104 protein-coding genes, 3 tRNA genes and 1 pseudogene (1 of these 108 cut by a window edge) are annotated in these 115343 nt (G+C 39.3%); 49 read left to right on the top strand and 59 right to left on the bottom strand.

The window, feature by feature from the left end; translation table 11 throughout:
* The 3 genes from ATE92_RS11930 to ATE92_RS11925 form a co-directional block, all read right to left on the bottom strand.
* Window positions 1-245: the start of a tail fiber domain-containing protein gene (locus tag ATE92_RS11930; protein ID WP_157809629.1), read on the bottom strand. Its footprint begins 3256 nt before the window's first position; the window shows 245 of its 3501 coding nt (coding positions 1-245); its start codon is at window positions 243-245; its stop codon lies off the left edge, out of view.
* 4 nt (window positions 246-249) lie between these two features.
* Window positions 250-402 carry a hypothetical protein gene (locus ATE92_RS14175; protein WP_232729154.1) on the bottom strand — a complete coding sequence of 51 codons (153 nt, stop codon included), beginning with the start codon at window positions 400-402 and terminating at the stop codon, window positions 250-252.
* Window positions 403-514: 112 nt separating this feature from the next.
* On the bottom strand, window positions 515-4405 hold the full coding sequence (locus ATE92_RS11925) for a hybrid sensor histidine kinase/response regulator transcription factor (protein ID WP_100803932.1): 3891 nt from the start codon (window positions 4403-4405) through the stop codon (window positions 515-517).
* A gap of 236 nt (window positions 4406-4641) precedes the next feature.
* Here ATE92_RS11925 and ATE92_RS11920 point away from each other — a divergent pair.
* From ATE92_RS11920 to ATE92_RS11885, 8 genes are all read left to right on the top strand, one after another.
* Window positions 4642-4725 (top strand) — tRNA-Ser (locus tag ATE92_RS11920).
* Window positions 4726-4763: 38 nt separating this feature from the next.
* Window positions 4764-4838 (top strand) — tRNA-Pro (locus ATE92_RS11915).
* Between the two features lie 49 nt (window positions 4839-4887).
* Window positions 4888-4961: transfer RNA gene (locus ATE92_RS11910), tRNA-Arg, on the top strand.
* A gap of 39 nt (window positions 4962-5000) precedes the next feature.
* The gene (locus tag ATE92_RS11905) at window positions 5001-5264 is read left to right on the top strand and encodes a GIY-YIG nuclease family protein (protein ID WP_255396950.1); all 264 of its coding nucleotides are present in this window, start codon (window positions 5001-5003) and stop codon (window positions 5262-5264) included.
* 91 nt (window positions 5265-5355) lie between these two features.
* Entirely contained in the window at window positions 5356-5619 is a 264-nt protein-coding gene (locus ATE92_RS11900) for a GIY-YIG nuclease family protein (protein WP_255396950.1), read from the top strand.
* A 91-nt stretch (window positions 5620-5710) separates the two neighbouring features.
* Entirely contained in the window at window positions 5711-5974 is a 264-nt protein-coding gene (locus ATE92_RS11895; RefSeq protein WP_232729153.1) for a GIY-YIG nuclease family protein, read from the top strand.
* A 91-nt stretch (window positions 5975-6065) separates the two neighbouring features.
* The gene (locus tag ATE92_RS11890) at window positions 6066-6329 is read left to right on the top strand and encodes a GIY-YIG nuclease family protein (RefSeq protein WP_232729152.1); all 264 of its coding nucleotides are present in this window, start codon (window positions 6066-6068) and stop codon (window positions 6327-6329) included.
* Window positions 6330-6420: 91 nt separating this feature from the next.
* On the top strand, window positions 6421-6684 hold the full coding sequence (locus ATE92_RS11885) for a GIY-YIG nuclease family protein (RefSeq protein ID WP_232729151.1): 264 nt from the start codon (window positions 6421-6423) through the stop codon (window positions 6682-6684).
* Between the two features lie 469 nt (window positions 6685-7153).
* On the opposite strand, the gene ATE92_RS11880 is transcribed toward ATE92_RS11885, so the two are convergent.
* The 6 genes from ATE92_RS11880 to ATE92_RS11855 all read right to left on the bottom strand — a co-directional run bounded on the left by ATE92_RS11880 (window position 7154) and on the right by ATE92_RS11855 (window position 12343).
* A complete protein-coding gene (locus ATE92_RS11880; RefSeq protein ID WP_100803931.1) occupies window positions 7154-8527 on the bottom strand; it encodes an FG-GAP-like repeat-containing protein in 1374 nt (457 codons plus the stop codon).
* A gap of 110 nt (window positions 8528-8637) precedes the next feature.
* Complete coding sequence (locus ATE92_RS11875; protein WP_100803930.1) at window positions 8638-9810, bottom strand: class I SAM-dependent methyltransferase; 1173 nt, start codon at window positions 9808-9810, stop codon at window positions 8638-8640.
* A gap of 7 nt (window positions 9811-9817) precedes the next feature.
* Window positions 9818-10906 (bottom strand): AI-2E family transporter, encoded by a 1089-nt coding sequence (locus ATE92_RS11870; RefSeq protein WP_100803929.1) that lies wholly within the window; start codon window positions 10904-10906, stop codon window positions 9818-9820.
* Between the two features lie 34 nt (window positions 10907-10940).
* Window positions 10941-11438 carry a TrmH family RNA methyltransferase gene (locus ATE92_RS11865; protein ID WP_100803928.1) on the bottom strand — a complete coding sequence of 166 codons (498 nt, stop codon included), beginning with the start codon at window positions 11436-11438 and terminating at the stop codon, window positions 10941-10943.
* Window positions 11439-11440: 2 nt separating this feature from the next.
* The gene (locus ATE92_RS11860) at window positions 11441-12088 is read right to left on the bottom strand and encodes a DUF4159 domain-containing protein (protein WP_100803927.1); all 648 of its coding nucleotides are present in this window, start codon (window positions 12086-12088) and stop codon (window positions 11441-11443) included.
* Window positions 12089-12130: 42 nt separating this feature from the next.
* Window positions 12131-12343 (bottom strand): hypothetical protein, encoded by a 213-nt coding sequence (locus ATE92_RS11855; protein ID WP_100803926.1) that lies wholly within the window; start codon window positions 12341-12343, stop codon window positions 12131-12133.
* 242 nt (window positions 12344-12585) lie between these two features.
* On the opposite strand from ATE92_RS11855, the gene ATE92_RS11850 reads away from it, so the two are divergent.
* Window positions 12586-13056 carry a DUF1223 domain-containing protein gene (locus ATE92_RS11850; RefSeq protein WP_100803925.1) on the top strand — a complete coding sequence of 157 codons (471 nt, stop codon included), beginning with the start codon at window positions 12586-12588 and terminating at the stop codon, window positions 13054-13056.
* A 55-nt stretch (window positions 13057-13111) separates the two neighbouring features.
* Entirely contained in the window at window positions 13112-13348 is a 237-nt protein-coding gene (locus ATE92_RS11845) for a hypothetical protein (RefSeq protein WP_100803924.1), read from the top strand.
* Here the strand turns inward: ATE92_RS11845 and ATE92_RS11840 are convergent.
* The 3 genes from ATE92_RS11840 to tsaD are packed head-to-tail and all read right to left on the bottom strand — an operon-like array spanning window position 13345 to window position 15416.
* The gene (locus ATE92_RS11840; protein WP_100803923.1) at window positions 13345-14058 is read right to left on the bottom strand and encodes a 16S rRNA (uracil(1498)-N(3))-methyltransferase; all 714 of its coding nucleotides are present in this window, start codon (window positions 14056-14058) and stop codon (window positions 13345-13347) included. The two genes, ATE92_RS11845 and ATE92_RS11840, sit on opposite strands and share 4 nt — an antisense overlap.
* A gap of 3 nt (window positions 14059-14061) precedes the next feature.
* Window positions 14062-14394, bottom strand: a complete 333-nt coding sequence (locus ATE92_RS11835; protein ID WP_100803922.1) for a TfoX/Sxy family protein — start codon at window positions 14392-14394, stop codon at window positions 14062-14064.
* The gene (gene tsaD / locus ATE92_RS11830; protein ID WP_100803921.1) at window positions 14394-15416 is read right to left on the bottom strand and encodes a tRNA (adenosine(37)-N6)-threonylcarbamoyltransferase complex transferase subunit TsaD; all 1023 of its coding nucleotides are present in this window, start codon (window positions 15414-15416) and stop codon (window positions 14394-14396) included. Before tsaD ends, ATE92_RS11835 begins: the two co-directional genes overlap by 1 nt.
* Window positions 15417-15521: 105 nt before the next feature.
* Here tsaD and ATE92_RS11825 point away from each other — a divergent pair, with 105 nt between their 5' ends.
* Window positions 15522-19904: a translocation/assembly module TamB domain-containing protein gene (locus ATE92_RS11825; protein ID WP_232729150.1), complete on the top strand. Its 4383-nt coding sequence runs from the start codon at window positions 15522-15524 to the stop codon at window positions 19902-19904.
* 4 nt (window positions 19905-19908) lie between these two features.
* On the opposite strand, the gene ATE92_RS11820 is transcribed toward ATE92_RS11825, so the two are convergent.
* Together ATE92_RS11820 and ATE92_RS11815 are read right to left on the bottom strand one after the other, a co-directional pair.
* Entirely contained in the window at window positions 19909-20289 is a 381-nt protein-coding gene (locus tag ATE92_RS11820) for a RidA family protein (protein ID WP_100803919.1), read from the bottom strand.
* A gap of 17 nt (window positions 20290-20306) precedes the next feature.
* On the bottom strand, window positions 20307-22958 hold the full coding sequence (locus ATE92_RS11815) for a putative LPS assembly protein LptD (protein WP_100803918.1): 2652 nt from the start codon (window positions 22956-22958) through the stop codon (window positions 20307-20309).
* A 215-nt stretch (window positions 22959-23173) separates the two neighbouring features.
* Between ATE92_RS11815 and ATE92_RS11810 the strand changes: the two genes are divergently transcribed.
* From ATE92_RS11810 to bshA, 9 genes are all read left to right on the top strand, one after another.
* Window positions 23174-24295 carry an N-acetylmuramoyl-L-alanine amidase gene (locus tag ATE92_RS11810; protein ID WP_100803917.1) on the top strand — a complete coding sequence of 374 codons (1122 nt, stop codon included), beginning with the start codon at window positions 23174-23176 and terminating at the stop codon, window positions 24293-24295.
* Window positions 24296-24350: 55 nt separating this feature from the next.
* A complete protein-coding gene (locus ATE92_RS11805; protein ID WP_100803916.1) occupies window positions 24351-25301 on the top strand; it encodes an MlaD family protein in 951 nt (316 codons plus the stop codon).
* 3 nt (window positions 25302-25304) lie between these two features.
* Window positions 25305-26627: a (Fe-S)-binding protein gene (locus ATE92_RS11800; RefSeq protein ID WP_100803915.1), complete on the top strand. Its 1323-nt coding sequence runs from the start codon at window positions 25305-25307 to the stop codon at window positions 26625-26627.
* A 16-nt stretch (window positions 26628-26643) separates the two neighbouring features.
* Window positions 26644-27549: an alpha/beta fold hydrolase gene (locus tag ATE92_RS11795; protein WP_100803914.1), complete on the top strand. Its 906-nt coding sequence runs from the start codon at window positions 26644-26646 to the stop codon at window positions 27547-27549.
* 52 nt (window positions 27550-27601) lie between these two features.
* Window positions 27602-28036: a phosphoheptose isomerase gene (locus ATE92_RS11790; protein ID WP_100803913.1), complete on the top strand. Its 435-nt coding sequence runs from the start codon at window positions 27602-27604 to the stop codon at window positions 28034-28036.
* A 9-nt stretch (window positions 28037-28045) separates the two neighbouring features.
* Window positions 28046-28837, top strand: a complete 792-nt coding sequence (locus tag ATE92_RS11785; protein ID WP_100803912.1) for a (Fe-S)-binding protein — start codon at window positions 28046-28048, stop codon at window positions 28835-28837.
* 2 nt (window positions 28838-28839) lie between these two features.
* Complete coding sequence (locus ATE92_RS11780) at window positions 28840-29325, top strand: ABC transporter ATPase (protein ID WP_100803911.1); 486 nt, start codon at window positions 28840-28842, stop codon at window positions 29323-29325.
* 19 nt (window positions 29326-29344) lie between these two features.
* Window positions 29345-32275: a glycoside hydrolase family 3 N-terminal domain-containing protein gene (locus ATE92_RS11775; RefSeq protein ID WP_100803910.1), complete on the top strand. Its 2931-nt coding sequence runs from the start codon at window positions 29345-29347 to the stop codon at window positions 32273-32275.
* A gap of 104 nt (window positions 32276-32379) precedes the next feature.
* Window positions 32380-33510, top strand: a complete 1131-nt coding sequence (gene bshA, locus ATE92_RS11770) for an N-acetyl-alpha-D-glucosaminyl L-malate synthase BshA (RefSeq protein ID WP_100803909.1) — start codon at window positions 32380-32382, stop codon at window positions 33508-33510.
* Window positions 33511-33617: 107 nt separating this feature from the next.
* Here the strand turns inward: bshA and ATE92_RS11765 are convergent, their stop codons facing one another.
* Complete coding sequence (locus ATE92_RS11765; RefSeq protein ID WP_100803908.1) at window positions 33618-34109, bottom strand: hypothetical protein; 492 nt, start codon at window positions 34107-34109, stop codon at window positions 33618-33620.
* Between the two features lie 142 nt (window positions 34110-34251).
* Between ATE92_RS11765 and ATE92_RS11760 the strand changes: the two genes are divergently transcribed.
* The 7 genes from ATE92_RS11760 to ATE92_RS11730 all read left to right on the top strand — a co-directional run bounded on the left by ATE92_RS11760 (window position 34252) and on the right by ATE92_RS11730 (window position 43700).
* A complete protein-coding gene (locus ATE92_RS11760; RefSeq protein ID WP_100803907.1) occupies window positions 34252-37161 on the top strand; it encodes an FAD-binding and (Fe-S)-binding domain-containing protein in 2910 nt (969 codons plus the stop codon).
* A gap of 108 nt (window positions 37162-37269) precedes the next feature.
* Window positions 37270-38334, top strand: coding sequence for a chorismate synthase (aroC, locus tag ATE92_RS11755; RefSeq protein ID WP_100803906.1), 1065 nt, complete (start codon window positions 37270-37272; stop codon window positions 38332-38334).
* A gap of 15 nt (window positions 38335-38349) precedes the next feature.
* Window positions 38350-39657 (top strand): dicarboxylate/amino acid:cation symporter, encoded by a 1308-nt coding sequence (locus tag ATE92_RS11750; RefSeq protein ID WP_100803905.1) that lies wholly within the window; start codon window positions 38350-38352, stop codon window positions 39655-39657.
* Between the two features lie 127 nt (window positions 39658-39784).
* On the top strand, window positions 39785-40576 hold the full coding sequence (locus ATE92_RS11745) for a hypothetical protein (RefSeq protein WP_100803904.1): 792 nt from the start codon (window positions 39785-39787) through the stop codon (window positions 40574-40576).
* Window positions 40577-40654: 78 nt separating this feature from the next.
* On the top strand, window positions 40655-41683 hold the full coding sequence (gene gshB, locus ATE92_RS11740; RefSeq protein ID WP_100803903.1) for a glutathione synthase: 1029 nt from the start codon (window positions 40655-40657) through the stop codon (window positions 41681-41683).
* A 20-nt stretch (window positions 41684-41703) separates the two neighbouring features.
* The gene (locus ATE92_RS11735; RefSeq protein WP_100803902.1) at window positions 41704-42540 is read left to right on the top strand and encodes an N-formylglutamate amidohydrolase; all 837 of its coding nucleotides are present in this window, start codon (window positions 41704-41706) and stop codon (window positions 42538-42540) included.
* On the top strand, window positions 42537-43700 hold the full coding sequence (locus ATE92_RS11730; RefSeq protein ID WP_100803901.1) for a flavohemoglobin expression-modulating QEGLA motif protein: 1164 nt from the start codon (window positions 42537-42539) through the stop codon (window positions 43698-43700). The genes ATE92_RS11735 and ATE92_RS11730 overlap by 4 nt, the downstream gene beginning before the upstream one ends.
* A 1-nt stretch (window position 43701) precedes the next feature.
* Here the strand turns inward: ATE92_RS11730 and ATE92_RS11725 are convergent, their stop codons facing one another.
* Complete coding sequence (locus tag ATE92_RS11725) at window positions 43702-44109, bottom strand: thiol-disulfide oxidoreductase DCC family protein (protein WP_100803900.1); 408 nt, start codon at window positions 44107-44109, stop codon at window positions 43702-43704.
* Complete coding sequence (locus tag ATE92_RS11720) at window positions 44106-46265, bottom strand: DNA mismatch repair protein MutS (protein ID WP_100803899.1); 2160 nt, start codon at window positions 46263-46265, stop codon at window positions 44106-44108. Before ATE92_RS11720 ends, ATE92_RS11725 begins: the two co-directional genes overlap by 4 nt.
* 50 nt (window positions 46266-46315) lie before the next feature.
* Between ATE92_RS11720 and ung the strand changes: the two genes are divergently transcribed.
* Window positions 46316-46981, top strand: a complete 666-nt coding sequence (gene ung / locus ATE92_RS11715) for a uracil-DNA glycosylase (protein ID WP_100803898.1) — start codon at window positions 46316-46318, stop codon at window positions 46979-46981.
* A gap of 346 nt (window positions 46982-47327) precedes the next feature.
* Here the strand turns inward: ung and ATE92_RS11710 are convergent, their stop codons facing one another.
* The 4 genes from ATE92_RS11710 to ATE92_RS11695 are packed head-to-tail and all read right to left on the bottom strand — an operon-like array spanning window position 47328 to window position 50338.
* Window positions 47328-48188: a substrate-binding domain-containing protein gene (locus tag ATE92_RS11710; protein WP_100803897.1), complete on the bottom strand. Its 861-nt coding sequence runs from the start codon at window positions 48186-48188 to the stop codon at window positions 47328-47330.
* Complete coding sequence (locus ATE92_RS11705; protein ID WP_100803896.1) at window positions 48185-49054, bottom strand: nucleoside phosphorylase; 870 nt, start codon at window positions 49052-49054, stop codon at window positions 48185-48187. The genes ATE92_RS11710 and ATE92_RS11705 overlap by 4 nt, the downstream gene beginning before the upstream one ends.
* A 7-nt stretch (window positions 49055-49061) precedes the next feature.
* A complete protein-coding gene (locus tag ATE92_RS11700; RefSeq protein ID WP_100803895.1) occupies window positions 49062-49388 on the bottom strand; it encodes a translation initiation factor in 327 nt (108 codons plus the stop codon).
* Complete coding sequence (locus ATE92_RS11695; RefSeq protein ID WP_100804423.1) at window positions 49388-50338, bottom strand: isopenicillin N synthase family oxygenase; 951 nt, start codon at window positions 50336-50338, stop codon at window positions 49388-49390. Before ATE92_RS11695 ends, ATE92_RS11700 begins: the two co-directional genes overlap by 1 nt.
* Window positions 50339-50462: 124 nt before the next feature.
* Here ATE92_RS11695 and ATE92_RS11690 point away from each other — a divergent pair, with 124 nt between their 5' ends.
* The 12 genes from ATE92_RS11690 to ATE92_RS11635 all read left to right on the top strand — a co-directional run bounded on the left by ATE92_RS11690 (window position 50463) and on the right by ATE92_RS11635 (window position 61103).
* Entirely contained in the window at window positions 50463-52469 is a 2007-nt protein-coding gene (locus ATE92_RS11690) for a thiamine pyrophosphate-dependent enzyme (protein WP_100803894.1), read from the top strand.
* A gap of 98 nt (window positions 52470-52567) precedes the next feature.
* Entirely contained in the window at window positions 52568-52729 is a 162-nt protein-coding gene (locus ATE92_RS11685) for a DUF1328 domain-containing protein (protein ID WP_100803893.1), read from the top strand.
* A gap of 44 nt (window positions 52730-52773) precedes the next feature.
* Window positions 52774-53253, top strand: a complete 480-nt coding sequence (locus tag ATE92_RS11680) for a lipocalin family protein (RefSeq protein WP_100803892.1) — start codon at window positions 52774-52776, stop codon at window positions 53251-53253.
* Window positions 53253-53963: an OmpA family protein gene (locus tag ATE92_RS11675; RefSeq protein ID WP_100803891.1), complete on the top strand. Its 711-nt coding sequence runs from the start codon at window positions 53253-53255 to the stop codon at window positions 53961-53963. The genes ATE92_RS11680 and ATE92_RS11675 overlap by 1 nt, the downstream gene beginning before the upstream one ends.
* An 87-nt stretch (window positions 53964-54050) precedes the next feature.
* A complete protein-coding gene (locus ATE92_RS11670; RefSeq protein ID WP_100803890.1) occupies window positions 54051-55175 on the top strand; it encodes an NAD(P)/FAD-dependent oxidoreductase in 1125 nt (374 codons plus the stop codon).
* Window positions 55176-55895 carry a methyltransferase domain-containing protein gene (locus ATE92_RS11665; RefSeq protein ID WP_100803889.1) on the top strand — a complete coding sequence of 240 codons (720 nt, stop codon included), beginning with the start codon at window positions 55176-55178 and terminating at the stop codon, window positions 55893-55895.
* Window positions 55892-56944: a type III polyketide synthase gene (locus ATE92_RS11660; protein WP_100803888.1), complete on the top strand. Its 1053-nt coding sequence runs from the start codon at window positions 55892-55894 to the stop codon at window positions 56942-56944. The genes ATE92_RS11665 and ATE92_RS11660 overlap by 4 nt, the downstream gene beginning before the upstream one ends.
* A gap of 1 nt (window position 56945) precedes the next feature.
* On the top strand, window positions 56946-57722 hold the full coding sequence (locus ATE92_RS11655) for an SDR family oxidoreductase (RefSeq protein WP_100803887.1): 777 nt from the start codon (window positions 56946-56948) through the stop codon (window positions 57720-57722).
* Window positions 57722-58165, top strand: coding sequence for a 3-hydroxyacyl-ACP dehydratase FabZ family protein (locus tag ATE92_RS11650; protein ID WP_100803886.1), 444 nt, complete (start codon window positions 57722-57724; stop codon window positions 58163-58165). Before ATE92_RS11655 ends, ATE92_RS11650 begins: the two co-directional genes overlap by 1 nt.
* Before the next feature lie 31 nt (window positions 58166-58196).
* A complete protein-coding gene (locus ATE92_RS11645; protein WP_100803885.1) occupies window positions 58197-59468 on the top strand; it encodes a beta-ketoacyl synthase in 1272 nt (423 codons plus the stop codon).
* A 7-nt stretch (window positions 59469-59475) separates the two neighbouring features.
* Window positions 59476-59736, top strand: coding sequence for an acyl carrier protein (locus tag ATE92_RS11640; protein WP_100804422.1), 261 nt, complete (start codon window positions 59476-59478; stop codon window positions 59734-59736).
* 149 nt (window positions 59737-59885) lie between these two features.
* The gene (locus ATE92_RS11635; RefSeq protein ID WP_100803884.1) at window positions 59886-61103 is read left to right on the top strand and encodes a class I SAM-dependent rRNA methyltransferase; all 1218 of its coding nucleotides are present in this window, start codon (window positions 59886-59888) and stop codon (window positions 61101-61103) included.
* A 5-nt stretch (window positions 61104-61108) separates the two neighbouring features.
* Here ATE92_RS11635 and ATE92_RS11630 read toward each other — a convergent pair whose 3' ends face one another.
* The 3 genes from ATE92_RS11630 to ATE92_RS11620 form a co-directional block, all read right to left on the bottom strand.
* Window positions 61109-61555, bottom strand: a complete 447-nt coding sequence (locus ATE92_RS11630; RefSeq protein WP_157809628.1) for an arsenate reductase family protein — start codon at window positions 61553-61555, stop codon at window positions 61109-61111.
* 11 nt (window positions 61556-61566) lie between these two features.
* Window positions 61567-61869 (bottom strand): ribosome hibernation-promoting factor, HPF/YfiA family, encoded by a 303-nt coding sequence (gene hpf, locus ATE92_RS11625; RefSeq protein ID WP_100803882.1) that lies wholly within the window; start codon window positions 61867-61869, stop codon window positions 61567-61569.
* Window positions 61870-61948: 79 nt separating this feature from the next.
* On the bottom strand, window positions 61949-62905 hold the full coding sequence (locus tag ATE92_RS11620; RefSeq protein ID WP_100803881.1) for a TerC family protein: 957 nt from the start codon (window positions 62903-62905) through the stop codon (window positions 61949-61951).
* 199 nt (window positions 62906-63104) lie between these two features.
* Between ATE92_RS11620 and ATE92_RS11615 the strand changes: the two genes are divergently transcribed.
* Window positions 63105-63491, top strand: a complete 387-nt coding sequence (locus ATE92_RS11615; RefSeq protein ID WP_100803880.1) for a hypothetical protein — start codon at window positions 63105-63107, stop codon at window positions 63489-63491.
* 1045 nt (window positions 63492-64536) lie between these two features.
* Here ATE92_RS11615 and ATE92_RS11610 read toward each other — a convergent pair.
* From ATE92_RS11610 to ATE92_RS11530, 16 genes are all read right to left on the bottom strand, one after another.
* Complete coding sequence (locus ATE92_RS11610) at window positions 64537-65310, bottom strand: LytTR family DNA-binding domain-containing protein (protein WP_100803879.1); 774 nt, start codon at window positions 65308-65310, stop codon at window positions 64537-64539.
* Window position 65311: 1 nt separating this feature from the next.
* Window positions 65312-66343 (bottom strand): sensor histidine kinase, encoded by a 1032-nt coding sequence (locus ATE92_RS11605; protein WP_100803878.1) that lies wholly within the window; start codon window positions 66341-66343, stop codon window positions 65312-65314.
* A 61-nt stretch (window positions 66344-66404) separates the two neighbouring features.
* The gene (locus tag ATE92_RS11600; protein WP_100803877.1) at window positions 66405-67334 is read right to left on the bottom strand and encodes a DUF6268 family outer membrane beta-barrel protein; all 930 of its coding nucleotides are present in this window, start codon (window positions 67332-67334) and stop codon (window positions 66405-66407) included.
* Complete coding sequence (locus ATE92_RS11595; RefSeq protein ID WP_100803876.1) at window positions 67319-67684, bottom strand: DUF2147 domain-containing protein; 366 nt, start codon at window positions 67682-67684, stop codon at window positions 67319-67321. Before ATE92_RS11595 ends, ATE92_RS11600 begins: the two co-directional genes overlap by 16 nt.
* 185 nt (window positions 67685-67869) lie before the next feature.
* Window positions 67870-68400 (bottom strand): DUF6515 family protein, encoded by a 531-nt coding sequence (locus ATE92_RS11590; protein WP_157809627.1) that lies wholly within the window; start codon window positions 68398-68400, stop codon window positions 67870-67872.
* A gap of 155 nt (window positions 68401-68555) precedes the next feature.
* Window positions 68556-71672, bottom strand: a complete 3117-nt coding sequence (locus ATE92_RS11585; protein WP_100803874.1) for an efflux RND transporter permease subunit — start codon at window positions 71670-71672, stop codon at window positions 68556-68558.
* A gap of 32 nt (window positions 71673-71704) precedes the next feature.
* Window positions 71705-72781 (bottom strand): efflux RND transporter periplasmic adaptor subunit, encoded by a 1077-nt coding sequence (locus ATE92_RS11580; RefSeq protein ID WP_100803873.1) that lies wholly within the window; start codon window positions 72779-72781, stop codon window positions 71705-71707.
* Between the two features lie 25 nt (window positions 72782-72806).
* Entirely contained in the window at window positions 72807-75167 is a 2361-nt protein-coding gene (locus ATE92_RS11575; protein ID WP_100803872.1) for a TolC family protein, read from the bottom strand.
* Between the two features lie 517 nt (window positions 75168-75684).
* The gene (locus ATE92_RS11565) at window positions 75685-76227 is read right to left on the bottom strand and encodes a sigma-70 family RNA polymerase sigma factor (protein WP_100803870.1); all 543 of its coding nucleotides are present in this window, start codon (window positions 76225-76227) and stop codon (window positions 75685-75687) included.
* The gene (locus ATE92_RS11560) at window positions 76199-77467 is read right to left on the bottom strand and encodes an MFS transporter (protein ID WP_100803869.1); all 1269 of its coding nucleotides are present in this window, start codon (window positions 77465-77467) and stop codon (window positions 76199-76201) included. Before ATE92_RS11560 ends, ATE92_RS11565 begins: the two co-directional genes overlap by 29 nt.
* A 90-nt stretch (window positions 77468-77557) precedes the next feature.
* On the bottom strand, window positions 77558-78874 hold the full coding sequence (locus tag ATE92_RS11555) for an NAD(P)-binding domain-containing protein (RefSeq protein WP_100803868.1): 1317 nt from the start codon (window positions 78872-78874) through the stop codon (window positions 77558-77560).
* Window positions 78875-79612: 738 nt separating this feature from the next.
* A complete protein-coding gene (locus tag ATE92_RS11550) occupies window positions 79613-80026 on the bottom strand; it encodes a DUF6691 family protein (protein WP_100803867.1) in 414 nt (137 codons plus the stop codon).
* A gap of 3 nt (window positions 80027-80029) precedes the next feature.
* Window positions 80030-80587 carry a YeeE/YedE family protein gene (locus tag ATE92_RS11545; protein WP_100803866.1) on the bottom strand — a complete coding sequence of 186 codons (558 nt, stop codon included), beginning with the start codon at window positions 80585-80587 and terminating at the stop codon, window positions 80030-80032.
* A 10-nt stretch (window positions 80588-80597) separates the two neighbouring features.
* Window positions 80598-82007, bottom strand: coding sequence for a rhodanese-like domain-containing protein (locus tag ATE92_RS11540; RefSeq protein WP_100803865.1), 1410 nt, complete (start codon window positions 82005-82007; stop codon window positions 80598-80600).
* Window positions 82008-82074: 67 nt separating this feature from the next.
* Window positions 82075-82881: a sulfite exporter TauE/SafE family protein gene (locus ATE92_RS11535; RefSeq protein ID WP_100803864.1), complete on the bottom strand. Its 807-nt coding sequence runs from the start codon at window positions 82879-82881 to the stop codon at window positions 82075-82077.
* Between the two features lie 75 nt (window positions 82882-82956).
* On the bottom strand, window positions 82957-83589 hold the full coding sequence (locus ATE92_RS11530; RefSeq protein ID WP_100803863.1) for a Crp/Fnr family transcriptional regulator: 633 nt from the start codon (window positions 83587-83589) through the stop codon (window positions 82957-82959).
* 338 nt (window positions 83590-83927) lie between these two features.
* Between ATE92_RS11530 and ATE92_RS11525 the strand changes: the two genes are divergently transcribed.
* Together ATE92_RS11525 and ATE92_RS11520 are read left to right on the top strand one after the other, a co-directional pair.
* Entirely contained in the window at window positions 83928-84689 is a 762-nt protein-coding gene (locus ATE92_RS11525) for an isocitrate lyase/phosphoenolpyruvate mutase family protein (RefSeq protein ID WP_100803862.1), read from the top strand.
* 308 nt (window positions 84690-84997) lie between these two features.
* Window positions 84998-85795 (top strand): DUF6503 family protein, encoded by a 798-nt coding sequence (locus tag ATE92_RS11520; protein WP_100803861.1) that lies wholly within the window; start codon window positions 84998-85000, stop codon window positions 85793-85795.
* 54 nt (window positions 85796-85849) lie between these two features.
* Here ATE92_RS11520 and ATE92_RS11515 read toward each other — a convergent pair whose 3' ends face one another.
* From ATE92_RS11515 to ATE92_RS11500, 4 genes and pseudogenes are all read right to left on the bottom strand, one after another.
* Window positions 85850-87253: an FAD-binding oxidoreductase gene (locus ATE92_RS11515; protein WP_100803860.1), complete on the bottom strand. Its 1404-nt coding sequence runs from the start codon at window positions 87251-87253 to the stop codon at window positions 85850-85852.
* Between the two features lie 30 nt (window positions 87254-87283).
* Window positions 87284-87658 carry a group 1 truncated hemoglobin gene (locus ATE92_RS11510; protein ID WP_100803859.1) on the bottom strand — a complete coding sequence of 125 codons (375 nt, stop codon included), beginning with the start codon at window positions 87656-87658 and terminating at the stop codon, window positions 87284-87286.
* A 119-nt stretch (window positions 87659-87777) separates the two neighbouring features.
* Window positions 87778-88866, bottom strand: coding sequence for a nickel-binding protein (locus ATE92_RS11505; RefSeq protein ID WP_100803858.1), 1089 nt, complete (start codon window positions 88864-88866; stop codon window positions 87778-87780).
* 138 nt (window positions 88867-89004) lie between these two features.
* Window positions 89005-90059: pseudogene (locus ATE92_RS11500) on the bottom strand (NAD(P)-dependent alcohol dehydrogenase).
* A 153-nt stretch (window positions 90060-90212) separates the two neighbouring features.
* Between ATE92_RS11500 and ATE92_RS11495 the strand changes: the two are divergent.
* Window positions 90213-91292: an endonuclease/exonuclease/phosphatase family protein gene (locus tag ATE92_RS11495; RefSeq protein WP_100803857.1), complete on the top strand. Its 1080-nt coding sequence runs from the start codon at window positions 90213-90215 to the stop codon at window positions 91290-91292.
* Between the two features lie 58 nt (window positions 91293-91350).
* Here the strand turns inward: ATE92_RS11495 and ATE92_RS11490 are convergent, their stop codons facing one another.
* A complete protein-coding gene (locus ATE92_RS11490) occupies window positions 91351-92364 on the bottom strand; it encodes a zinc-binding alcohol dehydrogenase family protein (protein WP_100803856.1) in 1014 nt (337 codons plus the stop codon).
* Between the two features lie 246 nt (window positions 92365-92610).
* Between ATE92_RS11490 and ATE92_RS11485 the strand changes: the two genes are divergently transcribed.
* Both ATE92_RS11485 and rlmF read left to right on the top strand, forming a co-directional pair.
* The gene (locus ATE92_RS11485) at window positions 92611-92988 is read left to right on the top strand and encodes a helix-turn-helix domain-containing protein (RefSeq protein ID WP_100803855.1); all 378 of its coding nucleotides are present in this window, start codon (window positions 92611-92613) and stop codon (window positions 92986-92988) included.
* Window positions 92989-93122: 134 nt separating this feature from the next.
* A complete protein-coding gene (gene rlmF, locus ATE92_RS11480; RefSeq protein WP_100803854.1) occupies window positions 93123-93995 on the top strand; it encodes a 23S rRNA (adenine(1618)-N(6))-methyltransferase RlmF in 873 nt (290 codons plus the stop codon).
* A 66-nt stretch (window positions 93996-94061) separates the two neighbouring features.
* Here rlmF and ATE92_RS11475 read toward each other — a convergent pair whose 3' ends face one another.
* Window positions 94062-94796 (bottom strand): flavodoxin family protein, encoded by a 735-nt coding sequence (locus ATE92_RS11475; protein WP_100803853.1) that lies wholly within the window; start codon window positions 94794-94796, stop codon window positions 94062-94064.
* Between the two features lie 299 nt (window positions 94797-95095).
* Entirely contained in the window at window positions 95096-95974 is an 879-nt protein-coding gene (locus ATE92_RS11470) for a winged helix-turn-helix domain-containing protein (RefSeq protein WP_232729149.1), read from the bottom strand.
* 127 nt (window positions 95975-96101) lie between these two features.
* Between ATE92_RS11470 and ATE92_RS11465 the strand changes: the two genes are divergently transcribed.
* Together ATE92_RS11465 and ATE92_RS11460 are read left to right on the top strand one after the other, a co-directional pair.
* Window positions 96102-96680: a YceI family protein gene (locus ATE92_RS11465; RefSeq protein ID WP_100803851.1), complete on the top strand. Its 579-nt coding sequence runs from the start codon at window positions 96102-96104 to the stop codon at window positions 96678-96680.
* Between the two features lie 31 nt (window positions 96681-96711).
* On the top strand, window positions 96712-97305 hold the full coding sequence (locus tag ATE92_RS11460; protein WP_100803850.1) for a hypothetical protein: 594 nt from the start codon (window positions 96712-96714) through the stop codon (window positions 97303-97305).
* Between the two features lie 90 nt (window positions 97306-97395).
* On the opposite strand, the gene ATE92_RS11455 is transcribed toward ATE92_RS11460, so the two are convergent.
* From ATE92_RS11455 to ATE92_RS11415, 9 genes are all read right to left on the bottom strand, one after another.
* On the bottom strand, window positions 97396-97587 hold the full coding sequence (locus ATE92_RS11455; RefSeq protein ID WP_100804421.1) for a cold-shock protein: 192 nt from the start codon (window positions 97585-97587) through the stop codon (window positions 97396-97398).
* 360 nt (window positions 97588-97947) lie between these two features.
* Window positions 97948-98847: a mechanosensitive ion channel family protein gene (locus tag ATE92_RS11450; RefSeq protein WP_198515620.1), complete on the bottom strand. Its 900-nt coding sequence runs from the start codon at window positions 98845-98847 to the stop codon at window positions 97948-97950.
* Window positions 98848-98935: 88 nt separating this feature from the next.
* Complete coding sequence (locus ATE92_RS11445) at window positions 98936-100813, bottom strand: CocE/NonD family hydrolase (protein WP_100803848.1); 1878 nt, start codon at window positions 100811-100813, stop codon at window positions 98936-98938.
* A 340-nt stretch (window positions 100814-101153) separates the two neighbouring features.
* A complete protein-coding gene (locus ATE92_RS11440; RefSeq protein WP_100803847.1) occupies window positions 101154-103028 on the bottom strand; it encodes a peptidase M61 in 1875 nt (624 codons plus the stop codon).
* A gap of 56 nt (window positions 103029-103084) precedes the next feature.
* Window positions 103085-104053: an EamA family transporter gene (locus ATE92_RS11435; protein WP_100803846.1), complete on the bottom strand. Its 969-nt coding sequence runs from the start codon at window positions 104051-104053 to the stop codon at window positions 103085-103087.
* Window positions 104054-104167: 114 nt separating this feature from the next.
* A complete protein-coding gene (locus tag ATE92_RS11430) occupies window positions 104168-105721 on the bottom strand; it encodes a DEAD/DEAH box helicase (RefSeq protein ID WP_100803845.1) in 1554 nt (517 codons plus the stop codon).
* A 129-nt stretch (window positions 105722-105850) separates the two neighbouring features.
* The gene (locus ATE92_RS11425; protein ID WP_100803844.1) at window positions 105851-107407 is read right to left on the bottom strand and encodes an SDR family NAD(P)-dependent oxidoreductase; all 1557 of its coding nucleotides are present in this window, start codon (window positions 107405-107407) and stop codon (window positions 105851-105853) included.
* 69 nt (window positions 107408-107476) lie between these two features.
* A complete protein-coding gene (locus ATE92_RS11420) occupies window positions 107477-108829 on the bottom strand; it encodes a DEAD/DEAH box helicase (RefSeq protein ID WP_100803843.1) in 1353 nt (450 codons plus the stop codon).
* Between the two features lie 18 nt (window positions 108830-108847).
* Window positions 108848-109303, bottom strand: a complete 456-nt coding sequence (locus ATE92_RS11415) for a cold-shock protein (protein WP_100803842.1) — start codon at window positions 109301-109303, stop codon at window positions 108848-108850.
* Window positions 109304-109644: 341 nt separating this feature from the next.
* Here ATE92_RS11415 and ATE92_RS11410 point away from each other — a divergent pair, with 341 nt between their 5' ends.
* A complete protein-coding gene (locus tag ATE92_RS11410) occupies window positions 109645-110523 on the top strand; it encodes a pirin family protein (RefSeq protein WP_100803841.1) in 879 nt (292 codons plus the stop codon).
* An 89-nt stretch (window positions 110524-110612) separates the two neighbouring features.
* Here the strand turns inward: ATE92_RS11410 and ATE92_RS11405 are convergent, their stop codons facing one another.
* The 3 genes from ATE92_RS11405 to ATE92_RS11395 form a co-directional block, all read right to left on the bottom strand.
* Window positions 110613-111224, bottom strand: coding sequence for a Crp/Fnr family transcriptional regulator (locus ATE92_RS11405; protein ID WP_100803840.1), 612 nt, complete (start codon window positions 111222-111224; stop codon window positions 110613-110615).
* A gap of 10 nt (window positions 111225-111234) precedes the next feature.
* Window positions 111235-113334, bottom strand: a complete 2100-nt coding sequence (locus tag ATE92_RS11400; protein WP_100803839.1) for a translation factor GTPase family protein — start codon at window positions 113332-113334, stop codon at window positions 111235-111237.
* A 119-nt stretch (window positions 113335-113453) separates the two neighbouring features.
* A complete protein-coding gene (locus tag ATE92_RS11395; protein WP_100803838.1) occupies window positions 113454-115169 on the bottom strand; it encodes a T9SS type A sorting domain-containing protein in 1716 nt (571 codons plus the stop codon).
* Window positions 115170-115343 lie beyond the last annotated feature (174 nt).

Raw genomic sequence — 115343 nt, 5'->3', positions numbered from 1 at the left:
TAAAATCCCTTGGAAGGTGTACCATTGCCTGTACAAAAAAGCATCATTCCGTCCTGGGCAACACCGGGGCTCGTTAATGGAAAGTCGTCTACTCTCGGAATTAATATTCCGTCTGTTTCTGTAGGAGTTGCCACATTACTGGATGAAATATCCAATGAGGCATTCGGATTTATATTTCCGATCCCAACCTGTGAAAGGCACACTGCACCGTTGAGCAGTAATCCTAATAGTAGTAAATGTTTCATGAGGTTACTTTTTTTTAACACTAATTGTTTTTATCACCTTCTGTCGTTCGACAATGTGGAATTTGTAGTCGCCGGATTTTAAATGATCAATGGTCAAATAAATTTCAGGTATACTATTTTCAATATCGCCCACAAAGGCAGATTTCACTTTTTTCATCTGTAACAATGAAAGGATTAATTAATTGGGATATTACAAACCTAGACAGAAGTGAAGAAAGGATATGCTACTATTGTAACAATTCATGGAAGATATGTAACGCGGCACTTTATTACTTAGCTAAAAACTCGCTAGGCGTAGTATTATAGGCTACTTTAAAGCATTTAATAAAATAGGAAGGAGTGTTGAATCCAACCGAGTAGGCAATTTCGGAAACAGTAAGATCTGATGTTTTTAACAAATTTACCGCTGCTTTTAATCGCTGTGAGCGTAAAAATTCGGTGGTTGTTAGACCGGTTAGTGCTTTTAACTTTCTGTGTAATTGCATTCGGCTAAGATTCAGTTCCTTAGCAAAGTCTTCCGCTTTAAAATCGGGATTCGTAATTTTTGTATCAATAATGGTTTGAACGCTCTCAAAAAAACTTTCATCCAAAGGAGTAATGGCAATATCTTTGGGGCGTAGATAGATACTCTGACTGTATCTTTTTTGCAACTCTTTTCTGGTCTCGATAAAATTGACCACTTTTTGAATTAAAATATCTGCATTAAAGGGCTTGGTTATATAATCGTCTGCCTTGTTTTGTAATCCTTCTAATTCATTTCTGTCACCAACCTTTGCCGTCAATAAGATGATTGGGATATGACTCGTTCTAAAATCGTCTTTTAGCGTATTACAAAGTGCAATTCCGTCCTTTATTGGCATCATAATGTCACTAATTATAAGATCGGGAATTTCTTTGATAGCTTTTTTTATTCCAATAAGTCCGTTTTCAGCTTCAAGAATTTTAAAATTTTCAGAAAATAATGAAATAATATAGTTACGCACCTCAAGATTATCCTCTACCACGAGTAAAAGCGGTTGCTCTGCATTTTCCGGTTTAAAAATTTCCAATGGTTTAGGGACAATAAGCTCCGTTCTGTGATCGGAGATAATGAAGTTTGCATTGTATTTCGATTTTTCGATGGGAATTTTTATAATAAAGGAAATTATTGAAGGAGTTTTTCTCATCACTTTTGCTGAACCTCCGGATAAAGTAGCCAGTTCTTTGATAAGGGCAAGACCTATACCAACACCTTCGGCATCTTTGTTATGCTGATAGAATCGCCCGAAAAGTTTTTGCAAGTCCAGAGGCGTTAGCGATTCATTTTTATTTGCTACTTCAATTTCAGCAAAACCTGACACTTCAGAAACCTTTACCAAAATTTCAGAAGTATCGGGAGCATATTTTACAGCGTTTGAGAGAAGGTTAGAGACAATTTTTTCCATGACATCTTTATCATACCATGTTTCATTAAATTCAATGATATTAGTTTTTAAATGAATTCCTTTTTCATGCGCCGGCATCTTAAAGGCTTCAATTATTTGAAATATTTGCGGATACAATTCCTGTCGTCCTACTTTTAAATGAACACTTCCGGCTTCCAGTTGTGAGAGTTCCAGCAATTGATTTACCAAACGAAGCATCCGTTTAGAACTATTATCAATAATATGTAGTGCTTTTTTGTCTTTTTCAGAAATTACTGAGTTCGAGATTAATTGATTTACCGGTCCGGATATAAGGGTCAATGGAGTTCTGAACTCATGCGAAATATTGGTGTATAATTTCGTTTTTAGTTCATCCAGTTTTTTTAAGCGTTCTGTTTCTTGGTGTTCAAGTTGCAGTTGCACCTGCATACTCCACCTTGATTTTAAATAAGTATACACAACATACAGGATAAAAAGGAAGAGAAAAATATAACCAAGTTTTGCCCACAGCGTTAAGTACCATGGGGAGTTTATGGTAAAAGAATAGGTAGCCGGAATAGTGCCCCAAACACCGTCGTAGTTACTGGAAAGCACTTTAAACGTATAATCCCCCGATGGTAAATTGGTGTAATGTGCATAATTGGAATTTGAGGGTTTAGACCAATTCACATCGTGATTTTCCAAGAAATACGTATACATATTTCTTTCAGGTTGTGAAAAATGCAAACCCGCAAAGGTGAAAGATAACGTATTCTCTTTATAGTTAAACGACTTATTCACATCAAGAGGAACTTCTTCAGTAAACACTTCTAAACGGTAAATTGTTGTTTTTGGCGCTATGGGATTACTTGTGAGACGAGAAGGGTCAAACCAGTTAATTCCGCTGAGACCGCCAAAATAAAGTGTCCCCTTAGTATCTTTAAAATAGGCTCCGGTATTAAACTCCAGGGATTGTAAGCCGTCGTAAGTACCGTAATTCACAATTCTAGCTTTATCCCCAGGATTTTCTACAGCAAATTTAAACAGGCCTCTGTTAGAGCTTAGCCAAAGATTATTCTCTTCGTCGGGGAGAATGGCATAAATAACATTATTTGGAAGTCCGTCTTTTAAATTATAACTATACAGCTTTTCACTGGTGTTATTAAAGGCGTGTAAGCCATTTCCATTGGTGCCAATCCATAGGTATTCCGGCGTATAGTACAATGACTTTATATTTTGAATTTCGGGATGGGGGTAATGAACAAAAGCCTGATCCTTGATTATAAATTTGTCGATTCCTCTACTTTCCGTACCAATAAACAGCTCCCCGGGAGCACCTTCAATAATAACGCGCACATTATTGCTGGAAATAGTTGTGCCGGAATTCGACAGGGTGGTATGATGTTGAATGACTCCCTGTTCCGGATTAAATTGAATAAGCCCATTGTCACGTGTTCCCAACCAATAGCGACCTTGAGAATCCTTAAAAATACACCAGATGGTTAATCCGGTAGGAAGCCCCATTGTATTAGTATCGTAACCGGTGAATCCTTTTCCCTTTTCCAGAATGGCAAGCCCTTTCTCTTGAAATCCGATGAATATCCGATTTTCCTCTGCTAGAATACTCATGACTCTATTGGAAGGAATTCCAGTAGGTTTGGTTTCATCGTATTTGAAAGAAGTAAACTTATTGACTGAAGGATCGTAAAGGGTCAATCCCTTTCCTGAAGTTCCAATCCAAAAATTGCCTTTCGGATCAATTGCAATGGCACGCGTTACATCTACATTCGCAAAATAAGGGATTTCGTAGTTCGTAAGCACATTGAATTTGGTTAGATTTTCGTCGTAATAACTTAGGCCTGTACCATCGGTTCCAAACCAAATATTACCTGTATAATCTTCATATATACATAGAATATCGTTGTAATGAATTGCCTTCGGATTGGATTGCTGTGGAACAAATTGTGTGATTTTTCGAGTATTAAATTCGATAAGATATGCTCCATTTCCGTAGGTTCCCAACCACATCCTGTCTTTAGAGTCTATTAATATTGATTCGATATTGAGATTGTCGGGCAAGGTATTTTTAGCATCGAATCCTCTAAATTTTGTTAATACACTCTCTGAAGCCTTTCTGAGAAAAAGTCCGTTCCCATAAGTACCTATCCATAGTTCGTTGTCTCGTGTTGTAATGCTACTGTAGTTAATGGCCGTATTATTTCCTTCCGAAGGAATTTCTTCATATTGAAGCGTTTGTGGGTGAATAGAAAAAACTCCGGTTGATGTAGCTGCTATGACTCGATTTTCAAAATGAGAAATTGCATAGGTATGCGCAATAACATCCTTTCCTTTAAAAATTTGAAGCGTATCTTTTAGTTTTTCAGAAATTGCGTACAAACCATTTCCATAGGTGCCTATCCATAGATTATGATGCGTATCCATAAATAGGGAACTCGGATTTAGAAAGCGCTTAATTTGTATGAAGGAATCGGTTGCCCTATGATGTTTCTCAAGAATCCCGTTTTTGGTAATTATGTAAAGGTCATTTTTTTGGTCTACATATACCTTACCCAATTTACTGAAATTCTCCCGGGTTACATCCTCAAATAGTTTTTCGTAATAGGTGAACTCTTTTCCGTTGTATTTGTTTAAGCCATCCTGAGTAGCAAACCATAGATAGCCCGTGCTGTCCTGTGCAATGCTAACTACACTATTTTGCGACAAGCCTTCATTCACAGACAACTGACTAAAACTCACTTGTTTTTGAGTTTGAGCCATCCCGAAAAAGGAGCATGCTAAAAAAAGAATAAAGTAGCTATGTTTCAAAAATATACTGAATTAGGTTTATCTAAATTTACTAAATAAAATGAGAAAGTAATTTGAGATTCAGGGTATTGTGCCTAAAACTTGCAAGGATGCAAATTGTCATCTAAAAAACAGCCTATTTTTTTGCGTTATAAGAATTGATAAGTTACATTTGCATCCGCATAAAAATTGAACGTTCTTAACAAATTGGAGAGGTGCCAGAGTGGTAATGGAGCAGATTGCTAATCTGTCAACGGGTAACCGTTGCCAGGGTTCGAATCCCTGTCTCTCCGCAAAGTTAACTTTGCTATAGTATATTGGCAAAAGTGAACGGGGTGTAGCGTAGCCCGGTTATCGCGCCTGCTTTGGGAGCAGGAGGTCGCAGGTTCGAATCCTGCCACCCCGACAAAAAACCGGACCTGTGGGTTCGGTTTTTTTTATAATTTTGACAAAATGGTCGCATAGCTCAGTTGGATAGAGCACCTGCCTTCTAAGCAGGCGGTCGCAGGTTCGAATCCTGCTGCGATCACTTTTAATCCCCTTGAATAGGGGATTTTTTGTTTTTGATATGATTTACTTTGTCTACATTTTATATTCAAAAAGCTTAGATCGTTTCTATGTTGGTCATACTATGGATAACCCAACAGAAAGATTACGAAGACATTTATCAAATCACAAGGGTTTTACTGCCCGGGTTAAGGACTGGGAAATAGTTTATACCGAAAATTGCAAAAACAAAGGTGAAGCCTATTTGAGGGAAAGAACAATTAAAGCTTGGAAGAGCAAACGAATGATTCTTCAGCTTATTAAAAATAATAGTTCAATTGGGTAGAGCATCCCGATTTTAATCGGGACGGTCGCAGGTTCGAATCCTGCTGCGATCACTTTTAATCCCCTTGAATAGGGGATTTTTTGTTTTTGATATGATTTACTTTGTCTACATTTTATATTCAAAAAGCTTAGATCGTTTCTATGTTGGTCATACTATGGATAACCCAACAGAAAGATTACGAAGACATTTATCAAATCACAAGGGTTTTACTGCCCGGGTTAAGGACTGGGAAATAGTTTATACCGAAAATTGCAAAAACAAAGGTGAAGCCTATTTGAGGGAAAGAACAATTAAAGCTTGGAAGAGCAAACGAATGATTCTTCAGCTTATTAAAAATAATAGTTCAATTGGGTAGAGCATCCCGATTTTAATCGGGACGGTCGCAGGTTCGAATCCTGCTGCGATCACTTTTAATCCCCTTGAATAGGGGATTTTTTGTTTTTGATATGATTTACTTTGTCTACATTTTATATTCAAAAAGCTTAGATCGTTTCTATGTTGGTCATACTAAGGATAACCCAACAGAAAGATTACGAAGACATTTATCAAATCACAAGGGTTTTACTACCCGGGTTAAGGACTGGGAAATAGTTTATACCGAAAATTGCAAAAACAAAGGTGAAGCCTATTTGAGGGAAAGAACAATTAAAGCTTGGAAGAGCAAACGAATGATTCTTCAGCTTATTAAAAATAATAGTTCAATTGGGTAGAGCATCCCGATTTTAATCGGGACAGTCGCAGGTTCGAATCCTGCTGCGATCACTTTTAATCCCCTTGAATAGGGGATTTTTTGTTTTTGATATGATTTACTTTGTCTACATTTTATATTCAAAAAGCTTAGATCGTTTCTATGTTGGTCATAATAAGGATAACCCAACAGAAAGATTACGAAGACATTTATCAAATCACAAGGGTTTTACTACCCGGGTTAAGGACTGGGAAATAGTTTATACCGAAAATTGCAAAAACAAAGGTGAAGCCTATTTGAGGGAAAGAACAATTAAAGCTTGGAAGAGCAAACGAATGATTCTTCAGCTTATTAAAAATAATAGTTCAATTGGGTAGAGCATCCCGATTTTAATCGGGACAGTCGCAGGTTCGAATCCTGCTGCGATCACTTTTAATCCCCTTGAATAGGGGATTTTTTGTTTTTGATATGATTTACTTTGTCTACATTTTATATTCAAAAAGCTTAGATCGTTTCTATGTTGGTCATAATAAGGATAACCCAACAGAAAGATTACGAAGACATTTATCAAATCACAAGGGTTTTACTGCCCGGATTAAGGACTGGGAAATAGTTTATACCGAAAATTGCAAAAACAAAGGTGAAGCCTATTTGAGGGAAAGAACAATTAAAGCTTGGAAGAGCAAACGAATGATTCTTCAGCTTATTAAAAATAATAGTTCAATTGGGTAGAGCATCCCGATTTTAATCGGGACGGTCGCAGGTTCGAATCCTGCTGCGATCACTTAAGGATGAAAGGCACTCATATCTATGAGTGCTTTTTTGTTTGAATGAGGTTTGAACTTGTTCAAACACCTAAGTGAAAACAAAAAAGCAGACAAACGTTTACGTTTGTGCTTTTCATTTAGACTACGGAGCGCATTCAGGATCAACGCAGTTAATCCTCATCTTTCACTATCAGTTTGAAAACAAAAAAGCAGACAAACGTTTACGTTTGTGCTTTTCATGTAGACTACGGAGCGCATTCAGGATCAACGCAGTTAATCCTCATCTTTCACTATCAGTTTGAAAACAAAAAAGCAAACACACGTTTACATTTGTGCTTTTCATGTAGACTACGGATTGCCTTCAGGATCAACTCAGATAATCCTGACAAGATTTTATCGAATCTTTTATAACACCGGATATTTTAGAGAGTAAATTAATCTTTAATTATCTTTTTTATTGTCTTTCCATTATTTGTCTGCACCTCAACTAAATAAATCCCTTTGGGTAAGAAAGAAACATCAATCTTGTCAAAGTTCTGTTTAGTTACTAAAATAGATTGCCCAATAACTTGATAAAATATTGCATTTTGAAGGTCATCTTTACTTGTAATGCTTAAAATTTCGTCCACAGGATTTGGACTAAGAATTAGGTCATTTATTTCTATATCTGTTATGCTTAGAATGGTTAGATTCTCATACCAATAAATATCATTTCTATTATTCATTTCAAAAAATAAGCTTGTGTTAATTAAATCCATATCCCCATCTCCATCAATATCAACAGGTAAATTATTCCCGGAAGTACCTCCATCCGGTGAAGTTAGGATGTTAGCAGGCCCGAAATTACCTTGCCCATCAGTATTTAGATGAAATACTTTGCCGAAATCATAACCAGAATCATAAGTTACATCAAGGTCGCCATCATTATCCAGGTCAACTGCATAAACACTTGCTAAGTCCGGAGTGGGGTCTGTATAACTGAAAATAATTTGTGCAGGGCCGAAATTACCCCCTCCCAAATTTTCTCTCCATAAAATTTCATTAACTTTATTAGATAGAATATCTAAATCGGAATCACCATCCAAGTCACTCATGTGGAAATAATTTTCGTATAATCCACCTACAGCAACAATATGTTGTATGGAAAAATCCCCTTGGCCATCAGTGTTTTCAAACCAAGACATGATGGAAGATCCTGCTGAATTTGATAACACATCTAAATCATTATCCCCGTCGATGTCTGCAACAACTTGCCTACGTGCTTGTGACAAAGTATTACTTATTGGGATAAGGGGGCCAAAACTACCGTTGCCATCTAGGTGCTCTATCCAGTATAGTCCGGAGTTATTAGAGACTCCGAGAACCAAATCTAAATCATTATCACCATCTAAATCACCAGCAGCAATACCACTAGCCTGACTAAGGCCGGATGCCAATACCACAAAAGGAGCAAAAGTGCCACCTCCCAAATTTTGATACCAGACTATTAAATCTTGGTCAAAATAACTAATTAATATATCCTCTTTTCCATCTTTATCAAGGTCAACAACCAATTGATTAAAAGACTGGCCCATATCAATATCAATAGTAATTGGATCTCCATAATTACCTAAACCATCCAGGTTTTCGTACCAAGCTACAAGTGTTGCAGAAACAGAAAGCAAGTCTTGGTCATCATCATTATCAAAATCTCCTGATTGTTGTATTCTAACAAAACCAACATCAGTATCCACAATGTGATCTTTATTAAATGATTGTGAAAACGTAGAATTTCCTAAAACTAGAACAAATAGAAATAAAATTTTCATATCAAAGGATATCGGTTTACATATAAGATAAGCCTTATTTGTATATTAAAATTGGTGAAAATATGTAAAAAGAAAAAATATGTGAAAGAAAATGGTTTTATAATAGTGTTTTATTTTGTTTGCTTCCTACAAACTATCATCGCCTTTTCATCACCCATCAGGGTGGTAAAAAATAGGTAGACATCACCACCTTCCTTGATTTTCCATTTTTTTCGCAATGTGGCAACCGTTTCAGGAAAGTTACGTACCGTTATATTGGCCTTTGTAAAAGTAAGAGCCTTCTTCATGCTTTTTTTAGAATAGGGGACAACCTGTTTAATTGTAAATGCACGTCCGGGAAATTCAATATTTGTATCACCGGTGTACAAATGTGAGCTGGTGTGCAGCTTTGAAAGTTTAAATGCTTCAGAAATTGCATTAAAACCCCCGCTCTTCATAATAGCAGCGTTGGGTTCGTATAAAAACTGTTTCGGCATGTCGTAGGTCGCAGCAGATGTTTTATTCCAATTAAATTGAAATGTTTCAATGCTTTTTCCCGAAAAATTGATTGCTTTTAAAATGGGTTGACCTTCAAAGGATTTTCTAAGCAACCATAATAACTCCTTCACTTCATTTTCAACAGCCACGATATGAATATCTGCAACATGCGCCAGTTCGTTCAATCCCACAGTGATATCCAGCATGGGGGATGTTTTGAGCAATAGGGTGTTGCAACGTTCTAAAAGCAATGAAAGATTTTTAGGAATATTGGGTTCACAATCGGCAAGAAAAAAAACCTTTCCCTTGGTATCGTGACGTCGGGAAGGATCTGCGTAGATAGTGTCGAACCTTTTTCCTTCAATTAAATCGATTCCGTTTCCGGAAATACATTCAATATTTTTTTTATCCTGCATTCCAAAATTATGCCGGGCTATGGCTGAGAGCTCCGCATTGATCTCATAATGAGTTACCGTTTCATGTGTCTTAGCAAAGAAATAACTATCTACTCCAAATCCGCCGGTGAGATCGGCCAGCGATGTCCCCGAAACTAATTCGGATTTATACTTTGCGGTGACTTCGGAAGAAGTTTGTTCAATATTGAGTTTTGGCGGATAATAAATTCCTGAAGCTTTGTACCATGTTGGTAGTTTTTTTTCGGCCTTCTGCCTGCTTTCAATTTGTTGAATAAGTTCTTGTGTAGTTATATTGGTAAAAGGACTGCCTGTAAAGGCCAGAGTCGTAATGTCATCCTTGTAATTCTTTATAAAATCCTGAACGTCTTTGTGTAAAATATGCTTATTCAAAGTACAGCTAGAGGTTTTTTGTAAGGCGTTTTACAATTTTGTATTCTGAAAGAAATTCCTTTGCAATTACCTTTAATGCGGTATAGGAAGGTACCGCCAAAATCATTCCGGCAATCCCGAAAAGATAGCCTCCAATTAGAATTACGATAAATATCTCCAAAGGGTGTGATTTTACACTTTTTCCGAAAATAACGGGTTGTGTAATTAAATTGTCGAAAATTTGAGCCACGGCATAGCCAATGAATACGTAAATTAATAGGGGTAACAATTCAGAAGAGAAGTCGGCCCCTAAATTATTCGATACAACCACGAGCAACATTACAGCACCACCTATCAATGGACCAATGTAAGGCACGATGTTTAAGAAGGCACAAATAAGTGCAATTGCAATTGCGTTGTTAACATTGAAAAACAGCAACAGGACAGCATAAAACAATGTTAATATCATAATCTGAAACAGCAATCCAACAAAATAGCGTGATAACAACTCCTTTATCTTAGTAAGAACTCTCACAAAACGCTCTTCTTTCCCCGGGTTTGCGAAAACTGTAACAGCTCTCACAATTAAATTTTCATCTTTCAGCAAAAAGAAAGCAATAAACAATACCGAAAAAAGACCGACAAAGAAGCTGGCTACATTTCGGAAGAAAATATCTATAAAACTGGGAATGATCTCAAGATTGAAATTTTGTACGTATTCGGTTCGTTTTATGGCTTCAATTAAATTTATTTTTTCAACACCCAGATATTCACTGGCCTGAACATTTAAATCGTTCAAGTCGCTTTTCACCAGATCGAAATCGATATCTGAAATGTTCTTGCTTTGTTCAATAATTATAGGAACAAAGATTCTAAGCACTAGCGCAAAGGTAGCAATGACCAGGATTAAGGTGACAAAGGCAGCCAGTGTATTTCCAAATCTAAATCGGCGTTTTAAAAACAGCATTACCGGTCGTCCAATCAAAGATATGACGGCAGCAATGCCTACATAAAGCAGTAAGGCTTGTATTTTGAAAATAAACCAAAGTAACAAACAGATACCGGCAAGTATTGCAATTACTTTTAAAACTCCAAAACTTATTTCCTTAGCCTTCATTGTGTAAAGATACCATAATTGGAATACCGAAATATCAAAGTTTTGTTAACTGATGCAGGGCAATTGAGGTTGCCTGAATAACATTCATACTGCTATTTTCCCCGTACATGGTGATGTGGGTACTTTGTGAGACGATCCCAAGCGCTTTTTCTGAAATCCCGTCTTGTTCGCTGCCAATTACTAGGGCTATATTTCTATTTGAAAGAATCAACTTTTCAATGGGAATACTCGTCTCGGTAATTTCTAAAGCAACACATTGGTAATCCCTATTCTTTAAGGAATTAATTTCAGCAAGTATGTCGTCGGATAATTTATAGGAAATCTTTTCCTGTGCACCTCTCGCTGTTTTTTTTATTCTAGGAGAGGACATTTCTATTTCGGCATTGCAAAAGATAATCTCAGAAACGCCAAACGCTTCACATGTACGAAACAAAGCTCCAATATTTGCCGGACCATTTAACCCATCACAAATAACAACAATTGGAAATTTCTTAGAAATAAAAGGAGTAGTGGTATGGGAAAGTTGAGACATAATTAGTTCTCAAAGGCATACTTTACGATGTTGGCTCCCATTCGCAACGCTTTTAAGCGTACTTCTTCAGGGTCGTTGTGAACCTCGGGATTCTCCCAGCCATCGCCCAAATCACTCTCGAATGTGTACAACAGGACCAATCGTCCTTCGTACACAATCCCAAAAGCCTGCGGACGCCCACGATCGTGCTCATGAATTTTTGGAAGTCCTTGCGGAAACGAAAACTGATAATTAAATATAGGATGGGTGCCGGGTAGCTCTTTTAATTCTTTGTCCGGAAATAGTTTCACCAATTCTTTCCGAAGGTATTCATCCATACCATAATTATCGTCAATATGCAGGAAGCCCCCGCTAATGAGATAGTTTCTTAGGTTCTCGGCTTCTTCCGAAGAAAAAAATACGTTCCCATGACCCGTCATATGTACAAAGGGATAATCGAACAAATCGACACTTCCGGGCTGAACTGTTTCCGGTTTACTGCGTATGGTTGTATTAATTTGCTCGTTACAGAAGGATATTAGATTTGGAAGGGCAGTGGGGTTGCTGTACCAATCACCGCCACCACCGTACTGTAATACAGCAATCTCCTGAGCCGATGTAGCTCCAACAATGGTAAATAGAAATAAATAAAGAAAGGCCTTCAATCGCATAGCAATCAAAAGTACAAAACTGGACTGTAGAAAGTCAAATTGTTATCGGGAAATTTTATTGAGTATTCCCGCACCTAATACCTGAGTAAATTCCATCCAATCTTGTAAGAGGTGTACAGACATTTTTGCGCTGTGCACAATTGTCATGTTTTCATTTACCGCAAGCAAACTCACCGGATTCATTTTTGTTAAAATTCCTGAGTTGATAATTGGTAGGTTAAGTGAATGTTCAAATTTTCGTGCTGCTGGGGACATTTTGAAAATTATTTTGATTTGAGACTGGAAAGCTAAGTATTAATTCTGATTTAAAATGTTAAAAAGTGCATTTTTTTACGTTTATCGGTATAATAACATCGATAAACGGTAATTTTTTACATCTTGTTAATTAGTACAACATTGTCATAGGGCTTGTTAAGAAGGTGTTTTGAAATAAGAAATTGAAACTCCCTAATTAGTAAGGACGGCTATTAATTCCGACTATTTCTTAAATTTCCGGCATGAAAACCCATATATTTTGTAGTACTTTTCCTGTTTTTTTGATTTTGATGATTGGATTTTCAACTATAAATTCTGAAAAATCTACTGTTTTTGATGAAAAGGAGCCCTTTGTATTTATACAACTTTTCACTTCCCAGGGATGCAGTAGTTGTCCTCCGGCTGATGTATTATTGGAGGAAGTAAAAAATAACTTTGCTAAAAAAAATGTTTTAGTGGCGTCCTACCATGTGGATTATTGGGATAGATTGGGCTGGAAAGATCCTTTTAGCAAGAGTGATTACACAACATTGCAGCATGCTTATGGTTTTAAATTTAACAGCAGGTCTGTGTATACACCGCAAGCCGTAGTAAATGGTAGCATTCATTTTGTGGGATCCAACAAAGATTCCATGAACAAGTATGTTTCAAAATTCTTGAAAACGGCTTCAGAAAACGCAATAACACTGTCTGAAATAACCAAAAAAAAATAAAGCCGTCAACTTTAAATATGATATTAAAGGTCCTCTTGAATCGAAAAAATTAAAAGTGGCCTTGGTTATCAACAAAAGGGAGACCATTGTTAAACATGGTGAAAATGGCGGACGTACCTTGGTAAATAGCAATATTGTGATAGAGGAAATTCAAATGTCTTTAAATAAAAAAACGGGGGAGGCACTATTACTTATTCCCGATATTGTTTCCAATGAAGATTCCTTGAGCTTGATTGCTTATATACAATCAAAAAACTTAACTATTACGGGTGCCGGAAGCGCCAAACTCTAAACTTCATTGATAAATGCCACACTGTGGCAGGCTACAATAGCTGCCGTTTCGGTTCTTAGTCGGCTGTTCCCCAAACTCACCGGAATATATCCTGCCCTAAGAGCAAACTCAATTTCTGTACTCGAGAAATCACCTTCCGGGCCAATAAGCACCAATACTGAAGCTTTTGGAATTACTACATTTTTAAGCAGCTTACGCGAAGTTTCTTCACAATGAGCAATACATTGTACGACTTCGGAAGCGGATTCCTGTTCTATAAAATTCTGAAAAGAAATAGCGGCATTTAGCTTTGGCATATACGTTTTTAACGACTGCTTCATCGCACTCTGAAGGATTTTCTCATAGCGTTCGCGCTTAATTACTTTTCGTTCGCTGTGATCGCAGATTATTGGGGTAATTTCCGAAACACCAATCTCAGTCGCCTTCTCTAAAAACCATTCAAATCTATCGTTTAACTTGGTAGGGGCCACAGCCAGGTGCAACGAATAGGGAAGAGGAGCTTGTTTTTCAAAATGAGTTACTGAGGCGAGACACTGTTTCGGGTTGGTACTTACAAGAATAGCTTCAAAAAAATAACCTTCACCATTGGTTAGGTTTAGAATGTCACCATCTTGTTTTCGCAATACCTTGGCAATATGCCTGCTTTCTTCTTTATTGAACGCTATATCTTTAGATGCTTCGGTAAGTAGCGGATGGTAGAAAAGCTGCATAATTTAAGTGCTTTTTAAGTGAGCGTGCTCAATCCCCAATTCGACCCATTGTTGTAGTTTTTCTTCGGTGTCGAAGCCTTCTTTGGTCACAAAAATAAATTCCTTCATGGGTTTCCCGGTAAAATCCATGGGCTGTACATAAGGATTCTTTAGCATCTCAGGCATTTTTTCAGAAACAACCCTCACCATAAGGCGCTCTTTGGTTTCACCAACACACATTTTTCCTTTAAATAAAAAACAAGCACTCCCAAACATGCGTTTTTCGGTTATATGTGATGTCCAGGGCAGGACTGCTACCCGTATACGTCGTACTAATTCTTCCGAATTGTTTTCCATTATATTTTCATTCTGGCATTTGCAACCACATTGTTACTCGCAAAAAGTCCGTTTTTGTATTTTAATTCCCCAACTATGGCAATCATTGCGGCGTTATCGGTACAGAATTCGAATTTAGGGATATGTGTTTTCCATCCGTATTTTGCTTCGGCATTTACAAGGGCATTTCTAATTCCGCTATTGGCAGAAACGCCACCGCCTATAGCTATTTCTTTAATTCCGGTTTGTTTTACGGCATTTTTCAGCTTGTCCATTAAATAATCGACAATGGTATACTGTATACTTGCACAAATATCTTCTAAATTTTCAGCAATAAAATTAGGGTTGTTATTAACTTCACGTTCAATAAAATAAAGCACTGCAGTCTTTAGACCGCTAAAACTAAAGTCCAACGGACTCACCTTCGGCTTGGTAAATTTAAAACGTTTCGGATTTCCCGATTGGGCGTATTTATCCACCAATGGGCCTCCGGGATAGGGAAGTCCTAAAATCTTTCCGGCCTTATCGAAAGCCTCGCCAACCGCGTCGTCTATCGTCTCGCCAATCACTTCCATTTCAAAATAATCTTTAACCAGAACTATCTGTGTATGCCCGCCACTAATGGTCATCGCTAAAAATGGAAAGTTGGGGGCTGTTTGCCCATCGGCCTTAATGAAATGTGCGAGAATATGCGCCTGCATATGGTTTACATCCAGCAATGGAATGTTTAATCCCAACGCCAAAGACTTTGAAAATGAGGTCCCTACCAACAAAGAACCCATTAATCCCGGACCACTTGTAAAAGCTATGGCGCTTAACTCTTTTTTGTCGATATTTGCTTTGCGAAGAGCTTGGTAAACCACAGGAACAATGTTTTGTTGATGCGCTCTTGAAGCGAGTTCGGGGACAACACCTCCGTACTCCTCGTGAATTTTTTGTGTAGCAACAACATTGGACAAGATTACACCGTTGTTTATCACAGCAGCAGCAGTGTCATCACAAGAAGACTCAATACCAAGAATATAACAATTTTTTTGACTCAAAATAAAAGGGCATATTTATTGGTATCAAAATTATAACATTAAAAGCGTATCAAAAAATTAAGGAAAATAATACTTCGCACCTTCGCAATCATTGTATTGCTTATCGTGCTTTTAATCATTATTTTTTCCATTCCTTCGGTACAGACCTACGTTGCCAAAAAGGTAACTGCAAATTTAAATGAAACCTACGGCACCAATATTCAAATAAAACGCTTAGGACTTAACTGGAAAGGTCAGGTAGACATTCGGGAAGTTTTTATTACCGATCATCACGATGACACGCTTATTTTTGCCAAGGCGCTTAAAACCAATATTTTAAGCTTACAAAATTTATTAAATGGAGACTTGGGTTTTGGAAATATCGATCTCACCGAGGCCAAGTTGTATGTGACTACCTATAAAGACGAAGATAATGACAATCTTTCCATCTTCGCCGAAAAGTTTGAAACCGGTGAACCCAGCGAAACACCTTTTTCTTTATTCAGTAACGATATAACCCTTACCAACAGCAAAGTTAGAATCACCGATTATAATCTGGAGAACGCTGAAGTTTTTAATTTGAGCGCTGTAAATATTGTAGCAGACGGTTTTAATATATCAGGTCCCGATATTACGGCAAATATAAATTCGCTTTCGTTAGTCGCGGCCAGGGGATTTACTATTAAAAACCTCGAGGCCGATTTTTCATATACCCTTAAAGCGATGGAATTTAAGAACCTGTCTCTCCAAACGGAAAGTTCATCCGTAAAAGGTGATATCCTATTGTATTATGGTGAAAAGGGAATGGGCGACTTCGAAAACAATGTAAAGATAACGGCGAGTCTCAAGGAAACCAGTCTGGCAACCAACGATTTAAACGGTTTTTATAATGAGTTTGGACCGGATCAGATTATTTACATCGATGGTAATTTTGAAGGCACACTTAATGATTTTACTTTCAAGGATGCAAAATTATCTGTGGGAGATACACACGTAGCAGGAGATTATACCATAAAAAATATACTATCCGAAGGAGAAGCGTATTCAATACGTGCTCAAAATCATTCCATTCACACCAGTTATTTCGAGTTGCGCAGGTTTATGCCACGTATACTTGGAGATGTAGTTCCGAAGGAATTAAAAGAAATTGGCGCCTTCACTTTTACCGGAAATACTCAAATCACAAACACCGAATTAACAACCAAAAGCACCATTTTAACCGGGATAGGAGGTGCCAACGTTGATTTTACAATGGGTAATATCAATAATTTCGACAATGCCTATTACAAGGGAAATGCAATCCTCAACGGTTTTAATTTAGGCAAAATTGCAGGCACAACCTCCTTGGGCAGAGTAACTGCAAATTTGAACTTCGACGGCCGTGGATTTACACAGCAAACCGTAAACACAAAAATTTCGGGAACCATTTCTTCATTTTATTTTGAAGGCTATAACTATCAAAAGATTACTGTTTCGGGAAATCTAAAGAATCCGTTGTTTAATGGAGAATTAAGCATTAATGACCCAAACCTTCGCTTAAATTTTAAAGGATTGGTAGATGTCTCCAAAGATTTTAACCAATACGATTTTGAAGCCGATGTAGAGTATGCCGAACTTAACAAGTTACAGCTTGTCACCAGAGATAGTATTGCAGTGTTTGCAGGAAAAGTGATCGTAGATATGGATGGAACCACTTTCGACGATGCAAAGGGAACCATTACTTTTCAGCAAACTTTTTATCAAAGTGAGCGGGACGATTTCTTTTTCGATGATTTTAACATCACTTCTTCTTTTGAAGGGGATATTCGTACAATTGAAATTAATTCCCCGGATATTATCAACGGTAAGATTTCAGGGAAATTTCTGGTTGAAGATATTCCCAACTTGTTTAGGAATGGGGTAGGAAGTATATATGCAAACTACACACCTATTGAAGTAACCACAAATCAATATATTGATTACGAGTTTCTGGTTTTCAACAAAATTGTTGAAGTGTTCGTGCCGGAGCTGCAGCTTGGTGAAAATACGAAAGTTCGAGGCTCTGTCTCTTCCGATGAATCCAAATTTAAACTCGATTTCCGCTCTCCGGAGATTTTACTGTTTAAAAACTATTTAGGAAAGGTAAATATTCAGGTAGATAACGACAACCCTATTTACAATACATTTATTTCAGTAGATTCGGTATACACAGGTGTTTACAATGTAGTGGATGTGAATGTGATTAACAAAACCATTAATGATACGCTTTACATTCGTTCCGAATTTAAGGGAGGTAAAGCAAAGGAGGACTTATTTAATCTTTCGTTGTATCACACCATAAACCCGGAAGGGAAATCGGTGGTAGGTGTTAAAAAATCGGATATTACTTATAAGGACAACGTCTGGTATATCAATAAAAACAATAATAACCTAAATAAAGTTGTATTCGACGATAATTTCAATTCGGTACGCATCGATTCCCTGGTGTTTAGACATAACGATGAAATAATTCAGCTCGCCGGGAACATTCGCGATTCGACGTATAAGGATATACAGCTTCAGTTTAAAAACGTTAATATTGGCAACATTGTTCCGGCTGTGGATAGTTTGCGATTGGAAGGGAATACCAACGGGCGACTTCATTTTGTTCAAAAAAACAAGGCTTATTACCCAAATTCTTCTGTTACCATAGATGGAGTTGTAATTAATGATATTCCGTTTGGAGATCTAGATTTAAAAATTTCAGGGAATGAAGATTTAACAAGATACTCTATAAATACAACGCTTACCAACAATAATGTAAAGTCAATTGAAGCAATTGGCGAAATTGATGTTTCAACCCAAAATCCGCAAATACGGTTGGATATTAATCTCAACGAGTTTAATCTGCAAGCCTTTAGTCCGTTTGGTGGCGATGTGGTTACTGCCATAAGGGGAAGTGCCACCGGAAATGTTCGGGTTACAGGAAATTATAAATCTCCCGATATGCTGGGACGCATTACGTTGGCAAACAGCGGATTAAAAATACCTTATCTAAATACAGATTTCAATTTAGATAATTCGGCTCAGATTTTAGTAAACAAGAATAAAATTGAACTGCGTACTACCACCATCACCGATACCAAGTATAATACAGAAGGAGTTCTATTCGGAAATGCTACGCATGATAATTTTAGAGATTGGGAACTGAACCTCGATATCGATGCCCCCGAGCGCCTTCTGGTACTCGATACCCCGGCCAATGAAGATGCCTTGTATTATGGAACCGCTTTTATTAGCGGAACGGCCATAATCAAAGGCCCTGTGGAAGAATTGGTAATTGATGTTGTTGCCACCACCGAAGAAGGAACTACTTTTAAAGTGCCCCTGAGTGATACTGAAGCTATTGGGGATGACTCCTTTATTAAATTTTTATCCCCGGCCGAAAAAGAGGCTCGAATTAGCGGGGAAATGGTCATTTCAAACAATGTAAAAGGACTCTCCCTCAATTTCGAATTGGATATCAATGAAAAGGCCGAAGTGGAGGTAGTGGTAGACCCTGTAAACAATTCAACCCTACGGGGACGCGGAGCTGGTATCTTATTGATTGAAATTAATACCCTGGGAAAGTTCAGAATGTGGGGAGATTTCCTGGTAATTAAGGGAGATTACGATTTTAGATACGGCGGGCTTATACAGAAAAATATTGAAGTGGTTCCCGGCGGAAGTATTACCTGGGATGGGGATCCTACGCGAGCTCGTTTAAATTTGAGCGCACTGTACAAAACCGAAGCCAATCCGTCCATTCTGTTGGACAATCCTTCGGTGAACCGAAAGATTCCGGTGCATGTTTTAGTAGATCTCACCGGAGAATTAATTCAGCCGGAAATAAAGTTCCGTATCGAATTTCCACGTGTAAGTTCCATCGTAAAGAGCGAGTTGGAATACAAACTGCAAAACGAAGAACAAAAACAAAATCAGGCGTTATTTTTACTAGCTTCGGGCTCTTTTGTTAACGACAACTATGAGGGATCGAATGCCTTTACGGGTACGCTGGTAGAACGAGTATCAGGACTTGTAAACGAACTGTTTACCGATCAGGACAGTAAGTTTAGGGTAGGTCTGGATTATTCACAAGGTTCCAGGTTACCCAATCAGGAAACAGCAGATCGCTTTGGGATTACGCTTTCTACCCAAATTAACGAGCGTATTCTTATAAACGGTAAGGTTGGCGTTCCGGTTGGTGGTGTAAATGAAACAGCAGTAGCCGGCGACATTGAAGTTCAATGGTTAGTGAATGAAGACGGAAGTTTACGAATCAATTTTTTCAATCGGCAGGCAGACATTCAGTTTATTGGAGAGGATCAAATATTTGAACAGGGCGCGGGAATTTCGTATTCGGTCGATTTTGATACCTTCCGTGAATTGGTCAACAAATTATTTAATAGAAAACTTACGTTGGAATCGGAAAATGAGATGCCAATAGTTCCTGATGACAGTTCTTTCCCGGCCGATTTTAATCCGCAGGGAACAAAGGAAAACGAAGATTAGTTTCTTATAGGGAAGCTATCATTGAAATCTCAACATTCACATACTTTGGCAGATTGGCCACTTCAACAGTCTCTCTTGCAGGAGCAGTAGCCTCATTAAAATAAGTTGCATACACTTCGTTTATTGATCCGAAGTGTTTCATATCACTAATAAATATTGAGGTTTTAAGAACATTCTCGAAGGTCATTCCGGCTTCGGTTAAAACAGCTTTCAAATTTTCCATAACCAGCTTTGTTTCGGTCTTAATATCGCCTAAAACAAGTTCTCCGGTTTCAGGATCGAGCGCAATCTGACCCGACGTGTACAACATATTCCCTTTAAGTACTGCTTGACTATAAGGCCCGATAGGAGCAGGGGCGTTTTTAGTATTAATAATTTTTTTCATTTTTTATGAATTAAGAGTTACAAACCTTTATCGGGTTCTCTGCGTTTATCGTATTTAATATCGCTCAACACCGAAGATTTTATCCCAATAAAGAAATACCACGATGTATTAATACTACCAATAGGAGTCCAGTTAAAGCTCATTTGCCAGCTTTCCAAGTCTCGCTGAAACCGAAACTGCGTTAAAGTAACACCGTTATTCTTAAAATCGTATCCCGAAGAGACTCCCACACGCCACCGCGGAGATAATTCAAGGTTTGTGCTAAGCATTAAAGACTGTGAGGAAATTTCATTTTGACGTTGCCCGTTCGAATAGGTCATGGTGTAAGCCAGTCGTAAATCCCACGGTATTTGATACTTATACCAGGCAACATTTTTATCTTTTTCGTCATCATCATCTTCTTTGTAAATATTTCCATCGTAAATATCGGTTGTGTCACCAAACAGGTCGTCGGGCCTTCCTCCATTTCTGAAGGTTTCATTGTCTGAACGATCCTTATCTTCACTTTTTCCTTCAAAATCCTTGCTGGAAAAGGAATAGTTGACACTTATGTTCGCGTTTGTAAGTCTAAACAAACTCCCGCCATTGTCGATATTAAAAACATCAATACGCTGATTGTTGCTGTTTAAAGCATAGGGGTCCAGCGTTCCGTTAAAATTAAAATCCAGCTTTTCTACAATAGGAATATTTCCGGTAAAACTCACCGGATTCCATCGCAATGAATCGCCTGAAAGGTTGTATCCGGTCGAAAAATTGAGATTATTAAGTAAGGTTACTTTCTTAGGTTCGGTTAAGGTTGTGTCCTTGCTGGTCACCTTTGCCTCAAAGGTATTACTCAATGACATGCCTATACTACTGGAGTAATTGCGGCTGGGAGCTCCGTAAAGTGTATTCTCAAAACGGGAATAGGCTACAACCTCCTCATTTACATCGGGATCGGCGGTTGCCGGAATTACATACTCATCGTAATATTTATCGAACCCCGGATTGATGTTATAACTTACCGAAGGTCGCATTACATGTCGTAAGGCTTGTATTTTTTTATCGGCTCCAAAATTAAACAAACCGTAAACTGTTGTTCCTAAACTGGTTGAAAAGTTGTATGTCAAGTATCGGTCGAAGCCCGGAATGGTATCTTCAACTACACCTCCTATGCCATCATTAAGCGAGGTATCGTAGGAACGCTCAATGGTTTTGAGCACCCAAGTTTCCCGTAAACTGCTGTTGGCTGAGGCGCTTAAATAATTAAGTATTTTAAAATTGGTGCTTACCGGAATGTTGTGTTGGGCACCAATCTGAGCTTTTTCGAACATTTCTGGCCTAAAAAAGAGTGAATCTACAGTTCTAAATCGGTTTTCGGCAGTGACATCGTATTGAACATTTATATTCTCTATAATACCATTTTTAGTTCCAATTTTAGGCGCGAAAGGAAAAATTCGAGAGACACTCACATTGGCGTTTGGCAAGGACATATTTATTTCCTCGGTATTTGTATTTTGAGAATGTGTAGCTGCAATGGTTGCATTCACCTGAGGTTCCCCTTCAAAGGTTTTGGCGTACGAAACCGAAGAACTTAGCGTATTTACAAGGGCGCTGGCATTATTTGTCTGATTGATTGATTCCTGAAAATACCTGCTACTCCCCAAATTTACAGAGGCCGAAAAACGCGAAGTGGGATTGGACTTGGCATCCTGATTATGACTCCAGCGAATGTTATACACCGAGCTTTCACTAAAATCGGGGAAGCCTCTTTCACTGTTTATAAGATTTTCATAGCGGATACTAACATTTCCTCGAAACATATATCGCTTTACATAAGTAGATTCACCCCGTAAACCATAACTGCCGTTGGTATAATAATCGCCCAATACAGTTAAGTCCAGATAATCGTTAATGGCAAAGTAATACCCTCCGTTCTGAAAAAAGAATCCCCGATTGCTGTTTTCTCCAATAGTTGGAATTATAAACCCGGAGGTACGATCTTCGGTGAGCGGAAAATACGCAAACGGCAATCCAACCGGCGTGGGAACATCGGCGATATACATATTGGTAAGTCCGGTAACAATCTTTTTCTGTGGAACAAACTTGGCTTTTCGGGTATAGAAGTAGTATTCGGGGTCTTCAAGGTTCTTGGAGGTGGTAAATCGTACATTCCGCAGGAAATACACCGAATCGTTTTCTTTTTTGGTCGTTTCAGCCAAAACCTGAAACCCATTTTGTTCGGTCCTGGTATTGTGGACAATAGCTTTTTTCGATTTGGTGTTAAACCGTAGTGAATCGGGTTCGGCTCTATTGGGGCCTTGCACAAAGACAGGGCGCTGTGTATACTTGCCTGCACTGTCTATTCCTTTCGCCGTGACTTCATTTTTGTTGTAGTCCAGAATAATTAATCCGGCATCAATGCGCATATCTCCATAGATAAGATACGCCTTGTTGTACATATATACCTTGTTCGCCTTTCGGTCCAGATACACATAGTCTTCGCCGTAATAATCCACAATGTTATCTAAATAGTCTTTTTTTGGCTTGACCGTATCGTTTTTAACAGTATCAATTGCTACTTCATTAATTTCAGAAATTATTGGCTTAACATCAACGGTGATGGTGTCGGAATCTTGTTTGGCGGGTATTGTTACATCCTGCTTGGGAGGAATATCCTGCGAATGCATTGCATAACCGCAGAAGAGCAGAAAAAAAAGTAAAATCGGAATAAATTGCCGTTTTGTTTGCAATGCTTAGATACTATTATTTTGTATTTTTGGCTTAGTTTTTGAAAGTCCGTTAACAAACAACGAACGGGCTCAAAATTAAGCATATTTTTTGGGCTGCGTTTTCTAAAATCAATTTTTTAAAATATCAACATTTACCATACGTTAGTAATTATATGAAAACGAAACTTCTTAGCATTTTCTTACTTACTATAGGAATAGGTCTCCTCACCGCATTAACCCCGAACAATAACGATGCCACTAAACCCTTCGTAGTGGTGTTGGATGCCGGCCACGGCGGAAAAGACTCCGGGAATACTAAAAATGGCTACAAAGAGGCAGATATAGCGTTAAATATTGTTTTGGGAGTTGGAAAAATCCTTGAAAAAAACCCCGATATAAAAGTTATCTACACCCGTACAAAAAATGTTTTTCTCGAATTATCCGAAAGAGCTGCCATTGCCAATAAAGCCGATGCCGACCTATTTGTTTCGGTGCATTGCAATGCACACCATACACAGGCTTACGGTACAGAAACCTTTGTATTAGGACTACACAAGAGTCAGGCGAATTTCGAAGTGGCTAAAAAGGAAAACGAAGTAATTTTCCTGGAAGATAACTACAAAGAGACCTATGCGGGTTTCGATCCCAGTCATCCCGAATCTCTTATCGGGCTTACGCTTATGCAGGAGGAATACCTGGATCAAAGTATTTTGCTGGCAAGTCTCATTCAAAATAACTTTACTAATACCTTAAAGCGCAAAGACCGAAGTGTAAAACAGGCCGGATTCTGGGTGCTTCACAATACTTATATGCCCAGTGTGCTTGTGGAAACAGGTTTTTTGAGCAACACTGAAGAAGGAAAGTACTTGAATTCAGATAAAGGTCAGAATGAAATGGCTAACGAAATAGCCAAGGCAATTCTTTCGTATAAAAATAGTCTCTCCATGACAACTACCAAATCACAAAATCCCGTGATGGAAGATACCGAAATAAACAAGGCGATCGAAACTACTGTAGAGAAACACTACAAAGATGTTATGTTTCGGGTGCAACTGGCAGCGACCGGAAAGAAACTGGATACCAAACCCTCCAATTTTAAAGGGTTAAAAGACGTGAATCGTGCCAAAGAAGACGGGTTGTATAAATATTATTACGGGGAAACATCCGACTATAATAAAATACAAATAATGAAGAGTTTTGCTCAGGAAAAGGGCTATGCCTCTTGCTATATTGTCGCCTTTAAAGGAGACAAAAAAGTTAAACTTTCGGATGTTTTAAATTCAAAAGACAAATAGCCCCCGTTTTTCTATATTTATTTCTAAATTTGTTTGGAACCTAAATACTACCTTTTTGAAACTATCTAGAGAAGTAAAAACCGGAATACTCGCTATTGGCGCCATCTTACTGTTTATCTTTGGTTACAGCTTTTTAAAGGGTACTAATCTCCTTGATAATCACCGTACTTTTTATGTAAAATACAGCAATGTGGAGGGGCTGGCGAAGTCTGCTCCCGTAACCATTAACGGATTAAATGTTGGGAAGGTGCAAAACATCACTTTCGCCAATAAAACAGGGGGCTTGGTGGTAGAATTTACGGTTGAGGAAGACTTCGATTTTTCAAAAAATAGCCTGGTACGTATCTACAGCAGCGGACTCATAGGCGGAAAGTCGATAGGTATTTTTCCTTCTTACGATGCTTCAAACATTGCCAAATCCGGAGATACGTTAAAAGGTGAAATTGAGAAAAGTATGCTGGATGCCGTTGCGTCCCGGTTGGGACCTTTAGAGCTAAAAGTAAACAACACACTCGCTACAGTAGATACGCTTTTATTAGCCTACACCGATATTGTCGACGAACGTACCCGTGAGAATCTTAAAAATGCAATTGCAAACCTGAATACAACTTTAAATTCCTTGGGCGGTGTTTCAGGAAAATTAGACGCAGTTTTGGGCGAGAACACAGATAAGTTAAACCGAACATTCACAAATCTGGATGTGATGTCCGAAAATTTTGCAAAATTGTCCGATTCCTTAGCAAAGCTTGAAACCGGAAAACTTGTGACTGACTTGCAAAACGTGGTAACCCGATTTAATGATATTGTAACACGAATAGACAATGGGGAGGGCAGCGTTGGAAAATTATTAAAAGACGAAAAATTGTACGACAATCTTGAAGGAGCTTCAAGGCAGTTGGAACAATTACTTCAGGACTTAAAATTAAATCCGAAGCGTTATGTTCATATTTCAGTATTTGGAAAAAAACAAAAAGAATACGTGACGCCCGAGAATCCCGATCAATAGACAATGCAATACATTCCTAATATATTATTCCTCATCGCCCTAATTGTCGGGATTGGTTTTTTCACCAAGAACATTCGTAAGATAATTCGAAACATAAAGCTGGGTCTGCAAGTAGATGCTTCAGACCACAAAACTGAACGTATGGGCAATGTGCTACGCATTGCGCTTGGCCAGTCTAAGATGGTGGTGCGCCCTGTTTCGGGACTATTGCACATTTTCGTTTACGTTGGTTTTATCATTATTAATATTGAGGTGCTGGAGATTATTATCGATGGTATCTTCGGAACACACCGTATTTTCTCGGGATTAGGAATAGTGTATGATTACCTTATCGCTTCGTTCGAGATTCTGGCATTGCTTGTCCTTATTGGGGTGATAGTTTTCTGGATTCGAAGAAACATTCAGAAAATTAAGCGATTCTGGGCAGCCGAAATGAAAGGATGGCCCAAAAACGACGCCAATTATATTCTCTACTTCGAAATGGTACTCATGGTACTGTTTCTAACTATGAATGCAGCCGATTTGCAACTACAACATTTGGGTACAGCACACTATACTCAGGCAGGAATGTTTCCTGTGAGTCAATACATCGCAATCTTGTTTGAAAATTTTTCGGAAGGCAAGCTAATTGCCATTGAGCGTACTTGCTGGTGGCTTCATATTTTGGGAATTTTAGTTTTCCTGAATTACCTGTACTTTTCGAAACACTTGCATATTATTCTGGCTTTCCCGAATGTGTACTTCGGAAGAGTTGTTCCGAAGGGAAAATTCAAAAACCTCGAATCGGTTACCAACGAAGTGAAATTAATGATGGATCCAACAGCCGATCCGTTTGCTGCTCCTGCCGAAGGTGCCGAAGCCCCGGCAAAATTTGGAGCCAGTGATGTCATGGATTTAACCCGAATTCAGTTGCTAAACGCCTATACTTGCACCGAATGTGGTCGTTGTACAAGTGAATGCCCGGCCAACATCACCGGGAAGAAGTTGTCTCCCAGAAAGATTATGATGGATACCCGCGACCGATTGGAAGAGGTAGGAAAAAATATTGAGAAAAATGGTGAGTTTAAGCCCGATGGCAAACAATTGCTGGACGATTATATCACGAGAGAGGAACTATGGGCATGCACCACTTGCAACGCCTGTGTTGAAGCCTGCCCGGTAAGTATCGACCCGCTTTCAATAATTATGGAAATGCGTCAGTATCTGGTGATGGAACAATCTGCTGCTCCCATGGAGTTAAACGGAGCCATGACCAATATTGAAAACAACGGCGCACCATGGCCGTACAATCAGATGGATCGCCTAAACTGGAAAAACGAAGCCTGATTTAAAACAAAACAAAATGAAATCGCTGTTAGTCTTATTTTTTACCTTGTGTTTGGGCTGTAGTATACTGGCTCAAACACAGATAGAGCTAAAGATAAGTGACGGAATACTTCATGTTACAACATTTGGAGAAGGTCCGGCACTGGTGGTTATTAATGGTGGCCCCGGAATGAGCAGCAACGGTTTTGTGGGTTTGGCCGAAAGTTTATGTGAAACTAATACGGTTATTTTATTTGACCAAAGAGGTACGGGAAAATCGGTTATGAATGAAGTCAGTGCCAAAACCATCACCATGGATTTAATGGTAGCCGACATGGAGGTAATTCGAAAAAACCTCGGTTTTGAAGAATGGATTGTTATGGGACATTCCTTTGGTGGTATGCTGGCATCCTATTACACTTCAAAATTCCCTGAACGAGTAAAAGGACTTATTCTTTCTTCCTCCGGAGGGTTGGATTTATCTTTGCTGAACACCTTAAATATCACTGCCCGGCTTTCACAAAAGGATCAGGATTCATTAAATTTCTGGAATAATAAGATTCGCAATGGTGATACGAGCTTTCATGCGAGTTTACAAAGAGGAACTTATTTGGCACCGGCCTATTTATACGATAATACACATAGAAATAAAATTGCGCAACGTTTAACCGAAGGCAATAGCCAAATTAACAGTTTAGTATGGCAGAATTTGCGAGCAATTAACTACGATTGCAAGAAAGAAATTGAAACCTATAAGAAACCCGTTTTAATCATTCAGGGAGCACAGGATATTATCGACAAAAATATAGCAACTAGCAGCCATCGCCTTTTTAGCAATTCAGATTTGGTATTTATAGACAACTGTGCACATTACGGTTGGCTGGAACAACCTGAAGTTTATTACGGAAGCCTGAACAGATTTTTAATGAAAGTTGCGGGTTAGCAGGAGGAACGATAATTTAATAAACCATCAAAATAGAAAAGCATTTAGCAGCATGAAGAAGACCGAAGTAGAAAAATTACTGCATGATAAAGTAGAGGCAGGGGCGCATGTAAGTCCGGTACTGCCAAAGGATATTAAAAATTACCTCATAGATATCGATGGAACTATTACCGACGATATTCCCAACGAGGAGCCGGAGCGTATGGCAACCTGCGAACCGTTTCCGGATGCATTGAAAACCTTAAACAAATGGTACGATCAAGGACATATAATTTGTTTTTTTACTTCGAGAACCGAAGAACACAGAGAAGTTACCGAAGTATGGTTGGATCAACACGGATTTAAATACCATTCACTTCTTATGGGCAAACCCAGAGGTGGAAATTATCATTGGGTGGATAACCATTTGGTGAAAGCGACCCGATATAGAGGAAAATTTACCGATTTGGTAGAAAAAGAGGTGACCATACAGGTTTTTAAAGATTAAGCTATACACATGAGCGAGACAATAAAAGTACCCACAATGGCAGAATTTATGGCAGAAGGAAAGCAACCCGAAGTATTGTTTTGGGTAGGTTGCGCCGGAAGTTTTGACGACAGAGCCAAGAAAATTACCAAGGCCTTTGTAAAATTATTACACAAAGCCAATGTAGATTTTGCGGTTCTAGGAACCGAAGAGAGTTGTACCGGAGATCCTGCGAAAAGAGCAGGAAACGAGTTTCTGTTCCAAATGCAAGCCATGGGGAATATAGAAGTTTTAAATGCTTACGAAATAAAAAAGATTGTTACTGCTTGTCCGCACTGCTTCAATACAATAAAAAACGAATACCCGGAGCTCGGTGGAAATTACGAAGTAATGCACCACACTCAGTTTTTAAAATCACTTTTAAACGAAGGCAGATTGAAAGTTGAAGGAGGCAAGTTTAAAGGAAAACGTATTACTTTCCACGATCCGTGCTATTTAGGGCGGGCGAATGGCGAATACGAAGCACCTCGAGATCTGCTTCAGAAATTAGAAGTAGAATTAGTCGAAATGAAGCGTTGTAAAACACGTGGATTGTGCTGTGGAGCAGGTGGAGCGCAAATGTTTAAAGAACCCGAAGCCGGAGCGAAAGATATTAATATTGAACGTACTGAAGAGGCCATCGAAACACAACCCAACATTATTGCAGCCGGTTGTCCGTTTTGCAATACCATGCTTACCGATGGAGTAAAAGGAAAAGAAAAAGAAGGCGAAATACAAGTAATGGATGTAGCCGAAATGATTGCAAATGCTGAAGATTTATAAAGATGTTGACAGATTTTAAAAACCTCCCCGACGATTCCCGAGTGTGGGTATATCAGGCAAATAGAAAATTATCGAATGAAGAAGTTGCGCTTATTGAAGAAAAGACCAGCGCTTTTTTAGAACAGTGGACAGCACATGGCGCCAATTTGGAGGCCGGGCTTGAAGTAAAATACAACCGCTTTATTGTAATTGGACTCAACCAGGCCAATGCTTCGGCCTCGGGTTGTAGCATAGATGCTTCGGTACATTTTATTCAGTCGCTGGAAAAAGAATTCAGTATTGAACTGCTTGATAAGATGAATGTAACTTTTTATACCGGGGACTATATCGCCTATAAACCTTTGTCCGATTTCAAAAAAATGGCCAAAGATCGTTCTGTTTCTCCTAATACGGTCGTTTTTAATAATTTGGTGAATACAAAAGCCGAATATTTAGAGCATTGGGAAGTTCCTGCCAAAGATAGTTGGCACAGCCGATTTTTAGCATAGTTTTTGTATCTTTCGATGTATGAAAAAATTGCTTGCAACCTCACTTTTTGCATGGGTTTTACTTCCTGTATTTTCACAGCAAATTAATCCGTTATTAGTAGAAAAAGACCTCCCAAAACAACAAAAATGGGTAGATAGTATCTATACCAATATGTCCCTTCAGGAAAAAATAGGGCAGTTGTTTATGGTAGATGTATTTTCCAGCGATCCTACTTCCAAAACCGATAAAGTTAAAGACCTAATTAAGAACCAATACATTGGTGGGGTAATTTTTTCGAAAGGAGGTCCAAAGAGACAGGCAAAACTAAATAACGAATTTCAGGATCTTTCGAAAGTGCCATTACTAGTGGGAATGGATGCCGAATGGGGGCTGGCAATGCGATTGGACTCTACCTTCGCATATCCCTGGAATATGACGCTTGGGGCCATAAAGGATAACAGCATTATTGAAAAGGTTGGGAAACGAATAGGAGAACATTCCAAACGGTTGGGAGTGCATATAAATTTTGCTCCGGTGGTAGATATTAATACCAATCCAAAAAACCCGATTATTGGTAACCGTTCTTTTGGTGAAGACAAAGACGATGTCACAGCAAAGTCCCTTGCCTTTATGAAAGGGATGCAAGCTGCCGGCGTACTGGCCAATGCCAAACACTTCCCCGGACATGGGGATACCGATACCGATTCTCATAAAACCTTACCAACTATCACTTTTTCTAAACAACGGATAGATAGTATTGAGTTATACCCGTACCGTAAGTTAATTAGCGGCGGACTTAGCAGTGTGATGGTGGCACATCTCAATGTACCCTCTTTGGAACTACGTCCCAATTTTCCATCTTCGATTTCAACAGCAATCGTAACCGATTTGCTAAAAGGGGAGTTGGGCTTCAACGGACTTATATTTACGGATGCCTTAAATATGAAAGGTGCGGCCAATTTTAAAGAGCCCGGAGAGATAGATCTGGCAGCATTTTTAGCGGGGAATGATGTTTTATTAATTTCTGAAGATATTCCCAAGGCACATGAACTATTGGTAAATGCATATATAGAAGGAATTATTACAGAAGAACGACTTGTACATTCGGTCAAAAAGATCCTCTTTGCAAAATATAAAGTAGGACTTAATAAATACAAACCAATCGACACAACTTCAATAATAGAGAATTTAAACTCGGTTGTAGACGACACATTGTATGAAAATGCAATGGAGAATGCCCTTACAGTCTTGAAAAATGACAATGAGATCCTCCCAATAAAAGACCTTCAGAATAAAAAAATTGCCTACATAAACTTTGGGGATGATGATGGGAAGGATTTTTTAAATCAATTGCAAAAATATGCGAAGATTGATTGGGTAAAAGCGAATGATTTATTAGAATACCTTCAGATACTTGAAAAATACGATTACACCATTATTGGGTTTCATAAATCGAATGCTAATCCGTGGAAGAGTTATAATTTAGAGGAGAAAGAAATAGAATGGATTTCAGAAATTGCCAAAACCAACAAGGTAATTCTTGATGTGTTCGCTAGGCCGTATGCGCTACTGGATCTACCAAACGCACTGAATTTCGAAGGCCTGGTACTGTCGTATCAAAACAGTAAAATTGCTCAGGAGCTTTCAGCACAGGTAATTTTTGGTGCTAGAGCAGCGAAAGGTCAATTACCGGTATCCCTTGGCACAAATTTTCCACTTCATACTTCGATAGAAACTATTCCAACACGACGTTTACAATATGGAACACCGGAAAGTGTGGGTGTGAACAGTAAAAAGCTTGAAAAAATAGATTCCCTTGCGAGAATAGGAATTTATGGAAATATGACTCCCGGAATGCAAATTTTAGTTGCTAGAAAAGGGAAGGTGATTTACTCCAAGAACTTTGGGTATCATACACAGGAGAACTTAAATTCGGTAAAAGATAACGATGTGTACGATGTGGCATCCTTGACGAAAATTCTGGCCACCTTACCCATGATTATGGAGTTAGCAGACAGAGATGTGCTTTATATGGATACCAAGCTTTTTGAAATGCTTCCGGAGTATGCAAATTCCAACAAAGCAACGATTACCCTTCAGGATATGCTAATGCACCACGCCGGATTGCAAGCATGGATTCCTTTTTACACCAAAACGTTGGATTCTGTAACAAAAAGGCCTAGCTCTAAATACTATGCAACTTCTTATAGTGAAAAATTCAGTTTGAAAGTTGCCGAAGATTTATATATGCGAAAAGACTATCAGGACAGCATCTTTGAAAAAATCAGGAAAAGTAATTTACTGCCGAAGGTCAGCTATAAATATAGCGATTTGCCCTATTATATTCTGAAAAAATACTTGGAAGAATTCTATGGAACATCCCTTGAAACACTTGTACAGCGCAATTTATACGAATCGTTAGGCGCAAATTATACCACCTATCTTCCTCTTGAAAAATTCTCAAAAATTGATATCGTTCCTACCGAGGAGGACAGTACGTTCCGAATGCAAAAAATACATGGCTATGTGCATGACCAGGGCGCTGCCATGATGGGAGGAGTAAGTGGTCATGCGGGACTCTTCAGCAATGCCAACGATGTAGCGAAAATAATGCAGATGTATCTGTGGAAAGGATTTTATGGTGGCACACGCTATTTTAGACCTGAAACTTTTGATGCCTTTAATAATTGCTATTATTGCAAAAAACAGGTGAGAAGAGGTGTTGGGTTCGACAAGCCTCAATTGGGTGATTCCGGACCTACCTGTGGCTGTGTGTCTAGAAATAGCTTCGGACATAGCGGCTTTACAGGTACATTTACCTGGGCCGATCCCGATGAGGAGATTGTGTATGTGTTTTTGTCTAATAGAACCTATCCCAATGCAGAAAATAGAAATTTGATAAGTAGTGACTTACGAAGTAATATTCAGCAGGCAATCTATGACGCAATTGAGGTGCGAAACATAAAATAAAAGTATAGGGGCATTAAAAATTTCAATGCAATTTGAAATGTTCCAATTACATTTCAGACTACCTTTAGACATAATTTGGTAGCATCCATAAAAAAAAGACATCTATGAAAATTGCCATTGTTTGTTATCCCACGTTTGGAGGAAGTGGAGTTGTCGCCACCGAATTAGGTATTGCACTGGCGGAGCGCGGACATGAAATTCATTTTATAACCTACAAACAACCGGTGCGGCTCGAATTAATTTCCCACAACATACATTATCATGAGGTATCGGTACCCGATTATCCCTTATTTCATTACCAACCCTATGAGCTGGCTCTGTCCAGTAAGTTGGTAGATATGGTGAAATTGTACGGGATCGATTTACTACACGTTCATTATGCTATTCCCCACGCATATGCGGGCTATATGGCGAAGAAAATGCTGGCCGAAGAAGGAATTTTCATTCCCATGGTCACCACCTTACACGGCACAGATATTACACTGGTTGGAAATCATCCGTTCTACAAACCTGCAGTAACTTTTAGTATCAATCAAAGTGAAGTGGTTACTTCAGTTTCTGAAAGTTTAAAGGAAGATACCTTACGACTGTTCGATATTACCAGAGAGATTGACGTGGTGCCCAATTTCATAGAAATCACCAAACACAGCAAAACTTTTACCGATTGCCAGCGTGATCTTATGGCAGAACCGTATGAGCGAATCATCACTCACATAAGTAACTTACGTCCGGTAAAGCGCGTCACCGATGTAATTGAAATTTTTGACCGTATTCAAAAGGAGATTCCGGCCAAATTAATTATTGTTGGAGAAGGCCCCGAAAAGGAACGTTGTGAGCAACTTTGCCGAGAGAAAGGGATTCAGAAAAAGGTGCTATTTTTAGGTAATAGCAGTGAAATTGATAAAATTTTGTGTTTTACCGATTTATTTTTATTGCCTTCGGAAAAGGAAAGTTTTGGTTTGGCTGCCTTGGAAGCAATGGCATGCGGAGTTCCCGTGATTTCCAGCAATACAGGCGGTTTAGCCGAAGTGAATGTGCAAGGAATTAGCGGTTTTTTGAGTGATGTAGGCAACGTAGACGAAATGGCCGCCAATGGTTTACATATTCTGAAAAATGATGAAACACTGAAACAATTTAAATTACAGGCCAGAGAATCTGCCAAAAAATTCGACACCAAGAATATCGTTCCTTTGTATGAAGAAGTGTATGAAAAGGCGACAAATATGGTCATTTAATTTGCCTCTTCTAATTCGAATAACAGAAATTAATTTTTCAATTTATTTCAAATAAAAAACCCCACTTTTCAGTGAGGTTCAATAAGACTATAATAAAATTATTTTTACTAAAACTGGTATCTTATACCTAAAGCTATATCAAAATCGATATCGTCATTGTAGTTTCCAAATCCGAATTCAGGTCTGAAATCCAACGATAGCAACAAAGGAAAATCAAAATCGTATTCAATACCAATATCCCCTGCGGCATACACATACGTTTCGGTATCGTCATCGAAATCACCAAAATCGTCATCGAAATTTACCTGAGCAACTCCAAGACCGGGACCAACATACCAATTAAAACCACCGTCAATATTCCAAACCCAATGGTACAATCCGGTCAATCTGTAGGCGTCGAAATTTTTATGACTGCGCCATCCCAAATCGAATTCGAGTCGGTTATTATTATCTCCAACTGCTCTTTGATAACTCACTTCGGTTCCGAATCCGTCACTATCTCCTAAACGCAATCCAATTGCATTTTTAGAAATGGTTTGGGCTTCCGCTTGCAACGCAAACGCTACAACAGTAAGTACTAATAATAGGGTCTTTTTCATAATTGTTTGTTTAAGTTTGTTAACATGGTAAAAATAGTTGTATTAAGTATTGCTAAATGTTAATAGCCTACTAACTTTATGGGCACTTTACAGAATGTTTTGTTAAAAAGACTAAAGGATTGTTATTTTTGGATTTCGCAAGATGAAGCAACAGCTTATTAATTTTAAGGCCATATTTGATGGGGATTTCCACATGGATAATCTCCATAGATTATTGTACGCCACCGATGCATCAGTATACAGAATATTACCGTTGGCCGTAGCATATCCCAAAACTTCAAAAGGGATTAAGCAACTTATACAATTTGCTTCAATAAACAATACTTCATTAATTCCCAGAACGGCCGGCACATCACTAGCGGGGCAATGTGTGGGAGAAGGTATTGTGGTAGATGTTTCCAGATATTTCACTGAAATAATTTCGGTAGACGAAAAAAATAAGACGGTCACTGTGCACCCGGGAGTCATTCGGGATGAATTAAATACGTTTTTAGAGCCTTACGGACTTTTTTTCGGGCCTAATACATCAACTTCCAACAGGTGCATGATAGGAGGGATGGTAGGCAACAATTCCAGCGGAACAACTTCAATTCAGTATGGAGTGACCCGGGATAAGGTGTTGCAGTTAAAAACCATTCTTTCAAATGGAGAAGAAGTTACGTTTAATGCACTTTCAGAAGAAGGGTTTAAAGATAAAATGGCGTCGAATACGCTTGAAGGGGACATATATAAGACTCTATTCAATGAATTATCTCCCATAGATATTCAGGAAGAAATACGGAAAGAATTTCCCAAACCTGAAATTCACAGACGAAATACGGGTTATGCCATAGATTCTTTGCTCCCTACCAATGTTTTTAGCGCTGCTGAAAAAGAAATAAACATTTGTTCTCTGCTCTGCGGAAGTGAGGGTACACTTGCCTTTACTACCGAGATCACACTGCAATTGGACGATCTTCCTCCTTCACATACTGCAATTGTCGCTACTCATTACAATACTCTTGAAAATTGTCTGAACGACGTAAATAATGTTATGAGCCACAATCTGTACACCTGTGAGCTCATGGACGATGTGATTTTGGATTGTACCAAAAAGAATAAAAAATACGAAGCCTATCGCTTTTTTGTGGAAGGAACACCCCGAGCGCTTTTATTACTTGAATTGAAGGCAGATACCGAAGCAGATTTAAATACCCAAACCGAAGCATTACTCAATTCCCTGGCTGCATCTGGCTTAAGCTATGCAACTCCGGTCTTAAAAGGCGAAGCTATTGTCATGGCGATGGAACTGCGCAAAGCAGGATTGGGACTATTGGGAAATATGATAGGCGATAACAAGGCGGTAGCCTGTATTGAAGATACAGCCGTTGCCTTACCCGACTTGCCTGCTTTTATAGGAGAATTTACGGCTTTGATGCAGAAATACAATCAGAAGGCCGTGTATTACGCACATGCCGGAGCAGGAGAGTTGCATTTAAGACCTATTTTAAATTTGAAGGAAAAGGAAGGGGTTGAATTTTTTAGAAAAATCACGACCGATGTAGCTAAACTAACAAAAAAATACAAGGGATCTTTTTCAGGAGAACACGGAGACGGAATTGTACGAGCCGAGTTTTTACCAATGCTCATTGGTGAAAATAACTATGCAATTCTGGAAAGAATCAAAAAAGCGTTTGATCCTCAAAATATCTTAAATCCGGGTAAAATTGTCAAGGCCTATAAAATGGACGAATCCCTTCGGTATGAAGGGAATAGGGTAGAACCCGATATTCAAACATTGCTGGATTTTAAGGATTCGGAAGGTATACTGCGATTGGCTGAAAAATGCAATGGAAGCGGAGACTGCCGAAAATCACACCATCAGGAAGGCACGATGTGTCCCAGCTATCAGGCCACTAAAAACGAGAAAGATACAACCAGAGCACGCGCCAATGCCTTGAGAGAGGTATTAACGCATAACGAAGCAATTAATAAATTCGATTCTGAGGAGCTTAAAGAGGTTTTCGACCTTTGTTTAAGTTGCAAAGCCTGTGCTTCGGAATGTCCCAGTAATGTGGATATTGCAACGGCAAAACTGGAATTTTTGTATCAATATAATCAAGCAAACGGAGCGACTAGAGCCGATACCCTATTTGCAAAGAGCAGTGTCTACAACAAAAAAGCTTCACAATTCCCAAAGATTTCAAATTGGATGTTTAGCAATTCGATTTCGTCAAATCTGATAAAATCCATTGGTGGAATAGCAAAACAACGCAGTCTTCCAAAAATATCAAGTAAAACTTTCAGTAAACTACACAAAAGTAAAGTAAATCAAATAGTTGCTAACAATGAGAGTATAATTTTATTTATTGACGAATTCAGTAACTACTTAGAAGCTCCACTCGCCAATGATGCTTTCGAATTATTAGTGGACTTGGGATATAATGTTTCTGTTGTCGATCATTTAGATAGTGCTCGAGCGTTATTGTCCAAAGGTTTTTTGAAGGAGGCCAAGACTCACATCAACACCAATGTTGCATTTCTAAAAAATAAGATTTCTGAAAATACCCCGTTGCTGGGGATAGAACCTTCGGCTATATTGGGTTTCAGGGACGAATACCTTCGTCTGGCAGACGATTTTGACTCAGCCGAAACGATTGCAAAAAACACCTTTCTAATTGAAGAATTTTTAGCTTCAGAAATAAAAAAAGGAAGAATTACCTCCGCACAGTTCACTTCCAAAGCAAAAGCCATTAAAATTCATACACATTGTCATCAAAAAGCAATGAGCAATCAGAAAGTGACGTTCGATATTTTAAACCTGCCGCAAAATTACGCTCCAACCATTATTACCTCCGGGTGTTGCGGCATGGCAGGAAGTTTCGGATACGAAAAAGAACATTATGAGGTGAGCATGCAGATAGGCGAATTAAAACTCTTTCCCGCAATTAGAAAGGCTCCGAATGATGTTATCATTGCTGCGAACGGCACCAGCTGCAGACATCAAATTAAAGATGGAACCAATCGTGAGGCCTTACATCCGGTTACTATTTTAAGGCGAGCCCTCATTTAAAAGGGAGCTGGTGCGATCAAATTTTTATTCTGAGGTTACTAAAACATTAACTGAATAGTTTATTTTTAAGAGTCGATTATAACATTTACATTTGTTCAAAACGGGTATATGGCCGGTAACTCCTTCGGAACATTATTTAAACTCAGCACTTTTGGCGAATCGCACGGCGAAGCCATAGGCGGAATACTGGAAGGATGTCCCGCAGGCGTATCACTGGACCTTGAAGCCATAGAAGCGGAAATGCAACGCCGAAAACCCGGACAATCTTCCATAGTTACTCAACGTAAAGAAGAAGATTCGGTACAATTTCTTTCAGGAATCTTTGAAGGTGTGACCACCGGAACACCTATCGGATTCATCATTAAAAACACCAACCAGAAGTCCAACGACTATTCACACATAAAAGATACTTTTCGTCCGTCGCATGCCGATTTCACCTATGATAAAAAATACGGAGTTCGGGATTATCGTGGAGGTGGAAGATCTTCAGCCAGAGAAACAGCCTGTAGAGTTGCAGCAGGGGCTATCGCAAAACAATTACTGAAAGACATTAAAATTACGGCCTATGTTTCAGGTGTAGGCGAATTACAGCTTCAAAAAAACTATTCCGAACTAGACTTTTCAGAAATTGAAAAGAATCCCGTACGCTGTGCAGATGCAGCCATGGCTGCCAAAATGGAAAGCTATATTAAAGAAATTCGCAAAGAAGGTGATACTGTGGGCGGTGTAGTTACCTGTGTGATACAAAATGTTCCCATCGGATTAGGAGAGCCCGTTTTTGATAAGCTGCATGCCGATTTAGGAAAAGCCATGCTTTCCATTAACGCCGTAAAGGGTTTTGAGTATGGAAGCGGTTTTGAAGGAACTCGACTAAAAGGCAGCGTGCACAACGATCTGTTTAATAGTGACGGAAGCACAAAAACCAATCATAGCGGAGGAATTCAGGGTGGCATCAGCAACGGAGAAGACATTTACTTTAATGTCGCTTTTAAACCCGTGGCGACCATCATGCAAAAACAACAAACCATCGATGCTTCTGGCAATGAAGTTGAAATGCAGGGCAAAGGAAGACACGATCCTTGCGTTGTTCCGCGGGCTGTACCCATCGTGGAAGCGATGGCAGCAATGGTTCTGGCCGACTTTTGGTTACTCAATAAAAATGCTAAATTGTAAATTCAAACAATACTTATGAAAAAACTGGCACTACACTGGCAAATTTTATTAGGAATGGCTCTAGGAGTTATATTCGCATTGATAATGACGAATTTCTCATGGGGATCCGATTTTATTGGAGACTGGATAAAACCTTTAGGGACCATCTTTATAAATTCGTTAAAGTTAATAGCGGTGCCGTTAATCCTGGCTTCTTTGATAAAGGGAGTATCCGATTTAAAAGATATTTCGAGTTTGTCGAAAATGGGACTTCGAACCATTTCAACTTATGTAGTTACTACGGTAATTGCAGTTTCCATTGGTCTTGCGGTAGTAAATATTGTACAGCCCGGCGGAAGTATTTCTGAAGAGACCCGTAACGAACTGGTTGATGCCTATGGAGGCGAAGCCGAAGCAAGACGTGTGGAAGCCATGAAACAAAAAGAAGCAGGTCCCTTACAAGCGCTGGTCGATATGGTACCGGACAATATAGTGGGAGCCGCCGGTGACAACCGAAACATGCTACAAGTTATTTTCTTTGCTATTTTCTTCGGCCTGGGACTCATACTCATCCCCGAAGCGACTGCAAAGCCTGTAAAAGACTTCTTTGACGGTTTTAATGAAGTCATCCTCAAAATGATAGATCTCATTATGCTGGCTGCCCCATATGGTGTATTTGCACTTTTGGCTGCTTTGGTAGTGGAAGCGCCAAGCGCCGACCTGTTTGCAGCCTTGGCTATGTATGCGCTTTGTGTAGTAGGGGGCCTAATCCTTATGATAGGTGTTTATTTGCTGCTGGTTTGGATTTTTACAAAAAAATCGCCACGTTTCTTCTTAAACGGAATCGCTCCGGCGCAATTATTGGCCTTTTCAACAAGTTCGAGTGCGGCTACCTTACCTGTTACCATGGAACGCGTGGAGGAACACTTAGGAGTTAAAAAAGAAGTTACCAGTTTTGTATTGCCCATTGGCGCGACAATCAATATGGATGGTACCAGTCTGTATCAGGCAGTGGCTGCTGTTTTTATTGCTCAAGCCTTCGGAATGGATTTATCTTTAGGTGTGCAACTTGGAATTATAGTTACGGCAACATTGGCCTCAATTGGCTCTGCAGCTGTTCCGGGTGCCGGAATGGTTATGTTGGTAATCGTATTGGCGCAAGCTGGTATTCCTGAAGCAGGACTCGCCTTGATTTTTGCTGTCGATAGACCTTTAGATATGTGTAGAACCGTTGTAAACGTAACCGGTGATGCAACTGTTTCTATGATGGTGGCAAAAGCACAGGGTAAATTGGGCGATCCTCAAGTAAAAGATTGGGACGACAATTACGAGAAAGGAAAATAGTCCGTCATCGATTTGTTGTTATTCAGAAGAAATTTGTACTTTTAAAACTCTCATTTTTAATTAATTGAACTCCTCAGGCAAAACGAACGTTTTAGCCTGTGAAGGCTATGACCTAAAAGATCATAGTATGAAAGGAGTTTATTTATCTTCCGTAGCCCTGTTAATTTCATTTTTAAGTTTCTCACAAGTTGGTATTGGCACCACCAATCCGTCAAACGCAGCCATGCTGGACATAAGCAGTTCGGTGAACGGCACTACTTTTAAAGGTTTTATGCCGCCGCGTGTTCCGTCCCAAATTGAAAGGGACGCCATTACTACAACTTCCATCGATACGGGTCTGCTGGTCTTTGTAGAAAGCACCGGAACCTTTGAAATATGGAATGGCATTTTTTGGGAGTCTGTTTATACCTTGTCTACCATGGCACAAACACTCGCATTTCAGGATTTCGATACCAATCTCACCTGGAACTATACAGTGACTCCGGTTTTTTATAATACTGCAGGAGATATTTGGGATTCGGTTATTACGCTTGGAGCCGGGACAAGCGCTATCGACAATGTATCAGATAACTTTTTGGGCTGCCGGGATTTAAACAACCCCAACGGTGGCGGGAATTTTTTTCATGAAATAGCCTTTGTTAATGTGAATATTTCGGGCGTTGTCAATGCACGTGTGGCCTTCGACTACGATGTGTTTGAATTTGACAATGGCGATGATGTTCGCTACGAATTGTTTTACGACGACGTAGGGCAGGGGCAGGTTGTTTTTATCAATGGAAACGCAAACTATTCCGAAGAAGGAACTCTAATCCTCAATATTCCGGGTTCGGTGACCAATGTAAGACTCACTTTTGGAATTACTCAGAATGGGGATGCCGATTTTGCAGGTTTCGACAACTTTAGAGTGTATGGTCAATAACACAGTACATAGAGCCAAAAAGGTTTTGATAGTAGGTAAGAATTAGTATCTTTATTTTAACAACATAAACCAACCCCTATGAATGTTTGTTTCATCATGTATCCCTGGGAAGAAATAAAACCCGAGGATGACACTTCATTAGCTCTGATTCACGAATTTGTGAAGCGCGGTCACGGTCTCGCTATCACAACCCCGGCAAATTTAACGATTCGGGATAGTGTGGCTTTTGCCTTTTCAAAATGTATTAAGCGAAAAGAAAAAATTTCTTCCAGTCTAAAATCATTTCATACTCATGCCGAGTTTTATGATGAAATGTTACCGCTGGCAGGCTTCGATGTAATCATTCTACGCAGTAATCCGCCTCTGGACATGATCATGCTCAACTTCCTGGATTCGGTGAAGGACGATGTGTTTATCATGAACGACCTGGACGGGATACGTCGCGCTAACAATAAACTATACACAGCGGTTTTTGAAGATGCGGACAACGAAATGATTCCGCGAACGCATGTCACCAAAAACAAGGAATATCTTAAGAAAACAATCAAGGAAGGTCCGGATAAAATGATTCTGAAACCTTTGAACGGGTTTGGAGGTTCGGGGGTAATTTTAATTGAAAAACGCGCCATGCTGAGTATAAATTCGTTGTTGGATTTTTACATCGACAATCGCGATGGCACTTCCAATTATGTAATTTTGCAGGAATATATTGAAGGTGCAGACATGGGTGATGTTCGTATTTTAATGTTGAACGGGAAGGCTATTGGTGCCATGAAACGTGTTCCCGGAGATGAAGACCATCGCTCCAATGTAAGTGCGGGGGGCTCAGTTCAGAAACATGTACTTACCAAAAGGGAGAAAGAGTTGTGCCGTAGAATTGGTCCGAAGCTGGTAAAAGACGGCTTGTATTTTGTTGGAATCGACGTTATTAACGGAATGCTGGTGGAAGTGAATGTCTTGTCGCCCGGTGGAATTACTTATATGAATAGAGTCTATAAAACGAGGGTTCAGGAAAAGGTGGTCGATTTTGTAGAAGATAAAGTCCTTGAGCGTGTTGCGGCCTTCGAACGAAGACATAAACTTCGGAAACACGTGGATGAAGCATAACCCCTAATAGAAAATAAGCCATGCAGCGTCTATCCGTTTCAGAAATACTTCGCAAAATTGAAGCAGAAAATTGCTTTGAAGCAGTCGTGGAAGATTATTCCTTTACGCTGAAAATTGATTCATACGTGCCCTATGTATGTGGTGCAGTACACGACGGACATCAATTTAGAAAAGAATTATGGGATAATTGTCTGCATACCGAATACGATCGATGGTTCGAAGAAGATCCTTGCACCAAGGAGTTTGTAAAAACGCATCCCATTGTCATTGCAGGTTGTGACAGCCGCTTTGAATACGATTTAAATAGGGATCCCGAAAATGCCATCTATGAAGATGCCTGGGGAAAGAAACTCTGGAAAGAGCCTTTAACGTATACGGAACGCAAAATCAGTATGGATAAACACCGTGCATTCTATCAGGTGGTAAACAAGTTGGTAGCCAAACTGGAAGAAAAATTTGGAGTTGTTGTAGTATATGATATGCATTCGTACAATTGGCGGCGATGGGACAGGGAAGTGCCGGTGATTAATCTGGGAACTGCCAATATCGACAACGATCGCTTCGGAGATATTGTAGAATATTGGCGGCAAAGTCTTTCAGAATTGCAACTTCCACATAAAATTGAGGCAACTTCAAAAATTAACGATACGTTTCAGGGAAATGGATATTTTCTGAAATACATTACCCAAAACTTTAAAAATACCTTAGTTTTGGCGACTGAATTTAAAAAGATTTACTGCGATGAATTGTCAGAAGTAATTTATCCTGAAGTGGTTTCGGCTATAGAACAGCAATTACAACAAAAAGTAAAACAACACGCCGAAGCATTTTACAAAGCACATTCCAAAGACTCATGACCTATCCCGAAGCCTTACTTGATGTACATCCCAATCTCTTCCGAATTGATAACAATTTAAACAATCTGGTTCAAAAAATCGAATTGTTAGATTACATCAACCCGGTAAATATTGAACAGGAGAAACGCAATTTTTTCGCTTCTAAATACAATCTGAACCCTAATTTTAAGTATCGAAAAATAGATTTCGATGCGCATAAGTTACAGCAACACCTCTTTTCACAAGACATCGACAGTATTAGAGATGAAGAGACCAGAAAGGTGTACAGAGATGTTATTTACGACTATTCGGGAATTATTCAGTGTATTGAATCCATCGGCAAGGGTAAAAAATTCTATTACAATGCCCTCAAGTCGTTTGGGACACCTACACAAAAGGACGTCGAGAACGCTCAGTTTATCTTGCATTTTAAGGATGAGGTCTACGACCGGGAAATGTTTCCGGTTTTTAGTGCCGAAGAAGCTGCCGACTATTTTAATGAATTCGCCAAACAATACGATTTCAATTTAAACATCAAGCTCTCTACAAAAATTACTGCGGCTGCCATGGTACAAAACCATGCCCGACGACTTATTCTGAAGAAAAATCACAGATATAGTGCCAATCAGTTGAAAGTGCTGGCCAATCACGAAATTGGAGTGCATCTGGTTACTACCTTCAACGGTTTACAGCAGTCTTTAAAAATATTTTACAACGGCTTTCCAAACAATGTGGAAACTCAGGAAGGATTGGCTGTGTTTAGCGAATATATGAGTGATTGCCTAACGCTGTATCGCCTTAAAGAATTATCCTATCGTGTGTTAGCGGCCGACAGTTTGCACAGAGGATCTAATTTTTGTGACACCTTCGATTTGTTACACAATCAGTATAAACTCAATAGGGAAGAGGCATACAATATATCTTTGAGAGCGCATAGAGGCGGTGGATTTACCAAGGATTACAAATACCTCACCGGACTTAAAAAAATATACGATTTTTATAGAGAAGGAGGGAACCTGGACAATTTGTTAGCGGGGAAAGTCTGTTTAAAGCAGCAGAATATTATCCTGAAATGGCAAAAGGAAGGTTTGGCTCAGGAAATCACCTTTAAAAATCATGCCTTCGCTGAAAATAAAAATACCAACACCACCTTAGATTTTATCCTTCAGAATTTAAAATAGTCTATAAAAACTTCGCTTTCAAGTCGGGAGTGGGAATCATACAGCTTTCCTTTTTTCCATACCAGCGATAACGGTTTTTCGCTATATAATCGTAGACCCAATTTCTAATAAATGCAGGGAAAATTAATAACACAGAAAGCAGGGGGTATCCACCGGACATGTGTCTGGCAGCTCTTAGTGCTGCCGTAGATTTTACGTAGGCTTTTCCGTTTTCAATTAAAATGATGGAGTCAATTTTAGACGTATCAATATTGTATTCGGCAACCAATTGTTGCCCAATCTCACTCTGTAAAGCTGCAAACCGGAACAAATCTTTGGGATCGTGTTTTATTAACCGAATCACAGAGCTTGAGCACAAATTACAAACGCCGTCGAAGAGTATTATTTTTTTTGAATTTTCTACCGTCATACCTTTTCCAGTTCTTCCATACTCACATTAGTCGTAAACATCCCGTAATTTACAATCGCCTTGTTTTTTTCGATAGTATCGATGGTTCCAATAGCCCTTCCGTCGATCATTCGCACCCGATCTCCTACCTTAAGAGCAACTCGGGGTTTTGGTGGCGGCGCTTTTTTGGCTTCTGCCTTTTCTTTCTTCTTGCGTTCTCTAATTACTTCCACTTTTTTTTCGACTTCTTGCGCGACCTTGCGTTCCTTAGCCTTGACTGCTTGTTTTGCCTTGGGGGCAATCTTTTTTCGCTTACTGTTTTCGACCATCACCAGCTTCATGAGTTCATCGATAAGCTGTTTTTTTTGCTTGTTGTTGTAATATTTTTCAGAAAGCACATCGAATTTCTTTCCTAGACTAAGCAGCTTCTGATTAGCATCATAAAGCTCCTGATAGCTTTCCAGCTTTTCCTGCACCCGAAGGTTTATTTCTTCCAGTTGTTTGTTTTCCTCCTTGGCTTTTTGCTCTTCAGTTTTAAGATTTTCAGAAGTTTTCCGAAGCTGGGACCGTTCTTTTTGCAGATTTGCAATGGTTTTGTCGAACCGAATTTTTCCGCGTTCAATCTTTTTCTTTGCCCTGTTAATGAGACTATACGGAATTCCATTCTTCTGTGCTACTTCGAAGGTAAACGAACTTCCTGCCTCGCCCAAATGCAACTTATACAAGGGCTCAAGACTGCGATTGTCAAATTGCATGTTCGCATTCATCGCATGCGGCAACTCATTGGCCAGTAACTTCAGGTTTGCGTAATGGGTGGTGATAATTCCGAAGGCATCGCGTTCGTAAAAAACTTCCAAAAAGGCTTCAGCCAGCGCACCACCTAATTCAGGATCACTCCCTGTACCAAATTCATCGATTAGAAAAAGTGTGTCTTTATTGCACTTTTTCAAAAACTGATTCATTTTCTTCAACCGATAACTATAGGTGCTCAAATGATTTTCGATAGACTGGTTGTCACCAATATCGGTTAAAATCCTTTCAAAAAAGCACAACTCACTTTGCGGCTCACAGGGAATTAGCATGCCACTTTGTAACATAACTTGCAAAAGTCCAACCGTTTTAAGCGTGATACTTTTTCCACCCGCATTAGGACCTGAAATTACAATAATTCGTTTTTCGGGTTCCAGCGCAATGGTCTGTGGAAATGTTTGGGTTTTTCGCTTTTTATTCGAAAGCAATAACAAAGGGTGATAGGCTTTGCTTAAAAATACACGTTTGTCTGAAGTGAGCATCGGTAATACTCCATTAATTGCTATGGCGTATTTGGCCTTGGCGTAGAGTACGTCTATCGCAATTAAATAGTCCTGATAGCTTGCTATTACCTCTTTATATGGGCGAACAAATTCCGTAAGTGCTTTTAGAATACGCTTTATTTCTTCCAGTTCTTCATACAAAAGATTGCTCAGCTCGTTTGTATATTCGAGGGTTTCCTGAGGTTCTATATAGACAATACTCCCTGTTTTAGAGCTCCCCATTACCGCACCGGCAATTTTTTTACGGTACATTGCTGTTACAGCGAGTACCCGTCTGTTTTCCACGATGGTTTCTTTGATATCGTCCAGATAATTTGCTTGAGCATAACGAACAAGTGCTCTGTTGAAGGAAGCGTTAATTTGCCCTTTCACAACGGCAAGACGCTTTCTAATGGCTGAAAGTTCTTCGGAAGCATCGTCTTTTACTTCACCGTACCGGTCAATAATTTTAGCAATCTCTTCTGAAATGACAGGTGTGAAGGCTACTTCGGAAGAAAAATCGTGTAAAGACACATAAAATTCTTCGTATTTTTTGAAGAAAGTAAGTAAGGTTTTGGTTGTTTCTGAAAGACCTGCGATTTTACGGAAGGCACTCACTTCCAGGGTGCTGTTAGCAATACCTAATAATTGGAGTGCCTTATACACAGGGTCAAACCCGTGATTGGGGATAGGATTATCTCCGGTAAATGAAGCGGTAAATTCTTTTACCCGAAGCAGTTCGGGTTCTATTTCTTCCTTATTTTGAAAAGGGGTAATTGCAAGTACCTTTTCGGTTCCCGGATTAGTACTGCAATAGTTGGCAACTTGCTGTAAAACAGTAGGGAATTCTAAGTCTTCCAAAGTTTTTTTTCCAATTCGAATCATTCCCTATTATTCTTGTAATTTTACGGTTGCAAAGGACAAAAGTACTAATAATGGATGTAAATATTGAGCCCGGGTGGAAGGAACAATTGAAAGAAGAATTTGAAAAAGACTATTTCAAAAAATTAATAGAATTTGTAAAATCTGAATACGCTTCATCCCAGTGTTATCCTCCCGGAAATCAAATTTTTTCGGCTTTCGAACACACTCCTTTCAAAAAAGTGAAGGTGGTAATTATAGGTCAGGATCCTTATCATGGTCCGGGGCAGGCCAATGGTTTATGCTTTTCGGTAGCAGAGGGTGTTGCCAAACCTCCATCACTTATCAATATTTTCAGGGAAATTAATACAGACTTACAAGTTCCTGTTCCGGAATCGGGTAATCTGGCGCGCTGGGCAGACCAAGGAGTATTGTTGTTAAATGCGACCCTCAGCGTGCGTGCACACATAGCAGGGAGTCATCAAAATAAAGGATGGGAGCAATTCACTGACGCCGTAATTGCGAAACTTTCAGAAAAAAGAGAGGGCTTGGTTTTTTTGCTTTGGGGTGGTTATGCCAAAAAGAAAGGAGCTCATATAAATACTACAAAACATTTAGTGTTAACCAGCGGTCATCCATCGCCATTGAGCGCCAATAGAGGGTATTGGTTTGGCAATAAACATTTCAGTAGTGTAAATACGTATTTAAGAGGAAAAAATAAATTACCAATAGATTGGTAATTTTAAATAGAGAGGAAAAGTGGGGAGTGGAATGCTATTCTTCTTCGGGAACTTCGGGATCGGTGGAATCACTGCAACTGAACTGTAATAATAGAAAGTTAGTTACTAGTAAGGCCCCCAATACAATTAAAAATGTTGTCATAACGCTTACTTTTATATAACTAAGATGCAGGGGTTGCGATGTGGTTGCGTTGAAAGACAAAAAAATTGATTGGTTTTGTTTAATGTTTTACCTGCAAACTGATGAAGTTCATTTTCCGTGCCGTTAAATAATTCAAAATCAATAGCTTCCTCTTTATTTATAAGCTTTTAAAATGTTATTCGTTAAGTAAGAAATAAGAATAAATTATAAATTGTGCGAGAACAATAACCTTCTCATGGGAACAATTTCCTTAATAAGTTCCAATTCCAGTAATTTTTGCTGAATACGGGCAACTTCCTGTTCGGTGAGTTGCTCCTGACTCCATTCAGTTAGTGAGAGCCACTTTTTCACATCTTCCAATTTCTGATTGTATCGCTTGGCAATGACAGCATCTATAGAGGGAATTTGTTTAAAGGTTCGAGTGTTGTTATTGATAACATCTAATATTGTTTGGACACTTTCCGGGTCATTTTCCAATACTTCATCGCGCACGGCAATCACAAAACATGGCCATGGAGTAGGGCATTCACCCACAATTTTAAAGGGTCCGTTATCCACATAGGGTTTGGTTGTAAACTTTTCCCACATAAAATAATCCCCGTCTCCATTGGGCAATCCTTCCAAGGCGCCTTCCAGGTCTTTTATTACTTTAAATTTTAAATCCCGTTCCTTATTCCAGCCTTCATTTTCGGCATTTACGTACGCCATAAGGTGTGATCCCGATCCAAATCTGCTAATAGCTGCAGCTGTACCTTTTAAATCGTCAACCGAATCGTAATCGGAGTTTTTCGCAACATGTACACCCCAAATAAGGGGTGACTTCACAAATACCTGTACAATCTTACAAGGGTTTCCTTTAATAATATCCCGAATAATACCTTCGGTTAAAATTACCGCCATATCAATTTCTCCGTCGCGTAACGCCTTGCTCATTTGCCCCGTCCCGCCGTGGTAATCTTTCCAACGAAGATTGATACCTTTTTTTGTGTATTCCTTGTCCCGCAAGGTTAAATACCAAGGGAGGTTAAAATGCTCGGGCACACCGCCAATTTGAAATTTTTTCATGGAAATAATACGTCTAATGTATGCTGAATAATAGTGTTGATAGCCTTCTTGGGAGTGTTACTGAAAGTTCCGGTAGCCCTGTTTGCCAGGATAGCGTTTAACGAAATGGCGCGATGTCCCAATAGTTTTGCCATTCCATAGATTCCGGCTGTTTCCATTTCGAGATTGGTGATTTTTCTTCTGTTATAAGTAAACGAAGCGATTTTTTCATTTAGTGTTGCATCTTCCAACGGAAGTCGCAATACACGTCCTTGGGGCCCGTAAAAACCTACGTGGGTAGTGGTAATACCTCTTAGAATTTCTTCGGAAGAAAATAATTGTAATAACTTTTCATCGGCTGAAACAACATACGGATTCGATTTTTTGCTGTTCCAATTTGTATGTTTTATAAATGCTTCAGAAAAATCGGAGTCTAAAATCGAATCATTTTTATAAAAATGAAGCAGGTTGTCAAAACCAATGGCTACTTCACTTAGTATAATACTGTCCAGGGGTATTTCGGGCTGAATGGCTCCCGAAGTACCAATTCGAATAAAAGTGAGCTGTGTAAGGTTCTTTTTGACGGTTCTTGTTGTAAAGTCTATGTTTGCCAACGCGTCTAATTCATTAAAAACAATATCGATGTTATCGGTGCCAATTCCGGTAGAAATTACTGAAATTCGGTTTCCCTTATACGTACCTGTATGTGTTTTAAATTCCCTGTTTTGGACCTTCACTTCAATGGTATCGAAATATTCCGAAACATCGTCAACACGATCGGGGTCTCCAACGGTGATAATAGTAGTAGCGATATCCTTGGGTGTGAGATTGAGATGGTAAATGCTGCCATCGGGGTTTAGGATTAATTCAGATTCCGGGATTCTCATAGTGCTATTAACCTCCAACGCGTTTGGTTTTAAAGCCTTTCTCCTGCAAAAACTTCATAATCTTATCACGAAAATCTCCCTGAATGATGATTTGTTCATTTTTAAAACTCCCGCCAACGCTCAATAATTGTTTAATCTCCTTAGCCAATTGCTTAAAATCGCTGTCGGCTCCGGTATATCCTTCAATAATAGTAATAGGCTTTCCTTTTCGTTTTTCGTATTTGCAAATTAGCGGATCGTCCTGTAGCCATATTGTCTGTTCTTCGTTGGTTTCAGGCTCTTCGGAGGGAGTGTGCTCCGGAAATAAATTTTTAAGCTGATCTTGTAAATCCATTATTTCTTAATCAATCCAATTTCTACCAATCGTTGGTGTAAAAACTCACCTGCTGTAATATCCTCAAAAGCTTTTGGGTGCTCGGCATCAATACATTCGGGCAAACAGTTTAATTTCATATCGCTTCGCGGATGCATAAAAAACGGAATGGAATACCGTGGTGTTCCCCATTGCTCCTTTGGCGGATTTATAACTCTGTGTATTGTAGATCGCAATTTATTATTGGTATGTCGTTCCAGCATATCGCCCACGTTAATCACCAACTCGTCTTCCTGCGGAATAGCATCCATCCATTCACCATCCTTTCGCAACACCTGAAGTCCGCCGGTTGACGCCCCCATTAGCAGCGTTATTAAATTGATGTCGCCATGAGCTCCTGCGCGTACTGCTCCTTTTGGTTCTTCGGTGATAGGAGGGTAGTGTATGGGTCTTAAAATACTGTTCCCGTTGGTCGCCCAATAGTCGAAATAATTTTCATCCAGTCCAATATACAGCGCCAATGCTCTTAACACATATATCCCTGTTTTTTCCAGCATTCTGTAAGCTTCCATGCCCGTTGGGTTAAAATTGAGCAATTCTTCCACTTGTACGTTTGCCGGATATTCCTCAGGTAGGTTGGCATCTTCTGCTGCCACCTGACCAAAATGCCAGAATTCCTTTAGATCGCCTTCCTTTTTTCCTTTGGCGTGTTCTTTTCCGAAGGAAACATAACCGCGCTGTCCACCCAGGCCTTCAATTTCATACTTTTTCTTGGTTTCAACAGGTAGCGCAAAAAAGGCTTTGATTTCTTTGTATAAGCTTTCTACCAGCGCGTCGCTCAAAAAGTGGTTTTTAAGAGATACAAAACCAATTTCCTCGTACGCCTTGCCAATTTCATTTACAAACTTTTGTTTTCGTTTTGGGTCATTCGAAAGGAAATCGGCCAAATCTACGCTGGGTATATTATTCATAACAATTGGAATTAATAGTACAAATATACCAAATTCAAGGCGCAATTCCATCGCTAAAAAATACAGACTTATTACTTTGTTACCACTAGTTTTTTTCTACATTTGGAGTATTCAAATAACAGCTATGAGCTCCAAAACACTTCCTAAAGTTCATTTTAAGTATACCCGAGAAGGGCTTGACGATAACACCCTCATTTCCTTATATAAAGGAATGTTGAAGCCTCGGCTTATCGAAGAAAAGATGCTTATTTTGCTACGGCAGGGGCGTATTTCGAAGTGGTTTAGTGGTATTGGACAGGAAGCTATTTCGGTTGGAATTACTGCAGTATTAGACAAAGAAGAGTACATTTTACCAATGCATCGTAATCTGGGTGTCTTCACGTCACGTGAAATTCCGTTGTACCGCCTGTTCTCGCAATGGCAAGGCAAGGCCAACGGTTTTACCAAGGGTAGAGATAGAAGTTTTCACTTTGGTACACAGGAGTTCAATATCGTGGGAATGATCTCGCACTTAGGTCCGCAATTTGGTGTTGCCGACGGAATTGCGCTGGGGAATATTCTGAAAGAAAACAAGCAGGTATGTGCCGTTTTTACAGGCGAAGGAGGAAGTAGCGAAGGAGATATTCACGAGGCACTCAACGTCGCTTCGGTTTGGAAACTTCCTGTATTGTTTTGTATTGAAAACAACGGCTACGGTTTATCAACACCTACAAACGAGCAGTACAATTGTGAGCATTTAATGGATCGTGGTAAGGGCTACGGCATGGAAGCGCATCTTATAGACGGAAACAATGTCCTTGAGGTATATTCAAAATTGAAAGCATTGGTTGAAAGTATGCGGAAAGATCCGCGTCCTGTCCTATTAGAGTTTAAAACCTTTAGAATGCGGGGTCACGAGGAAGCCAGCGGTACCAAATATGTTCCGCAAGACCTTATGGATGCCTGGGCAGAGAAGGATCCTTTAGAGAATTATGCCGAATATTTAAAAGGAATTAATCTGTTATCGGAAGACGATGAAGCAGAATTTAAAAAAGAAATAATTGCCGAAATAAACGAACATTTAGAGATCGCCTTCGCCGAACCCAAAATTGAAGCTTCTGAAAGCAACGAATTAAATGATGTTTTTCAACCATTTATTTATCAGGAAGTTAAACCCGAATCAAATGTTGAGGAAATTCGATTAATTGATGCCATTTCTCAAGGCTTGAAGCAATCCATGGAGCGACATGACAATTTGGTTTTGATGGGACAGGACATTGCCGAATACGGAGGTGTTTTTAAAATTACCGAAGGTTTTGTAGAAGCGTTCGGGAAAGCACGTGTTAGAAATACCCCTATATGTGAATCGGCTATTGTTTCGGCTGCAATGGGCTTGTCTATCACCGGCTTTAAAGCAGTGGTTGAAATGCAATTTGCAGATTTTGTCACGTCCGGCTTCAATCCTATTATAAATTACCTCGCCAAATCTCATTACCGATGGAATGAAAAGGCCGATGTGGTTATTCGTATGCCTTGCGGTGCAGGAGTAGGTGCAGGCCCGTTTCACAGTCAGACAAACGAAGCCTGGTTTACTCATACTCCGGGACTTAAAGTGGTATATCCCGCCTTTCCTTACGATGCCAAAGGCTTGTTAGCCACAAGTATTGAGGACCCTAATCCGGTGTTGTTTTTTGAACACAAGGCATTGTATAGAAGCATTAGACAGGAAGTACCTACCAATTATTACACCCTTCCTCTTGGCAAAGCTGCCTTATTAAAAGAGGGTCAGGCTGTAACTATCATTACGTACGGTGCAGGAGTACATTGGGCGTTGGAAACGTTGGAGGAGCTTTCAGACGTTTCGGCCGACTTGATTGATTTACGCACTTTGATGCCATTGGATACCGAGGCAATTTACACTTCAGTTAAAAAAACAGGAAGAGTAATTATTCTTCAGGAGGATTCGTTGTTCGGAGGAATCGCTTCCGATATTTCAGCTTTGATCTCCGAAAACTGTTTTGAACATTTGGATGCACCCATAAAACGAGTAGCTAGTATGGAGACCCCCATACCCTTTGCTGCACAATTGGAAGCCCAATACCTTTCAAAGCGAAAGTTTAAACAAGCACTTCTCGATTTACTTAATTATTAATGTTTTAACATTTGTTGTTAAACTTTAAACAAACAATAGGTGACCGCCTGAAATCTTCTGTATCTTAGATTCATATTAATCATTAACACTTTCAAATTATGGTACGTTGGATCATTATCTTCTTAGTAATTGCGCTTATTGCCGCAGTATTCGGATTCGGTGGCATAGCCGAAGGAGCAACCGATATTGCTCGAATTATTTTCTATATTTTTATTGTATTACTAGTAATATCTTTAGTATCACGTCTTTTTAGACGATAATAAAAAATCAAAAAAAGTTTAACAACTGTAAAAACCAATTTCACATGAAAAAAATACTTGTATTGGCTGTTATTTCAGCCATGGTGTTCGCCTGTGGTGTACCCAAAACCGTTCAAGAATCGAGAAAAGTCATCAAAGGCTACTGGTCGCTTGACAACATTTCCTATAGTCAGTCCGGAACCTTTAACGTAACCGTTTTTGGAGATACTTCCAAAGAATGTTTCGAAGGCAGTGCTTGGCGTTTTATTCCTAATAACAATACAGGAATCTACACCATAAACAACGGAAGCTGCCCTACCGGAGATCGAAACTTTATTTTTGATATTCAAGAGGTCGATCCTGCTTCAGGATTGTATGATTTCTTACTAAAACCAACCAATGCCAAAGGTAAATCTGATGATAACCGCGGATTTAGAATTAGATTGGCACAACTCAATGAGTCTTCCATGAAGTGGGAACAATCTGTTACCCTGGATGGAAAACCTTTTAAAATAACTATGAACTTTTCTAAAATGACTGAATAATGAAAACAATTTTTAAACAAATATCATTGCTTGCACTTTCTGTATTTCTTGTAGCAAGTATATCGAGTTGCGAAGCAACTAAAAATGCAAATAACAAACAAAAAGGAGCTGTAATTGGAGCTGCCAGTGGTGCCGTAATTGGAGCCATCCTAGGAAACAACGTAGGTAAAGGCGGAAACGGTGAAATGGGAGCCGTGATTGGTGGAGTAGTAGGAGGAACAGCCGGAGTGCTTATTGGTGCTAAAATGGATAAGCAGGCTAAGAAAATTGAAGAAGAAATTCCCGGAGCTCAAGTAGAACGTGTGGACGATGGTATTGTTATTACCTTCGACGAGAACAGTGGTGTACATTTCGACACTGCAAAATATAATATCAATGCGGCTTCGCAAGCTACATTAGATAAACTCACTGGAGTTTTAAGAGAGTATCCCGATACAAATGTATTGGTGGTAGGACATACCGATAGTGTAGGTTCGGACGAATCGAATATGGTGCTTTCAAAAAATCGTGCCATGGCGGTAACCAACTATTTTACCGGAACCAAAGGCCTTAGTGCCGGTAGATTTACTACTAACTGGTTTGGAGAACAAAGCCCTGTTGGTGATAATTCAACTGTTGAGGGTAGAGCTCAAAACCGACGTGTAAATGTGGTCATTGTGCCTAACGAAAAAATGAAGGAGGATGCGCAGAAGCAAGCCGACGGAAATTAATTAGATGAAATAATAATTTAAAATCCCGTGTTCAAATTTGAATACGGGATTTTTTTATGCCGCAAAAAAAGGAAGTACTTTTAAATAATGGCTCAGTCTAAAAAATGGGATATCATAATTATTGGGGGTGGACTCGCAGGTTTAACCTGCGCCTTGCATTTGGCTACCCGTAATTGCAAGGTGCTACTCATCGAAAAATATACCTACCCACATCATAAGGTGTGTGGAGAATATGTTTCTAATGAAGTGTTGCCCTACCTGAAGTCATTGGGAGTAGATCCATTTGGTGCAGGTGCCAAAATCATATCAAAATTTGAAATAAGCACCAAGACAGGCAAATTAATAACCACAACCCTGCCTTTGGGCGGCTTTGGAATAAGCAGGTTTGCGTTCGATAATCAATTATATGAAGCGGTAAAAGCCGCTGCGGAGGTACTATTTGACACTGTAGCTTCGGTAGATTTTTCAAACGAACTTTTTACGATTACCACACAAGGCAACCTAAAATTTAAAGCAAATTATGTTATTGGAGCCTTCGGAAAAAGATCCGGACTTGATGGTTTTCTGAAACGAAAGTTTATACAACAGAAATCTCCCTGGCTTGCAGTAAAGGCTCATTACGACTACAACTTTCCGGAAGATACCGTTGCGCTACACAATTTTGAAGGAGGTTATTGCGGACTCTCAAAAACCGAAACAAATGCAGTAAATGCCTGCTATCTCACGACTTATAAATCGTTTAAACATGCTAATTCCATTACCGACTTTCAGAAAAAAACACTTTCAAAAAATCCGTATTTACAGCACTTTTTTGAGGAAGCAATTCCGTTATTTGAAAAGCCGTTGACTATTAGTCAGATTTCATTTCAAAAAAAGAAACCCGTAGAAGATCATATTTTTATGATTGGCGATGCAGCAGGATTGATTCATCCGCTTTGTGGTAACGGAATGGCGATGGCAATACACAGTGCGAAACTTTTTTCTGAATTGTATTTGGATGCTTCGGCAAAAGGAATAATCAATAGAGCTCAATTGGAAAACACCTATACGCAACTCTGGCAGAAAACCTTTGCCAAACGCCTTTCAACCGGAAGAAAAATTCAGCAATTGTTATTACATCCTACCTTGTCGACAATTGGATTTAATGTAGCTAAGACATTTCCGGGGATTGTTCCGAAGCTAATTCAAAAAACCCATGGAAACCCGCTATAAATGGTACTATATTCGTCTAAATATCGCTCAAAAGAATCTGAAATTATGGACAATTTCGATTTACATGGCGATGAAATGAAGCTGCTACTAACCGATTTAAAGAATATCAACAAATGGTTGGGCGGTAATTCCATTACGCGAAACGGGATTAGAACCTTGCTGAAGGGATATTCGAAAGAAAAGGAATATGTTATTGTAGATATTGGGTGTGGTGACGGAGAAATGCTTCGGCAGTGCGCATTATTCGGAAAAAGAGAAGGATTCAAATTTCAATTGGTGGGAATCGATGCCAATCCGTTTATTTTGGAAGAAGCGAAGGAACGATCTAAAGATTTTCCTAACATCACATTTCAAAAAAATAACGTATTTTCAGAAGAAATTGAATTGCCTAAAATTGATATAGCGTTATGCACCTTGTTTTTGCATCATTTTCCCAATCAGCAAATAACCGGTTTACTTAATAAATTAATAGAAAAGACGAAAGTAGGCATCGTTGTAAATGACTTACACCGCAGCCGACTCGCTTTTATATTATTCAGGATTGTGGGAAAACTATTTATTAAAACAAAGATTGCGAGGCACGACGGATTGGTTTCTATCGCCAGAGGTTTTAAAAAAATCGAATTGGAACAGCTTTCAGAAGCCATTAACCCTGAAAAAACAATTATTACCTGGAAATGGGCCTTTCGTTATCAATGGATCCTTAGTAAGAATATATGAGTGTTAAAATAACAGCAGTTGCCAAGCAATTACCTCCCTATACCCGGGAAACCTCAGAGATCCTGCCCTATGTCTCAGCCTGGCTGGAAGGACAGGAGCCGCGATTTAAACGCAAGGTGCTCAAGATTTTTGAAGGAGCAGGGGTAGACCGCAGGTATTCCATTATGGACGCGCATGAAGTTTTTTTGAATACCAGCTTTGAAGAACGCAACGATATCTATGTTCGGGAAATAAAGAAACTAGGGAAGCAATCATTAGTAAAAGCTTTGGATAAGGCACAATGGAAAGCCACAGACATTGACTTTTTAATTACGGTAAGCTGCACCGGAATTATGATTCCTTCGGTAGATGCGTATTTGATAAATGAATTGAAGATGAAACAGGATGTGGTCCGACTCCCTGTAACCGAAATGGGCTGCGCGGCAGGCGTTTCGGGAATTATTTACGCCCAACACTTTCTGAAGGCAAATCCGGGGAAAAGAGCTGCGGTTATAGCCTTGGAATCTCCCACAGCAACCTTTCAGTTACAGGATTATTCGATGGTGAATATAGTGAGTGCCGCGATTTTTGGCGACGGTGCCGCCTGTGCTTTACTTTCATCGCATGAAGACGACAGCGGTGTAACTGTTCTCGATGACGCCATGTATCATTTTTACGATGCGACACATATGATGGGTTTTAAATTGGTGAATACGGGTCTGCAAATGATACTGGACAAGGACGTCCCGGAGCAGATTGCAGCACATTTCCCAAACATCATCCATCCCTTTTTGGAAAAAAATAACACAACCATAGCCGATATAGATCATTTAATTTTTCATCCCGGGGGGAAAAAAATAGTACAAACCGTCGAGGATTTATTTGGCGGTTTGGGTAAAAATATTGACGACACCAAGGAAGTACTTAGATTGTACGGCAATATGAGTAGCGTTACTGTTCTTTATGTTTTGGAGCGATTTATGGATCGCAAACTTCCGAAAGGAGACTTGGGATTGTTATTGAGTTTCGGACCCGGATTTTCGGCACAACGTGTTTTATTGGAATTTTAATATGCAAAACGAATTTAAAAATACATGGGCCGTGATACTCGGCGGAAGTAGCGGATTGGGACTGGCGAGTGCTAAAAAGCTGGCAGTTCACGGAATGAATATTTGTATTGTACACCGCGATCGAAAAAGCAATCTGGAGCATTTCGAAAAGGAAATAGTAGAAATAGTAGCCCAAGGAGTTAATGTGCTCACTTTTAATAAAGACGCTACTGCAAAAGAAACTCAGATGGAGGTCTGCGCTCAACTTCCGAAGCATAGTGTGGGATTATTATTGCACAGTATTGCCAAAGGCAATTTAAAACCCATGCACGGCAAAGCGGAAGAAGTACTCACCAAAGAAGATATTGATATCACCTTACACGCTATGGGAACCAGTTGGTATCTTTGGACCAGGGCCTTGATAAACGCAGGCCTTTTCAATAAAAATGCGCGAAATGTAGCCTTTACAAGCGAAGGCAACACCAAGGTCTGGCCGGGCTACGGCGCGGTTTCGGCAGCGAAAGTTACTCTTGAAGCCCTTATGCGGAACATGGCAGTCGAATTGGCACCTCTGGGCATTACGTCCAATTGCATACAGGCGGGAACTACCGAAACAGCCTCCTTCAAAATGATTCCCGGAAGTGAAACTCTGGCCAATTGGTCGAAAAAAAGAAATCCTTTTAACCGACTTACAGCCCCAGAAGATGTTGCCAACGCCGTGTATTTATTGTGTAAGGAAGAAGCTGCATGGATTAACGGAACCGTCATTAAAGTTGATGGAGGGGAAAGTCTACGCTAATGAACAGGTTACAGGACATACTCAATTTATTACCCTATTCGGAACCTTTTTTATTTGTTGACGGACTTGATGAAGTATCTCAGGAAGGCATCACCGGGCACTATATTTTTAAAAAAGACGCCTATTTTTATGAGGGCCACTTTAAAGGAAATCCGGTAACTCCGGGTGTTATCCTTACCGAATGCATGGCGCAAATAGGGGTAGTGTGCTTGGGTATTTATTTACTTTCGGAAAAGGCTTCAGAAAAGATGCAGGTAGCACTAAGTAGTACCGAAATCGATTTTTACAAACCCGTATTTCCCGGGGAAAGGGTTAGCGTTATTTCTGAAAAGGAATACTTCCGATTTGGAAAACTAAAATGCAAGGTGAAGATGTTGAATGAAAAAGAAGAACTCGTGTGTAAGGGAGTTATTAGCGGGATGGTTTTGAAGGGTGAAGGGTGAAAGGTTTAAGATTAGAGGTTAAAGTGAAATTGTGAAAAAAAGAGTTGTCATTACGGGTTTAGGTGTAGTTGCTCCCAACGGAGTAGGGGTTTCGCAATTTACCGAAGCCATTAAAAAAGGAGTGTCCGGAATAAAACATTTTCCTGAACTGGAAGCACTCAACTTTTCCTGTCAGATAGGCGGCATCCCAAGCATTTCCGAAGAAAAAAAACGCGACTATTTCTCCGAATTACAACTCAAAAATTTCAACAGCAGCGGAATACTTTACGGTGTCATCGCCGGAATGGACGCTATCATCGATGCCGGAATTACACCGGCGGGGAAGGACGATGAACCCTTATGGGATTTAGGTGTCATCTTTGGTACCGGAACCAGCGGGGTAGACAAATTTCGGGAGGCTATTTATAAATTGGATGAAGGGAAAGTCCGCCGTTTGGGAAGCACCACCGTCGCACAAACCATGGCAAGCGGCATAAGTGCCTATTTGGGAGGAATGATAGGTGCTGGAAATTTGGTCACTACCAATTCCTCTGCCTGCGCTACAGGCACCGAAGCTATTATCATGGGATACGAGCGCATTGCTTCAGGAAAGGCTGCACAAATGTTGTGTGGTAGTACCAGTGACGACGGACCCTATGTTTGGGGTGGATTTGATGCTATGAAAGTGATTACCTATAAACACAACCATACTCCCGGGAAAGGATCAAGACCCATGAGTGCATCAGCGAGTGGGTTTGTTCCCGGAAGTGGGGCAGGAGCCATTTTGTTGGAATCGCTGGAGAGTGCACAGAAAAGAGGAGCCACGATTTACGCTGAAGTATTGGGCGGAGCTGTAAACAGCGGCGGACAAAGAGGTTCGGGGAGTATGACGGCACCTAACAGCAACGCGGTTCAAAAATGTATTACGGCAGCATTAAAAGAAGCCAAAGTAAAGGCTTCGGAAATTGATTATATCAACGGACATCTAACCGCAACCGTAAAAGATGCAGAAGAAATTGAAAACTGGTGCAAGGCCTTAATCCGAAACGGAGCGGGTTTTCCCTATATCAATTCGTTAAAAGGCATGGTAGGGCATTGCCTGGCGGCCAGCGGCAGTGTGGAAGCAGTTTCGGCAGTGCTTCAGTTGCACGAAGGCTTCGTGTTTCCAAATATAAATTGTGAAGATTTACACCCGGAAATTACACAATTAATTGATTCAGAAAGAATTCCGCAGCAATTGGTAAAAACTCCTTTAAAAACAATTGCAAAAGCCAGCTTTGGGTTTGGTGATGTCAATGCGTGTGTTATCTTTAGAAAAAATTAAGCGCCCAATGACCACCGAAGCGATCTACGCAAAATTATTACCCATTATTCAAACCTATCTCCCGGAAGATGTCGACAAAAATGCTGTGAATCCGGATAGTGACCTGACGGGAGAACTCAATATCAATTCGGCTCATTTGGTAGATGTGGTGCTGGATGTGGAAGATACCTTCGATGTAGAATTTGCCAACGAAGACATGGAAAAGCTGCGTACTATGAATGATGCTATTGGGATTATTCAGAAGAAATTAGAGAATAGGGAGCAGTGAGTGGTGCTTGGAGCTTGGAGCTTGGTGCTTGAAGTTTTAAGTTTTAAGTTTTAAGTTTTAAGTTTTAAGTAAAATTAATTTCTGCTCACCGCTCACGGATGAAGTTCATCATATTAGAAATAACAATTTGACCAAATTATAAGATACCCATGTTCAATTTCCCTTTTCCAAACATAAGTCCGCAGCGTCTGGCCATAAAACTAACCGTAGTAGGGGAGCGGAGTGTGCGAAGCGGACATCCCTGGATTTTTACCGACAGCATCGAAAAGGTCAATAAAGAAGGGAAATCCGGTGATATCGCGATTATTTTCAGTCATACCAAAAACAAGGCGATTGGCATTGGTTTGTACGATCCTCATTCGCCTATTCGAATTAAAATGCTACATCACGAGGGGAGTGCTACTCCGGATTCCGACTTCTTTTCAGAAAAAATACAAAGAGCCTTCGCGTTACGTGCGGAATTGCTGGAAACAAAAACGAACGGCTATCGATTGTTATTTGGAGAAAATGATGGCTTTCCGGGCTTTATAGCCGATGTGTATACCCATGTGTTGGTGGTAAAATTGTATTCGGCCATCTGGTTTCCCTATTTTGAAATGATTTTAAAATCGCTACTTGAAGTTTCGGGGTGCGATTGTGTGGTGCTTCGGCTAAGCAGAAGCTTACAAACCGGAGACAGCCATGGTTTTAGCGACGGACAAATAATTTACGGCGAATTGCCCAACGAGGAAGTACATTTTATGGAACATGGAATTGCTTTTTCAGCAAATGTGATAAAAGGCCATAAAACAGGATATTTTCTGGATCATCGCCACAACCGAAAGCAAGTAGGGGCCATTTCAAAAGGGAAAACCGTGTTGGACGTATTTGCCTATGCCGGCGGATTTTCGGTGCATGCTTTGGCCAACGGAGCTACTGAAGTTACAAGTCTGGATATAAGCAGTCAGGCGCTGGATTTGGCCGTTGCCAATGCCAAGCTCAATTCCTCTAGTGGTTCACACCGAATTATTACAGGCGATGCCTTTGCGGTGCTCAAGGAGATGGTAAAAGAGTACCAAACTTTTGATGTGGTGGTTATAGATCCGCCCAGTTTTGCAAAGAGTAAAAAAGAAATAGCCATCGCCAAGAAAAAATATGCCCAATTGGCACAATTGGGATTGGCATTGACGGCAGAAAAGGGCATGCTGGTGTTGGCGTCCTGTTCATCGCGAGTTTCCGCAGAGGAATTTTTTGAAATTAATGAGACAGTACTTAAAGGTCAGTCGCGTCGCTTCAAACAATGGTTGCGCACCCGTCACGATGTAGATCATCCCGTGACCTTTCCGGAGGGGGCGTATTTAAAATGTGGCTACTATCAGTTTACCTAACAATATTATTCAATAAACTTTTCGTCTTGTGTGGTGCTTTCAATCGTAGGCGTATCTGTATGCATGGTTTTCTTTAATCCTGCCGATTCCACCTGAAAAAATTCAAGAACTTCGGTAGGATTGTCTATCTGCCTGGTCTTATCGCCATTTATTACAATAGGTTTGGAGAGGGCACGATCGTTTTTCTGAAGAATTTTTATCCAGTCATTGGTGCCAAAACTTGAGGTATCAGAAACATCAATTTCACGAATATCGACCAAATCGGCTACTTTTTTGGATAGTAATTCGGCAATTTCCACCCATTGGGTATCACTTACCTTGGTTTTTGAAATATCTATCGCCAGAATTTTGTCTGAACTGCCCTGCAAATAACTAAGCGCGTGCGTTCCCACACGGGTATTGCTGCTATATATAAAGGTAAGCTGGTTTTTGTCTCGTGCTATTATTCCCATTTCGTCCATGATTAATGCATTTGCATTTTGTCCTTACGTTTTTGTAATTGTGATTTTAGTTCGGTGATGACTTTTGCGATAGAGGCTTCAAAAGCACCGGAAGAACATTCGGCAAATAAAGTAGGGCCGGGGGTATTTACGCGAATACTGCAAATTTTTCCGGAGGTATCGTTACTTGTATTTTCTCGTTTAAAATATACGTCGGCATTAATCATAAAGTCGTATTTACCTTCCAATTTTGTCAATTTTTGAGCAGCCAGAATTTCTAACCGCTCGCTCGCAGTTACGTTATGATATTCGAAGTTAATGTTCATAGGAATTTATTTTTTTGAATGTAATTTAAAGATACTATACACATTGAAGCGTTCCAAATTTTTAATACTTCTTTGTGAGTTAAACTTCAGATATAGGATCCTCTTCGGTTGGAATAAGCAGCGAAGCCACAATTCCGCCAATCAATGCCAGCGCGATAACTCCCAGTGACAACCATTCGGGAAATTCCACATGGTGTGACAAGATCATTTTTACACCCACGAAGCTGAGGATGACCACCAAACTGTAATTTATAAATCTAAATTTTTTCAGCATACGAGAAATTAGGAAATACATGGAACGCAATCCTAAAATGGCAAAAATATTGGAGCTGAAAACGATGAACGGATCGGCTGTAATCGCCAAGATCGCGGGAATACTGTCCAGCGCGAATAAGATATCGGTGAGTTCGATGATCATTAGCGCAATAAACAAGGGCGTTGCGGCGCGAATACCCATGCGTCTGATAAAAAATTTATCACCCTCCATTTTGTGGGTTACCGGAAATATTTTCCGAAGCCATCTGTACACAGCCGAATTCTTAGGATCGAATTGAGTATCGGCCGAACGCAGCATTTTAAAGGCGGTGTAGAGCAGAAAGGCTCCAAAAACATAGATGATCCAGTCGAATTTATTGATAAGTGCAACCCCGAAAAGGATCATGAGACCACGAAACACGATAGCGCCTAAAATTCCCCAGAATAACACACGATGTTGGTATTTTTCGGGAATGGCAAAGGAGCTGAAGATAACGGCAATAACAAAGACGTTGTCGATACTTAACGACAATTCGATGAGATAACCGGTAATGTATTTGAGAACGGCACTGTTTGGTGTGAGATTTGTGGGATTTTCGACCAAACCATTGGCAAACAACAGGTAAATAACTCCCGAAAATGCGAGCGCTATAGACACCCAGACAGCAGTCCAGATGGAAGCCTCTTTGGTTTTAATAACGTGTGCTTTTCGGTTAAAAACGCCTAGATCTAAGGCGAGAAAGAAAATGATTAAAGCTATAAATAAGCTCCAGATTAGCATAGTAGAAAGTTTTCACGAATGTATAGCGGAATTAGGAAAAACATAGATAACAAAATGTTAATGTGCATAAAAAAGTTAAAGCTTAAAAAATGTGATTTCGTCTATTTGAATTATAAAATATAAAACGTAACTTGTTGGCGCTTCGCAGCTAACCTACATAAAAACGCTCACTAGAATATAAACTGTTAACCGATACACTATGCAGACACAGCATGAAACCTTAAGCGACTTACAATTTAATTTAGAAACCTGGAGACGGGAATTGCGATTTCATTTCGATGAAATGAATTTATTTCAGCAAAAACTGGAAGAAATAGCAAGACTGGAATTTGGTCACAGCGCCCGCAAGGGACTTGAAAATTTCCAAAACAGAATTATGATAGAGAGAGCGGCGATAGCCGATTTAAAGCACAGGTGTAAGGCGAAGATAAGGATTATTGACAGTGGCAACTTAGACGAAGACATGCAGGGGTTGGTTAATGCTACGCAAAAGCCGTTAAAGGAAGATATGCGCACCTATATACAGATGCATTACGATTTGAAGGAGGAGATGATGAATTTCTTTGCGGAATACCTACGCGAGTAACTACACATAACTACCCATAATTTTTAGATTGCAAAAGAGCAGTACTTTACGGTGCTGCTTTTTTTATTGATCAAGATCTTTTAGAGAGCTTTATTAAATAACATAAAATCAAAGAATAGGGAAGCATTCATCGATCTATTGTGAGCTTCTATTTTACATAATATAAATTATAGTACAAATGTATTGTGTGAAGTTTCCGTATAGCTGTGCTATTTTATATAATTGTAGATATGATTGCCTTTAGGCTCATATCGTCAACAATTATGTAAAAGGAAACCAACACGCTTCACTTTAATAATTGTTACACATTCGTAAGCTATAATTCTATACTATGTAAAATATCCCAGAAGCATTTGTTTTCATAAGACTAATTGGAACTTGGGTTATTAAACTAATAAGCGGTTTGCTTCGCAGCGTTTATAAAACATTTGTATCTATAATTAGCCGTTATGTAAAATAGCCGCTACCAATCGCTCGATTGTTTTATAAAATCAAATTGCTCTGGCAATTTATTTTACACACAATTATCCAACGCTTGCCAACGCCAAAATAAAAGCTAACCTTTTTGATGTTATTGAAATTTTAGCGTATATGAATAATTGTGCACAATATTTTTTCTACGCGATTCTCGTAAGCTTGCCATAAGAGCTTAAATTTTAAAAAAATAAAATTCCAAGCACTTATTCTATTCTCGTTACTATTTAATCTTTTTTAATTGTAACTACTAATATTATGTAAAATAGAAGTCGAAGATTTGAACTTCATAAGTTTTGATTATATCTTTTTTTCTTGATAAAAAAAGAAACAAAAAAATCAAGACTGCATAAACTTTTGGAAACAATTACGGCTCATTACGCTATATTTTAGGAAACATTGTAACTCCGTTAGATTGTTATGAAATCCCTTGTATAAATAAAACACTTAAGAAATTGTATTACTAAACCCCTAAAATATGTACGCTCCACTCTCCTATTGTTTTAGCCAAAATTTTATGAGGTCGAGTTTAACATCTAAATATTATTTAAAAATTGTTTTTCTTTTTAACTTACCTATCCATCCACCGTTTAAAGGCTGCTGCCTTGTCCTTACCAACTATTATATCCTCTGCGTGTGACGGTATTATTTCAAGCTTTAGTTTCCCATTAAAATAAGAATGAACTCTTTTAATAGCGTCAATATTTACTATAAATTGACGATTTATTTTAAAAAAATTATCAGGTTGTAATTGATCTTTTAAACTTTCGAGCGAAAAATTAACCGCATATTCTCTCTTTTCGAAAGTTACAGCAAAGGTAATCCCCTGCATACTGTAAAAGAGTGCAATGTCGTCAACAGGCAAATGAAAAAACGATTCGTTAGATTGAATTAGTAACCGTTTACGATATTCAGTCTTTTCACTTTTAATTAATGCAGCAAGTTCTGAAAAATCTATATTGGAATTCTTCTCTTGTATAAATTGTTTATTGTAATGCTGATACTTCTCAAAAGCAGTTTGTAATTCATCTTTTTCTACTGGTTTTAACAGATAGTCAATACTATTGACCTTAAATGCTTGTATAGCGTATTCGTCATAAGCGGTTGTAAATATTATAGAGCTTTCAATGTTTACTTGCTTAAAAATTTCAAAGCTTAATCCATCAGATAATTGAATGTCTAATAAAACAATGTCTGGATGTGAATTATGTTTAAACCATTCCACAGCGGATTTTATACTGTTTAAACAGCAAACAACTTCGGTATTAATAGCTATTTCCTTCAAGGTTTCTTTTAGCAAGCGTTGTGCTGGTAATTCGTCTTCTATTATTACTACTTTGATCATTTTATTCTTCGATTAAAGGAATGGTTACCACAAATTTTTCTTCTTGTTTACCATAAGTAAAACCATCTTTTTTAAGCAATTCAAATCGCTTGCTTAAATTTGATAAACCTGTGTATGTTGAATCGACAGTATCAATAATTTGTAAGTTATTACTAACGATTAATTTATTATCGCTACCGCTTTCAATTGAAATTTTCAGCACATTTTCTTCATTAGCTATATTGTGTTTAATGGCATTTTCAATCAAAATTTGCAAGGTTAAAGGTGGGATTTGCATCTGTACTATTTCATCAGAAATATTTACAACATATTCTAAAGCATCTCCAATTCTGACTTTATGCAAAAAAATAAAGGAATCAATAAATTCAAGTTCCTTTTTCAAGGAAATTAAATCGTGATTTTTACTTTGTAAAACATATCGATATACTTTCGATAGTTTGCGTGTAAAATCTTCTGCATTTGTTGGATTGTGTTTTATTTCCGAAATCAATACATTCAGGCTATTAAACAGAAAATGCGGATTTACCTGATTTTGCAAAACCCGATAATCGGCCTTTAGTTTTTCTTGTTTGTAATGCTCCGCACGCAGCAATGAAACGTTCCATTCGGTAAAGAAGTTTTTAGCGATTGAAACCCCGATAAATCCTAATAAAAAAACGATGGACGCAATAAATACGATAACAGGTGCCTTATCAAAAATAAAAGACTGGTCGTTGATGTAATACCAAGCAACAAATGGCAGTCCAATGGAGATTAACGTCCACAGAATGATAATGCCCAATTGAATAAAAATCCGCTTTCGAGGAAAGTAAAACCAAGGGTATTTTTTATCCAGATAGCGGTCAAAAAACAGATTTCCCTCGGTATTTAAATTGAATATAAGCAGGTAAAAGAACAAAAATATTTCTATGGGAGTCTCTGAGGCATATTCGATAGTATCAGGCATAACAAACCCAACTAACCTCATAACAAGAATGGCATATAACGACACCAGAATGATACGAACTACCGTTTTTCCAATACTATTTTTCATTATCGATCAAAGTACAATTTGCTTGTCAATATATTAATTTATTTCAGTATGATATCTACGCTCATTTCCTTTTTGGCGGAACCAGTACAATTCCCACACTAAAAAATGGGGCTGATTCAGAGTCAAAATCATACGCAGTATCATCTGCATCAATCAAACTATAATTTCTACCAGCACTTAGGCCTCCAAAAGCTTCTAAACGAAGTATTTTAGTGAGTTGATAATCGGCTAATACGCCAAAATTTATTCTCGAATAGTTTATTTTATCAATACTATTGTCTTCTGAATATACATTAAAATTTCCTCCATTAAGATTATACTTTACACCCAAATCTAATTTGTTACTTGGTAATAATGAATAGGTGTATTTTGCGTTTATAGGTAATACAGCATTTATTTCGTGTTTATTATTTTTATAATGCAGATTGACTAAAGGAATTAATTGTGGACTCCCCAAACGTGCACTATATGCTAAACCACCTCCAAGTTTAAATGTTGAACTAAACTTTCTTGTCGCTGTAACTGCGCCCTGAAAAACAAAATCGTCGGTACTTAACTTAGCTTCAAAATCTGATGACAAAGTGGGAGTTAAATTAACAGCAAGGTTCCATTTTTCGTTCCATTGATGTAATAAAGTTAATTGGTAATAAAACGACTGCAACTTTTTGTCGTTTTCGTTAGATGGAAACAACTGATTATCTAATGACGCTTCCACAAAACCATAACCAAACCCATTAACCAAAACGGTTTTATTGTTTTTTAATTTCTTCGGAAAATTTACAAATGCACCAAATTCTTGAAATGAAATTTCTTGGTTTCCCGAATCATTTTTTAGTTCTGATTTCTGATAATTATTATATTGAATTCCTGCTAATTTAAAATCCTGTGAATACCCATTATTCATAAAAGTAAAAATGAGAATAACGATTACACTTGCTTTTTGCACAGCAACATTTTTATAAGAATATTTCATAGTTATTTTCTTTTCCATTCAATGGTTTTGCTAAAAAAGCCTACTTTTATTTTAACATCTAAAGTATTTCCGTTTGGGACGAATTCGGCATCGTACCATTCTTTACGTTGTGGGGCATATACCTTTCCTTGCCATTCGCCTTTATTTTTCTTAAGTTCTTTAACCATCAGTTTTCCGATCTCGGCATTAGAATTATCCGAGGAGATAGTTTTTCCACTATAAGTATCATCGTGTTGCTCGATTTTTACAATTGTGTTTTGTTCACCTACAATCCATTCGCCTGCAACACCAGAATTTGTCTGTGCAAAACTGTTTATGCTAAACAAACTGATAGCTATTAGTACTAGTACGTTTTTTAAAATTTTCATTTTGTTGTTTTTTAATTATTCATTTTAAATTCTTTACAAAGGTGAAGTAGATTCTGTCTCTTTTCAGAATTGAATTGTTGAAGTCGAATATTGGGATTTGAAGTCGAAAAAAAGGGTTCTATCTACCTATCCTTCATAAGCAAAAAATGATAAAATCAAATTCTGTTTTCGTGACTCTTTAATTTCTAATTTTCTATAATACTCACCGCTTTAAAACCTTTCCCTTCTGGAGTAACCACAACTTTGTATAGTGTTCCGTTAGATTCATAGTATACTTTGCCATCTGTCGTTATTTCTTCGGTGACTTCTGGTAAGGTGTACACCACGGCATCCTGGGCTTGGGGATCTTTAGCCGTTGCATATTGTCCAAGATCAGTTTTTATGTAATAGCATCCTTCATAATGGTAATAATTTATGCCTCCAATAACAAGCTGCGTATAGCCTTTTGGCAACACATTTATTTGAATTCCTAATGGTGGAGTTACTACAATATAACTTCCGTTGTTATAGCGGTAATAAACACCTGCGTGGTAGTGATACCTGATCGATCCGTGGGTAATAACTACTGCGTTATTGGGTATGGTAGCAACGACTCTGACTCTTGGAGCCGGAGTTGTATTAATTACAAGTCTTCCGGGTGTTCTTGTTGTTACAACCGTTCGATTGGGTGTTTTTACTACAGTTCTCCTTTGTGCATTTGTATTGCATGAAAACAAAAGGATTCCGACTGAAAATAATGTTGTTATGCTTTTTAATAATTTCATAATTCAATAATTTTAATATTAATTTAAAGTAATATTACATCCTTGTTTGACCGGATTCTGAGAATTATTGCCAAAACCGAATAATGAGGAATGAAGTCGAAATAGGACTAATGTATTTCTTGAAACTCTTCAGTTTTAACTTTAAACAGCAACTTGTACAATACCGGCACGAACAATAAGGTGATTATGGTTGCGAACAAAAGACCTACCATAATAGACACGGCCATGGGTTCCCACATCAATCCGCCACCTAAATACAATGGAATTAAACCTAATACAGTAGTAAAAGTGGTTAATAATATGGGTCTGAACCGCTCTTGTGCCGCGTCAATTATAGCCTGATAAGGTTTCTTACCTAAATCCGTTATTTCTATATCTATCCTGTCAAGCAAAACAATGGCGTTGTTAACCACTATTCCCGCAAGTGATACTATTCCCAAAAAGGCCATAAACCCGAAGTACGAATTGAAAACAAAGAGGCCCACAAGTACCCCGATAATACCTAAAGGAATAGAAGCAATTACAATAAATGTTTTTCGGAATGAATTGAATTGGAGTATCAATAGCAACAGAATGATAAATCCCGCAAAAGGTAGATTTTTAGCTACTGCTCCCATTGATTCGGCACTTTTTTCACTCTCGCCCCCAAGGCTGTAGGAATAACCACTTTCCCAATTTTTTGAAGTTTCCTTTAGGTAAGGTTTGAGCTGATTTGTGATTTCGGCAGCCGTGGTACCGGGTTTTGCATTACAGCTAACCTCAATAGTACGATTTAAGTCTTTATGCATTATTTTAGCCTGCTGCCATTCTATATTAATATTTGCCACCTGTGCCAGCGGTACATTGCTACCGTTCATTTGCGAGAAGACGGCAATGCTTTCTAGTTCTCGAACATCCAAGGTATTGGCATTCCTGTTTTGCAATACAATGGGAATATTGCCATCTAGATCACGGTAATCTCCAATTTCAAATCCGTCCAAGGCGGTTTTCAACGAAATGGCAATGTCTTGATTAGTAACTCCTGCCAAGCCTGCTTTAAACTGATCAATATCAATTACCACCTTTTTTATTTTCGGCCCCCAATCGTCTTTTATTGTTTGTGTACCTTCAATTTTCGACATTTCGGCTTTTAGGCTTTCTGAGATGGACAACAATTTTTCCATATCCTCTCCTGCAAGTCGGACACTTACATCGTATTTTGCACCGCCAGGTGATCCCAGGGAACTGACCGACACATCTGCATCGGGGAAATTATTAAATGCGTGTTTGTCCAATACCTGTACAACATTAGCATTTGCGTCGTAACCTGTTGTATTTAAAAGTAAATGGGCATAGCTCGAATTGGGTTGCTCCTGTTGATATCCCAAGTCGTATGAGTTGGGCCCTCTTCCAATAAACGAAGTGAAATTCACAATACCCTCTTCTGTCTTTGCCTTAGGCTCCGAAACTATAAGGTTGGCATTTATAAAGTCGGAAAGTTCATCAACCACTTTTTCAGTCTCTTCGATCTTGGTTCCTTGTGGCAGATTAATATCGACAACTACTAGATTTCTATCGCTCTCAGGCATAAAAATAAAAGGTAGCATAGGAAAAATAAATAACGATGCAACAAACGCGACCACAACCATACCGATAAATTTTTTGGGCTGGTTTAGAACCCATATCAGTAGCTGTTTATATTTTGCATTCAACTTTTCAAAAAAATCGGGTTTTTCTTCCTTTTTAGAATCGGCTTTAACTTTTTTGTTCCGCATAAAATAGACACTTATCATCGCTACAAACGAAAGGGCGATAATCAACGATGAAAGCAGGGCTATAGTTATCACTATAAAAATATTGCCCATCATTTCACCCATAGCGCCATCGGCAAGGAAAAACGCCAGAAATGCTGCCGATGTCGTTAAAGTGGAAATAAGGAGGGGGATGGCCAATTCTTTAGACGCCTCGACCGCTGCGTCCTTGGGCGATGATCCTCCCTCCATTTTCACCATTATAGCTTCTGACACCACAATAGAGTTATCGACCAGCATGCCCAGAGCCATTATCAAGGCCGCTAAGGTCACCTGATTCAATCCAACACCTAAAAAGTTCATCACCATTAACGACATCAACATGGTTATGGGAATCAAACTTGCGACCACCATTCCGGTACGAAATCCTAAAAACAGCAGCATTACCAATAGCACCACCGCAATGGATTGAATGACATTTGAAACAAAGTCACTGATCCCGTTGTTCACATAGGTATCCTGCGATGCAATTCTATCGATGGTTATGCCATGGGGAAACGAATTGTTATAACCGAGTAATTTGCTGTCGAGTTTTTCACCTAATTTAGACAGACTTGTTCCCTCCTTCAGGCTCAATGCAAGACTTAAACCCTTTTCACCATTAATTTTTACAATGCTACCCTGGGGGGTTTCATACCCAAGCCTCACATCTGCAATGTCGCTCAGCTTAACATATTCTGCTTGTTTTAGAGGAATCAGTGTATTCTTAATATCTTCAATATGTTCATAATTACCAGTGGGTTCAAGGGCAATACGTTCTTTTTGAAGATTTATTTCACCCCCTGGAAATACAATATTCGTGTTTGATATGGCATTTTCTATTTGGTTGGCAGAAAGTCCGTATTGGGCCAATTTGGCATTGTCAAATTTTACAAAGACTCTTTCTTCCCGTATTCCACCAATCTCTACTCTAGATACCTCTTCCAGTTTAATCAGATCATTTCTAATTTCATCTGCATAGTCTTCCATTTCGGCATAGTTAAAACCATCTGACCGAAGGCCCAGTTGAATGCCATAAACCACTCCTAATCCATCATCTTTAACAGTGGGGCCATAAATATTATTAGGAAGTTCATTGCGAATTTCATCTATTTTACGCCTGATCTTATCCCATACGGCTTGCAAATCCTCTTTAGGCACGTCGCTCTGAAGTTCAACCTTTATAATAGACGTTCCCGTACGATTCTCACTGGTTACCGTTTTTAGTTCCGGTATTTCCTGAATTACTTTTTCAATCTTATCCGACACCAATTTTTCTACTCGTTCAGGGGATGCTCCCGGAAATTGAGTAATCACCTGACACGTTCTAATAGTAAATGGTGGCATGGCATCTCTCGATGACTGATTATAGCCCAGTATGCCGAGAATGGCAATAACCACAACCAACAAAATGGTTACTCGGTTATTTTCTATGGAAATTTTTGTAATGTTCATGATTATTCAGTTTAAAAATTCCTATTCAAAAATTATTTATTAAGAAGTTTCACCTTCATGCTATCTCTTAAAAAGGGTATTCCCGCCGTAACAACCAGTTCTTTACCTTCAAGGCCGTTGTTTATTTCAAACCCAGTATCAAGCATTCTTCCGATAATTACTTTTCTTTTTTCTACCCGATAAAGAGAATCGGAATTTTCTTGAAGCACAAATACAAAATGGCCTTGCGGATCCTTACCCACTGCCGCTATGGGTGCGACAATAATATTTTGTTGATCGTCTGATATTTTCGACATAACAAAGCTTACTTCAGCAGACATACCAGGTCGTATTTCGCCAATAGGATCGGTAATGCTTACCATAACAGGGTAGGTTGACGATTGTCCCGATGCGAAGGCTACCTTTTCGATTTTACCCTTAAAATTGTCGTTCGCTAATTCGATAGTTACTTCTTGTCCCTTTTGTAATTTTGCAATAACTGATTCTGGTATACCTACTTCAACCTCGGGGTTACCCTCACTGCTTAAAACGGCAACAATACTACCAGCACTTACTAGTTCATTCGATTCTACCATGAGTGAAGTAATCACTCCATTCATCGGGGCATTTAACCGGGTATATGAGATTTGGTTATTGGCAGCTTCCAATTGCTTATTGGCTGCCTTAAATTGGGATTCGGCAGAGGCTAGACTTGCTTTTGCTTGTTCGTATTCACTTAGGGCAACACTATTATTTTCATATAACTTTTCAGCTCTTGAAAAAGTTGACCGGGCTACAACCAGTTGGCTTTCTGCACTCTTCTTTTGGGCGACGGCCTGCTCTCTTTGTACCTCATAGTCAATTGGGTCGATACGGCCAATTAGTTGGCCTTTTTTAACCTTATCACCTAATTTTACATCTACTTTACTCAATGTGCCCCCGACCTTAAAACTTAAACCTGTCTCATATTCAGCTTTTACAATTCCAGAGAATCTATGCGTCTGATTACTATTCGAGAAACCGATTCTTTCATATTTGACGGATTTGATATTTTCCTCAGCTTTTTCATTATTTTCATTGCAGGCAAGTAATGTGAATGCTATGATTATTAAAGGAAGATGTGCTTTCATTTTATATGGCTTTTTAATTTAATGACTAGTTGTTGGTATTATTTTTAAATTGAAGGAACCTTGTAAAAAAATCATTACGTTGCGCTTCGGTAGCAAGGGTTAGGTATTGTCCTGTAAATCGTTGCAGAACAAAAAAGTCTATTACAAGCTGATATTCAGAATTTGAGGCATTTATTTCTGCAGTCAGGTATGCATTTTGTGCATCAATAAAATTGACAACATTGATCTGCCCTTCACTGTATAAATCCTGTGTTATATTCACATTCTTCAGTGCGGCCTCTGCAGCATTTCTGTTTAATTGAAGATTTCTGTACGATGTTTGTACATTCTCAAGGCTGGCTCTTATTTGAAGTTCTAGTTGGTTACCGATATCCTTTTGCTGATCCTGTAATTGGTATAGTTCAATTTGGGCTTTTTGTTTTTGGTGTTTTCTTGAACCTCCGGTAAAGATTGGAATAGACGCTACAAACCCCGCGTTCCATTTTGGATTAGCGGAAATATTGCCGAATTCAATTCCAGGAATAGATGGTGTTTCACCGGGATTTACCACTTTTAAAGGTTCGTCATAGTTTGCCTGCAGCGCAATAGTAGGTATGTAAAGTGCCCTTTTGTTCGATTTTAACTGCCTTTCCTGGGCCTGGAGAGCAAGTTCAATTTGCTGTACTTCGGGAAGGTTTTTCATCGCTTCCTCCGTTAAAAAATCGGCAAGAACCTGAAGGCTGCCGGGATCCTCGATAAGCGAGACAAATGACAAATCAAATATTTGGTTCAAATAGTCGGAATCGCCCGGATTTTCTATTGAAAATTGTTCTTTTACCGGTCGATTCAAGATTTGATTCAATTGAAAACCAACATTCTTTAATTGGGCCGTAGCATCATTAAAATCGGCTCTTGCAAGTGCCAGTTCAGTTTCCCAACGGTACACATCACTTTTGCCGCCGTACCCTACTTTTTCTTTGTCGACAGCAATATTGAGGTTCTGATTTTTGACTTTTATATCTTCATTTTGTAGTACAACCAACGATTGTGCCTGTTGATAATTGAAAAACGCGGTTACCACATCTAAAACCACATCAAGTTCTGATTGCTTTTCTGCTTTTTCTTGGCTCTCCTTAAATAATTTCTGTATTGAGATATTCGCCATAGCGGGTTCTGAAAGAATCAACTGAGAAAAAGATGCACCTGCCGACCAGTTAAATTCACCTTTGGCACCAAAAGAGCTGGCCACTGAATTTTCATCTAAAAATGTTCCGGTTGAATTAACTTCTAATTGTGGCAAGTAATTACTTTTTGCAAGGGCTACATCTTTTTGGGCGATTTGCGTTTGTTTTTGAGCCATCTGATAGCCTAAATTATTTTCAAGACCTTCAGCAATGGCTGCTTTTAAAGTTAGTTTCCTTCCGGTATTCGCTTTGCTTACATTTATTAGAATAGCGTTATCCAACGTTTTCCAGGTCGGATATACTCCTGTCTTGTTGACTGTTTTCATGTTGATAATCAATTGACGATTGAAGCTTTCCATTTGAACGGGAAAGTCTTTAGGGTCTTTTCCCTCCGCTATTTTTGAAACATTCAATGCAACTCTTCTGGGTATCTTTTGAATGTCTTCTTGGGAAGAAAATGCTGCATAAGCCCCGTATTCAAGCATGGGATAATCCATTAGCGAAAGGCTTGGTAGTTTCTTTTCGGTAATGCCCTGAAATAAAATTTGTGCCTGTGAAGGGGTGTAATCGGAGAGAGTTGATAAAACATATACGGCATCAATATCCTCCCCAATAGCATCCAAAGTGGTTTGCGGATTCTTTGCAACGGTTATCAATTCAAATTCAATCTGTTCAAACGATTTTAGATATTCCTCAATATCGTAATCCAAGCTGTAGAAAAACTCATTGACCAATATGCCGATTTTCTTTATCCGGCCAATTTCAGTAAGAGCTTCAATGTCCTTTTTTATATTAAATGGAGATTGAATAAATGCAAAATTGGGAATTGATGAGCTGTTGTTTGAAGAGTCGGAATTTTCTATGAATAAATTGTCTATGTTAATGGCTGCAATGGTCGGAAGGGGAAAGACTTTACGTTCAGAGAGAATTTGATTTGTGATAAGTCCTGCTCCAATAAGCACGTTAGCGGTATTTACGTTGTACACTTCTTCTATGTATTTACGACTGGTCGCAATATCTCCATTGCTATAAAGGGATGTGAAATTGATGTTGTACTGTGTGCCCAGTAGTGATTCAATCTCCTCTTTGATCGAATGTTGCAAGAACAGCGTATCATTTTCCTTCCCGTCGTAAATTAAGCTTACATTAAAATCCTGCTGTGCTAACAGGCATTGCAAGGAAAATAAGAAACTAACAGAAAGGGTTATTAGTCTATGTATCATATTTTTATATTAAATTCTTTGCAAAGATGTAGTGATACGCCTTCCTTTTCAGAAATAAGTTATTGAAGTCGAATATTGGGGTTTGGGGTCGAATAAGAAGTGATAAAGAATATAGAGTAGTGTTTTATCCATTCCACACACATTCCACTACGCTCCTATCCTCCTACGCTAAAAAGCTTTAGAGGACAAGTCGTCGCGTCGTAAAAAGAGTGTTTACTCGCACACACTATTTTAATAAATAGGTGCTCGTGAACCGCAAGCGGTTTCATTAACATTGTAAAGAATGTTTTTAGAAGAAAAAAAATAAGAAAATGTAGAAGTTTAAACTTCGCTTTTGCCAAAGCAAAGTTACATAACGCAGAACATTATGGGACAAATGAGTAATTTAGAAAAAATAGTAAATACAGGGAATTCCATATAGCCGTGTCTGCCGGCAGGTAAGTTTGGTATTTCGGATAATTTGGATAATACCTCCGCCTGCGGCGGATTAAATCGTACGAATCAGAATTTTCAGCTCCTAATCACACCAGCTTGTTTTATTAGTTCCGGTTTTCGATTCGAAACCCATGATACTCCCTTTGCCACCCTGCAGAATAGAACAGCATCCTTCAAGCAGTTGTTTTAATTTTTTACGGCCGCGTTGCACTTTAGATCTTACAGTAACATAATTTATATTTAAGCGAGAGGCAATCTCTTTTTGTGGAATATCCTTTAATTCAGATAAAATCATTATATCACGGTACTCTTCAGGCAACTGGTTTACAAAAGCTCTAATACAATCGCTCAGTTCAAGTCCGGCATCATCAATTGGGTCACTATCAAAATAGACATCTTTCTCAATCGAATATGTTTCCAATTGTCTTTTACGATAGTAATCGGTAATTGTATTTTTCGCAATTGTGTACACCCAACTTTTAAGATTGTCAATGCCATTATTATTCGATTTGGCCAACTTGAAAAATACTTCCTGTGTGATATCTTCAGCGTCTTCCTGGTTTCTCACACGACTTCTAACATAACCCAACAACGGGTTATATAGCTGAGTGACTTGGCTTTGCATTTTTTAAAATATAGTTGATGAATATGATTGTAGTGATTATTAACAAAGATAGAAATAGATTTTGTCTTCCGAGAATTTCTATTATAAAGATTCCGATAAGCGCCCCTATAGCCGCACCTAAATCCCACCAGGTACTTACACTTGAAATGGCCTGCAAAGCATTTTTTTGCTGCTTGACGGCCACCAAAGGAGAAAACGTAACTACTATGGTATTACACAGAAACGCAAGAATAATACCTGTAATAATAAAGTTTAAGCTAATTAAAGCCATTGCGAATAAACAGCCTATAACCGAGATAGCAAATAACTTTGAAGCTGAATAATGTAAAGACAGCATCCCGCCAACAAACGAAAATAAAATCAAGAACAACCGCTTTAATAACAAATACAAAGCGACATAGACTAATAATTCACCCGAACTAATACCACTTGTGTTTAACAAATGTGCTAATGTAACCACCAAAATACCATCGATGGAAATTGAGAGTGCCACAACTAATAAATTAATTGAATTTGGATAAAATGTCACCTTACTTTGTGCCGGATCTCCGGAGTCTTCGGCAGAAATTTTTGGTAACGAATATGCCATTGATATCCCAATAAGCCCCAACCCGGAAATTATAAAAAAGCCGTTTTGAAATCCTATCTCTTGAATTAGTATTGGTCCAAACCAAAGCACGAATAAGGCTCCCAATGACTGGATACTTTGTGACAATCCGAACGCCAAGCCCGAATTATCTTCTGCTTTAGCAGCATAACTCAAGGTTGCGGTTTTTAATCCGGAATAACTTAACCCCCATAGAATTCGGGCAATTAAGAATGCAATTAACCCCAACTTTAAACCATACACAAATGTGGTGATTACAGCCAATAAAGAAGTAATGAGCAACATATTTCGCATCCCCATTTTAGTAATCAGGTTTGCTATAGGAGTATTTGCCAATATCCTAACAAATCGGTTCACCGAGAGCAATACGCCTATAAAAAAAACAGAAAATCCTAACTCTTTCCCATATACCGGCAGCACAGGATAGAGAAGCGCATCTCCCATACCCGCAAAGGCCATAACTCCACTAGCACGTAAAGCCCCTCGAAACGAGGAGCTTTGATTTCTAATTAATTTGATTGCTTGCGTTAACAACATCCAACCTTTGTTGGTTGCATTTCTTCCACTATGGGTGTTGAGCCACAGCAAGAGTTTTGAACCGGTTGAACTTCTACAAGAGTTGGGCCACAGCATCCACCACCTTGTGGCACTGTTTGGCTATTCGAATTTGTTTTTTTTGTTTTCATATGACTTAAATTTTAAAGTTACTAATCAATTGGCTTTTTAACCTGCTACTTCTGTGGCCGATTCGGCAACGGAGCATTCTTCGGCATTGCTTTTATCCCCAAAATTAAGGCTGCAAACTCCGGTTTGTGGTAAATCAAGTTCCACGCGCTCAGCTGCTACAATGTCTCCGGCTAAGAATGAAACTATAGAACGCACCTGTTCGTATCCCGTAGCCATTAAGAAGGTTGGCGCTCTTCCATAGCTTTTAGAACCTGCTATATAGAAATCCTTTTCTGGTTGTCTTAATTCCTTTTCACCGTGAGGTCTTACGGTTCCACAGCTGTGAATGTTTGGATCTATCAATTCAGCCAAATCAAAAACCGATTCCAAAGACGCATCCAAATCTATACGTACTTCGCGTAGCATATCTAAATTAGGACGAGACCCGGTGTTGCTGATAATTTCTTCAATTCCATTGATGGTTTCAATCTCGTTGTTTAAATTTCCGATAATTTGGATACCATCCTCCTTTTTGGTGAGTTTTAAAATATGGAATGGGGTATAGACATTTAATCTTCCGCTTTCGACCAATTGTTCGATGCGTATGCCCAAGGCACCCCGTGCTTCTAAAGCATCATCTTCCCGGCCGCCATATACCTTTTCCATAGCATCTTTGCGAAGTATCCAGTTGAGTTGAGTTTTTGAATATTTCTGCTGAATTTCAGCCAAATCCAACAGTACGTTTATGGCCGAATGTCCCCCACCCACAACGACTGTATTCTTATTTTTGTACCGTTCTAAGTATTCCGACTTAACATTGGGAATTCCATAAAAAATATGGTTTTTCAATTCTTGTTCGCCTTCCGCTAAAACACCTCCGGAACCAATGGGATTTGGCTGATTCCACGTGCCTGTAGCATCAATTACCGCTTTTGCGTAGTAATAATTAATGATTCCGTTTTCTTCAACCTTGATTGAAAATGGTTTTTCCTCTCGTCCCCATGTTTTCATTTTATCGACTCCTTTTCTTCCAATAGAGAGTACTTTGGCGTTTAAATGTAGATAAGGTTTTATTTGTGCTAGCTTTGCTAAGGGAGACAAATAGTCTTCAACCAGCTCTTTGCCGGTTGGTAATCCTTCTTCATCCGGTGCAATCCAATTGGTTTGCCGCAAAAGTTCTTTAGCCGCTTTGTCGATGTTATATTTCCAGGGAGAAAAAACCCGAACGTGACTCCAGGACAGTATATTTTGTCCTACCGATTGTCCGGCTTCAAAAATAATAAATGGGATGTTTTTAAAAGTTAGGTGTGCTGCAGCGGCTAATCCTATTGGACCACTACCTATTATTGCGACGGGTAAATTATTGTTTTGCATGATTAATAATTTTAATTCAACCCTGAAGACGTAGCAATAAAAAAATGATGCAAAAACCCGTAATTATTTTGTGCTATTTCTATTGAAAACCCCCGACCGTGGGTAGACGTAATCCAGAATATTTTTAAGAAAATGAAATGGGTGGTTATCCTGTGGCTAGCAATTAAAAAAAGGATACATTGAATTCAATCTATCCTCTATAAACATCCCTGAAGTTTTTGTCGTTTAACGACTGTGTTGCCTATGCCCTATTCAACGGAGTCTTTTACTATTTTTGAGGACAAAAAAGTAAGAGCGAAACTTCGATATTGTTGGTGTTTCGAGAATATTTGCTTTCATTGTCTTAAAAATTAATCGTCCTAAATTGTTATTGATAAATTATTCTTTAGCCTCATTTATATTTTCACTACAACCATTAGGACGTAGGAGTTGAAAAATGATGCAGTAATGTTTATTTCTGAAGGTTAGATATCAATCCCACGGTTGAAAGTTGAAAGCTAAAGGTTGAAGGTTGAAGGTTGAAGGTTGAAAGTTGAAAGTCTTTTAAATGTAAAATGTAAAACTGAAAAATGTAAAATGTAAAAAGTTGAAGGTTGAAAGTTGAAAGTTGAAAGTTGAAAGTTGAAAGTTGAAAGTTATAAGCTAACTAATTACTTTTCACTAATCACTAATCACTAATCACTAATCACTAATCACCATTCACTCTTCACGGTTCACGATTCTACAAACCTCATTTTTTTAATGTGGCAATCTATCCTTTACCAGGCCATAGAAAAAAGTTCCTAAAATGGAGGCCGCAATTACTATTAAAATTGGAACATAACCGGCTCCTGCCAAAGTAAACATCGGTCCCGGGCAAGCTCCCACCAACGCCCAACCTAATCCGAAAATAATGCCGCCAAACATATAACGACTAAAACTCTTCTCCTTTGGGACGAAGTGAATGTGCTTCCCGTAAAAAGATTTTATACCGAAGCGTTTAATTAGTTGTACCATAATAATTCCTATGACTAAGGCTGAACCTATTATTCCATACATATGAAAGGAATCAAATTTGAACATTTCGTAAATACGAAACCAGGAAGCTGCTTCCGATTTAAACATTGTGATTCCAAAGAGGATTCCGATAAAAAGATATATAAGTGTTCTCATTTCTTAAAATAGTAAAGGGAAAATTAAATGTATCATTGCCAAACCTCCAATAAAGAAGCCTATTACGGCAATTAAAGAAGGTAATTGTAGATTGCTTAAACCTGAAATTGCGTGACCCGAAGTGCAACCTCCGGCATAACGCGATCCAAAGCCAACAAGCAACCCCCCAATAGTTAACATCAGTACGCTATTGAAACTAAATAGTGCTGCGGTATCAAATAGCTCGGTAGGAAGATATGCCGCTCCTGCACTCTTAAAGCCCAGCGATTCAAGATCTGCTATAGTTTCCGGGTTAATGGCAACAGTCGGGTCTGTACTTAAAAGATGTGATCCTATAAAACCCCCGATTATCGCCCCAAGAACTACCACTAAATTCCATTTCTGCGACTTCCAGTCAAATTTGAAGAAAGCGGACTTATTTCCTGCTCCGCAAATAGTGCACATGGTACGCAGGTTTGAAGACATACCAAAGCTCTTTTCTACCATTAGTAACAGAAACATCACTAATGCAATCATGGGGCCGGAAATATACCAAGGCCAGGGTTCGTATATCCAATTCATTTTTTACAATTTATAATGTTGTAGGGCAAACGTAATTTGAAACTTCCACACCGGATTCTTTTATGGCACTAAAACCACCTTGAACGTCGATTAGATTATGAATGCCTCTACTTTTTAAAATAGATGCCGCAATCATGCTTCGATATCCGCCTGCACAATGCACAAAGAAAGTATCTCCATCGGGAAACTCCTTGAGATAGTCATTTATATAATCCAGGGGAGTGTTGTTGGCCTCAACAATATGTTCCGACAAGAATTCGCCTTCCTTCCGAACGTCAAAAACAAGTTTATTCTTTCCTTGCATAGCGTCTTTAAAGGTGGTTGCCGGAATTGAACTCACAGTGTCATACTCTTTAGCGGCATTTTTCCAAACTTCAAATCCACCTTTCAGATACCCTAAAACATGATCGAAGCCCACTCTTGATAAACGTGTAATTGTTTCCTCTTCTCGACCCGGCGGCGTCACGAGTAGAATAGGCTGCTTAACATCGGCGATTAAGGCCCCTACCCAGGGTGCAAAACTTCCGTCGAGACCAATAAAAATGGAGCGTGGGATGTGACCTTTTGCAAAATCGTCCTGATGCCGTACGTCCAAAACAAGCGCTTCGGTTTCATTTGCGGCGGCTTCAAACGCTTCAGTAGATAAAGCCTGAGCACTCCGTTTTATCACATCCTCAATATTGTCATACCCCTCTTTATTCATTTTTACATTTAACGGGAAATATTTAGGCGGCGGCAGTAAACCCTCTGTAATTTCTTTGATAAATTCTTCCTTCGTCATATTGGCACGCAGTGCATAATTTGTTCTCTTTTGGTTACCTAAAGAATCAACTGTCTCTTTACTTAGGTTTTTACCACAAGAGGAACCTGCTCCGTGTGCCGGATAAACAATAACATCGTCTGCCAAAGGCATGATTTTGCTACGCAGACTTTCAAATAAATATCCTGCTAAATCTTCTTCAGTAATACTTCCCGCTTTTTGTGCCAGATCCGGACGCCCCACATCTCCTAAAAACAAAGTGTCCCCGCTAAAAATAGCGTGGTCTTTTCCGTTTTCATCCTTTAAAAGATATACCGAGCTCTCCATGGTATGTCCGGGGGTATGCAAAACGGTAATAGTTATTTTTCCTAGTTGAAAAACCTGACCATCTTTTGCTATAATTGAATCAAAACTAGTTTCTGCATTGGGTCCAAAAACAATTGGAGCTCCGGTAGCCTTGGATAAGGTAACATGCCCACTTACAAAATCTGCGTGAAAATGCGTTTCAAAAATATATTTTATCGTGGCCTTATCGGATTTTGCCCGTTCAATATAAGGCTGTACTTCTCGTAACGGATCTATGATAGCTACCTCTCCTTCGCTCTCAATATAATAAGCGCCCTGCGCTAAACATCCGGTATATATTTGTTCTATTTTCATAATTAGTATTTTAAATGTTATGCAAATTTATAACTTTGTTACCTTATGTACAGTAACATAAGTTACACTAGTGTTTGATTAAAAATTCCATATAAAAAATGAAGATGGCCATTACAAAAATGAGATAACCGAATCCCTTTTTTAACTTTTTCCCGTCAATAAAATTCCCCAGGTAGCTTCCAATAAAGATACCAACCAAAGATATGGTCGTAAAAACTGCTAAAAATGTCCAATCGATATCCATTGTAAGCGCATCTCCTAAAAAGAATCCCATGAGGGATTTAAATGCGATAATTATTAATGACGTAGCGACAGCTACTTTCATTTCTACATTTGCCAGTATCACCAGTGCCGGAATAATTAAGAACCCCCCTCCTGCCCCTATCATACCGGTAATTCCCCCAACAATCAACCCTTCAACAATGATAAGCGGATAATTATAGTGTACGTCGCCGGAAACCGGTTTTACCTTTCTTTCCTTAAGCATTGAAAAAGCCGCCGGAATCATAAGTACCGCAAACAATCCGAACATGGCCATTCGCCTTGTAAACTCAAAATCTCCAAAATTCATTAAAACATTAGGTAATGCCGGGACTACATAATATCTAACTATAGAAACACCTACAATTGCCGGAATCCCGAATACAATAGCGGTACGCCAATCTACCAGTCCTTTAAAGTGTTGTTTTACGCCCCCAACTAATGCACTTGACCCAACTATAAATAAGGAATAGGCGGTGGCTACTTTTTCGTTCACCGAGAATAAATAAGCCAAAACAGGTACGGCAAGGATTGATCCCCCTCCACCTATTAGTCCGAGTGAGATTCCAATAATCAAAGCCGATATATAGCCAAATATTTCAATGATTTCCATAAATATGTACGGGTTATTTATGGCAAATGTAAGTGTGTAGCTCCTACTCCACAGTAACATTGGTTACATAGGGCCTTACTGCTTGTTCATTAAAATATAGTTTCTGTGAAGTTGTAGTACCCCCAATGTCTCCAATTTTTTTAAAAGTCTGGAAATAACCACTCTGGAGGTGTGCAGTTCGTATGCAATATCTTGGTGTGTAATGTGAATGGTGTTATCATTGGAAATTCTCGCTTTTTCGACAAGGTAGTTAAGAAGGCGTTCGTCCATTTTGAGAAAGGCAATGCTGTCAATGGTTTCCAGCATTTCATTAAGGCGGTTATGATAGCTTTCAAAAACAAAATTTCTCCAGCTTTTATATTTGGCCGACCAATCTTCCATTTTTTGAATGGGAATCATTATTAATTTTGCTTCTGTCTCAGTGATGGCGCGTATTTCGCTTTTGGTTTGCCCAATACAACAGGTTAAGGTCATCGCACAGGTATCTCCCCTTTCCAAAAAGTAGAGTAATAATTCATCTCCTTCTTTATCTTCTCTTAAAATTTTTATCGCCCCCGAAACTAGTAAGGGAATTGCTTTTATATAGTCCCCTATTTCTATCAATTTATAGCCTTCAGGCACTTCCTTGAAGGTGCCGGTCTGATTGATTTCATTTAAGAGGGCATCTTCAAATAAATGTCCGTAGTTGTCTTTTAGTTCCTGAATCATAGCGATAAGTTACAATGTTTTGGGGTTATTTATTTATATTTTTTCAAATAGATTAGCGTATGTAATTTTAGATGATAAAAATGTGGTAAGAAATTTTCAACTACGTAAAGCGAAGGAATTTGGGATTAGAGATTAGAGATTAGAGATTAGAAGTTAGGGATTTGTATATATTTGAAGAAACTCGTTCGTTATTTCTCTTGCAATTGGCCCTTTACAAATAATTTAGAGGTAATAGAAAGAGCCCTCCCTACATGTAATTATAATGTTTTCTTAATTACAGTCTTTCTTAAATTATATTCAGTAAATTATATCATTCAATCTTAATCCTAATAACAATTATGAGCACAGTAAATAATTTCAAAGTGCTTCACCAAGACGACACTCCATTATTATTGGCCAACGTATGGGATGCACAAACAGCAAAATTAGCACAGGAAGCCGGTTATACGGCATTGGGAACTTCCAGTCATGCCATTGCCAACTCTTTAGGATTTAAAGATGGTGAAGAGATCAGCTTTGATGCATTATTTTTTGTAGTGAAGCATATCGTAGCTGTTGCGGAAGTGCCTGTATCAGTCGATTTTGAAGCAGGATATGCGGACGATCCGAAGCAGGTGGCAAAGTATGTGAAGCAACTTGCCGATATTGGCGTGGTCGGTATTAACCTGGAAGACAGCGCTGTAAAAGAGGGCAAGCGTATACTGGGTGATGCGACAGTATTAACGGCGAAAATTAAAGCCATTAAAGCAACCACAGCTATTTTTATAAATGCCCGCATAGATACGTATACAACCAAACATCCGGATAGCCTTAACGAATCGATTGCCAGGGCACTGATATACAAAACAGCAGGTGCAGACGGCATATTTTTACCACTGATAGAAAAAGAAATGGATATTAAATCATTTATAACGAAAGTAGATCTGCCGCTGAATGTATTTACTACACCAAAATTACCGGATTATGAAACTTTGGGAAAGCTGGGAGTAAAACGTATTAGTCATGGCGCTAAGCAGTATGAATTACTGATGAAAAAATCTGAAGAGATATTTAAAAAATTTCAGCAGACGAAGGATTATAAATTAGTATTAGGCTCATAATCCTTCTATTTTTCCTGAATATAAAGAACGTTATAGAGAGAAAACTTTTCAGAGAAATTTTTGAGACTTTGCTTTTTTTACCAAATCGATGATAAGAAATTAGCTGCGCTGAACCACTACGTTAGTCTTTTAAATAAATAATAAAAATAACCAATAAAAAATATATTCTATAAAACGAATATTCCGGATCAATGGCAAGAATTTTTGGAATAAGCGATTCTCAGCGATTACAATAATAATGCTTAATCTGAAAGTTTAGTTGCCTTCCTACGACCCTTTAGTATCTTTACAAAAATCCTTCCTTTACGATGAAAATACAAAATTCTGTTTTACTGCTAGTTTACGTCACAACACTTCTCGCCTGCAACACCAAAACCACTAAAATCACAGATACTCCCTCAGCTGAAAAAGAAACGGCGCCTATTCAACTATCTAAGGCCGAAACCCTTTTAAACCAAACTCTTGAAGCCCATGGAGGTTCTTTATACGACTCGGCCCACTATCAATTTGTTTTTAGAGACAACACCTATCAATTTAAAAATGCCGGCAAGGGGTATGAATACACAAAAACATCCAAAAAAGGAGCTACAGTCACCAAAGACCAACTTATAAATGGCGTATTCTCCCGAACGGTAAATGGCGAACCTATCGATTTAAACGAAAAAGACACAAAAAGTGCTACCAACTCGCTAAACTCTGTAATCTACTTTGCAACCCTGCCACATAAATTGCTCGATACAGCAGTAAAAACATCCTACCTTGGAGAGACCACTATTAAGGAAGAAAACTATAGTATTTTAGGAGTCACCTTTGTACAAGAAGGCGGCGGTAAAGATTTTGACGACGAATACCACTACTGGATTAACACCGCAGCCCATAAAATAGACTATCTGGCATATAACTATACCGTTGACGAAGGTGGCGTTAGATTTAGAAGCGCATATAACACCCGAGTCATAACCGGCATTACCTTCCAAGACTATATTAATTACAAGGCAGCAATAGGCACTCCCTTGGTAGCATTACCCGGTCTTTATGAGGCCGGAGAACTAAAAGAACTGTCTAGAATAGAGACAGAGAACATCATTAACATCAATGGCAAATAACAATTGAAATGTTGCTTTAGTACCCTTCTATTCGCAATTCCCTACTAGCATCGTTTATGCCCCGGCCTTAGCACTTGGCTTGATATTCTGATTTACACTAAACAGATTATTAGGATCAAAGGCCTTTTTTATTGCTGCCAATCGCTCGTAATTGTGTTTATAACTCGCTTTTACACGCTCCTGCCCCTCATCCATCATAAAGTTGGAATACGCTCCCCCAGAGGAATACGGATGCAGGGCTTCCCAATAGGCTTTGCACCAATTGGTGATTTTATCGGCATTTTTTGGATCGGGGTCTACTCCTACAATAACCCCTGCATATTTGGCATCTCTATATGCCCAGGGAGTTGCTTCGGGCGTCACTCTGCTTGCTGCACCACTAATAGGATACAAATGCATTTGCGATAAGGGAGTGGGAATATTCGACCCGAATTTTAAATGCTGGGCGCTTAATTCTGGGCCTAATTCTTTAAAAAAGTCGGCTCTCCAATACCATTGCAATCCATGAGGAAATAAACCATCAAACAAGGTTTGTATATTTGGATAGGGCATTTCACCCACATGTTCGAATATGGGGTTTTTGGCTAAAATAGGCTTGAACACCTCCTTTGCTTTCTCCATATCGCCGGTATAACACCAAACAATGCCACAAAATGCCTTGTTGTGTAAAGACTCCGGAAAGGGAGCCCCGGGAATCACCATGGTGGCTATAAACCCGTTTAGGTCGTCCGGCGCGTTGTTTATAAACTCGTGGTACCATGCCATAATCTCTTCGGTTTGCTCAATAGGCCAAAGGGTTGGTCCACCATATACCGTCTTTACTTTATGGGCTTGAAATTTAAAGGAAGTAACCACGCCAAAATTTCCGCCGCCACCTCTAATAGCCCAAAACAAATCGGTGTTTTGCTTGGCATTTACGGTGACGAAAGAACCATCGGCCAAAACCATATCGGCTTCCAGTAAATTATCGATTGTCAAACCGTATTTTCTGGAAAGATGCCCAACGCCGCCACCCAGTGTTAACCCACCAACTCCTGTAGTGGAAATAATCCCTGCCGGAACGGCTAGTCCAAACGCATGTGTGGCATGATCTACTTCGCCCCAGAGGTTGCCTCCCCCTACTCGTACCGTATTATTAGAAACATCGACTCTCACAAACTTAATTCCCGAGAGATCAATTACCAATCCGCCGTCACAAAGGCCTAGTCCGCCGCCATTATGCCCGCCGCCTCTAATTGCTACCAGCAAATTGTTTTCTCTTCCAAAATTCACCGAGGCGATAACATCGGCAACATCCACGCACATGGCAAATAGTCCCGGACGTTTATCGATCATTCCGTTGTACACCTTTCGTGTGCTATTGTACTCTTCGCTGTTAGACATTACAATTTTACCTCTTAACTGGGCGGCAAATGCATCTATTACTTTGGGGTCTAAATTTTTTACTAAAGTTGACATCTTATTTGATTTTACTATTGGTTATACTTCTTACTTGGCAATTATCATATCTTTTAAAGACCAGAGGATTGCCAATACATCTTTTTTAGATTCTTCCGAAACCGAATTTTTATCCAAGGCCAGAAAAATATCGTCTATGACGTGTAAATATTCACTCGGACTAATATTCATTCCGGTATGAGTGGTTATCATATCTTTCCCCGAATAAGCCTCGGGGCCTCCGCTGCCGGCACAAAAGAAATCGACTGTATGTTGTTTGATCACAGCCAAACGTTTGGGCTGCTCATGATAAGGCAAAAATCTGGCACTTACAGCCGGATTATTCATATGTGCCGCAACAGTATCGTCTACTATTAATGTGATACCTTCTTTACCTCCTAGGCGTTCATAAAGTGTTTTTGTCATGGTCTGTCGTTTTAATGATAACCCAAAACTAAAGAGACAAAAAATGATACACCGCTACAATTAATTCAAAAAAGTAGAATTTTGAATCATTTTAAAAAATAGAGACTAAGGAAACTAAATTAATGCTGACGGGAATATTTTGAAGGCAGTATCCCATAGGTGTCCATGAAGCATTTGGAGAAATAGGCAGCGCTGTTAAAGCCGGTATTAAAGGCAATTTCAGAAATATTGTCTTCCTTTTTATGTAGCAATTCTAACGCCTTCTGCAAACGATACGCTTTTATAAAACTATTGGGAGACATGCCAGTTACGGAAATCATTTTACGGTAGAGTTGCGACTTGCTGTAGCCCAGTTTCTTGCCAAAACTCCCTGCGTTAAAGCTCGGATTTGCCCATTCTTTTTCGGTGTACTCCATCAGCGTAGTTAGAAACTTTTCCTCGGAAGGGGTAAGTGCAAAAACAAGTTTTTTGTCGATTGCAATGTTTAAATTCTCACTTTCATACAATTCTTTTACTTCTGAAGAGATTACAACTTTCCCCTTTTCAATATTCGTAAAATGGGCTGCCAATTTTATGGTGTCTTCAAAAAGCCCTTCCTTTTCGGTTACAGGAATACCTACATGTAGGCCAATGTTTGTTTTAAGATGCGCACTGTGAGTTATAGAAAGTTGTTGCAACGCTAGGGCGCATATTACTGCATTGGTAACAGAATTAAAAGAAGTTAAAAAATAATCCGGTTTTTGCTTGACAATTCGCCCCGTATGCTTCTTAATGCAATCGACTATAGCCCCGTTGTACTTTTTTATATCTGTATTTAATTGTTTGGCTACCGCCTCTCTTAAGGTTGTTTTTTGAAAACCAAGGATGAGTATTGTTCTAAAGGCAGGATCATTAATAATGTTGAGTTCTGTTTTTAGCGACTTTACTGGATCTTCAATTCTACCTAAAAACGATTCTACAATGGCGCTGTCAACTTCTATTATTTGATGAGGCACGGTGCCATGAGCATGATTGTGCATTTCTTGCAATGCCTTTTTATTGGGAGCATTAATTAAACAAAAGGCAGTTCTTCTTTTTTCGTCACACCAATATGTCATCCCCTTGCAGCCGTATAAGTGCTCAATTTTTAGGTCTTCACGATGCATTTGCGCCACATGCTCTGCGGTGATTTCTTCCGGGATATCGTGGCGATCCATATAGATGGGCATAGCGTGCTAATTTTCCACAAGTTAGGAAATTCTAAGCATTTTGCATACACTTAACTTTTCTCCACTCCTACAAGACAAAAAACCCAACACACACTTTCGCGCATACCGGGTTTTAATTTTTAAAAATGTAGTTGCTGATTAGCTTTTTAACGACTTCATATCGATCACAAAACGGTATTTCACGTCGCTTTTCAGCATACGCTCATAAGCCGTGTTGATATACTGCATGGGGATCACTTCTACGTCTGGGGTGATGTTGTGCTTCCCGCAAAAGTCCAGTAATTCCTGAGTTTCGGCAATCCCACCAATTAAAGACCCCGCCACCGATTTACGCCCCATGATCATTGGGACGGTCACCAACATCGGGTCCAGCGGCCCTAAATAACCTACCACTACCAGTGTCCCGCCGGTGTTTAATGTGCCTACATAGGCGTTTAAGTCGTGTGCATAGGGCACAGTATCGATAATTACATCAAATTGTCCCGATGCCTTTTCCATTTGAGCGTCGTCCGTGGAAAGTATCACCTCGTGAGCACCCAGGGCTATGGCATCAGCATTCTTGTTGGTGGAGCGCGAAAACAAACTAACGTGTGCGCCCATGGCGTGGGCTAATTTTATGGCCATATGGCCCAGTCCGCCCAGACCTACTACCGCCACCTTACTCCCTTTGCCTACCTTCCAGTGTTTCAACGGCGACCAGACGGTAATGCCGGCACATAAGACCGGAGCAACGCCTGCCTTGTCCAGATTTTCCGGGACGCGTAGCACAAAGGCTTCGTCTACCACAATACTTTCGGAATAGCCCCCATGGGTAGTGGTGTCTAAATGTTTGTCGTACCCCCGAAGGTGCCCACCCACTCGGGGCAGTATTGTTCCAAATCGTTTTTACAGTTGTTACAGCTACGACAAGAATCGACCAGGCAGCCAACCGCCACCAGATCCCCTTTTTTGTATTTTGTTACGCTGTCCCCTACCCGCGTAACCGTGCCTACGATCTCATGACCGGGCACCACGGGATATTGGGTCATGCCCCAATCGTTTTTCGCAAAATGCAAATCGGAATGACAGACGCCACAATACAATATATCTATCTCTACATCTTTTGCCATTACTGCTCTACGCGGAATATCCATCTGCTTTAAAGAGGCATCGGCAGCTTTTGTACCGTAGGCTTTTACTTGTGTTGTATTCATTTCGATTCTATTATTTGGTTAGTTTATCGGCTTCGTGCCCATACTTTTAAAGATACGATAAAATAATGTGGAATTTTTGGAAGAAACTTCCGTTTAAAAATTTTTAAAACACTTATAAATAAGTGCGTATATTGTGTCCATAAGCACCATCAATTGAAAAAAGACACTTTAAAATCATTTTTAACCGGCTTTGGAATCCTTGCCGTCGTATTATCACTCTTTCCTTATGTTGCGGTAGATTATTGGTGGATCCGGATATTCGATTTCCCGCATCTGCAGCTCACTTTTCTTACGCTCATTGCCTTACTGGTGTATATGATACGTTTCAATTTTAAGGAATGGCGGGATTATGCCTTTAGTATAGTGCTTATAGCGTGCTTTCTGTTTCAGTTTACGAAAATTCTACCCTACACCGTCTTTGGTCCGTTCGAAATGGAGAATGCCACCAACACAGCTGCCCCGGGGCTAACGCTTTACACTTCGAATGTATATCAGGAGAATACAAAATACGAGGCACTTTGTGAGCAGATCAATACATACAATGCCGATTTGCTGTTATTCACCGAAACCAATATGCCGTGGATGCAACGTATTAAAAAGGAAGTGGATTCCAACTATTCACATCAGGTGGAAGTCCCCCTGGACAATACCTACGGAATGTTGTTCTATTCAAAATTACCGCTGTTCGACACCCACGTAAAATATCTGGTAAGTGACAGTATTCCATCTATCCATACCAAGGTACTTCTCACTGCCAACGATACGATCCAAATTTTCGCCATTCATCCTACTCCGCCTATGCCGCAGGAGAATCCCATGAGTACCGACAGGGACGCCGAAATGATGCTCATTGCCAAATTGGCGTTAGAATCGAAGTATCCGGTAATTGTAATTGGAGATTTTAACGATGTTGCCTGGTCAAGAACTTCCATTCTGTTTCAGCAGGTGAGCAGGTTACTGGATGTGAGAAAAGGGAGGGGTTTGTTTAATACGTTTAATGCCAACAACCCAATTATGCGTTGGCCTTTGGATCATATTTTTATTTCTGCCCATTTTAAGCTGAAGCACATTGAAAAGGGTGACGATGTGCATTCAGATCATTTTCCGCTATTTACCTCTTTGAGCTTTGAGCCTGAAAGCAAAGCATCACACCAACGCCCTTACCCTTCGGAGGAAGAGTTGGAAAGCGCTCAGAAACAGATCGATAATTTTTATGACTCGCTGCAGGATTAATTAAATTCCGCTTGATTTTCTACGTAATAATTTCATTCGTGTTCCTTAGAAGTACTTTTTAAAACACAATCACCGTCTTCCCGATACTTTTACCGGACTCTTGTAGTTTGTGTGCTTCTTTTAAGTTATCTACCGTAAATCCGTTTAGGGTAGTCGACAGTGTTGTGATGAGCACTCCCTGCTCCAATAAATCGCCAATATGATTTAAAATAGAAGCTTGTCGCTCCATATCATGAGTTGTAAACATAGAACGGGTATACATTAGTTCCCATGTTAAGGTGATACTCTTATCTTTCAGCAGATTAATGTCCAACGGCTTCTTACTGCCGGTGATGGTAACAATATGTCCTTGAGGCTTTATAATATCGATCGCTGTTTCCCAATACGCTTCCATACTCACAAAGTCTAAAATATAATCTACTTCGCCATGCCCTATTTTGTTTAATTCTTCCTTTAGATTGTGATGATTTACCACGAAATCGGCGCCCAATTTCTTACACCAATCTTTAGAATCCTCCCTCGAGGCGGTTGCAATTACAGTAAGATTCCCGATTTTTTTAGCCAGCTGAATGGCAATTGAACCTACTCCCCCTGCCCCGGCAAGAATGAGTACTGTTTTACCTTTGTCGGTTTCGGGATTAATCTTTATACGGTCGAAAAGTGCTTCGTAGGCTGTGAGACCCGTTAACGGAATGGCTGCTGCTTCGGCTAGGCTTAAGTTTTTGGGCTTTCTGCCCACAATTCGTTCATCTATCAATTGATATTCGGCGTTGCTCCCGGGGCGTGTGATATCACCTGCGTAATACACCTTATCTCCCACTTTAAATGTGGTAGTTTGTTCCCCTACACCTTCCACGGTTCCAACTGCATCCCAACCAATAATTTTGGGTATTTCCAATACGATGTCCTTTGCGGCGTTTTGTCTCACTTTAAAATCTACCGGATTTACCGAAATCGCTTCAATTTTTACTAATAAGTCGAAGCCGGAAGGGCTTGGTTTTTCAGTTTCAAACGCTATCAAGCTTTCCTTGTCTGTAATGGGTAATGATTGTTTAAATCCTATTGCTTTCATCTTTATCCTGTGATATATTCTGTAACTGGTTTGCTTTAATTTTAACTATCAAAAGTATAGTGACAAAAGTATAGATAGTATTTATATCTCGCAATAACGGTCAAAAAGGATAGTACACTATTTTAGTGTTATTCTTTATTACTTATTTGATATTGAGATGTTTAAAGGTAATAATTTTTACTATAAAAAGTATAGTTGTATACTAATCTATAGTGTTGTAGCTTTGTGATATATAATCCAAATACAATGATGGCCAAATCGAAACAGCGCCTTATAAAATACAACGACAAGCTCTTCTCTTGTTCCACCAGTATTGCCATGGAATTTATAGGTGGGAAATGGAAAAGTGTGATTTTAATTTATCTGATTGATGGTAAAAAGCGCTACAATGAATTACATAAATTAATTTCAACCATCACAGAGCGTACTCTTAGTTTACAGTTGAAACAATTGGAAAAGGATGGGTTGATTTCCAGAAATGTGTATACAAAAAAACCGCCTTTAAAAGTAGAATACGCGTTGACACCTTTTGGCGAAAGTTTAGCTCCTGTATTGACCTCCATCGCCGAATGGGGAAAGCTCGCTGTGACCGAAAAAGGAGAAATGATAGAAGCGGCCGGGTAATAGTTTTCCGGTAATCCCCTACTTTAGTATGTCCCTGATTCCCTTAATTTTATGCGCCTTTGAAGCTGAATAGTAAAACTCAGCGTGTGAAGTTGCACCAAATATCGTAGCTTCACCTCTTAAACCCATTCAAAGTGCATCCTAATAATATTCACGCCGCGCCGTACAATTTTACAGCCTTAATCAAGACACATCCACCTTTACAAGAATATGTGTATAAAGGGCAGGCAGGTTTAGACACCGTTAATTTTTCCGATAACAAGGCGGTGCTACACCTTAACAAAGCGCTGCTGCTGCATCATTACAATTTAACCGACTGGAACATCCCGCCATACTATCTCTGTCCTCCTATTCCCGGAAGAGCAGATTATATTCATCATATTAACGATTTACTTCCAAAAGGAGGGAAACCTTCGGCTATTAAAGGTCTGGACATAGGTACAGGCGCCAACTGTGTGTATCCTATCCTTGCGACAAGAATCCATAATTGGCAGATGGTAGGTGTAGATATAAACCCTGCTGCGGTGGCAAACGCAATAAAAAATGTAAATGCTACTGAAGGCCTAAAAGACAGTATTGAAATAAGATATCAGGGCAACCATGCCCAAATATTTGAAGAGATTATTAAAAAGGGTGAGTACTTTCACTTTAGCATGTGCAATCCTCCCTTTCATACCTCCGAAGAAGAAGCGGTAAAGGGAACACTCCGAAAATTACGTAACCTTGGTGACGAGGCACCGCAACAGACCAAAAAAGAAATTGTCCTAAATTTTGGAGGTCAGGCGAATGAACTTTGGTGTAACGGTGGCGAAGCCTTGTTTATAAAGCGAATGATCAAGCAAAGTGTGTTGGTTAAAAGTCAGGTGGGATGGTTTACGACCCTGGTTTCCAAAAAAGAACACCTTCCGGCTATCTATAAACAATTAGACAAATTAAAGACGACCCATACCACCATTGCAATGGAACAAGGCAATAAGCAAAGCAGGATTGTTGCCTGGAAATTTTAGCAAAAATACAATTGACAAATTGTGATTTTAATTTATATAGGTACTTGCATACTCCCACCTATTGCCCTACCGGTACTCCGGGTTTTCAAAATTCCAATGGGTGCCGGCATCCCACTCACTTCTTGAATTACCGTAGGAAGGATATCCCCCATTCGATTTTAATAGGTTGGCCAAATGCAACAAGTTGTAGGTCATAAATGTTGTATTTCGGTTGGTGAAATCGGAATCGAATCCTATAGACGTTTTAAGTTTTTTGCCATTCCACTCTGTATCCCCATAACTAGGCCCCGGTCCTATATCACCCAGCCATCCGCAGTCGGCTTGTGGTGGAATGGAATACCCAACGTGCTGAAGGGCATATAAAATTCCCATAGCACAATGTTTTACGCCATCTTCATTTCCGGTAATTACGGTCCCCCCAACTTTCCCGTAAAAAAGATACTGTCCTTTCTCATTTGTTTGACCGCTCATGGAGTACAAACGCTCTATTAATTTTTGCGCTTCAGACGATTTCTCTCCGAGCCAAATAGGCGTTCCAATAACCAGTATATCGGCGGCAAATATTTTTGAAAAGAGCTCCGGCCACTCATCTTTCTCCCATCCCTGTGTTTTCATATCGGGATACACCCCGGATGCCACATCATGATCGATAAATCTTATTTCTTCTACCATCACATTTTCTTTTTTCATAATGGATTTGGAAACGTCCATTAGGGTGGAAGTATGACTTAGTGCCGGTGATTTTTTTAGGGTGCAGTTCACAAAAACTGCACTTAGATTGCTGAAGTTATTGTCTTTCATTTTTTCGGATTAGTGGTTACTATTACTAGGTGTATTAAGGATAAGGATTAATTACTCAATCAGGACCATCTTTAATAAGCGAAGCATCTACAGCACCTTCTTCAGTGAAGTAAAATAATACCACCGCAAACGATGAGCTATGTATTAGTAAGACGAATAACAGCGTGTGTACTTACATGTTACGAACATCACCTTCAAAAGATTCTTCACAGTGAGGTATTATAAAGACATTGCTGTATGCTTGCATTTTTTAGCGATAAAAGGTGTGCAATAAATTAGGTAGCATCTATCTCCAGGCTTCACCCAACTATCTCCAACTTATAGCCCACGCCATGTACATTGACCAGTTGAACTGTTTCGTCTTCCTGTAATTTCTTCCGAAGCTTTGAAACATAGGTATCCAGACTTCTGCCTACAAATACCCCGTGATCTTCCCATACCTTTTTGGTGAGTTCATCCCGACTGACAATCTGATTGAGGTTTGCAACAAATATTTCCAGTAGCTCACATTCTTTTCTTGAAAGATTTATTTCATTTGGTTTTTTTACTAATTTATTCTGACCGGGATAAAACTGAAAGCTACCTATTTCGGTATAGTTAGGATTAACATCTTCGGTAGGAATGTTTGCCTTTCTTTTGCTGAAAAAAACTTCATATAAAAAAAGAAAAACAGCTCCCATAAAAACCAATAGCAAGAGTTTATTCCCGGTCGACAGCACCGAAGCTGAAGTAATATCGGTGAATCTAAAGTCGATTGTATAACAGTTTTCAGGCAAAATACGTCCGCCGCATGGAATAATACTCAGTTCTTCGTTATTTTTCATTTCATAACTATAGGCAACTTCTTGGGTTTCACACTCTAGTACTTCCACCAGGTAGTTTTCGGGAAGTTCTCCTTTCTGAAGGCTTTCACGGGTTATTGAAACCAGGTCGGTGGGGTCAAATGAAAGTTGCTTTTGAAAAGAAAGTTGATATTTTGACTGTGTAATTTGAATCACAGGTTGGACCAGGGAAGTACTGTCGTTATTGGCCAGCAAGAGTTGATTCCCAATATCCCGAAGCGAAATTTTAGCCCGTTCGGCGAAGATGTCCTTCTTCCTATCCGAATTTAAAAGTCCCACTGCGAAAACAATCAGGACTAGTATGGCAACCAGTATGTAAATCTTTTTTCTACTCATAGCTTGTGTAAATAACATACAATTTCAATCTTTTCACAAGGGTTCACACTTCTTTTACAATTTTTTGACATTTCGGCGGAGGCATCCCTCTAGTTTTACCTGAATATAAATCTCTAAACGTATTACTATGAAGAAACACATCTCAAGTATCATTTTTGCAATTTTTACGGTAGCATTTCTCAATGCTCAGGAAAACATCACTTTAAACTCATCAAAAAGTGAATTAAAATGGTCCTGTGACTACACCTTTTATTTTGGAGGGCATAACGGTACCATTTCATTTAAAGAAGGACATCTTATTAAAACCAAGGACGTACTTACCGGAGGTTCATTCATCATCGACATGCATTCTATTGTAAATCTGGACATTGAGAAGGAAGAGGGCAAAAAAGACCTGGTCGAGCATTTAAAAAATGAAGACTTTTTTGATGTGAAACTATATCCAACAGCAAAATTGGTGATCACAGACGTATTTTATCACGATAGCACCCACTTGGAAATAAAAGCCGATCTTACCATAAAAGGAAAAACCAACCCGATTAAATTTCAGGCGGAAGTGAATTACGAAAAATTACAAATGACGACCAGGTTTAAAATAAATCGAACGCTCTGGGGGGTTATCTACAGCAGCAGCTTAATGGACAATTCCATCTCTGACGGCATTGGCTTTGAAGCCGATCTGCGGTTTACAATCAACTCCAAATAAATTGCAAGATCATAAATTAAACCAATCCCGAATGAAAAAAACATTTTTACGCACAGCTTTGCTATTATTCTCGATTGTGGCAGTGAGTCAGCAAAACGAAAACTTAAATTTATTAAAAGCTGATAGTACCTGGACTAAGGAAATTTTTCAATTCCCTATACATTTTGCACCGGAGATAGATTTCGAAGGATTTGAAGACGCAAGATTTCCTGCAGGGTGGGGAAAACCGGACAGTCCGTTTTTTTGGTCCTATGTCTTTGCATGGAAATTTAATCGCACTACCAATCTAACTGAAAATGAACTGCAAACGTATTTGCAATACTATTTCGATGGCTTAATGAATGTGGTTAATAAGGATAAAACCATTGTACCTCCTGGAACCATTGCCGTGATTCGTAAAAGTGAAGATGCAAAATCGGAAACTACTTTCGAAGGAAAGGTTACTATTTACGACGCCTTTCGAACTAAAAAAGAGCTGCAACTAAATGTACTTATCAATCAGGATTTGTGTGAAGAGACATTACAATCGATTGTGGTCTTTCGGTTTTCACCCGCGGAATTTGAAAGTGGTGTATGGCAAACCCTGAATGGAATTACCCTTAGTCCGGATAATTGCGACTTGTAAGTGTAGTTTAGGGATAATATTTTGAAAAAGAATAATCATAAAAAAAGCCATCGTAAAACGATGGCTTTTAATTTTATAGGAATTCGATACTTAGATCAAACTCACTTTTACGGCGCTTAGGCCCTTGTCTCCTTTTTCTACGTCGAATTTTACTTCGTCATTTTCTCTGATGTCATCGATAAGATTTGTTGAATGAACAAAAATTTCTTCATTTGTGTCTTTCATGGTTATAAAACCAAATCCTTTTGCGTTGTTAAAAAACTTTACTGTACCTTCTTTCATTGTTGTTACTTTATTGTTATTTATTAATTTGTGTATAAATTGTTTTATCATTTTTAAATATTAAAATTATTTTGGAAGGGCATTTTCTTCAGCCTTCACTCCGGTCTATCAACCGTTAACAGTAGTTAAGCACACACTAGCTTAGCCATAACTTATACCGAACGACTATCGTGGTATTGAAGGAAGCAAAAGATTGTTTAAAATTGAGGGAAGATTAAAAAAAGAGAAGCTTACTCGGTTGATTTGCACCAAAAGTAGACTAATTAAACGGGGGTTTGCACAATTAAATGTTAAAGTATTGATTTCACTCTAATCGCTAAATTATTTTATCTCAGTATTTTAGTGCTTTTAGCCTATGTTCTATTCTTTCATTTTTACGTTAATTTCGGGGGCACCCACTAATTCAAAAGTGGCTGAAGCAAATTTAATTTCACCTTTGGTTGCATCTATAGCTGTAAGTAGTTTGGTGTATAGTGCGGTTTTGGTAGCTCTCCTTCTTTTATAATCCACCACATAGCGTAAGGTGAATTCTACCCAGTTATCATTGGCAATCAGTGAGACCATGGGTTCGGTTTGGGCTTCTTCCAGGCGGTATTTACTTTTTAACTCGTTCCATCCTACTCTGGATTTGGACGAAATATCCCCGGCAACCTCATTCCCTACTTGGAGCATTATTTCTTTGACCTTTTCATAATTGCTCCCGTATTGAATAGGGAGTTTTATTTCATCCCACAAAAAAGGAAATTCTCCCGAATAATTAAAAACCGGTTCCTTAAAAACATAGCTGTTGGCAATTAACACGATACGTCCGTTGTATAAATCACCATCCACCCACTGCCCTGTTTCCATCAGGGTAGTGCGCAACACTCCTATGTCCATCACGTCGCCTTTGATGCCTCCCAACTGCACCCTGTCACCCGATTTGTAAAAACCCCCAAATACAATGGCAAGCCAACCTGCAAAGGAGGTAATCACCTCCTGGAGTGAAAAGGCAATTCCGGCACCTGCAACTCCTAATGCGACCGTAAGTCCGCCCAATTTGTTACTAAACACAACTGTAATTAATACAACCGATAAGAAGAAACCTATAAAACTGCCAAACTTTTTGGCTCGATACCTACTGCTGTTCTCTTTGATTTTTGAAAGCAGATTTCGCTGTAAGACTCGTATTAACAACCATATTATTAATATCCCAATGACTACTGTGGCAATTTTCCCTACTGTGGGATTAAATAATATCTCTTTTATTTGTTCTTCCATTATAATTCCACTTTAAGTGAGCTATTTACAGTAATGTTTTAAATATATCAGGTAACGGAATACGTTAGGTGCAATGATATGCCAGTTCTTATCGAACAGGTAATTTTATAAACGAACTGTATTTATCTGAATGGTGAACCGTATTCTTGGCTACGACACCTTCCGATTCGTCATAATTCTTCCCTCCTGTATTTAGGTTTCGTGCAAAACGCGGAAAGTTACTGCTCGAAACTTCAATCCGAATGCGATGCCCTTTTTCGAAGTAATTACTGGTAGACATAGGCGTAAGATCTACTTTATAGACCTTTCCTTTTTCCATAAATACCTCTTTGTCATATCCTTCACGGTACCGCACCCGCTGAATGGTTTCATCCAGATTGTAAGCGGTCCCGTCGGGATAGACATCGATAAGCTTAATGGTGAAATCGGTGTCTTTTGCATCGGAAGAGACAAAAAGAGTGGCTTCTATAAAGCCGCTAACCTCTACCCCTTCTTTAAGCGGTTCGGTGGTGTATACTAAAATATCTTCCCGTTTTTCCATTTCCCGCTGATCGAACGCTCCGCCTTCAACGGCATTTCCCGTACAACAAACGTTTCCACCATGTGATAGTACGGGATTCATTGGATCGTAGGTAAAGGTATCCGGATTATCTTTCTTCGGTTTCTTTGTAGAAAGGATGCCATCACCGGACCCGGTATTGGCCTTGCCTCCGCTATTCAAATAGTAGGTTACCATTTTGGTATCTGCGGGTGGCCATTCATTGGCGCTTTGCCATTTGTTGCTCCCCATGGTGTAATACTGTACTCGTGGAGTTGTAGTTTTAAAATCGTTGGCATCTCCTTTCAGCCAGAGATCGAACCATTTGGTGATCTGTTCATCGTAATCGAGACGGGCATCACCTACGCTTCGTTCGCCTACCATTGTATTTTCGGTAGCGCGTGTATAACGACAATGTAATGTAGGGGCAATCACCAAATACTGATTGTCTCTGGTTTTAAGATCCTTACTGTTATTGCGCACATGGTTGAATAATGCCAGATTCGGACTTACAGAAACATCGTACCAAGAAGCAAACCAAAAACTCGGAATATTAATTTCCATAGAATCGTGATACAAACCACCTGTAAACCAATCGGGGTGATTGGGGGTGCGGCGCACCATCTTGTCGAAAATCTCTCGCTTTCCGTTCATATTGACCAACATATCCTGAATTGGAAGATGACTTAGAGCCTTGAACATATCTATTTCGGGATTTTCGGGAGCCAGGTCGTAGAATCGGGAAATTCGTATTAGATCTTCCTGAGTAGCTCCCGCAGGTATGCGGGGTTTAAATTTATCGTGCTCCACTCCGTATAACCATGCGAAAAATAATAATTGTTCTGCTCCTCCCCGGTACCAATTACCTTGTTCGTAGTATTCTCCAACTGTACCAACCCCGGCACCATAGGCCTGAGGCACCATGGCAGCAAAGGATGGATGATCTAAGGCCGCAACAGCCATCTGCCATTCGGCTGTGGAAGAGCATCCTATAGCACCAATTTTTCCGTTGGACCATGTCTGATTTTTCATCCAGCTAAAGGCATCGTATCCATCGGTTAGCGGAACACCTAATATGTCCCATTCGCCTTCAGAAAAATAACGTCCTCGTTCGTTCTGCACCACATAGGCATAGCCTTTCTTTACCCAATCGTAGGCAGTTTCGGCTGTTCTTGTTTTTTGTTCTCCGTCACCCCAGGAGTTAAAATTATAGGGAGTACGTGAAAAAATAATAGGAACTTTGGCATCTGTTTTCGGTCGGTAAATATCGGTAGCGAGTCGCACACCGTCCCGCATGGGCATCATTACTTTTTGATCGACAACTGCAATTTCTTCCAGTTTCTTAAAGATGTCTTCCTGGGCATACAGGCTGTGGGTAGAAACAAATAAAAATAGTACTACGAGAGAGGTAAATAATTTAAATTTCATAGGTGGAGTGCTGGTTGAAAAAAATGAAATTTAAAGGTAAAGAAAATTCCGAAGAGAAACCCCTTCGGAATTGATTTATAGCTGTAAGCTTTTGGCAGTAGGTTTTAAGTTTAAAGTAAATTAATTACTTTTCACTAATCATTAATCACTAATCACTAATCACTTAATTAACCAATCCCTATTCACCGCTCACGATTTACGACTTACGATTTACGACTTACGATTTACGACTTACGATTTACGATTTACGAATTTAAAGATCAATAAGTTTCCCAATTAGCTATTCCCTCTTCCCTCTTCGCTTTTCCCTTCTCACAACTCACCGCTCACTATTCACTTTCTAACCTTTCAACCAAGCCTTTCGCAATGCAGTCTGAGCTGCCGTAGCTTCCGGATTTACAACCAGTTTTTTTCCTGTGGTGTAAGGTTGTGTAGTAACCGTTTTAATAAGAACATCTTCACCTTCTCGGTCCAACACCACTTCAATATCTTTCCCCAATTCCCAACCATACATTTCCATAAATACATTGTTTGCATTCTGCAATGTAACATCTGTCCCGTTTACTGTTTTAATCACATCGTTGGGTTTGGCGCCAACATTGTTCCAAAAGGTGTTGTTTTCAACCAAATTAGAAAAGAAAATACCTCTATCGGGGCTGCCGCTAACAATTGGTGTTCCACCTTGTAATACAAAGTTGCTTTCAACCTGCCCTTCTACTTCTATCAGACCTGCTTTTTGAAAGAATTTTGAATAATCTATTGGTGTAGTACCCTCAACGTGAGTTTTTAAGAATTCGGCCACACTTGGATAGGTCATGGTTCCAATTTCCTGAATTATAGTATCATCAGTAAAAGGTTTGTTTTCTCCGTACTTTGCGGATAACTCCTTCATAAGGGATAACATACTTCTGTTGCCATTACTTTCTTCCCTCATTAGAATATCAATACACATACCAATTAAAGCTCCTTTCTGATACACATTGTAATAATTTGAAGCATAGGGTTCGCCCAAAACGTTTTCGCTCATTACTGTAAAGCTCATGCTGTCGTCCATTTGACGAGATGTATCAATCTTTTCAATTAGTGTTTTATAAAACTGATCTTCAGAAATCAAACCTTCGTAAATCTGAAAATGATGCGCAAAATATTCGGTAACGCCTTCATACATCCAAAGGTGCTTGGAAAAGGTAGGATTGTTATAATCGAAATAATGCACATCTTCAGAATGTACCGACAATGGAGTTACAATATGAAAAAATTCGTGGGCCACCACATCGGTCATAGATTTTGCAAGACTTTCGGCTCCCGCAGATTCCGGCATCACAACAACAGTGGAGGTATGATGCTCTAACGCACCGAAGCCCTGTGGCGAGTCTTCTTTTCCATCAGACAAATACAAAAAGATATCATAACGAGGCGTAGAATTTATATCTCCCAGATATTTCTTCTGCCCCTGCATCATTTTAAACATTGTCCCCTTAAGATCGGCAGCAGTATAGGTCTTATTCGGGGAATAAACGCTCAACACAACTTTAATATCTCCAACCAAAAATTCTTCTACATCCAGCTTGCCGTACATCATGGGATTGTCGGTAATATCGAAATAACGAGGCGCGAAATAGCTGGTGGTACTCACCTTACCATCATCACTTAATTTTTCGCCGGTATTTTGGAGCGCAGAAGACCGTACAAAATCAGACGGAGCCGTTACGTCGACTGTATATTGTCCATTTTTTAAACTGTCGAAATACCCAATAAAACCATGTAAATTCAATACATAATTGTCCGGAGCAATGTTAGTCCCTGAAGGTGAAAATGGTGATTTTCCTTCTGATTCTACATCAAAAGTATCGTTTACGTAATAGGTGATTTTGTCTAATTGTGTAGCGTTTGCAATGGTCCAGGTGTTGGTGTCGGTTTTGGAAACAGCCAATGCATTTCCTTTGTAATCCAAGGCTTTAAAATCGTCGATAAAGTTTCCAAAGTCACTCACGGCATAGGTTCCTTGTACAACTTTTGGAATTCGGTACGTAACAACCTCCTGACTAAAACGTCCCGGATTGATAGTCACAGGGACTTTATCGTTCACCACTTTGGTTAGGTCTAAACTTGTGACAATTGGAGTGGTAGTCCCAAAATCGTTGATTGATGTTGAGGCGGGTCCGCAACTTACCAGCAAAGCCGCAAGACCTAGAGTATAAATTATTCTTTTCATAGGAATTTATTAGTTTTTATACTAGACGGTAAAACGGGAGGATTGTTACAACGATTTTAGTTGTTTGCATCATTTTTTTCAGCTTCCGGTTTCTTGCTTATTATTTGCTTTCCGGTAAACCTTGAAAAAATCACAAAAGTCTTGGTGGTGTTTATAAAATACACCCCTGTTAACAAGACGACTGCAGCAACGATGGACTGTGTTGTAATTTGTTCATTTAAAAAATACCAACCCAGCAAAAGTGCTATAATCGGATTTACATAGGTTGAAGTTGCCACTTTTTCGGGAGAAACCACTTTCAGTAAATAATTAAAGGAGGTAAATGCAACAATGCTTCCAAAAACAATCAAAAGAAGCATGGAAATCTGTACCGGCTGGCTCCAAACGGTTGGCATAGTCCAAGTCTCCCCGAAAATAAGGCTCGAAAGCATGAGCATCATTCCGCCGGTAAGCATCTGATATCCGGTATTTACAAAATAGTTTTTGGGTAAATCGGCTTTCCCAACAAACAAACTTCCATATCCCCAGCTAATCATACACAGGAAGATCATGATCATTCCAATAATGGAATTTTCCTGATTCACCAATTCTTTCTGACTTACCAGTAAATAAATTCCAACGACCCCAAAAACAACCCCAACAACAGACATGGGTTTAATCTTCTTCCCCTGAAATATGCGCATCAATAATAAAACGACCAGTGGTTGCGCCGAAATCTCTAAAGCCGCAAAACCACTGTCCACATATTTGAGCGCCCAGACAACGATTCCGTTTCCGAAGGTGAGAAACAAAAATCCGGCGATAATTGTGTTGATAAATTGTTTTTTTGAAATGGCCAAAGAAATTCCCATGGCCCTTGCAATTACAAAAATGAGCAGTCCGGCAGTGGTAAATCGAATGGAAGCCAACATGAAGGGAGGCAACTCATTTACGGCAATTTTATTCAGCAGATAGGTCGAACCCCAGATTACATAAATCGAAAAAAAGGCGAGGATTACTAGTACTAAATTGGACGATTTTGGCATCGTATGAAATCTGCTTCTTTAGAGACTACAATAGTAAGCATAACTTTTTATAAAGTTTCTTAATCTATATTATCTTAATTTATACTAACGTAACTTTTTGTTATAGTTCTAATATTAATCTTCCGGCGGATAACCGTGGATTTCTTCAAATATACTGTCAAAATTTTCGCGCAGATGCGCTCTCAATTTCAGGCGATAATCGTCTTTTAACCAGGTGAGAAAATTAAAAGTACTCTTGCTGATGCACTTTGCATACCTGTCTATGCGATAATCTATGTCGTCACCCAACAATTTGGCAAGTATTAATGCATCGTAAACGTCTTCACTGTTTTCGGTGCAGATATAAGCATGCTGGGCAATAGATCGTTCCAAAACAACCTTAGAAGATTCCCCGCTGTTGACGGCATCGATATAAGTAGCCTTGATATCGAAATATACCTCTTTACTCTTGGCAAAGGACTCTCTAAGTTCGTCGGGCATCGAATAACGGAAGTTGCTTTCCAACTCTTCGTCGCTCAACAGGCGATCCATATAATAGTCGGGCGACTTGAAAATCGCATTCCAGTCTAAATCGGCTCCCCAGGGACCAAAACGGTAACAATTATTTCCTAAATCGATGACAGAAAACATCGATTTGTTATTTAATATCCGCGACCCCCGACCAATCATTTGGTAATAAAGCGTAAGAGATTTTGTAGCTCTGTTGAGTATGATGGTATCGATAGTAGGTTCATCGAAACCGGTGGTTAAGATACTCACCGAGGTAAGTATGGCATCGGGCGTTTCCCGAAACCATTTTAGAATTAATTTTCGTTGCTTTTTAGTTGCCGTATTGTCCAAATGTGCAATAGGCAGTCCTGCTGCTTTGAAGGTGTGATATACCTGTATGGAAGTGTTTATTCCGTTGTTGAAAATTAAGGTTTTCTTTCCTGTAGCGTGCTTTCTATAGGCTTCCAGTAAAATATCCAGCATCGAATTACTGGTATACAAATCTTCCGAAGATTTTACAGTATAATCGCCATTCGATCCCACTTCCAGGGTAGTAAGACCCATATCGTATTGAAACATTTCGGCCCGCGCCAAAAATTCGTTTTCAATTAAGGCTTCAATGGTTTCACCAACAATAAGTTCGTTATAATTATCCTTCATGGGAAGGTTTTTATTCGAACTCAAGGGAGTGGCAGTAACGCCTAAGACAAAAGATTTTTCAAAAAATTTAAAAAGCTTTGTAAATGAGTTGTAATGTGCCTCATCAATAATCACAAGCCCAATGTCCGAAATATCCAGTTTGTTGTCATGCAAACGATTGTTTAAAGTTTCGACCATTGCAACAAAGCAACTGTACCTACCCTGATCGTCGAGATTGGCAGTACTGTTTACCACCTTGTTGACCACGCCAAAGCCGGTAAGCATCTCGGAGGTTTGTTTGCACAATTCTATTCGGTGGGTCATTACCAACACCTTCTTGTTGTGGTGCTTTAAATATTGACGAACTATTTCAGAAAAGATAACTGTCTTACCTCCACCGGTCGGCAGTTGGTAAAGTAAATGATAATCGTCCGGAGCGGTTTCAAATTTCTCAAAAATCTTCGTAATCGCCCCTTGCTGGTAGCTATAGAGCTCTTTGTCTGTTTTCCGTTCCTGTAATCCAATTGCAATTTCCGCCATACCATCCCCTCTTTTGGGTTTGCAAAAGTACCGCCTTTTCTAAGTTTTCAACGAATATTTAACCAAAAAGTAGCGAAATAGTTGAAAACTTTAGTTTCCAAAAAATAATTTTCCCTTTTTTAAGCTGCTTTACCAATCGATAGGTCGGTAATCTTTTAAAAATTTGCCACTCCAATGCTTTCCTGTATTTATCCCGTCTATTAGAGGATCCATCACGCGCGCGGCGCCATCTACTATATCCAATGGAGGTTGAAAATCGTGAACTTCAATTTTATGCTTCGAAAGTTCCGCCGGATCTTCATCGGTTACCCAACCGGTGTCAACTGCATTAATGTAAATTCCATCCTTGGCCAGGCTTCCCGCAGCCGTATGTGTGAGCATGTTGAGAGCGGCCTTTGCCATGTTTGTATGCGGATGACGGTCTTCCTTGAAAAAACGATGAAACTTCCCTTCCATTGCTGAAACATTAATGATGTGCTTCATGCCGGTATTTTCCTTTTTCATCATTTCTGAAAGGCGGTTGCACAAGACAAACGGTGCAACCGAATTTACCAATTGCACTTCTATCATTTCAGTGGTTTCAATTTCGCCTAGTTTCAATCTCCAACTGTTCGTTTTCCGAAGGTCCACCTGTTGTAAATCGGCATCCAACTGTCCTTCAGGAAAGACTTCTTTGGCCGACAGCGAGTTGTCGAAACTATAGGGAATTTGTGAAAGCTTTGCTGAAGCCCGTATTCCAACTCCGGGCTCCGGACTGTGCCACGTTACCGGCAATGTATTGTTTTGAAGCGGAATAGCCCCTTTCGAAAGCGACTTTAATTCCTGTAGACAGTGTGTATGATCCTGCAATAAGTCGGCTGCATATTTGGGTAAATTCTCTAAAGGCAACTCCTCGTTTGCCATAAGATGGGCATAAAAACCGGAAGGACGACGTACGGTTTGTGCTGCATTGTTAATTAGAATATCCAATCGGTCGTATTGCTGCTCAATATAATTGCAAAAAATCTCTACACTGGGAATGTGTCTTAAGTCTAATCCGTGAATTTTTAATCGGTGACCCCATTGTGTAAAATCGTCTTCTTTCGAAAACCGCAAGGCAGAATCTACCGGAAAGCGAGTCGTGGCGACCACTGTTGCCCCTGCCCGAAGTAGCATAAGGGTGATGTGATAGCCAATTTTAAGGCGGGAACCGGTAATTACGGCAACCTGTCCTTTTAAATTAGTAGTCTGAAAACGCTTTGCGTAGTTAAAGTCACCGCATTCGGTACACATGGTATCGTAAAAGTGATGCAACTTGGTAAATAGGGTTTTACACACATAACAGTTACGGGGAGATTCCAGCTCAGGAGTGTCTTTTTGTGCGAGTTCGGCGACCGGGAGGAGTTTTGGTGCGACAAAGACTATGTTTTCTCTGGCACTGCGAATACCGGTTACTTTTCGCGCGTTTTTATCCTTTGCAAATTGTTTGCGTTTTTCGGCCTTTTTGGCATCCTTTTTCCGACGCGAAAATTCATCCCTGTTGGGTCGGGAAAGCATCCCTGATACTTTAATAAGTTCGGTTCGCTGTTCCTTCGGAATTTCAAATAATTCGTTGGTATTAGCATTTAGATGCGCCAGAATGGCGATGCATTTCTCTATTTCTTCGGAAGTAATTGTAGATAGGATATCTGTTTCGGGCTTTTCCATGGTAAAAAACTAAAGGAGCAAATGTAATTTTAAAAATGGTGCGTTTTCAATTTTTCTGAAACGTGAGAACTATTTTTTATTGCGTTTGTTATAGTTCTTATCTCCTTTTGTTTTGGGCTTTTTGTATTTTTTCTTGATAATCCTTTTATAGGAACCACCCTGATTTTCCTTGGCATTTTTCTCCTTCTTTTCATGAAAACCTGCTCCCGGAACATAATCGCCGGATGGTTTATGCGGATTATTGGGTTCTGTAAGTTGCGGCTGCTCTTCGGGCGCTAATTGTTTCGATATTTTTACTTCGGAAGGCACATCCTTTTCGGGAATTTTCATATCCATCAACGCTTCGATGGCTTCCTTATGTTTTGTTTCCTTTTCGGTATAAAATAACAAAGAAGTACCCTCCTTCTCTGCTCTTCCGGTTCTTCCAATACGATGCATATAATTTTCGGGGAAGGCCGGGGTGTCAAAATTGACAACATGTGAAATTTCATCAAGGTCCAAACCACGCGCCATAACGTCGGTAGTAACCAGAATTCGGTTCTTACCCTCGTCGAATTGTTTTATGGATCGCAAACGGTAATTCTGAGTTTTGTTGGAATGGATTACACATAGTTCGTCATTAAAATGCTCATTGAGCACGTTGAATAACAAATCGGCACTCTTCTTATTCGAAACAAAAACAAGTACCTTGTTGAAAGTTGTGGCATCCTGAAGCAAATTAACCAACAGATTTGCCTTGGTATAAAAATTTGGGACGGCATAACTGCTTTGGGCTATGTTTTCAAGCGGGGTCCCACTTACGGCAACAGCAATTTTATGTGTGCCTATAAAAAAATCGTTGATAAGGGTTTCAATTTCTTCGGTCATGGTAGCCGAAAACATGATGTTTTGTCTTCTTTCCGGTAAAAGTTCAAAAATATTGGTGAGTTGAAACCTGAATCCCAGGTCCAGCATAACGTCTACTTCATCGATGACCAATTTTTTGATTGCCTTAAGTTGCAAGGCTCTGCAAAGCACCAGGTCGTATAATCTTCCGGGAGTTGCCACAACAATGTCTGCTCCCAATGCCAGGGCTTCCTTTTGTCTGTTTATGTTGGTGCCACCATAGACTCCAAGAACTTTGATATCGGAATATTTTCCGAATTTTTCAATTTCTTCCACCACCTGCACTACCAATTCTCGGGTGGGTACCAAAACTAATACTCTAGGCTGAATTTGTTTTGCAAACGGAAGCATCTGCAGGATGGGCAACATATAGGCAAATGTCTTTCCTGTACCCGTTTGTGCAATTCCTACTACATCCTTGCCCGAAACAATTATTGAAAAGGCCTCAGACTGAATAGGAGTTGGCTTTTCAAAGCCTAAATCGGTTATAGCGTATTGAAGTTGCTTTGAAATTTTAAAATCGTCGAAAGACTGCATGGTTTGCTGTTCTGCGGGTTACACCTTTTTCACTTTAACGGCGTTCATTCCTCTTTGTCCCTTTTCAAGTTCGAAAGAAACGTTGTCATTTTCTGCGATTTCATCGATAAGCCCGCTTACGTGGGTGAAATATTTTTCCTGATTCACAGAGTCGATGATAAACCCAAATCCTTTGGAGGTATCGAAAAAAGAGACTTTCCCTTGACGAACGGGATCAAATACTTCTCGATCGCCTTCGGCCATTTTAGGAATACTTATTTCAATACTCTCTACGTCCACCTTTATTTTCTTGGATGGATCCGGAGGTGTGTCGGTTAAATTTCCGAAATGATCTACATAAGCAAATTCGCTTCCCGGCCCTTTTTCTTTGGCTTCGGCTTTTCTCGCTTCTTTCTTTTTCTGCTTATCTTCTCTTTTTTTTAACTTCTGCTTTTCTTTTTCTTTTTTGTTATAAGTCTGTTGTGATTTTGCCATTCGATTGTTTTATAGATGTTTACGTTATTGTAATTAAAGAAAAGATTCATCTGTTAAACGAATGCTTGAATACAACTAAGGGAAAAATCCTATTCAGTAATATTCAGAGAGAAGGGAGTGATTTACTTCGCTCTTTCCTAAAGACTTCTGCAAAGATACCATTTGCCGAGCACTTTTTCATATTTATTAACAAATCGTAGATAGAGTCGTTTCTTATCATACATCAATGAATAGATAGAAAGAACCTTTTACTTTTGTTTAAGTCAATAATGAAGTCGTATATATTGATTAGATTCCTTTCATAAAGGAACTTTAATGTTTCACAATAAAAATTTACTAATATGAATACAAAAAATATAGAGCTTGTTGCGGCTCCCAGACCTCCACATTTTGTTGGTGACGGATTTAGAGTACATAATTTTATTCCAAGCGGATTCCGTATGGACATGGAACGTATGAGTCCGTTTATCATGTTAGACTACAACTCGAAGTTTTACTTTCCTCCTACCGATACTCCTCGTGGCGTTGGGGTGCATCCTCACCGCGGTTTTGAAACAGTAACAATTGCCTATAAGGGCAAGGTTGCTCATCACGACAGCAGTGGTGGTGGCGGCGTTATTGGTGAAGGAGACGTACAGTGGATGACAGCAGCTTCGGGAGTTTTGCACAAGGAATACCATGAAGAGCAATTCAGTAAAGAAGGCGGCGATTTCCAAATGGTACAATTGTGGATTAATTTACCTGCAAAGGATAAGATGTCCACTCCAAAATATCAGGGTATTAAAAATGCCGATATCAAGACATATCAGCTGTCAGATAAATTAGGGTTTGTGGAAGTCATCGCAGGAGAATATAAGGGAATACAAGGCATTGCTGATACTTTTACACCGGTGAATATGCTCAATGGCCGACTTAAAAAAGGCGGAAAAACAGATTTTTCTTTTCCTGCCGAATACAATACCGGATTGTTGGTAATTGAAGGCAGTGTTATTGTAAATGCGGCCGAAACAGTCCCAACAGATCATTTTATTTTGTTTGAAAACGAAGGGGAAACATTTACTGTGGAGGCTTCTGAAGATGCAGTATTCTTAGTGCTTAGTGGAGCTCCTATCAATGAGCCCATAGCAGCACAGGGACCCTTTGTAATGAATACCCGCGAAGAGTTGGTGCAAGCCATTAACGACTTTAATATGGGTAAATTCGGGTATTTAGAAGACTAAAAACGCCAATGATTAATTACAACCCGATTTTCTGAAAGGCTACAATTTTTCAGGAAGTCGGGTTTTCTTTTCAAACATTGTTACAAAATTTAATAGGGCTTAAAATTCTTATGAGCCAACTCCTTACGTACTCTACTTAAACTTTCGGGGGTAATTCCCAAATAGGAGGCAATCATCCATTGCGGTACCCGTAACAGAAGATCGGGATACAGTTTTACAAAATTCAGATACCTTTTTTCTGCCGAAGCACCCAGTAAGAGGTTAATGCGCTTCTGAAGCTGTCTAATGTGATTGTGCAGTAGTTTGTTGTTGTATTTGCGATACGAAGGACTCAACTCCGATGCATTGTTTATAAAATCATCGTTGACAAAAAGCACTTCCGAATCTTCAATCGCTTCAATTATAAAATAGGAAGGGTCATTAAAATAAATACTGCCGCGATCTCCGGTAAACCAATTTTCGGGGGCAAACTGAATAATATGTTCCTTGCCTGCCTCATCCAGCGTATACATTCGAAGCAGTCCCTTTTCAACAAAAATGGAATCTCTGCAAATATCCCCCCGCTTCAGTAAAACACTGCCTTTTGAGAAGGATTCAGCTCGAAGATACGCCTGCAATCGTGCAAAAACAGCATCTTCAACAGCTGCTTTTTCCTTCAGATATTTTCTGAAATTTTTAAAAAGCATTGTCTCTGTCTCCATAGCTTTCAGTTTACTTTACCAATTCCTTCTGAACATTCGCAGGAACAGGTTGGTAGGACGAAAATGTAGACCTGAAAGTGGCCCTTCCCTGTGTTAGTGATCGTAAATCGGTGGAATAGTTATACAATTCTGCTTCCGGAGTAATACACTTTAAAATTTGATAGTTATTATTGTTATCAATACCCTGTATCATCGAGCGACGCGACTGTAAATCGGTCATAACATTCCCCACCATTTCTTCAGGAACCTTTACAGTTAGTTCCATTGTTGGCTCCAACAATTTCGGATTGGCATTTAAAAATGCCTCCTTAAACGCATGGGCACCGGCTATTTTAAAGGAAATGTCGTTAGAGTCTACAGAGTGCATTTTCCCATCGTACACCATCACCCGCACATCACGAATGTAAGAGCCCGTCAACGGACCTTCCTCCATAACTTCCAACACACCTTTCATTACCGAAGGCAAATAGCGTTGATCGATCACCCCGCCAACGATACAATTGTAAAAAATTAGCTTGCCTCCCCATGTGAGGTTAATTTCATCTTTTCCTCTAATATTAAAGCCTTGCGGCTCTTCCATTCCTTCCATCCAGGGTTCTATCTTTAAATGAACTTCGGCAAATTGCCCCGAGCCACCGGATTGCTTTTTGTGACGGTAATTGGCGTTGGAAGAACGTTGTATTGTTTCCCGAAAGGAGATTTTGGGTTTTTCAAATCGGGCCTCAACTCCATAAAGATTCCGGAGCGTCCAATCTATAGTCGCCAAATGTAATTCTCCTTGGCAAGACAGGATAATTTGTCTGGCTTCTTTCGAAAAGGACACGATTACTGTGGGATCCTGACTGTGAATTTTGCGCAGTGCATCACTCAATTTTTCCTCGTCTTTGGTGTTTTCTGCAAAGACAGCTTTTCTAATTCTAGGTTCGGGATACTGAATGGGCTGGATGGTCATATTATTTCCCGGAGCTGTGAGGGTATCGTTGGTCTCGGTATATTTTAGCTTTAGAGTCGCGCCAATATCACCTACCGTTAGCTTGGTAACCGATTTTCTTTCTTTTCCGTCCATGATAAAAAGCTGATTGATAATTTCCTGCTCATCATTTCTGGCATTGATCAATTTATCGTTCAGTTTTACTTCGCCCGATTTCACCTTAAAAAAGGTTATCTGCCCTAAATTGGGTTGGTATACGGTCTTAAACACAAAAAGAGCCGTTTTGGCTTCTTTTTCTGCGGGAATATCGGCTCCCTCCACACTTTGCTCTGCTTTTAAATCGGCTGCAGCCGGAGCCACATTGTCTATAAAGCCCATGAGACGTCCGGAACCCATATCGTTTAGTGCCGACATGCAAAAAACAGGAAACAGCTCATGATTTAACATCCCGGCTTTGATACCTTCCCGCATCTCATCTTCGTTTAATGTGCCTTTGTCAAAGAACAACTCCATCAATGCTTCGTCGTTTTCGGCAGCTTTTTCGATTAATTCGTTGTGGAGTTCGTTTGCGATGTCCAACTGATCTGCAGGAATTTCATGCTTTTCGGGTTTTCCTCCTTCCGGAGAAAATTTGTAGAGTTTCATTTTCAACACATCGATAATACACTGTGCCCCGTCCATTTTATAAGGATACTGTATTTGTATGGCATTGTTTCCAACCAATGATTTGATGCTCTTGAAGCTTTCGTCAAATTTGGCGTTGGGATGATCAATTTGATTGACAACAAAAAGTGTTGGGCGTTGAAACTTATCGATGTAACTCCAAATAATTTCGGTCCCTACCTCCACTCCGTGCTGTCCATTTAACACGGTTACGATGGTATCGGCCACTCTGATAGAAGAAATAATTTCACCAATGAAATCGTCCAATCCCGGGGTATCGATAATATTAATTTTGTAGTTGCGCCATTCGGTGTGCAAGGGGGTGGCAAATATAGAATTTCCTCGTTCGTGTTCAATCTCGTGATAGTCTGAAACGGTATTTTTAGCTTCTACCGTACCGCGCCTGTTAAGGAGTCCTGCTTCAAATAACATAGTTTCGGCCAGCGTTGTCTTCCCGCTATTATGAGCGCCTACGAAGACTACATTTTTAATGTGTTTGTCGTCATATATTTTCATACGTATCACTTTTAGAGTTATAAAAGAGGGACGTAATTCGCCAAAAACAAGAAGAATTTCAGCTATCTATTACGACGTAACTTTATAACATGAGGTTTTGGACTACTAAATATATGAAATTACTCCAATAAAACTTTTATAGTTTGACGGTTAGTTTTGGATTGAATAGAAATAAAATACAATCCTGAAGTAAGTTTCGCCCTTTCCGCATTGACACCTTCCCAAGATAAGCTCTGCTTTCCAAAAACTGTTTCGTCCAACAGCACATTTATTTTTCTCCCTAAAAGATCGAATACTGTTACTGTGATATGTTCTTCTGAAGAAATGTCGAATAGAAGTGTTGTTGTATCGGAAACCGGATTCGGGAAAAGTACAAGTTGAAAAGGATTCGCTTCAGAATAATCTTCAACTCCCAACAATCCGTAAGGGGAAATACGTGTATAATATACATCCTGACCCCCATTCAGGGTATTCGCCCAGGCTACATGAGCATAATCGTTGTCCGAAACCATATCGAAATAGTCCCCCATCTTATTCTGATTGGGATACCCAATGGTAGGGTCGAAAGATTCAGAGATCAACTTGTTTTCAGACCAGCTATCCCCCTGATCTTCAGAAAAAGAATAATACAATACAGATTCCAGCAAATTGGGAGCATTTCTGGTATCTAACCAAACCACATCAATGCGCCCGTTTGGAGCAACTGCCATGGTTCCAAACCATTGGTAATTAGATTCACTCGCATCGTCATTAATTCGAATGGGAGGCGCAAAAGTAATTCCGCCATCAATACTTTTCGCAAACATAACATCTGCCGCATCCCCATTTGAAATTCGGTTGACCGAAGCACACACATAAACATTGCCATGCCCGATACCTCCCGAAATATCAACGTCAATCCAAGCCTGCCCTAATAATCCCTGTGGATTTATAGGTATGCCCGCATCCAGTTCGCCGTCCAGATCGACTGTATTAAAGAAATCGAATACAACAGGATTGGCAGGATTTTGGGCAGTAGTAGATTTGGTAACGATTAATCCGGCATTATTTTGACCCACGGTATATAAATTTCCACTTGCATCGACGGCCAGTGTTCCCCATCTGGGATTTCCGTCCACCAACACGCAACTTTCGAAGTTTTGAGAACCGTCGACAGACCTTGTAAAATTATTAGGCGCACATGTGCTGAAAGACGAATTCCAGTACGAATAATTATTGCCATCACCTACTCCACCCGATCTGTCGATACGCATCCATTGTTTATCACCACCAAAAGCAGCAACGGGAGCACCCCAATCCTGGCCTCCATCAGATATGGTAAATACCTGACATACAAAACCCGTGGTAAGGCTGTTGTAGTATAAATTACCTTCAGAATCGAAATCTAAAACAGGATCCGACCGGAAATTTCCCGGGGTTAGCACATCGGGGTTCACCCAATTATAGCCCCCATTTAAAGAATAGGCGTTTCCTGCCTGTCTGAAGTTACTCGAAACATCATCAAACTGACGCCAACCAATTACCATTCTATCAGGGTTTGTAGGATCCACGGCAATGGAAGGCTCATTGCCCGCATCACCAACTATATTGTTTCCATTAGAATCGACATTCACCTGCTTTGTAAAATAATTAGGTCCGGCCGCTTCATAGGAAGGACTACGTTCCATTGCTGCTTTATTTACTTCAATGTAAGGGTCGTCGGGAACTTCATTGTGCATTTCGTTTAAAGTGTTGAAATTTGTAGTCTGAGAAAAAGCTGTCGCTGAGCATACTAAAAAGCCTAATAGAAAAGCATTTCTAATGGATTTTATGGAAGAAGTGTAGCATTTATTCATGGCAATAAGTTTTTGAAATGTACCCCTGAAGTTTAAATGTACAATAAGTTATATAATATTAAGACTGAAGCTTTTGAGAATGATCCATATTAGCGGGAAAGGTTTATCGGGCTTTACATATTGAGTTGTTTTTGAGAGTGGTACGGAACAAATTGGCCGAATAATTTGCTCTGG

It is taken from the genome of Ulvibacter sp. MAR_2010_11 (assembly GCF_002813135.1).
Lineage (GTDB): Bacteria > Bacteroidota > Bacteroidia > Flavobacteriales > Flavobacteriaceae > Altibacter.
The sequence above is the reverse complement of the archived record's forward strand: the minus strand, read 5'-3'. Positions and strand labels throughout refer to the sequence as shown.

What these genes read in the sequence shown, in the direction of transcription:
- ATE92_RS11575 (WP_100803872.1), bottom strand. Translation starts at nt 75,167, where the DNA reads ATGATACATAGACTAATAACCCTTTCTGTTAGTTTCTTATTTTCCTTG.
- ATE92_RS11895 (WP_232729153.1), top strand. Translation starts at nt 5,711, where the DNA reads ATGATTTACTTTGTCTACATTTTATATTCAAAAAGCTTAGATCGTTTC.
- ATE92_RS11595 (WP_100803876.1), bottom strand. Translation starts at nt 67,684, where the DNA reads ATGAAAATTTTAAAAAACGTACTAGTACTAATAGCTATCAGTTTGTTT.
- ATE92_RS11720 (WP_100803899.1), bottom strand. Translation starts at nt 46,265, where the DNA reads ATGATTCGAATTGGAAAAAAAACTTTGGAAGACTTAGAATTCCCTACT.
- ATE92_RS11650 (WP_100803886.1), top strand. Translation starts at nt 57,722, where the DNA reads ATGAACAGGTTACAGGACATACTCAATTTATTACCCTATTCGGAACCT.
- ATE92_RS11810 (WP_100803917.1), top strand. Translation starts at nt 23,174, where the DNA reads ATGAAAACGAAACTTCTTAGCATTTTCTTACTTACTATAGGAATAGGT.
- ATE92_RS11765 (WP_100803908.1), bottom strand. Translation starts at nt 34,109, where the DNA reads ATGAAAAAGACCCTATTATTAGTACTTACTGTTGTAGCGTTTGCGTTG.
- ATE92_RS11800 (WP_100803915.1), top strand. Translation starts at nt 25,305, where the DNA reads ATGCAATACATTCCTAATATATTATTCCTCATCGCCCTAATTGTCGGG.
- ATE92_RS11580 (WP_100803873.1), bottom strand. Translation starts at nt 72,781, where the DNA reads ATGAAAGCACATCTTCCTTTAATAATCATAGCATTCACATTACTTGCC.
- ATE92_RS11850 (WP_100803925.1), top strand. Translation starts at nt 12,586, where the DNA reads ATGAAAACCCATATATTTTGTAGTACTTTTCCTGTTTTTTTGATTTTG.
- ATE92_RS11670 (WP_100803890.1), top strand. Translation starts at nt 54,051, where the DNA reads ATGGCTCAGTCTAAAAAATGGGATATCATAATTATTGGGGGTGGACTC.
- ATE92_RS11470 (WP_232729149.1), bottom strand. Translation starts at nt 95,974, where the DNA reads ATGAGTAGAAAAAAGATTTACATACTGGTTGCCATACTAGTCCTGATT.
- ATE92_RS11520 (WP_100803861.1), top strand. Translation starts at nt 84,998, where the DNA reads ATGAAAATACAAAATTCTGTTTTACTGCTAGTTTACGTCACAACACTT.
- ATE92_RS11535 (WP_100803864.1), bottom strand. Translation starts at nt 82,881, where the DNA reads ATGGAAATCATTGAAATATTTGGCTATATATCGGCTTTGATTATTGGA.
- ATE92_RS11505 (WP_100803858.1), bottom strand. Translation starts at nt 88,866, where the DNA reads ATGCCCATCTATATGGATCGCCACGATATCCCGGAAGAAATCACCGCA.
- ATE92_RS11415 (WP_100803842.1), bottom strand. Translation starts at nt 109,303, where the DNA reads ATGGCAAAATCACAACAGACTTATAACAAAAAAGAAAAAGAAAAGCAG.
- ATE92_RS11655 (WP_100803887.1), top strand. Translation starts at nt 56,946, where the DNA reads ATGCAAAACGAATTTAAAAATACATGGGCCGTGATACTCGGCGGAAGT.
- gshB (WP_100803903.1), top strand. Translation starts at nt 40,655, where the DNA reads ATGAATGTTTGTTTCATCATGTATCCCTGGGAAGAAATAAAACCCGAG.
- ATE92_RS11460 (WP_100803850.1), top strand. Translation starts at nt 96,712, where the DNA reads ATGAAAAAAACATTTTTACGCACAGCTTTGCTATTATTCTCGATTGTG.
- ATE92_RS11860 (WP_100803927.1), bottom strand. Translation starts at nt 12,088, where the DNA reads ATGCGATTGAAGGCCTTTCTTTATTTATTTCTATTTACCATTGTTGGA.
- ATE92_RS11700 (WP_100803895.1), bottom strand. Translation starts at nt 49,388, where the DNA reads ATGGATTTACAAGATCAGCTTAAAAATTTATTTCCGGAGCACACTCCC.
- ATE92_RS11870 (WP_100803929.1), bottom strand. Translation starts at nt 10,906, where the DNA reads ATGAAGGCTAAGGAAATAAGTTTTGGAGTTTTAAAAGTAATTGCAATA.
- ATE92_RS11485 (WP_100803855.1), top strand. Translation starts at nt 92,611, where the DNA reads ATGATGGCCAAATCGAAACAGCGCCTTATAAAATACAACGACAAGCTC.
- ung (WP_100803898.1), top strand. Translation starts at nt 46,316, where the DNA reads ATGGATGTAAATATTGAGCCCGGGTGGAAGGAACAATTGAAAGAAGAA.
- hpf (WP_100803882.1), bottom strand. Translation starts at nt 61,869, where the DNA reads ATGAACATTAACTTCGAATATCATAACGTAACTGCGAGCGAGCGGTTA.
- ATE92_RS11840 (WP_100803923.1), bottom strand. Translation starts at nt 14,058, where the DNA reads ATGCAGCTTTTCTACCATCCGCTACTTACCGAAGCATCTAAAGATATA.
- ATE92_RS11525 (WP_100803862.1), top strand. Translation starts at nt 83,928, where the DNA reads ATGAGCACAGTAAATAATTTCAAAGTGCTTCACCAAGACGACACTCCA.
- ATE92_RS11530 (WP_100803863.1), bottom strand. Translation starts at nt 83,589, where the DNA reads ATGATTCAGGAACTAAAAGACAACTACGGACATTTATTTGAAGATGCC.
- ATE92_RS11585 (WP_100803874.1), bottom strand. Translation starts at nt 71,672, where the DNA reads ATGAACATTACAAAAATTTCCATAGAAAATAACCGAGTAACCATTTTG.
- ATE92_RS11635 (WP_100803884.1), top strand. Translation starts at nt 59,886, where the DNA reads ATGTTCAATTTCCCTTTTCCAAACATAAGTCCGCAGCGTCTGGCCATA.
- ATE92_RS11705 (WP_100803896.1), bottom strand. Translation starts at nt 49,054, where the DNA reads ATGAGAATCCCGGAATCTGAATTAATCCTAAACCCCGATGGCAGCATT.
- ATE92_RS11555 (WP_100803868.1), bottom strand. Translation starts at nt 78,874, where the DNA reads ATGCAAAACAATAATTTACCCGTCGCAATAATAGGTAGTGGTCCAATA.
- ATE92_RS11405 (WP_100803840.1), bottom strand. Translation starts at nt 111,224, where the DNA reads ATGGAGACAGAGACAATGCTTTTTAAAAATTTCAGAAAATATCTGAAG.
- ATE92_RS11615 (WP_100803880.1), top strand. Translation starts at nt 63,105, where the DNA reads ATGCAGACACAGCATGAAACCTTAAGCGACTTACAATTTAATTTAGAA.
- ATE92_RS11750 (WP_100803905.1), top strand. Translation starts at nt 38,350, where the DNA reads ATGAAAAAACTGGCACTACACTGGCAAATTTTATTAGGAATGGCTCTA.
- ATE92_RS11605 (WP_100803878.1), bottom strand. Translation starts at nt 66,343, where the DNA reads ATGAAAAATAGTATTGGAAAAACGGTAGTTCGTATCATTCTGGTGTCG.
- ATE92_RS11660 (WP_100803888.1), top strand. Translation starts at nt 55,892, where the DNA reads ATGAGTGTTAAAATAACAGCAGTTGCCAAGCAATTACCTCCCTATACC.
- ATE92_RS11630 (WP_157809628.1), bottom strand. Translation starts at nt 61,555, where the DNA reads ATGGGAATAATAGCACGAGACAAAAACCAGCTTACCTTTATATATAGC.
- ATE92_RS11690 (WP_100803894.1), top strand. Translation starts at nt 50,463, where the DNA reads ATGAGCTCCAAAACACTTCCTAAAGTTCATTTTAAGTATACCCGAGAA.
- ATE92_RS11665 (WP_100803889.1), top strand. Translation starts at nt 55,176, where the DNA reads ATGGTACTATATTCGTCTAAATATCGCTCAAAAGAATCTGAAATTATG.
- ATE92_RS11865 (WP_100803928.1), bottom strand. Translation starts at nt 11,438, where the DNA reads ATGTCTCAACTTTCCCATACCACTACTCCTTTTATTTCTAAGAAATTT.
- ATE92_RS11600 (WP_100803877.1), bottom strand. Translation starts at nt 67,334, where the DNA reads ATGGAAAAGAAAATAACTATGAAATATTCTTATAAAAATGTTGCTGTG.
- ATE92_RS11395 (WP_100803838.1), bottom strand. Translation starts at nt 115,169, where the DNA reads ATGAATAAATGCTACACTTCTTCCATAAAATCCATTAGAAATGCTTTT.
- ATE92_RS11450 (WP_198515620.1), bottom strand. Translation starts at nt 98,847, where the DNA reads ATGGAAGAACAAATAAAAGAGATATTATTTAATCCCACAGTAGGGAAA.
- ATE92_RS11695 (WP_100804423.1), bottom strand. Translation starts at nt 50,338, where the DNA reads ATGAATAATATACCCAGCGTAGATTTGGCCGATTTCCTTTCGAATGAC.
- ATE92_RS11420 (WP_100803843.1), bottom strand. Translation starts at nt 108,829, where the DNA reads ATGCAGTCTTTCGACGATTTTAAAATTTCAAAGCAACTTCAATACGCT.
- ATE92_RS11900 (WP_255396950.1), top strand. Translation starts at nt 5,356, where the DNA reads ATGATTTACTTTGTCTACATTTTATATTCAAAAAGCTTAGATCGTTTC.
- ATE92_RS11410 (WP_100803841.1), top strand. Translation starts at nt 109,645, where the DNA reads ATGAATACAAAAAATATAGAGCTTGTTGCGGCTCCCAGACCTCCACAT.
- ATE92_RS11490 (WP_100803856.1), bottom strand. Translation starts at nt 92,364, where the DNA reads ATGAAAGCAATAGGATTTAAACAATCATTACCCATTACAGACAAGGAA.
- ATE92_RS11725 (WP_100803900.1), bottom strand. Translation starts at nt 44,109, where the DNA reads ATGACGGTAGAAAATTCAAAAAAAATAATACTCTTCGACGGCGTTTGT.
- ATE92_RS11475 (WP_100803853.1), bottom strand. Translation starts at nt 94,796, where the DNA reads ATGAAAGACAATAACTTCAGCAATCTAAGTGCAGTTTTTGTGAACTGC.
- ATE92_RS11730 (WP_100803901.1), top strand. Translation starts at nt 42,537, where the DNA reads ATGACCTATCCCGAAGCCTTACTTGATGTACATCCCAATCTCTTCCGA.
- ATE92_RS14175 (WP_232729154.1), bottom strand. Translation starts at nt 402, where the DNA reads ATGAAAAAAGTGAAATCTGCCTTTGTGGGCGATATTGAAAATAGTATA.
- ATE92_RS11445 (WP_100803848.1), bottom strand. Translation starts at nt 100,813, where the DNA reads ATGAAATTTAAATTATTTACCTCTCTCGTAGTACTATTTTTATTTGTT.
- ATE92_RS11560 (WP_100803869.1), bottom strand. Translation starts at nt 77,467, where the DNA reads ATGCTGTGGCCCAACTCTTGTAGAAGTTCAACCGGTTCAAAACTCTTG.
- ATE92_RS11855 (WP_100803926.1), bottom strand. Translation starts at nt 12,343, where the DNA reads ATGTCCCCAGCAGCACGAAAATTTGAACATTCACTTAACCTACCAATT.
- ATE92_RS11745 (WP_100803904.1), top strand. Translation starts at nt 39,785, where the DNA reads ATGAAAGGAGTTTATTTATCTTCCGTAGCCCTGTTAATTTCATTTTTA.
- ATE92_RS11780 (WP_100803911.1), top strand. Translation starts at nt 28,840, where the DNA reads ATGTTGACAGATTTTAAAAACCTCCCCGACGATTCCCGAGTGTGGGTA.
- ATE92_RS11820 (WP_100803919.1), bottom strand. Translation starts at nt 20,289, where the DNA reads ATGAAAAAAATTATTAATACTAAAAACGCCCCTGCTCCTATCGGGCCT.
- ATE92_RS11815 (WP_100803918.1), bottom strand. Translation starts at nt 22,958, where the DNA reads ATGCATTCGCAGGATATTCCTCCCAAGCAGGATGTAACAATACCCGCC.
- ATE92_RS11440 (WP_100803847.1), bottom strand. Translation starts at nt 103,028, where the DNA reads ATGAAAAGAATAATTTATACTCTAGGTCTTGCGGCTTTGCTGGTAAGT.
- ATE92_RS11510 (WP_100803859.1), bottom strand. Translation starts at nt 87,658, where the DNA reads ATGACAAAAACACTTTATGAACGCCTAGGAGGTAAAGAAGGTATCACA.
- ATE92_RS11610 (WP_100803879.1), bottom strand. Translation starts at nt 65,310, where the DNA reads ATGATCAAAGTAGTAATAATAGAAGACGAATTACCAGCACAACGCTTG.
- ATE92_RS11685 (WP_100803893.1), top strand. Translation starts at nt 52,568, where the DNA reads ATGGTACGTTGGATCATTATCTTCTTAGTAATTGCGCTTATTGCCGCA.
- ATE92_RS11905 (WP_255396950.1), top strand. Translation starts at nt 5,001, where the DNA reads ATGATTTACTTTGTCTACATTTTATATTCAAAAAGCTTAGATCGTTTC.
- ATE92_RS11515 (WP_100803860.1), bottom strand. Translation starts at nt 87,253, where the DNA reads ATGTCAACTTTAGTAAAAAATTTAGACCCCAAAGTAATAGATGCATTT.
- ATE92_RS11885 (WP_232729151.1), top strand. Translation starts at nt 6,421, where the DNA reads ATGATTTACTTTGTCTACATTTTATATTCAAAAAGCTTAGATCGTTTC.
- ATE92_RS11835 (WP_100803922.1), bottom strand. Translation starts at nt 14,394, where the DNA reads ATGGAAAACAATTCGGAAGAATTAGTACGACGTATACGGGTAGCAGTC.
- ATE92_RS11735 (WP_100803902.1), top strand. Translation starts at nt 41,704, where the DNA reads ATGCAGCGTCTATCCGTTTCAGAAATACTTCGCAAAATTGAAGCAGAA.
- ATE92_RS11760 (WP_100803907.1), top strand. Translation starts at nt 34,252, where the DNA reads ATGAAGCAACAGCTTATTAATTTTAAGGCCATATTTGATGGGGATTTC.
- aroC (WP_100803906.1), top strand. Translation starts at nt 37,270, where the DNA reads ATGGCCGGTAACTCCTTCGGAACATTATTTAAACTCAGCACTTTTGGC.
- ATE92_RS11400 (WP_100803839.1), bottom strand. Translation starts at nt 113,334, where the DNA reads ATGAAAATATATGACGACAAACACATTAAAAATGTAGTCTTCGTAGGC.
- ATE92_RS11550 (WP_100803867.1), bottom strand. Translation starts at nt 80,026, where the DNA reads ATGAGAACACTTATATATCTTTTTATCGGAATCCTCTTTGGAATCACA.
- ATE92_RS11680 (WP_100803892.1), top strand. Translation starts at nt 52,774, where the DNA reads ATGAAAAAAATACTTGTATTGGCTGTTATTTCAGCCATGGTGTTCGCC.
- ATE92_RS11785 (WP_100803912.1), top strand. Translation starts at nt 28,046, where the DNA reads ATGAGCGAGACAATAAAAGTACCCACAATGGCAGAATTTATGGCAGAA.
- ATE92_RS11925 (WP_100803932.1), bottom strand. Translation starts at nt 4,405, where the DNA reads ATGGCTCAAACTCAAAAACAAGTGAGTTTTAGTCAGTTGTCTGTGAAT.
- ATE92_RS11710 (WP_100803897.1), bottom strand. Translation starts at nt 48,188, where the DNA reads ATGAAAAAATTTCAAATTGGCGGTGTGCCCGAGCATTTTAACCTCCCT.
- ATE92_RS11775 (WP_100803910.1), top strand. Translation starts at nt 29,345, where the DNA reads ATGAAAAAATTGCTTGCAACCTCACTTTTTGCATGGGTTTTACTTCCT.
- ATE92_RS11880 (WP_100803931.1), bottom strand. Translation starts at nt 8,527, where the DNA reads ATGAAAATTTTATTTCTATTTGTTCTAGTTTTAGGAAATTCTACGTTT.
- ATE92_RS11425 (WP_100803844.1), bottom strand. Translation starts at nt 107,407, where the DNA reads ATGGAAAAGCCCGAAACAGATATCCTATCTACAATTACTTCCGAAGAA.
- ATE92_RS11540 (WP_100803865.1), bottom strand. Translation starts at nt 82,007, where the DNA reads ATGAAAATAGAACAAATATATACCGGATGTTTAGCGCAGGGCGCTTAT.
- ATE92_RS11675 (WP_100803891.1), top strand. Translation starts at nt 53,253, where the DNA reads ATGAAAACAATTTTTAAACAAATATCATTGCTTGCACTTTCTGTATTT.
- ATE92_RS11890 (WP_232729152.1), top strand. Translation starts at nt 6,066, where the DNA reads ATGATTTACTTTGTCTACATTTTATATTCAAAAAGCTTAGATCGTTTC.
- bshA (WP_100803909.1), top strand. Translation starts at nt 32,380, where the DNA reads ATGAAAATTGCCATTGTTTGTTATCCCACGTTTGGAGGAAGTGGAGTT.
- ATE92_RS11620 (WP_100803881.1), bottom strand. Translation starts at nt 62,905, where the DNA reads ATGCTAATCTGGAGCTTATTTATAGCTTTAATCATTTTCTTTCTCGCC.
- ATE92_RS11545 (WP_100803866.1), bottom strand. Translation starts at nt 80,587, where the DNA reads ATGAATTGGATATACGAACCCTGGCCTTGGTATATTTCCGGCCCCATG.
- ATE92_RS11795 (WP_100803914.1), top strand. Translation starts at nt 26,644, where the DNA reads ATGAAATCGCTGTTAGTCTTATTTTTTACCTTGTGTTTGGGCTGTAGT.
- ATE92_RS11435 (WP_100803846.1), bottom strand. Translation starts at nt 104,053, where the DNA reads ATGCCAAAATCGTCCAATTTAGTACTAGTAATCCTCGCCTTTTTTTCG.
- ATE92_RS11465 (WP_100803851.1), top strand. Translation starts at nt 96,102, where the DNA reads ATGAAGAAACACATCTCAAGTATCATTTTTGCAATTTTTACGGTAGCA.
- ATE92_RS11430 (WP_100803845.1), bottom strand. Translation starts at nt 105,721, where the DNA reads ATGGCGGAAATTGCAATTGGATTACAGGAACGGAAAACAGACAAAGAG.
- ATE92_RS11565 (WP_100803870.1), bottom strand. Translation starts at nt 76,227, where the DNA reads ATGCAAAGCCAAGTCACTCAGCTATATAACCCGTTGTTGGGTTATGTT.
- ATE92_RS11640 (WP_100804422.1), top strand. Translation starts at nt 59,476, where the DNA reads ATGACCACCGAAGCGATCTACGCAAAATTATTACCCATTATTCAAACC.
- ATE92_RS11790 (WP_100803913.1), top strand. Translation starts at nt 27,602, where the DNA reads ATGAAGAAGACCGAAGTAGAAAAATTACTGCATGATAAAGTAGAGGCA.
- ATE92_RS11455 (WP_100804421.1), bottom strand. Translation starts at nt 97,587, where the DNA reads ATGAAAGAAGGTACAGTAAAGTTTTTTAACAACGCAAAAGGATTTGGT.